The 111,045-nt window shown below is 66.2% G+C and carries 111 protein-coding genes and 1 pseudogene (1 of these 112 only partly in view); 37 read left to right on the forward strand and 75 right to left on the reverse strand.

Features of this window, described 5'->3' with window-relative positions; translation table 11 throughout:
- Window positions 1-158 precede the first annotated feature (158 nt).
- From FHR20_RS00010 to FHR20_RS00035, 6 genes are all read right to left on the reverse strand, one after another.
- Window positions 159-371, reverse strand: coding sequence for a cold-shock protein (locus FHR20_RS00010; RefSeq protein WP_167297638.1), 213 nt, complete (start codon window positions 369-371; stop codon window positions 159-161).
- Window positions 372-648: 277 nt separating this feature from the next.
- Window positions 649-912, reverse strand: a complete 264-nt coding sequence (locus tag FHR20_RS00015; protein WP_208413339.1) for a hypothetical protein — start codon at window positions 910-912, stop codon at window positions 649-651.
- A 52-nt stretch (window positions 913-964) separates the two neighbouring features.
- Entirely contained in the window at window positions 965-1,147 is a 183-nt protein-coding gene (locus FHR20_RS00020) for a hypothetical protein (protein WP_208413340.1), read from the reverse strand.
- A 44-nt stretch (window positions 1,148-1,191) separates the two neighbouring features.
- Window positions 1,192-1,413, reverse strand: coding sequence for a hypothetical protein (locus FHR20_RS00025; RefSeq protein WP_167297642.1), 222 nt, complete (start codon window positions 1,411-1,413; stop codon window positions 1,192-1,194).
- Between the two features lie 381 nt (window positions 1,414-1,794).
- Window positions 1,795-3,423: a Na+/H+ antiporter gene (locus FHR20_RS00030; RefSeq protein ID WP_167297644.1), complete on the reverse strand. Its 1,629-nt coding sequence runs from the start codon at window positions 3,421-3,423 to the stop codon at window positions 1,795-1,797.
- 485 nt (window positions 3,424-3,908) lie between these two features.
- The gene (locus FHR20_RS00035) at window positions 3,909-4,298 is read right to left on the reverse strand and encodes a YegP family protein (RefSeq protein WP_167297647.1); all 390 of its coding nucleotides are present in this window, start codon (window positions 4,296-4,298) and stop codon (window positions 3,909-3,911) included.
- Between the two features lie 162 nt (window positions 4,299-4,460).
- On the opposite strand from FHR20_RS00035, the gene FHR20_RS00040 reads away from it, so the two are divergent.
- Together FHR20_RS00040 and groL (FHR20_RS00045) are read left to right on the forward strand one after the other, a co-directional pair.
- Complete coding sequence (locus FHR20_RS00040) at window positions 4,461-4,730, forward strand: hypothetical protein (RefSeq protein ID WP_167297649.1); 270 nt, start codon at window positions 4,461-4,463, stop codon at window positions 4,728-4,730.
- Window positions 4,731-4,899: 169 nt separating this feature from the next.
- Window positions 4,900-6,522, forward strand: coding sequence for a chaperonin GroEL (groL, locus tag FHR20_RS00045; protein ID WP_167297651.1), 1,623 nt, complete (start codon window positions 4,900-4,902; stop codon window positions 6,520-6,522).
- Window positions 6,523-6,593: 71 nt separating this feature from the next.
- On the opposite strand, the gene FHR20_RS00050 is transcribed toward groL (FHR20_RS00045), so the two are convergent.
- The 4 genes from FHR20_RS00050 to FHR20_RS00065 are packed head-to-tail and all read right to left on the reverse strand — an operon-like array spanning window position 6,594 to window position 8,227.
- The gene (locus FHR20_RS00050) at window positions 6,594-7,502 is read right to left on the reverse strand and encodes a transglutaminase family protein (RefSeq protein WP_167297653.1); all 909 of its coding nucleotides are present in this window, start codon (window positions 7,500-7,502) and stop codon (window positions 6,594-6,596) included.
- An 11-nt stretch (window positions 7,503-7,513) separates the two neighbouring features.
- Entirely contained in the window at window positions 7,514-7,792 is a 279-nt protein-coding gene (locus FHR20_RS00055) for an antitoxin Xre/MbcA/ParS toxin-binding domain-containing protein (protein WP_167297655.1), read from the reverse strand.
- Window positions 7,789-8,049, reverse strand: coding sequence for a translation initiation factor IF-1 (gene infA, locus FHR20_RS00060; protein WP_167297657.1), 261 nt, complete (start codon window positions 8,047-8,049; stop codon window positions 7,789-7,791). The genes FHR20_RS00055 and infA overlap by 4 nt, the downstream gene beginning before the upstream one ends.
- A 4-nt stretch (window positions 8,050-8,053) precedes the next feature.
- Window positions 8,054-8,227, reverse strand: coding sequence for a hypothetical protein (locus FHR20_RS00065; protein ID WP_167297659.1), 174 nt, complete (start codon window positions 8,225-8,227; stop codon window positions 8,054-8,056).
- A gap of 423 nt (window positions 8,228-8,650) precedes the next feature.
- Here FHR20_RS00065 and FHR20_RS00070 point away from each other — a divergent pair, with 423 nt between their 5' ends.
- Entirely contained in the window at window positions 8,651-8,971 is a 321-nt protein-coding gene (locus tag FHR20_RS00070) for a helix-turn-helix domain-containing protein (RefSeq protein ID WP_167297661.1), read from the forward strand.
- Window positions 8,972-8,983: 12 nt separating this feature from the next.
- Window positions 8,984-10,222: a type II toxin-antitoxin system HipA family toxin gene (locus FHR20_RS00075; RefSeq protein WP_167297663.1), complete on the forward strand. Its 1,239-nt coding sequence runs from the start codon at window positions 8,984-8,986 to the stop codon at window positions 10,220-10,222.
- On the opposite strand, the gene FHR20_RS00080 is transcribed toward FHR20_RS00075, so the two are convergent.
- The 16 genes from FHR20_RS00080 to FHR20_RS00155 form a co-directional block, all read right to left on the reverse strand.
- A complete protein-coding gene (locus tag FHR20_RS00080) occupies window positions 10,219-10,437 on the reverse strand; it encodes a helix-turn-helix domain-containing protein (protein WP_167297665.1) in 219 nt (72 codons plus the stop codon). The two genes, FHR20_RS00075 and FHR20_RS00080, sit on opposite strands and share 4 nt — an antisense overlap.
- 11 nt (window positions 10,438-10,448) lie before the next feature.
- Window positions 10,449-11,093: a hypothetical protein gene (locus tag FHR20_RS00085; protein ID WP_167297667.1), complete on the reverse strand. Its 645-nt coding sequence runs from the start codon at window positions 11,091-11,093 to the stop codon at window positions 10,449-10,451.
- Window positions 11,090-11,329, reverse strand: a complete 240-nt coding sequence (locus tag FHR20_RS00090) for a DUF2274 domain-containing protein (RefSeq protein ID WP_167297669.1) — start codon at window positions 11,327-11,329, stop codon at window positions 11,090-11,092. Before FHR20_RS00090 ends, FHR20_RS00085 begins: the two co-directional genes overlap by 4 nt.
- A 1-nt stretch (window position 11,330) precedes the next feature.
- On the reverse strand, window positions 11,331-12,554 hold the full coding sequence (locus tag FHR20_RS00095) for a TraB/TrbI/VirB10 family type IV secretion system protein (protein WP_167297671.1): 1,224 nt from the start codon (window positions 12,552-12,554) through the stop codon (window positions 11,331-11,333).
- Window positions 12,551-13,504, reverse strand: a complete 954-nt coding sequence (trbG, locus tag FHR20_RS00100) for a P-type conjugative transfer protein TrbG (protein WP_167297673.1) — start codon at window positions 13,502-13,504, stop codon at window positions 12,551-12,553. The genes FHR20_RS00095 and trbG overlap by 4 nt, the downstream gene beginning before the upstream one ends.
- Window positions 13,501-14,307: a conjugal transfer protein TrbF gene (trbF, locus tag FHR20_RS00105; RefSeq protein ID WP_167297675.1), complete on the reverse strand. Its 807-nt coding sequence runs from the start codon at window positions 14,305-14,307 to the stop codon at window positions 13,501-13,503. Before trbF ends, trbG begins: the two co-directional genes overlap by 4 nt.
- The gene (trbL, locus tag FHR20_RS00110; protein WP_167297677.1) at window positions 14,307-15,611 is read right to left on the reverse strand and encodes a P-type conjugative transfer protein TrbL; all 1,305 of its coding nucleotides are present in this window, start codon (window positions 15,609-15,611) and stop codon (window positions 14,307-14,309) included. Before trbL ends, trbF begins: the two co-directional genes overlap by 1 nt.
- A gap of 115 nt (window positions 15,612-15,726) precedes the next feature.
- Window positions 15,727-16,467: a P-type conjugative transfer protein TrbJ gene (gene trbJ, locus FHR20_RS00115; RefSeq protein ID WP_167297679.1), complete on the reverse strand. Its 741-nt coding sequence runs from the start codon at window positions 16,465-16,467 to the stop codon at window positions 15,727-15,729.
- A gap of 5 nt (window positions 16,468-16,472) precedes the next feature.
- On the reverse strand, window positions 16,473-18,911 hold the full coding sequence (gene trbE, locus FHR20_RS00120; RefSeq protein WP_167297681.1) for a conjugal transfer protein TrbE: 2,439 nt from the start codon (window positions 18,909-18,911) through the stop codon (window positions 16,473-16,475).
- Window positions 18,905-19,177, reverse strand: coding sequence for a VirB3 family type IV secretion system protein (locus tag FHR20_RS00125; RefSeq protein WP_167297683.1), 273 nt, complete (start codon window positions 19,175-19,177; stop codon window positions 18,905-18,907). The genes trbE and FHR20_RS00125 overlap by 7 nt, the downstream gene beginning before the upstream one ends.
- A complete protein-coding gene (locus FHR20_RS00130) occupies window positions 19,174-19,500 on the reverse strand; it encodes a TrbC/VirB2 family type IV secretion system protein (RefSeq protein ID WP_167297685.1) in 327 nt (108 codons plus the stop codon). Before FHR20_RS00130 ends, FHR20_RS00125 begins: the two co-directional genes overlap by 4 nt.
- 2 nt (window positions 19,501-19,502) lie before the next feature.
- Window positions 19,503-20,489: a P-type conjugative transfer ATPase TrbB gene (trbB, locus tag FHR20_RS00135; RefSeq protein ID WP_167297687.1), complete on the reverse strand. Its 987-nt coding sequence runs from the start codon at window positions 20,487-20,489 to the stop codon at window positions 19,503-19,505.
- On the reverse strand, window positions 20,486-20,887 hold the full coding sequence (locus tag FHR20_RS00140; protein WP_167299296.1) for a CopG family transcriptional regulator: 402 nt from the start codon (window positions 20,885-20,887) through the stop codon (window positions 20,486-20,488). The genes trbB and FHR20_RS00140 overlap by 4 nt, the downstream gene beginning before the upstream one ends.
- Window position 20,888: 1 nt before the next feature.
- The gene (locus FHR20_RS00145) at window positions 20,889-22,910 is read right to left on the reverse strand and encodes a conjugal transfer protein TraG (RefSeq protein ID WP_167297689.1); all 2,022 of its coding nucleotides are present in this window, start codon (window positions 22,908-22,910) and stop codon (window positions 20,889-20,891) included.
- A gap of 70 nt (window positions 22,911-22,980) precedes the next feature.
- Window positions 22,981-23,754, reverse strand: a complete 774-nt coding sequence (locus FHR20_RS00150; protein WP_167297691.1) for an SIP domain-containing protein — start codon at window positions 23,752-23,754, stop codon at window positions 22,981-22,983.
- Window positions 23,755-23,794: 40 nt separating this feature from the next.
- Window positions 23,795-24,757, reverse strand: coding sequence for a LysR family transcriptional regulator (locus FHR20_RS00155; protein ID WP_243857085.1), 963 nt, complete (start codon window positions 24,755-24,757; stop codon window positions 23,795-23,797).
- 52 nt (window positions 24,758-24,809) lie between these two features.
- On the opposite strand from FHR20_RS00155, the gene FHR20_RS00160 reads away from it, so the two are divergent.
- Window positions 24,810-25,826 (forward strand): NADP-dependent oxidoreductase, encoded by a 1,017-nt coding sequence (locus FHR20_RS00160; RefSeq protein ID WP_167297693.1) that lies wholly within the window; start codon window positions 24,810-24,812, stop codon window positions 25,824-25,826.
- A gap of 606 nt (window positions 25,827-26,432) precedes the next feature.
- Here FHR20_RS00160 and FHR20_RS00165 read toward each other — a convergent pair.
- On the reverse strand, window positions 26,433-27,146 hold the full coding sequence (locus tag FHR20_RS00165) for a CPBP family intramembrane glutamic endopeptidase, BDIM_20840 family (RefSeq protein WP_167297695.1): 714 nt from the start codon (window positions 27,144-27,146) through the stop codon (window positions 26,433-26,435).
- Between the two features lie 61 nt (window positions 27,147-27,207).
- Window positions 27,208-28,254 (reverse strand): helix-turn-helix domain-containing protein, encoded by a 1,047-nt coding sequence (locus tag FHR20_RS00170; RefSeq protein ID WP_208413342.1) that lies wholly within the window; start codon window positions 28,252-28,254, stop codon window positions 27,208-27,210.
- A 594-nt stretch (window positions 28,255-28,848) separates the two neighbouring features.
- Here FHR20_RS00170 and FHR20_RS00175 point away from each other — a divergent pair.
- Together FHR20_RS00175 and FHR20_RS00180 are read left to right on the forward strand one after the other, a co-directional pair.
- On the forward strand, window positions 28,849-29,595 hold the full coding sequence (locus tag FHR20_RS00175) for an SDR family NAD(P)-dependent oxidoreductase (RefSeq protein WP_167297697.1): 747 nt from the start codon (window positions 28,849-28,851) through the stop codon (window positions 29,593-29,595).
- Window positions 29,592-30,767: a TCR/Tet family MFS transporter gene (locus FHR20_RS00180; protein WP_167297698.1), complete on the forward strand. Its 1,176-nt coding sequence runs from the start codon at window positions 29,592-29,594 to the stop codon at window positions 30,765-30,767. Before FHR20_RS00175 ends, FHR20_RS00180 begins: the two co-directional genes overlap by 4 nt.
- A gap of 158 nt (window positions 30,768-30,925) precedes the next feature.
- Here FHR20_RS00180 and FHR20_RS00185 read toward each other — a convergent pair whose 3' ends face one another.
- Complete coding sequence (locus tag FHR20_RS00185) at window positions 30,926-31,090, reverse strand: hypothetical protein (protein WP_167297699.1); 165 nt, start codon at window positions 31,088-31,090, stop codon at window positions 30,926-30,928.
- 214 nt (window positions 31,091-31,304) lie between these two features.
- On the opposite strand from FHR20_RS00185, the gene FHR20_RS23190 reads away from it, so the two are divergent.
- Window positions 31,305-31,544: a DUF6894 family protein gene (locus FHR20_RS23190; protein WP_425057367.1), complete on the forward strand. Its 240-nt coding sequence runs from the start codon at window positions 31,305-31,307 to the stop codon at window positions 31,542-31,544.
- Between the two features lie 242 nt (window positions 31,545-31,786).
- On the opposite strand, the gene FHR20_RS00190 is transcribed toward FHR20_RS23190, so the two are convergent.
- Window positions 31,787-32,593 (reverse strand): Crp/Fnr family transcriptional regulator, encoded by an 807-nt coding sequence (locus FHR20_RS00190; RefSeq protein ID WP_167297700.1) that lies wholly within the window; start codon window positions 32,591-32,593, stop codon window positions 31,787-31,789.
- 202 nt (window positions 32,594-32,795) lie between these two features.
- Between FHR20_RS00190 and FHR20_RS00195 the strand changes: the two genes are divergently transcribed.
- On the forward strand, window positions 32,796-34,169 hold the full coding sequence (locus tag FHR20_RS00195; protein ID WP_208413343.1) for a PAS domain-containing protein: 1,374 nt from the start codon (window positions 32,796-32,798) through the stop codon (window positions 34,167-34,169).
- A gap of 317 nt (window positions 34,170-34,486) precedes the next feature.
- Here FHR20_RS00195 and FHR20_RS00200 read toward each other — a convergent pair whose 3' ends face one another.
- Window positions 34,487-34,873, reverse strand: coding sequence for a winged helix-turn-helix transcriptional regulator (locus FHR20_RS00200; RefSeq protein WP_167297702.1), 387 nt, complete (start codon window positions 34,871-34,873; stop codon window positions 34,487-34,489).
- A 139-nt stretch (window positions 34,874-35,012) separates the two neighbouring features.
- Between FHR20_RS00200 and FHR20_RS00205 the strand changes: the two genes are divergently transcribed.
- Together FHR20_RS00205 and FHR20_RS00210 are read left to right on the forward strand one after the other, a co-directional pair.
- Entirely contained in the window at window positions 35,013-35,966 is a 954-nt protein-coding gene (locus FHR20_RS00205) for an MBL fold metallo-hydrolase (RefSeq protein ID WP_208413344.1), read from the forward strand.
- Entirely contained in the window at window positions 35,963-37,000 is a 1,038-nt protein-coding gene (locus tag FHR20_RS00210) for an alpha/beta fold hydrolase (RefSeq protein WP_167297704.1), read from the forward strand. The genes FHR20_RS00205 and FHR20_RS00210 overlap by 4 nt, the downstream gene beginning before the upstream one ends.
- A gap of 69 nt (window positions 37,001-37,069) precedes the next feature.
- Here the strand turns inward: FHR20_RS00210 and FHR20_RS00215 are convergent, their stop codons facing one another.
- Entirely contained in the window at window positions 37,070-37,699 is a 630-nt protein-coding gene (locus FHR20_RS00215; RefSeq protein ID WP_167297705.1) for a PadR family transcriptional regulator, read from the reverse strand.
- Between the two features lie 88 nt (window positions 37,700-37,787).
- Here FHR20_RS00215 and FHR20_RS00220 point away from each other — a divergent pair, with 88 nt between their 5' ends.
- Window positions 37,788-38,708: an NADP-dependent oxidoreductase gene (locus FHR20_RS00220; protein WP_167297706.1), complete on the forward strand. Its 921-nt coding sequence runs from the start codon at window positions 37,788-37,790 to the stop codon at window positions 38,706-38,708.
- Between the two features lie 133 nt (window positions 38,709-38,841).
- On the opposite strand, the gene groL (FHR20_RS00225) is transcribed toward FHR20_RS00220, so the two are convergent.
- On the reverse strand, window positions 38,842-40,461 hold the full coding sequence (groL, locus tag FHR20_RS00225) for a chaperonin GroEL (protein WP_167297707.1): 1,620 nt from the start codon (window positions 40,459-40,461) through the stop codon (window positions 38,842-38,844).
- 47 nt (window positions 40,462-40,508) lie between these two features.
- Window positions 40,509-40,823 carry a co-chaperone GroES gene (gene groES / locus FHR20_RS00230; protein ID WP_167297708.1) on the reverse strand — a complete coding sequence of 105 codons (315 nt, stop codon included), beginning with the start codon at window positions 40,821-40,823 and terminating at the stop codon, window positions 40,509-40,511.
- Between the two features lie 265 nt (window positions 40,824-41,088).
- Between groES and FHR20_RS00235 the strand changes: the two genes are divergently transcribed.
- The 6 genes from FHR20_RS00235 (at window position 41,089) to FHR20_RS00260 (ending at window position 44,194) form a co-directional block, all read left to right on the forward strand.
- A complete protein-coding gene (locus FHR20_RS00235) occupies window positions 41,089-41,328 on the forward strand; it encodes a hypothetical protein (protein ID WP_167297709.1) in 240 nt (79 codons plus the stop codon).
- Window positions 41,325-41,594, forward strand: a complete 270-nt coding sequence (locus FHR20_RS00240) for an usg protein (RefSeq protein ID WP_167297710.1) — start codon at window positions 41,325-41,327, stop codon at window positions 41,592-41,594. Before FHR20_RS00235 ends, FHR20_RS00240 begins: the two co-directional genes overlap by 4 nt.
- A complete protein-coding gene (locus FHR20_RS00245; RefSeq protein WP_315590823.1) occupies window positions 41,591-41,974 on the forward strand; it encodes a hypothetical protein in 384 nt (127 codons plus the stop codon). Before FHR20_RS00240 ends, FHR20_RS00245 begins: the two co-directional genes overlap by 4 nt.
- Window positions 41,975-42,180: 206 nt before the next feature.
- On the forward strand, window positions 42,181-42,669 hold the full coding sequence (locus FHR20_RS00250) for an Hsp20 family protein (RefSeq protein WP_167297711.1): 489 nt from the start codon (window positions 42,181-42,183) through the stop codon (window positions 42,667-42,669).
- Window positions 42,670-42,737: 68 nt separating this feature from the next.
- On the forward strand, window positions 42,738-43,247 hold the full coding sequence (locus FHR20_RS00255) for an Hsp20/alpha crystallin family protein (RefSeq protein WP_167297712.1): 510 nt from the start codon (window positions 42,738-42,740) through the stop codon (window positions 43,245-43,247).
- Between the two features lie 110 nt (window positions 43,248-43,357).
- Complete coding sequence (locus FHR20_RS00260; protein WP_167297713.1) at window positions 43,358-44,194, forward strand: trypsin-like peptidase domain-containing protein; 837 nt, start codon at window positions 43,358-43,360, stop codon at window positions 44,192-44,194.
- Between the two features lie 68 nt (window positions 44,195-44,262).
- On the opposite strand, the gene rlxS is transcribed toward FHR20_RS00260, so the two are convergent.
- From rlxS to FHR20_RS00290, 6 genes are all read right to left on the reverse strand, one after another.
- Window positions 44,263-46,227, reverse strand: a complete 1,965-nt coding sequence (rlxS, locus tag FHR20_RS00265) for a relaxase/mobilization nuclease RlxS (protein ID WP_167297714.1) — start codon at window positions 46,225-46,227, stop codon at window positions 44,263-44,265.
- Window positions 46,228-46,482: 255 nt separating this feature from the next.
- Window positions 46,483-46,797: a hypothetical protein gene (locus FHR20_RS00270; RefSeq protein WP_243857086.1), complete on the reverse strand. Its 315-nt coding sequence runs from the start codon at window positions 46,795-46,797 to the stop codon at window positions 46,483-46,485.
- A 261-nt stretch (window positions 46,798-47,058) separates the two neighbouring features.
- On the reverse strand, window positions 47,059-47,652 hold the full coding sequence (locus FHR20_RS00275) for a lytic transglycosylase domain-containing protein (RefSeq protein WP_167297716.1): 594 nt from the start codon (window positions 47,650-47,652) through the stop codon (window positions 47,059-47,061).
- Window positions 47,640-48,218 carry a S26 family signal peptidase gene (locus tag FHR20_RS00280; protein WP_167297717.1) on the reverse strand — a complete coding sequence of 193 codons (579 nt, stop codon included), beginning with the start codon at window positions 48,216-48,218 and terminating at the stop codon, window positions 47,640-47,642. The genes FHR20_RS00275 and FHR20_RS00280 overlap by 13 nt, the downstream gene beginning before the upstream one ends.
- On the reverse strand, window positions 48,215-48,442 hold the full coding sequence (locus FHR20_RS00285; RefSeq protein WP_167297718.1) for a helix-turn-helix domain-containing protein: 228 nt from the start codon (window positions 48,440-48,442) through the stop codon (window positions 48,215-48,217). The genes FHR20_RS00280 and FHR20_RS00285 overlap by 4 nt, the downstream gene beginning before the upstream one ends.
- 137 nt (window positions 48,443-48,579) lie before the next feature.
- Complete coding sequence (locus FHR20_RS00290) at window positions 48,580-48,879, reverse strand: DUF736 domain-containing protein (RefSeq protein ID WP_167297719.1); 300 nt, start codon at window positions 48,877-48,879, stop codon at window positions 48,580-48,582.
- Between the two features lie 385 nt (window positions 48,880-49,264).
- On the opposite strand from FHR20_RS00290, the gene FHR20_RS00295 reads away from it, so the two are divergent.
- The gene (locus tag FHR20_RS00295) at window positions 49,265-49,480 is read left to right on the forward strand and encodes a hypothetical protein (protein ID WP_167297720.1); all 216 of its coding nucleotides are present in this window, start codon (window positions 49,265-49,267) and stop codon (window positions 49,478-49,480) included.
- A complete protein-coding gene (locus FHR20_RS00300) occupies window positions 49,467-49,862 on the forward strand; it encodes a thermonuclease family protein (RefSeq protein ID WP_167297721.1) in 396 nt (131 codons plus the stop codon). Before FHR20_RS00295 ends, FHR20_RS00300 begins: the two co-directional genes overlap by 14 nt.
- Window positions 49,863-49,898: 36 nt before the next feature.
- On the opposite strand, the gene FHR20_RS00305 is transcribed toward FHR20_RS00300, so the two are convergent.
- The 3 genes from FHR20_RS00305 to FHR20_RS00315 form a co-directional block, all read right to left on the reverse strand.
- Window positions 49,899-51,698: a ParB/RepB/Spo0J family partition protein gene (locus FHR20_RS00305; protein ID WP_167297722.1), complete on the reverse strand. Its 1,800-nt coding sequence runs from the start codon at window positions 51,696-51,698 to the stop codon at window positions 49,899-49,901.
- 103 nt (window positions 51,699-51,801) lie between these two features.
- Window positions 51,802-52,200 (reverse strand): DUF2958 domain-containing protein, encoded by a 399-nt coding sequence (locus FHR20_RS00310; protein WP_167297723.1) that lies wholly within the window; start codon window positions 52,198-52,200, stop codon window positions 51,802-51,804.
- The gene (locus FHR20_RS00315; protein WP_167297724.1) at window positions 52,197-53,165 is read right to left on the reverse strand and encodes an ArdC family protein; all 969 of its coding nucleotides are present in this window, start codon (window positions 53,163-53,165) and stop codon (window positions 52,197-52,199) included. Before FHR20_RS00315 ends, FHR20_RS00310 begins: the two co-directional genes overlap by 4 nt.
- 611 nt (window positions 53,166-53,776) lie before the next feature.
- On the opposite strand from FHR20_RS00315, the gene FHR20_RS00320 reads away from it, so the two are divergent.
- Entirely contained in the window at window positions 53,777-54,181 is a 405-nt protein-coding gene (locus tag FHR20_RS00320) for a hypothetical protein (protein ID WP_167297725.1), read from the forward strand.
- Between the two features lie 201 nt (window positions 54,182-54,382).
- Here the strand turns inward: FHR20_RS00320 and FHR20_RS00325 are convergent, their stop codons facing one another.
- Window positions 54,383-56,170 carry a hypothetical protein gene (locus FHR20_RS00325; RefSeq protein WP_167297726.1) on the reverse strand — a complete coding sequence of 596 codons (1,788 nt, stop codon included), beginning with the start codon at window positions 56,168-56,170 and terminating at the stop codon, window positions 54,383-54,385.
- A gap of 237 nt (window positions 56,171-56,407) precedes the next feature.
- Between FHR20_RS00325 and FHR20_RS00330 the strand changes: the two genes are divergently transcribed.
- Entirely contained in the window at window positions 56,408-56,866 is a 459-nt protein-coding gene (locus FHR20_RS00330; protein WP_167297727.1) for a hypothetical protein, read from the forward strand.
- A gap of 25 nt (window positions 56,867-56,891) precedes the next feature.
- On the opposite strand, the gene FHR20_RS00335 is transcribed toward FHR20_RS00330, so the two are convergent.
- Together FHR20_RS00335 and FHR20_RS23195 are read right to left on the reverse strand one after the other, a co-directional pair.
- Window positions 56,892-57,434, reverse strand: a complete 543-nt coding sequence (locus FHR20_RS00335) for a DNA -binding domain-containing protein (protein ID WP_167297728.1) — start codon at window positions 57,432-57,434, stop codon at window positions 56,892-56,894.
- 49 nt (window positions 57,435-57,483) lie between these two features.
- A pseudogene (locus FHR20_RS23195) lies at window positions 57,484-57,684 on the reverse strand (transcriptional regulator domain-containing protein); the annotation flags it as partial.
- Between the two features lie 220 nt (window positions 57,685-57,904).
- Between FHR20_RS23195 and FHR20_RS00340 the strand changes: the two are divergent.
- The 4 genes from FHR20_RS00340 to FHR20_RS00355 all read left to right on the forward strand — a co-directional run bounded on the left by FHR20_RS00340 (window position 57,905) and on the right by FHR20_RS00355 (window position 60,836).
- Window positions 57,905-58,648 (forward strand): LuxR family transcriptional regulator, encoded by a 744-nt coding sequence (locus FHR20_RS00340; protein WP_167297729.1) that lies wholly within the window; start codon window positions 57,905-57,907, stop codon window positions 58,646-58,648.
- Window positions 58,649-58,722: 74 nt separating this feature from the next.
- A complete protein-coding gene (locus FHR20_RS00345) occupies window positions 58,723-59,331 on the forward strand; it encodes an acyl-homoserine-lactone synthase (protein ID WP_167297730.1) in 609 nt (202 codons plus the stop codon).
- Complete coding sequence (locus tag FHR20_RS00350) at window positions 59,331-60,221, forward strand: phytanoyl-CoA dioxygenase family protein (RefSeq protein WP_167297731.1); 891 nt, start codon at window positions 59,331-59,333, stop codon at window positions 60,219-60,221. The genes FHR20_RS00345 and FHR20_RS00350 overlap by 1 nt, the downstream gene beginning before the upstream one ends.
- A gap of 3 nt (window positions 60,222-60,224) precedes the next feature.
- Window positions 60,225-60,836 carry a GntR family transcriptional regulator gene (locus FHR20_RS00355; RefSeq protein WP_167297732.1) on the forward strand — a complete coding sequence of 204 codons (612 nt, stop codon included), beginning with the start codon at window positions 60,225-60,227 and terminating at the stop codon, window positions 60,834-60,836.
- A gap of 133 nt (window positions 60,837-60,969) precedes the next feature.
- Here FHR20_RS00355 and FHR20_RS00360 read toward each other — a convergent pair whose 3' ends face one another.
- From FHR20_RS00360 to FHR20_RS00380, 5 genes are all read right to left on the reverse strand, one after another.
- Window positions 60,970-63,042, reverse strand: coding sequence for an AIPR family protein (locus FHR20_RS00360; RefSeq protein ID WP_167297733.1), 2,073 nt, complete (start codon window positions 63,040-63,042; stop codon window positions 60,970-60,972).
- Window positions 63,026-64,009: a PD-(D/E)XK motif protein gene (locus FHR20_RS00365; RefSeq protein WP_167297734.1), complete on the reverse strand. Its 984-nt coding sequence runs from the start codon at window positions 64,007-64,009 to the stop codon at window positions 63,026-63,028. The genes FHR20_RS00360 and FHR20_RS00365 overlap by 17 nt, the downstream gene beginning before the upstream one ends.
- Window positions 64,002-66,761: a Z1 domain-containing protein gene (locus tag FHR20_RS00370; RefSeq protein WP_167297735.1), complete on the reverse strand. Its 2,760-nt coding sequence runs from the start codon at window positions 66,759-66,761 to the stop codon at window positions 64,002-64,004. The genes FHR20_RS00365 and FHR20_RS00370 overlap by 8 nt, the downstream gene beginning before the upstream one ends.
- A complete protein-coding gene (locus FHR20_RS00375) occupies window positions 66,758-68,236 on the reverse strand; it encodes an ATP-binding protein (protein ID WP_167299299.1) in 1,479 nt (492 codons plus the stop codon). The genes FHR20_RS00370 and FHR20_RS00375 overlap by 4 nt, the downstream gene beginning before the upstream one ends.
- Before the next feature lie 137 nt (window positions 68,237-68,373).
- Complete coding sequence (locus tag FHR20_RS00380) at window positions 68,374-69,339, reverse strand: helix-turn-helix transcriptional regulator (RefSeq protein ID WP_167297736.1); 966 nt, start codon at window positions 69,337-69,339, stop codon at window positions 68,374-68,376.
- Between the two features lie 395 nt (window positions 69,340-69,734).
- On the opposite strand from FHR20_RS00380, the gene dcm reads away from it, so the two are divergent.
- A complete protein-coding gene (gene dcm / locus FHR20_RS00385; RefSeq protein WP_167297737.1) occupies window positions 69,735-70,970 on the forward strand; it encodes a DNA (cytosine-5-)-methyltransferase in 1,236 nt (411 codons plus the stop codon).
- Window positions 70,963-71,466 carry a very short patch repair endonuclease gene (locus FHR20_RS00390; RefSeq protein WP_167297738.1) on the forward strand — a complete coding sequence of 168 codons (504 nt, stop codon included), beginning with the start codon at window positions 70,963-70,965 and terminating at the stop codon, window positions 71,464-71,466. The genes dcm and FHR20_RS00390 overlap by 8 nt, the downstream gene beginning before the upstream one ends.
- Here FHR20_RS00390 and FHR20_RS00395 read toward each other — a convergent pair.
- The 9 genes from FHR20_RS00395 to FHR20_RS00435 form a co-directional block, all read right to left on the reverse strand.
- The gene (locus FHR20_RS00395; RefSeq protein WP_167297739.1) at window positions 71,458-72,711 is read right to left on the reverse strand and encodes a type II restriction endonuclease; all 1,254 of its coding nucleotides are present in this window, start codon (window positions 72,709-72,711) and stop codon (window positions 71,458-71,460) included. The two genes, FHR20_RS00390 and FHR20_RS00395, sit on opposite strands and share 9 nt — an antisense overlap.
- Before the next feature lie 53 nt (window positions 72,712-72,764).
- Window positions 72,765-73,904: a hypothetical protein gene (locus tag FHR20_RS00400; protein WP_167297740.1), complete on the reverse strand. Its 1,140-nt coding sequence runs from the start codon at window positions 73,902-73,904 to the stop codon at window positions 72,765-72,767.
- A gap of 214 nt (window positions 73,905-74,118) precedes the next feature.
- Window positions 74,119-75,369, reverse strand: a complete 1,251-nt coding sequence (locus FHR20_RS00405) for a hypothetical protein (protein WP_167297741.1) — start codon at window positions 75,367-75,369, stop codon at window positions 74,119-74,121.
- A gap of 173 nt (window positions 75,370-75,542) precedes the next feature.
- Window positions 75,543-76,625 carry a hypothetical protein gene (locus FHR20_RS00410; RefSeq protein WP_167297742.1) on the reverse strand — a complete coding sequence of 361 codons (1,083 nt, stop codon included), beginning with the start codon at window positions 76,623-76,625 and terminating at the stop codon, window positions 75,543-75,545.
- Between the two features lie 2 nt (window positions 76,626-76,627).
- The gene (locus tag FHR20_RS00415; protein WP_208413347.1) at window positions 76,628-78,220 is read right to left on the reverse strand and encodes a restriction system-associated AAA family ATPase; all 1,593 of its coding nucleotides are present in this window, start codon (window positions 78,218-78,220) and stop codon (window positions 76,628-76,630) included.
- On the reverse strand, window positions 78,217-79,860 hold the full coding sequence (locus tag FHR20_RS00420) for a restriction endonuclease subunit S (protein WP_167297743.1): 1,644 nt from the start codon (window positions 79,858-79,860) through the stop codon (window positions 78,217-78,219). Before FHR20_RS00420 ends, FHR20_RS00415 begins: the two co-directional genes overlap by 4 nt.
- 103 nt (window positions 79,861-79,963) lie before the next feature.
- Entirely contained in the window at window positions 79,964-81,382 is a 1,419-nt protein-coding gene (locus FHR20_RS00425) for a class I SAM-dependent DNA methyltransferase (RefSeq protein WP_167297744.1), read from the reverse strand.
- Between the two features lie 279 nt (window positions 81,383-81,661).
- Window positions 81,662-82,585 carry a nucleotidyltransferase gene (locus FHR20_RS00430; protein ID WP_167297745.1) on the reverse strand — a complete coding sequence of 308 codons (924 nt, stop codon included), beginning with the start codon at window positions 82,583-82,585 and terminating at the stop codon, window positions 81,662-81,664.
- A gap of 51 nt (window positions 82,586-82,636) precedes the next feature.
- The gene (locus FHR20_RS00435; protein ID WP_167297746.1) at window positions 82,637-82,879 is read right to left on the reverse strand and encodes a sigma factor-like helix-turn-helix DNA-binding protein; all 243 of its coding nucleotides are present in this window, start codon (window positions 82,877-82,879) and stop codon (window positions 82,637-82,639) included.
- Between the two features lie 411 nt (window positions 82,880-83,290).
- On the opposite strand from FHR20_RS00435, the gene FHR20_RS00440 reads away from it, so the two are divergent.
- The 5 genes from FHR20_RS00440 (at window position 83,291) to FHR20_RS00460 (ending at window position 87,813) form a co-directional block, all read left to right on the forward strand.
- Complete coding sequence (locus FHR20_RS00440; RefSeq protein WP_167297747.1) at window positions 83,291-83,830, forward strand: sigma-70 family RNA polymerase sigma factor; 540 nt, start codon at window positions 83,291-83,293, stop codon at window positions 83,828-83,830.
- The gene (locus FHR20_RS00445; RefSeq protein ID WP_167297748.1) at window positions 83,827-84,900 is read left to right on the forward strand and encodes a FecR family protein; all 1,074 of its coding nucleotides are present in this window, start codon (window positions 83,827-83,829) and stop codon (window positions 84,898-84,900) included. Before FHR20_RS00440 ends, FHR20_RS00445 begins: the two co-directional genes overlap by 4 nt.
- A 322-nt stretch (window positions 84,901-85,222) precedes the next feature.
- Window positions 85,223-85,348, forward strand: coding sequence for a benenodin family lasso peptide (locus FHR20_RS00450; protein ID WP_167297749.1), 126 nt, complete (start codon window positions 85,223-85,225; stop codon window positions 85,346-85,348).
- A 57-nt stretch (window positions 85,349-85,405) separates the two neighbouring features.
- A complete protein-coding gene (locus tag FHR20_RS00455; protein WP_167297750.1) occupies window positions 85,406-86,047 on the forward strand; it encodes a lasso peptide biosynthesis B2 protein in 642 nt (213 codons plus the stop codon).
- Window positions 86,044-87,813, forward strand: a complete 1,770-nt coding sequence (locus tag FHR20_RS00460; protein ID WP_167297751.1) for an asparagine synthase-related protein — start codon at window positions 86,044-86,046, stop codon at window positions 87,811-87,813. Before FHR20_RS00455 ends, FHR20_RS00460 begins: the two co-directional genes overlap by 4 nt.
- Window positions 87,814-87,833: 20 nt before the next feature.
- On the opposite strand, the gene FHR20_RS00465 is transcribed toward FHR20_RS00460, so the two are convergent.
- The 8 genes from FHR20_RS00465 to msrB form a co-directional block, all read right to left on the reverse strand.
- Window positions 87,834-89,948, reverse strand: coding sequence for an Atxe2 family lasso peptide isopeptidase (locus FHR20_RS00465; protein WP_243857087.1), 2,115 nt, complete (start codon window positions 89,946-89,948; stop codon window positions 87,834-87,836).
- Window positions 89,942-92,671, reverse strand: a complete 2,730-nt coding sequence (locus FHR20_RS00470; RefSeq protein ID WP_341786390.1) for a TonB-dependent receptor domain-containing protein — start codon at window positions 92,669-92,671, stop codon at window positions 89,942-89,944. The genes FHR20_RS00465 and FHR20_RS00470 overlap by 7 nt, the downstream gene beginning before the upstream one ends.
- Window positions 92,672-92,679: 8 nt before the next feature.
- On the reverse strand, window positions 92,680-93,243 hold the full coding sequence (locus tag FHR20_RS00475; RefSeq protein ID WP_167297752.1) for a helix-turn-helix transcriptional regulator: 564 nt from the start codon (window positions 93,241-93,243) through the stop codon (window positions 92,680-92,682).
- Window positions 93,244-94,218: 975 nt separating this feature from the next.
- Window positions 94,219-95,700 carry a tryptophan halogenase family protein gene (locus tag FHR20_RS00480; protein ID WP_167297753.1) on the reverse strand — a complete coding sequence of 494 codons (1,482 nt, stop codon included), beginning with the start codon at window positions 95,698-95,700 and terminating at the stop codon, window positions 94,219-94,221.
- A gap of 10 nt (window positions 95,701-95,710) precedes the next feature.
- Entirely contained in the window at window positions 95,711-96,748 is a 1,038-nt protein-coding gene (locus tag FHR20_RS00485; RefSeq protein ID WP_167297754.1) for a cupin-like domain-containing protein, read from the reverse strand.
- Window positions 96,745-97,452 carry a SapC family protein gene (locus FHR20_RS00490; RefSeq protein ID WP_167297755.1) on the reverse strand — a complete coding sequence of 236 codons (708 nt, stop codon included), beginning with the start codon at window positions 97,450-97,452 and terminating at the stop codon, window positions 96,745-96,747. The genes FHR20_RS00485 and FHR20_RS00490 overlap by 4 nt, the downstream gene beginning before the upstream one ends.
- 148 nt (window positions 97,453-97,600) lie before the next feature.
- A complete protein-coding gene (locus FHR20_RS00495) occupies window positions 97,601-100,729 on the reverse strand; it encodes a TonB-dependent receptor (protein WP_167297756.1) in 3,129 nt (1,042 codons plus the stop codon).
- Window positions 100,730-101,085: 356 nt separating this feature from the next.
- Entirely contained in the window at window positions 101,086-101,529 is a 444-nt protein-coding gene (gene msrB / locus FHR20_RS00500; RefSeq protein WP_167297757.1) for a peptide-methionine (R)-S-oxide reductase MsrB, read from the reverse strand.
- A 36-nt stretch (window positions 101,530-101,565) separates the two neighbouring features.
- Here msrB and FHR20_RS00505 point away from each other — a divergent pair, with 36 nt between their 5' ends.
- Entirely contained in the window at window positions 101,566-101,820 is a 255-nt protein-coding gene (locus FHR20_RS00505; protein ID WP_167297758.1) for a hypothetical protein, read from the forward strand.
- On the opposite strand, the gene FHR20_RS00510 is transcribed toward FHR20_RS00505, so the two are convergent.
- The 3 genes from FHR20_RS00510 to FHR20_RS00520 are packed head-to-tail and all read right to left on the reverse strand — an operon-like array spanning window position 101,784 to window position 104,853.
- The gene (locus tag FHR20_RS00510; protein WP_167297759.1) at window positions 101,784-102,827 is read right to left on the reverse strand and encodes a CaiB/BaiF CoA transferase family protein; all 1,044 of its coding nucleotides are present in this window, start codon (window positions 102,825-102,827) and stop codon (window positions 101,784-101,786) included. The genes FHR20_RS00505 and FHR20_RS00510 overlap by 37 nt on opposite strands.
- Before the next feature lie 50 nt (window positions 102,828-102,877).
- The gene (locus FHR20_RS00515; RefSeq protein WP_167297760.1) at window positions 102,878-103,660 is read right to left on the reverse strand and encodes an SDR family NAD(P)-dependent oxidoreductase; all 783 of its coding nucleotides are present in this window, start codon (window positions 103,658-103,660) and stop codon (window positions 102,878-102,880) included.
- Window positions 103,661-103,677: 17 nt separating this feature from the next.
- Window positions 103,678-104,853 (reverse strand): acetyl-CoA C-acetyltransferase, encoded by a 1,176-nt coding sequence (locus FHR20_RS00520; protein WP_167297761.1) that lies wholly within the window; start codon window positions 104,851-104,853, stop codon window positions 103,678-103,680.
- A 305-nt stretch (window positions 104,854-105,158) separates the two neighbouring features.
- On the opposite strand from FHR20_RS00520, the gene FHR20_RS00525 reads away from it, so the two are divergent.
- Window positions 105,159-105,530, forward strand: a complete 372-nt coding sequence (locus FHR20_RS00525; RefSeq protein WP_167297762.1) for a response regulator — start codon at window positions 105,159-105,161, stop codon at window positions 105,528-105,530.
- A gap of 128 nt (window positions 105,531-105,658) precedes the next feature.
- Here FHR20_RS00525 and FHR20_RS00530 read toward each other — a convergent pair whose 3' ends face one another.
- Both FHR20_RS00530 and FHR20_RS00535 read right to left on the reverse strand, forming a co-directional pair.
- On the reverse strand, window positions 105,659-106,156 hold the full coding sequence (locus FHR20_RS00530) for a type II toxin-antitoxin system VapC family toxin (RefSeq protein WP_167297763.1): 498 nt from the start codon (window positions 106,154-106,156) through the stop codon (window positions 105,659-105,661).
- The gene (locus FHR20_RS00535) at window positions 106,156-106,380 is read right to left on the reverse strand and encodes a type II toxin-antitoxin system Phd/YefM family antitoxin (RefSeq protein ID WP_167297764.1); all 225 of its coding nucleotides are present in this window, start codon (window positions 106,378-106,380) and stop codon (window positions 106,156-106,158) included. The genes FHR20_RS00530 and FHR20_RS00535 overlap by 1 nt, the downstream gene beginning before the upstream one ends.
- A 204-nt stretch (window positions 106,381-106,584) precedes the next feature.
- On the opposite strand from FHR20_RS00535, the gene FHR20_RS00540 reads away from it, so the two are divergent.
- Together FHR20_RS00540 and FHR20_RS00545 are read left to right on the forward strand one after the other, a co-directional pair.
- Window positions 106,585-107,952, forward strand: coding sequence for a cation:proton antiporter (locus tag FHR20_RS00540; protein ID WP_167297765.1), 1,368 nt, complete (start codon window positions 106,585-106,587; stop codon window positions 107,950-107,952).
- A gap of 58 nt (window positions 107,953-108,010) precedes the next feature.
- Complete coding sequence (locus tag FHR20_RS00545; protein WP_167297766.1) at window positions 108,011-109,219, forward strand: alginate export family protein; 1,209 nt, start codon at window positions 108,011-108,013, stop codon at window positions 109,217-109,219.
- A gap of 45 nt (window positions 109,220-109,264) precedes the next feature.
- On the opposite strand, the gene FHR20_RS00550 is transcribed toward FHR20_RS00545, so the two are convergent.
- A complete protein-coding gene (locus tag FHR20_RS00550) occupies window positions 109,265-110,788 on the reverse strand; it encodes a tryptophan halogenase family protein (RefSeq protein ID WP_167297767.1) in 1,524 nt (507 codons plus the stop codon).
- A gap of 86 nt (window positions 110,789-110,874) precedes the next feature.
- Window positions 110,875-111,045 carry the end of a family 43 glycosylhydrolase gene (locus FHR20_RS00555; protein ID WP_167297768.1) on the reverse strand. It continues 1,440 nt past the right edge of the window, so 171 of the gene's 1,611 nt are visible here — the last part of the coding sequence; the start codon falls outside the window, past its right edge — the gene reads right to left on this strand; its stop codon occupies window positions 110,875-110,877.

A 111,045-nucleotide genomic window follows, 5' to 3' on the forward strand; every position in this document is an offset into this window, starting at 1 on the left:
GCGGCGGCCCCGGCGGGCGGGGGGGGGGGGGCGGCGGGGGCGCCCCCCCCCCGCCGGGGGGGGGGGGGCCGGGCCGCCGGGGGGGGGGGGGGGGGGGGGGGGCCCCCCCCCCCCCCCGGCGGCGTCCGGAAGAACGCCGCCATACCGGGTTGGGCTGATCAGTCGGCGGCCACGAGATTGACCGCCGAGGACTTGCCGCGCTTGTCCTGCTCGAGGTCGTAGGAGAGGCGCTGGTTCTGCTGCAGCGTGGCCATGCTGGCACGCTCGACCGCGCTGATGTGGACGAAGGCATCGCCGCCGCCGTTGTCCGGGGCGATGAAGCCATAGCCTTTCTGCTCGTTGAAAAACTTGACGGTTCCGATGACGCTCATTGGGAATTCCTTTTCCTTGGGGGGCGGCCGACGACCGGAACGCCCGGTGCCGCGGTGCAGACTGAAGGAAAAAGAGGCCGCAAAGCTCCAAGAACCGCCGATTTGCGACTGTAGCCCATCATATATGGGGAACGCACATCCGTTACGCAAGGGATGGGACGTGCCGCCCGATCTGGATCGCCGAGGCGGCAGCACCGTCGACCCACCGAGCGCCATAGCCGTGATGATTCGGCTCGCCTCGTATTCGAAGCGAAAATGGCAGGCCTGTCCCGCGCCGTCAGGCGTCCGCGAAGCCCCGATCGGGATTCTCACTCCATGTGCGCTCGTCCGGCCACAGGCAAAGGTGCAGGACCTTCGCCGCTTCCCGCTCCTGCCTGGCATGCGCCACCCTCGCCTCGCGTCGTTCGGCGGCCAGCGCCTCCTTGGCCCAGGCGGCGGCGGCGAGTGCTGCGATCGATCGGACGTTCGCGAGCGGCGCGTTCAGCGAAACGACGCGCTGGTGCGCTTCCTGGGCGCGGCAGGTGCAGGCTGAGGGTTGCATGGTAGAATCCTTATTGCGGACGGGGGATCGGGACGAAAGCCGATGGAGCAGCTTATGCATGCTGCGCGCTCCGCGATTCGGCACGCCGCGCGGCGGCGAGCGCATCCTTCAGCGTGCTGTAGCGATAGCCGTTCCAATGGAAGTAATCGACTGGAACGCGTTGGATGCCAAAGGCAGCCATGGCTGCCTCGTCGTCCCGCGGGGACACGATACTCTCCACGATTCGCGGTTGCATGCGGTCTCCTTTCTTGCCCGAGCCGGAGACCCGGACGTGACGGATCAGTTCGCGCGACGGGGGCGTACGGGGGTGCGGGTCACCGCCCCCTTGAGCAGGCGCGTGCCATAGATCCGCTCGATCGCCCGCGCGTCCTCGGCGCGCACGAAGACGACGCGCGTTCCCAAGGGGACGAGCGCCTCGATCGTGCTGATCGCGGCATCGTGCTTGGCGGACATGGCCACGACCTGCTCGACGGTCGCGTCGATGTTGACGGCCCGCGACATCAACCTTCCCGCAGCGACGAAGTCGCAAACGCCCGGCGAGGCGCGCCGAACAGCGAAAGGACTTCGCGCGGAATCCGCGCCTCGAGCAGGGGTAGCGCCGCGGTCGCAGAAGCATGAGGCCGGAAAGCCGACGCAAAACGCCGCGCAGGAGGAGGTGGGGAAGCGGGGGACATATTGTGCTCCACGGCAGAGCGGGAGCACGAATCATCTCTCAGTCGCGTCCTTGCTCATGGGCGGAGTGGCGCGATACTGCTGATATAGGATTCGGCAACCCGGGTTTCCAGTGGCGCGTCGCAGTATCGGCATCCGGCACGGGCGTCGCGCTGAACGGGGTGGACCGGCGTCGGTTCCGGGCGCGTGACCATCGGCAGCCGATCGCCGTCATCCGGCATATCGCGCCTCCAGCAGGTCGAGTTCGCGGATCAGCTTGCGCGCGAGTTCGCTGCCGAGCTTGCGCTTGCGGACCATCCTGAAGATGGCGGTACGCTCCGCCTTCAGCGCGGCGAGGCGGAGATCGCGCTCGATCCGCTCCGACCGGCGCTCGGCGGCATTGGCTTCGATGTTGCCCTGCCGGGTTTCGATGCGCTGGCGATAGCCGTCCATGATCCGCGCGGCGGCGGCGAAATAGAGGTCGACGTCGCTGCGTCCCTCCGCCAGATCGTGCTGGACGCGCTCCACCGCGGCGATGGCAGCCTGCGCCGCGACGACCCGTGCGGCATCTTCCTCGGCCTGGTGGGAGGGCTCCGCCGGCATCGTCAGACCGTTGAGCAGCCAGGGCAGCCCGATGCTCGCAGCAAGGAGCGACGTGATGATGACGCCCATGGCGAGGAAGACCGCGAGATCGCGTGCCGGGAAGGCGGCGCCGTCCGGCATAGCCAGCGGGAGCGTGAACACGCCGGCCAGCGTGATCGCTCCGCGCACGCCTGCGAAGGACATGGCGGCGGTGATGCGCCAGCCAGGGCTCGCGCGCTGATCCCGGGACATGAACCGGGTCAGCCTCAACGACAGCCACACCCAGAGGAATCGTATCGCGGCAAGGCCGAGATTGATCGCCACGACATAGACGGCGAGCCACCAGGGGGCATGGTGTCCGGTCAGCTGTACCGTCTCGGAAGCTCGCGCCAGGATGAGCGGCAATTGTTCGCCGAGAAGGACGAAGATGATGCCGTTGGCGGCGAACTGGATGACGTCCCAGAAGGTAGCGCGGCGGATGCGCGTGAGCGCCTGCGCCTGCCCGGCGCCTTCGACGAAGCCCATGGTCAGGCCGGCGGCGACCGCCGCCAGGATGCCGGAGCAATGCAGGCGCTCGGCGACCAGATAGGCGCCGAACGGGATCAGCAGGCTGATCAGGATCTGCGATCCGCTGTCCTCGCCAAGCCGCCGGCTGATCCAGTTCTTGACCTTGCCCACGCCCCAGGTGAGCCCGGTGCCCACCGCGATGCCGCCCAGCGCCACCCACAGGAAGTCCAGCACCGCATCCCGCGGCGAGAAGGTGCCGGTCAGCGCCGCCGCAATGGCGAAGCGCAGGCACACCAGGCCGGACGCATCGTTGAGCAGCGATTCGCCTTCGAGGATGTGCATCATCCGGCTCGGGATCGGCACCCGCTGGGCAATCGCCGACACGGCGATCGGATCGGTCGGGGAGAGGACGGCGGCGAGCGCGAAGGCCACCGCCAGCGGCATTGCCGGAATCATCCAGTGGATGAACAGCCCCATCCCCAGAACGGTGAAGACGACAAGGCCGAGCGCGAGCTCGATGACCGTCTTGCCGTCACGGAACAGCTCCTCGCGTGGAATCCGCCACCCGTCGAGGAACAGCAGCGGCGGCAGGAAGAGCAGGAAGAAGATTTCGGGATCGAGCGTCACCCGCCAGTCCGCCACCAGGCCGATGAAAGCCCCCAGGACGATCTGCACCAGCGGGCGGGGGATCGGCAGCGGCAACAGACGCGACGCAACGCCGCTCACCACAACGGCAAACATCAGGGCAAGGACGATCGTGATGGTTTCCACGGTTTCCTCGGGCGGAGAGCGAAGCCCATCCTCCCCGACCGAATACCGCGTGGCAACCCGATCGATCATCGAACCGCGGATCCGCGTTCATGGGTCGAGGTTAGAGACGGAGCCGCGCGTGCCCGGCCACTGCGGTCACCGTCGACGGGACCGCCCCTGCCTTTGGGTGCCACCGCTCGATTTCCGTCCGGCTTCCGCCAGCGGCTCGACCATCAACCGCGCCTTGACGCAGAGATCGGGAGGATCAGACCGGTCGTTTTGCCGGATCGAGCCCTACCTTCCCCTTCAGAGAGGGAGCTGAGGCGTTCTGTTTCGGCGGTCCGGCTTTCTTGGGCTTGCGGACCTCCTTGTTGCCCCTGCGCTGACTCTTGGCCATTGATCGCTCCTTCCTTCGCGTTCGTGCCGGATGGCCAACGCTCTGACCCAGGTTGGAGCAGCGATTCCGTCTAGAGGCTGCCGTCCTGGGACGCCAGCGCCGATCGCGATCAACAGCCTGCGGTTCGAACCCTTGCGCATCCGGCACTGCTGCGAAGCGCCGCCACCGCGGCTGCGCAATCCCGCTCGCTCGCATATCCCGCGCTCGTTGCCAGCGTCACATCGGAAGCCGAGCAGAAGCGCCACCGCCAGTCTCCGCCGGAAAACAGGATCGACGTGAGCCGCACCTCCTCGGCGCGATAGATTTCAAAACAGAATTGGTCCTCCGGCGCCGGATTCGCCCTGGCGCCGGTTGGGTCGGCGCTGGGAAGCTTGGTGTCGTTCGATGCCGTAAGGCGAAACAGCACGTCTGACACGTCGACGGGAATATCTGCCAAGGGAAGGCTCGCCGAGACCCGGCACGGCGGCTCGAATTCGCGAAATGCTGAACTGCTCGACATGTGATTCTCCCGTCGGCAAGCGGGAGCAAATCAATTTCTCTCTGGCGTCGCGCGCTTGCGAAGCGGGTGAGTCGACGATCCCGTTTCTATACGCCCATTCGCGGCGCTTGACCACCGTGCTAGGCATCGGGCAGCGGTCGGCATCGGCCGTTGGAGAAGCCCATGTCGATCCGTTCCACCCGCTCGACCGTGACCTTCGCCTCGCCGTTCCGGCTGAAAGCCACCGGTGAAATCCTCCCGCCGGGCAGCTACGAAGTCGAGACCGACGAGGAGGCGATCGAAGGCAATGGGCATATCGTCTATCGGCGCGTCGCCACGCTGCTCTATGTGCCGACGGCGTCCGGAACACGCGTCTGCACCGTGGATCCCGCGGAACTGGCGGCGGCTATCGCAGCCGACGCGCAGCGCGCGCCGCACCCCGAAGCCTCCTAAGTCCGGCGCTCCCCACGGCGAGGCACTTGCCAGCGCCACTCCGGAAGCCCACATGCCTACCATCGGCATGGGCCGGCTCCGGCCTTGCCAATTCGCATATGGTGGCGCTGGCCTCCGGTTGTGAAAGCGACACCTTCGTCGCGGTCCAGCAACCGGAACGTTCCGATCCATGGCTATCAAGGACATCCGATTCTCGCACGATGCGCGCGAGAGCATCGTGCGCGGAGTCGACAAGCTCGCCGACGCGGTGCGCGTCACGCTCGGCCCCAGGGGCCGCAACGTGCTGCTCGACAAGGGCTATGGCGCGCCGCACATCACCAAGGACGGTGTGACGGTCGCCAGGGACATCGCGTTCGCCGACCGCTTCGAGAATCTCGGCGCGCAGATCGTCCGGGCCGTCGCCTCGCGGACCCAGGACCATGCCGGCGATGGCACCACGACCGCGACCGTGCTCGCGCAGGCGATCGTCCGCGAGGGCATGAAGTCGGTATCGGCGGGCGCCAGCCCGATCGATCTCAAGCGCGGCATCGACCTCGCTGTGACGCGCGTCGTCGCGGAGCTGTCCGCGCGCTCGCGGCCGGTGTCGGACAACACTGCGATCGCGCAGGTGGGGATCGTCTCCGCCAATGGCGACGAAGAGATCGGCCGAATGATCGCCGCCGCGATGGACAAGGTCGGCAACGATGGCGTGATCTCGATCGAGGATGCGCGCGGCATGGCGTTCGAACTGGAAATCGTCGAGGGCATGCAGTTCGACCGCGGTTATCTCAGCCCCCATTTCATCACCGACGCCGGGAAGATGATCGTCGAGCTCCAGGATCCGCATGTCCTGATCCACGAGAAGAAGCTGTCGGACATGCACCGGCTGCTCCCCGTCCTGGAGGCCGTGGCCCAGTCGAGCCGGCCCTTGCTGATCATTGCCGAGGACATCGAAAGCGAAGCGCTGACGGCGCTTGTCGTCAACAAGCTGCGCGGCAGTCTGAAGGTCGCGGCGGTCAAGGCGCCGGGCTATGGCGATGGCCGCCGGGTCATGCTGGAGGACATCGCGATCCTCACCGACAGCGTGCTGATCTCGCCCGATCTCGGTCTGTCGCTCGATCGCGTCACGCTCGACATGCTCGGGGGCGCCCGCCGCGTGACGATCGGGCGCGACGACACGACGATCATCGGCGGCGCGGCAAGCAGCGAGACGGTCGCCCGCAGGGCCGCGCTGCTCCGGCAGCAGATCGCCGCCAGCGCAAGCGACCATGACCAGGAAAGGCTCCAGGAGCGGCTCGCCAGGCTCACCAGCGGCATCGCGATCATCCGCGTGGGCGCGTCGACCGAAGTCGAGATGCGCGAGCGCAAGGATCGCCTGGACGACGCGCTGCACGCCACGCGCGCCGCGGTCGAGGAAGGCGTCGTGCCGGGCGGCGGCACCGCGCTGCTCTACGCTTCCCGCGCGCTCGACATGAAGGGTGCCAATGACGACCAGACGCGCGGCATCGACATCCTGCGAAGAGCCCTGTCCGCGCCGCTGCGGCAGATCGCGGAGAATGCCGGACAGGACGGTGGCGTCGTCGCGGCGCGGCTGACCGACCGCAACGATCAGGACATGGGCTTCAATGCCCAGACCGGGCATTATGAGAATCTGGTCGAGGCAGGCGTCATCGATCCGACCCTAGTCGTGCGCTCGGCGCTCCAGGACGCCGCATCCATCGCGGGGCTGCTCCTCGCCACCGAAGCGGCGATCGTCGATTTCACGCCGGGCTCGCCGCCCTCTCCCGCACAAGGCCGCGCCGGAGACTTCTGACCCGACGCGGTGATATCCTTATCGGCACGGCCGCGGCCAGGCTTACGGCCGGATGTGCGGCGCTTTTCCTTTCAGGACGGAAGCGGTTGCGGCTGGTCGAACGCGCTCGCGAGCACCGTGCCGGTGGTGACGCTCACTTCGACACGCATCTCGATGAAATCCTCGGGAGCGCCGGTATAAAGTCCCTGCACCGGATGGATCTGCTCGATGCTTCGCGCAACGGCGACCGGGATCAGGCCGGCGCCGCCCATCCGGGCATGGGTCGGGTCGAAAGCGATCCAGCCGGCGCAGGGAAGATAGACTTCCGCCCAGGCATGGGTGGCGCAGTGCTGTCCGGCGGTGCCATCCTCCGGCTCGGCTACCTGGAGATATCCCGATACCGCCCGCGCGCCGAAACCGAGGTGGCGCACCGCTTCAAGGAACAGCGTCGCGAAATCGCGGCAGGAGCCGCTTCCCATATGGATGGTCTCGTCCGGGGATTGCGTCCCTTCCGCGTCGCGCGCGCGATAGGCGCACTCGGCCAGGATGCCGGCGTTGATCTGCTTGAGCAGCGTCAGCGTGTCGGTCGGCTCCGACCCGCGGAAGCTCTCCACCCAGTCGCGCACGCTATGGGCCGCGTCGGGATATTGCGGCTCACGCAGCGCGCCGAGATCCGCCACCTCCTCCGCCGAATAGGCGAACGGAAAATCATGCGCCGAGGGCGCAATGCTGAACACCGGCCATGCCGTGGCCGACTGGTCGACCACCATCCGGCTGTCGATCGTCAGCGTCTCCACCGCGCCGGAAAAGGTGGCGGTGGCGATCAGATTGCCGAACACGTCCTGGGTCCATTCGATATGCGCCGGCGGTGTGCAGCTCAGCAGGGTCGTGAGCAAACGCAGATCGTGCTGGCCACGCGGGCACAGCATCATCCGATGCGGCAGCAGCGCGACCGGCCGCGCATAGCGGTAGACGGTGCGATGGCAGATGGTAAGCAGCATCCGGTGCCCGCCTATTCGCCGGTGGCGCGTGCGGTGATCGCGCGCTCGACCGCTTCGCAGCCGTCGGCGCTGGCCACTGCCAGATCGAGCGGCCGGCCCTCGAGCGCATCGTTGTAGCTGTTGAGGAACGCGATCGCGGCATCGGCGCCGAGCAGGTTCCAGGCAAGCAGCGTGACGCGGCTCTGGCGCTCGACCCCGTCCGGCGACAGCCGCGCCGCCGCCTTGCGGAACATCCCGCGTTTCGGGGCCGCAGCTGCGGCGGGGGCTTCGCCAGCCGGTTCGTCGCTCATCGTCGATTTCCTCTGCGCGGGGTGAAGCCGGTGCTCGCGATGCGCTCGCGATACACGAGCCGCCCCTTTTCCATGTCGTAAGGAGACATCTCGACCTGCACCCGATCTCCGACCAGCGTGCGGATCCGATATTTGCGCATCTTCCCCGCGGTATAGACGATGATGCGGTGGCCGTTCTCAAGCGCGACGCGGAAACGTCCGTCGGGAAGGATCTCTTCGATCAGCCCGTCGAGCGTGAGCAGATCTTCCTTGACCAAGCCGTCAGGCCGGCACGAGCAGCGAGGCGCCGGTACCAAGCCGCTCGCGCAGCTGACGAATCCGCCCGGCATAGCCGCGCGCCAGCCCCTGATGCGAATGTCGCGCCCCGCTGCATGCGGCGGTGTCGGCGCGCATCAGCGAGACTTGGTGGCGCGCGAGAAGATAATTGAGATCCATGGGACAGCTCCGGCCAATTGTAAGCGGGAGCGCGTCTGTCTCTCAGCCGCGAGCGCCTACGAATCCGCTTGCCCACGATGCAGGAGATATAGGGATGACGGGGCCTTCCCGAAACCCCCGAAGCCAATTTACTTCGCGTCCGCTTCCCTGGGCGACATCAGAACCTTCGGATCTTTCGGCTATAGGCGTATCTTCGAAGCACGTCCGGCGCGGCGCCCGGTCGCGGTGACGGGAGCATTCCTAAGCACGGAATCGAGCCCCCTGCCATACCGGTACGCCCTACCATATTTGCATCATAAATTGTGCGTTATGATACTTTGCGCACGACTTAAGGTGCAGGAAATGTGCATCGCCACCCCTCCCCAACGATTCGCACTGTAATTTGAGCGCTAAGAATGATAATGCACGGTTTATGGTGCAACTATGAGAAGCTCCCCCTCGAAGGCCGCCTTGCCGCTTGCGGTGCGAAAGGCGCTGCGCAAGCTCGGTGGCGACATCCAGATCGCACGCAAGCGCCGCCGCCTGACCATGACGATCGTCGCCGAGCGCGCCTTCATCAGCCGCAACACCCTGACGCGGGTCGAACGGGGAGATCCCGCGGTTTCGCTGGGAGTCTATGCGACGGTCCTGTTCGTGCTGGGACTTTCCGAGCGCCTCGGCGATCTTGCCGACCCGCTCACCGACAGCGTCGGCCTGTCTCTCGAGAGCGAACGCCTTCCTCAGCGCGCGCGCAGCGCGCAGTGATCGGAGGCGGCTATGGAGCGTACGCTTGACGTTCACATCGACTGGCGGGGCGAAACCCTGCAGGTCGGCCGCCTCTGGGCACGCTCCAAGGGCAACAAGGAAACCTCGAGCTTCGAATATACGGACCGCTGGCGGCGGCATCCATATGCCTTCGCGCTCGATCCGCTGCTGCCGCTGACGGCCGGCACATTCCATACGGAAGGGCTGTTCAACGCATTCACCGACCCGGCGCCCGACCGCTGGGGCCGCAACCTCCTGCTGCGTCGCGAGCGCAAGCGGGCCAAGGCGGAGGGGCGACCGGCCCGCACACTTCTGGACATCGACTTCCTCACATTGGTCGAGGACGAGAATCGATTGGGTGCCCTCCGCTTCGCGGAGGCGGGCGAGGCGACCTTCCTGGCCCATACCGATCAGGCCATCCCGCCGATCATCAAGCTCGCCAAGCTGCTTTCAGCCACCACCCGCATTCTGAATGACAAGGAAAGCGACGATGATCTGCGTCTCGTCCTCGCGCCCGGCGCATCCCTCGGCGGCGCGCGTCCCAAGGCTGCGGTGATCGACGCCGAAGGGCATCTCACGATTGCGAAATTCCCGAGCCCCAACGACGACTGGCCCGTTCCGCGCTGGGAAGCTACGGCCATGACCCTGGCACGGGCCGCGGGCATCGATGTGCCCGACTTCGCGCTCCTTGTGATTCAGAAGCGCCCTGTCTTCGTCATGCGGAGATTCGACCGCGACGAAGGCGGCCGGCGCATTCCCTTCATCTCGGCACTGACCGCCCTCGCTGCGTCCGATGGCGACACGCGAAGCTATCTCGAGTTGCTTGATGTCCTGCGCACCGATGGCGCCGCGCCGGAGCGGGACGCGGCACAGCTCTGGCGCCGCATGGTCTTCAACGTGCTGATCTCCAACACCGACGACCATCTGCGCAATCATGGCTACCTTCGGGACACAGGCGGCTGGCTCCTGGCTCCCGCCTATGACCTCAATCCGATGCCGATCGACGTCAAACCCCGCCACCATGCGCTGACGCTTGATGAAGCGGACGACGCGAGCTCGATCGACACGGCAATGGCAGTCGCCGGGCAATTCGGTCTCAAGCCGGCTGCAGCGCACACCATAGCAGCCGAAGTCGCCGCGGCCGTGCTCGCCTGGCGGGAAGTCGCCAGCGACAACGGCCTCTCCAGCGCTCAGATCGAACGCATGGCGAGCGCGTTCGAGCACGCGGACCTTGCCAAAGCGGCCGCCTAGCTTCGTTCGAACAGCCGTTTCAGGCTGGGATAGAGGATGAAGGTCGATCGCCCGATCTTCACCGTCTCGATCGTCCCGTCGCCGATCAGCTCGTAGATCGTCGAGCGGCAGATCCCGGTCAGCTTGACCGCGGTGGCAATCCGCACGCTGATCGGCTCCAGGGTATGAGCGACAGGTGGCCCCTGTCCCTCCCAACCGCCTTCATTCCCGTTCATGTCGTTCTCCATCACGCTATCCTCCGTGCGAGCCAGTTTTCGATGTCGGTTTGCCGGCGGGCGCGATCGACCGACGGCAAGGCAGCTGCGAAGCGGGAGACGCCGGAGCCGTCGAAGCTATCGGCGCCGGTGGCCATGCAGAGGCGGACGCGTCGGGCGCTGTTGACGCGCCCAACATGGCAGATCGAACCGCGCGCATGCGCAAGGCGCGCCCAGCGACCCATGGTCGCCAGCTTCCACGAGGTGTCGCCACCCACGAAGACGCCGACCCGGGGACCCAGCAGGGGACGCACCGCGTCGGGGTTCATCCCGTTCTGCACGGCGATCATGAAGGTCTGGCCGGCCAGTGCCCTTCGGTGCCGGAGCCGCTCGAGCCATTTCTGCGAGAAGCGTAGGGATGCGAGGCCGCCCATGACGATGTCCGGAAGGACGATCCAGTCGGCACCGGGTCCGAGCAGGGCGACCGCCCCCTCGAAAGCCACCTCGTCGAAGGGCTCGTTCCGCTGGAATGACGTCCATGCTCCGTTGTCGAGCGCGTACCGGAAGCCTTCGGTGCGCAGCACGCCGCGGGCGGAGACCATCAGTCGCCATCCGGCGGCGCGCAGTGCGTCGAGATTGCGACGTGTGCCGGTGCGTGATGCATAGGCGAGCATCATCGGCCGCCTCCGGCGGTTCCGGTGGGTGGGCGCCGTGAGCGGGCGAACGCCTTGTCGCTATCGAGAAAGGCGGAGAGCATTGCCGGGATCAGGTCAGCGACCGGCTCCTCCCGGCCATAGGCCTGCGCATAGAGCGCCGCATAATCGTTGAGCGCCTGGTGGAGGTCCGGCGTCACCGAGATGCCGAGTTTGACCGGGGTGCGGTCCGGCAGTTGTGCGAGCTTGAGGTCCGGCATGCTATCGCTCCTGTCCGGGCCACGGCGCGAGGACGATGTCCTTGTGGACGACCACGCGCAGCGGCCAGCCCGGCCGCACCTCGAGGGTCGGCTGGACGTTGAGGTTCCTGGTGACGACCTGGTCGCCGGCACGCGACGTTCCCTGCTGCGCCGACTCCCGGATGGCGCGGACGAGGTCGCTTTCGCTGTCGCCCAGGCTCAGCTCGGTGCCGACCCCGAGCAGCGTCGACAGCGCCACGCCCTTGAGCAGCTGCCAGGTGTGACGATCGACCTTGTCGGAGAGCCCGGCATAACCGGCCATGTCGGTTGCCGGCACATTGTCGATACGGACCGAGCTGCCGTCGGGCAGGACGATGCGCTGCCATACGACCAGCGCGCGCTTTTGCCCGAACGCCACTACGCTGTCGTAGCTGCCGATCAGGCGAGACCCTTGCGGCACCAGGAGAGTGCGGCCGGTGACGCTGTCATAGGCGTTCTCGGTAACCTGCGCGGTGACGAGCCCCGGCAGGTCGGAGTTGAGCCCCGTGATCAGGCTCGCGGCGATGATGCTGCCGGCGGTCAGCGTATAAGGTGAGACAGGGGTCACCAGCCTGTGCGGATTGATGTCGGCCGTCGGGTCCTTGCTGGCGAGAAAGTCGGCCTTCCGCTGCTGGTTGCCCGGATCGCGCGCGGGATCGACGGCGATCGTCGCCGGCTGCGCTTCCTGCGCCGGAGTCGCGGCCGGCGCAGCGGTGGCAGGACCAGCGCCGGTTGCGTGCCCGGCAGTGCCGAGCTGCATCATGATGCCGGACTCGCGGGCCGACTTGCGCTCGGCGAGAAGTCGCTGTCGCTCGGCCTCGGCGGCCTGTGCGGCCTGATCCGAAGAGCCGGGAGGCGGCAATCCGCCGAGCGCCTCCTGCCGGCGCAGGATCGGACGCCCGAGATCGCCGGGGAGCGGCGGGCCGAGCCTGGGCACGTCGCCATAGCTTTTCGGCGCACCGGCGAGGGCATCGTCGGGCGCGTGGTTGGCGATGTCCTTCTGGTCCTCGGCGCCGGCGACGATCCGGAAGGTCGCGGGCTTGAGCGCGACCCAGGTGACCCCGACGATCACGGTCGATCCGAGCGCTGCGATCGCGATGATCGCGCCGCGGCGAAAGCGGATGATCCGGCTCGGGCGGCCGCGCAGCACCAGCGTCTCGGGGTCGAGCTTGGGCGAGGTCGCCGCAGCGGGGACCGTCTCGCTCATGACGTCCTCCGCTGCCGCCGGCTCCGCTCGGCGCCGGCGCGGCTGATGCGCACCACCGCCTGCTTCTTCGCGCCCAGCCGCAGCTCGGCGGCATCGAACAACCGGTCGACCACATAGAAGCGGCCGACCATGCGGTAGTTGACGAGCTGGGCATCGCCGCGATCGCCGATCACGAACAGCGGCGGCGCCTCGCCGACGCCGACGCTCGCCGGGAACTCGATGAACGTCTGTCGCCCGTCGTCGAAAGCGCGCAACGGCCGCCAGGCCGGCCTGTCGCCGGTCACCGCATAACCGAAGTTGAGCTGCTCGACGGCGAGCCCCGCCGCGACCGGTCTTGCCGCTTCCGCCGCCGCCTGCTGGCGGCGGATCGCGATCAGCTCGTCCTGAGGATAAGTCCAGGACAGCGCAGCCATCGCGGTGGCCGGCGTGCTTTCGAGCTGGAGATGATAGGCGCGCCGATCGGTGGTGATGACGAGGTTGGTCGAGAGCCCCGCGGCGAACGGCTTCACCAGGATATGAACGCGCTTGCTCTCGCCGGTGCCGCTGGTCGTGTCGCCGACCGTCCAGCGCGCGGTGTCGCCCGCCGCGACCGAGACGATCGCCTCGCCGGGTTGCAGCGCGATGTCGGTCACGCGCTCAGGCGCGGCGAACAGGCGGTACAGGACGCCCTCGCCATAGGGGTAGACCTGAACGGCATTGACGAAGGCCGGGGCGACAGGCTCCTGGGTCGCCTTCGCATTCGCCGTGCGAACCCGAAGCTCGGGCGGCGACGGCTTGTGACGGCGGGGCGCCGTGGGGCGCACTACCGGCGGGGGCGGAGCGAGGTTGGTCGCGACTGGCGGTGGCGGGATGGGACTTGCCGTCGCGGCGTGAGGCGGCTCGGCCGGCGAAGTTTGCGCAAAGGCGGGCACCGCGGCGAGCGTGCTCGCCGCAAGCAGAATGCGCTTCATGGACGGGTCTCCGGTTGGGCTTGGGAGGGCTGGCCGAGGCCGGGGTCGAGCGGTGATCCGCCGGGCACGCTGGAATTCGGGACGGGCGTCGACGGCGCGCTCGACGGATGGTCAGTCGGGGTCTCGAGCTCGCGGCTCCAGTCGATCGCATCGACATAGAGGCCGAGCGGGTTCTTGCGCAGCGTGTCGGCGTCGCGCGGCGGCTTGAGCAGGACGGTGACGATCGCGGTCCAGCGCGACGTGCCCGTGAGACTCCCGCGTTCATAGGCGCGCTCGAGCCATTTCACCTGGAAGCTCGATGCGGACGCACGGACCACGCTGGTCACCTGAACCGAAACGGTCTTGTCGCCGACATCCGCGAACGGGTTCGCCGAGCGGGCATATTCGCCGAGAAAGATGGCGCCGCGCTTCGAGGCGAAGTCATAGGCCTGGAGCCAGTTCTCCCGCATCAGCACCGGGTCGAGCGAGCGCGAGCGGATATCGGTGATGAAGCGCGCCAGGAACCAGGCGATCTGGGGATCGGTCGGCCGGTATTCGGCGGCGGCAGGCGCCACGGCCTGTGCCTGGCCGACGCTGTCGACCGCGACGACATAGGGAACGACCCGGCTCTGCATCGACTGCCAGACAAGCGCACCCGACAGGCCCGTGGTGAGTGCCAGCCCGCCGAACGCCATCAGCCGCCAGTTGCTCGCCTGGGCCCGGGCGGAGCCGATCCGCTCGTCCCAGAGCTGGCCGGCACGCTGGTACGGTGTCTCGGGTTCGTCCGTGCGCCCGTAGCGCTGGACGGCACGTTTGAAGCGCATCAGTCCTTCTCCTTGATGTCGGGGGTCGCGCCGCCGCCGCCGCGATCCGCGCCCTGGAGTGCGTGGATCGCCATCTGGCGGTGGTGACGGCGGGATTGCGTGTTCTGGAGATCGCGCGCCCAACCCGGCATGGCGTCAGACGCAGGAGCCGACCGATCCCCGGGGCGCGCTTGCGCGCTCGCCGTGCCGGCATTCCAGGCAGCGCGCTGGCCTTCGCCGGCCGCCGCGCGAAACCCGAGGCCGTCGCTCATGCGCTGCGCGAGCGCGCCGCGAGCGGCGGTCGCGATGCCGCCCATGCCGGCCGCGACCGATTTCGAGCCCGAGGTCTCCTGGCCGAGCTTGTACGCGGTCGACGCGGCCGATCCCATCGAGGTGCCCGCGCGGATCGCGCCGAACCCGGCACCGGCAAGGCCCTTTGCCGCGGCCATGCCCGCGCCGCCGGCGACCGCGAAACCGCCGGCCGCGAGCGCCGTGGTGGCAACCGCGGAGCCGGCGCCGAGCTGCGGCGCGCCGGAGACGAGCCCGGAAGCGATGCCGGGCCCGAAGATGCCGAGTCCGAACAGCGCGAGGCTGGCGAGCACCAGGCTCATCGCCTGGCCGATATCGGGCTCCTTGCCCTGCAGTGCGGAGGCGAATTCGGTGAAGAAGCCGGAACCGATGCCGACGATCACCGCCAGCACCATCACCTTGATGCCAGACGAAATGACGTTGCCCAGCACCCGCTCGGCGAGGAAGCTGGTCCGGTTCCACAGCGCGAACGGCACGAGGATGAAGCCGGCGAGCGTCGTCAGCTTGAACTCGAGGATGCAGACGAACATCTGCACCGCGAGGATGAAGAAGGCGACGATCACGATCACCCAGGCGATCAGGAGCACCATGATCGTCATGAAGTTCTCGAAGAAGGTCGTGAAGCCGAGCAGGTCGCTCGCCTGGTCGAGCAGCGGCCACGCGGCCTGGAATCCGGTGCCCGCGAGCCGGCCCGGGCGGAGCAGGTCGTCGGCGGAAAGCGTTCCCCCGCCGGCGGTCAGGCCCGCTTGGGCGAAGGAGCGGAAGATGATGTCGGCGAGCGTCTGGAAGCGATTCAGAATCAGCGCGAACACGCCGATGTAGAGGATCTTCTTGAGGAAGCGGCCGATGATGTCGTCCTCGCCTCCCATCGCCCAGAACAGGCCGGCAAGCGTGATGTCGATGCCGATGAGCACCGATGTCAGGAAGCCGACATCGGGCCCGAGCAGGCCGAACCCGCTATCGATGTAGCGGATGAAGTCGGCCATGAACCGGTCGATCACGTTGAGGTCGTTCACAGATCTGTCCTTCGGACCTTGGGTGCCGCGGGGCCCGGCCAGGGGGAGCGGGTGGCCGGACCCCGCGGGCTGCGACCGCGGCGGCAGGGGGCTTTATCCGCCGCGGCCGGTCTCGCTATTGCCGGGGGGTGTAGGCGGTGCCGGTGCCGAGGAACCTGCGCGTCGCGGCACGCGACGCCTCGGACTCGGTCAGCTGGCGCTGCTTCTCGAGCGCGTCGGCGCGGAACTGCGCGGCCATCATCTGCTGGAGCGCCATGCCCTGCTTGGCGGTGAGCGCGAGCAGCTGGTTGGTCGCTTGGCCGATGGCGAGCGCGCCTTCCGCGCCCTGGCTGCGTGCCGCGATCTCGGCCAGCGCCTCGGCGTCCTCGCGTGCCTGCTGCACGATGCCGCTCTGGATGGTCATCGTCCGGCGGAGCGCATCGGTGCTCGCATCGTAGCGCGCCCGGGCCGCCTGCAGCCGCTGGTCGCGCGTCGAGCCGGGGTCGAAGCTGCGCGGATAAAGCTCTTTCAGCCTGGCCTCGAGCTGGTCCACCTCGAAGTCGACGCTCTGCGCCTGCTTCATCAGCCGGTCGATGCCGTCGAGCCTGTCGAGCAGCGCCTGGAGCTGCGGAAAGGCGATGCGCTTCAGGTTCCGGTCCAGCCGGAGCAGCATCTGCGCCTCGTTCTGGAGCGACTGGATCTGGTTGTTGACCTGCTGGAGCGTGCGTGCCGCGGTCAGGACGGTCTGACTATAGTTGCTGGGATCGAACACCGTGATCTGCGCGTGTGCGCTGTTCACGAAGCCCATCGTGAGCGAGCCCAGGGCACCGAGGCCCAGCGCCGTCGCGATCAGGTTCTTGCGGGTGAGGATAGGCATCACTTCTACTCCTTCGCTTGGGGATCGGGGAATTGGGCGAGCAGTGCCGCGGCCCAGTCGAGCCCGGCCTCCTCGAGGAAGCGCACGGCGAAATCTGACGGGCCGTGCGCGGCGAGCAGCGCGTCGATGCGCGCCTGCGTCGCGGGATCGGAGGCGCCGCACAGGGCGAGCGCGACGGGCCCGAGGCCCAGCTCGAAGAGGCGGTTGCCGGCGGCGGACTGGAGGTAGTAATGCCGCTTGGGCGTCGCGCGGCTGACGAGCTCGATCTGCCGGTCGTTGAGCCCGAACCGCTGATAGGCCGCGCGCCCCTGCGGCTCGATCGCCGCGGCATTGGGAAGCAGGATGCGCTGCGGGCAGCTCTCGATGATGGCGGGCGCGATGCCGCTGTCGGCGATGTCGGCGAGGCTCTGGCTCGCGAAGATCACCGCGACGTTCTTCTTGCGCAGCGTCTTCAGCCACTCACGGATGCGCGCTGCGAACAATGGGTGGTCGAGGAACTTCCAGGCCTCGTCGAGGATCAGCAGTGTCGGGCGTCCGGTGAACCGCGCCTCGAGCCGGTGGAAGAGATAGGTCAGGACCGGCGCGACCACGCTGCCGGCGCCCATCAGCGCCTCGGTCTCGAAACACTGGACGTCCGCCATGCGCAGGTCGTCCTCGGCCGCGTCGAGCAGCCGGCCGAACGGACCCTCGAGCGTATAGGGCGCGAGCGCCGAGCGGAGCGCCATCGACTGGAGCAGCAGCGACAGGCCGGTGAGCGTCCGCTCCTCGATCGGCGCACTCGCCAGGCTGGTCAGCGCCGACCAGACGGCCTCCTTCACCTCCGGCGTGACCACGACCTTCTCGTGCGCGAGCAGCGCGGCGATCCATTCGGCCGCCCAGGCACGCTCCCCGGCGTCACCGATCCCGGCGAGCGGCTGGAACGCGATCGTCTCGCCGGCATCGCCGCCGAGGCCGAGGCCGTGATGCGCGCCGCCCATCGCGAGCGTGGCCGCGCGCGCCGAGCGGCCCATGTCGAAGAGGTAGAGCCGGCTGCCCGGATAGCGGCGGAACTGGAGCGCGATCAGCGCGAGCAGGACCGACTTGCCGGCACCGGTAGGCCCGACGATCATCATGTGCCCGACGTCGCCGACATGGGTCGACAGCCGGAACGGAGTCGATCCGCTGGTCTCGGCATATAGGAGCGGCGGCCCGTCCAGATGCTGGTTGCGCTCCGGCCCCGCCCAGACGCTCGACAGCGGCATCAGGTGCGCCAGGTTGAGCGTGTGGACGAGCGGCTGCCGGACATTGGCATAGACCTGTCCCGGCAGGCTCGAGAGCCAGGCCTCGACCGCATTCAGCCCTTCGCGGATGCAGGTGAAGCCGAGCCCGTTGACGACCCGCTCGACCGCGCGGACCTTGTCCTCGACACGGGCGCGGTCCTCGTCGACGACGGTGATGGTCGTGGTGAGGTATCCGAAGGCGACATGGGCGCCGCCTAGCGCCTGGAGCGCGAGATCAGCGTCGGCGGTCTTGTTGTCGGCGTCGCTATCGAGCAGTTGGACCGGCTGGTTGTAGATCACCTCGCGCAGCATCGCGGTGACCGACTTGCGCTTGTTGAACCATTGGCGGCGCAGCCGCGTCAGCGCCCTCGTCGCCTCGGTCTTGTCGAGCGCGATGAACCGCGTAACCCAGCGATAGGCGAAGTCCTGGTGGTTGAGCGCGTCGAGGATCCCGGGCCGGCTGAGGCCGGGGAAGCCGAGGATGGTCAGCGTGCGCAGGTGCAGGCTCCCGAGCATCGGCTCGAGCCCGCCGGCGAGCGGCGTATCGGCGAGCAGCCAGTCGAGATACATCGGCGTCTCGGGCACGCCCACGCCGTGGCGTCGCGTCGATATCGTGCCGTGGAGGAAAGTGAGCGTCTCCGCGTCGTCGAGCGCGGCAATCTCGGGCATGAAGCCCGAGAAGAGGTCGAGCGCGCGATCGGTCTCCGCGACGAACCCGGCCAGCGCCTGGCGCCAGTCGCGGCCCTGCGAAGCGTCGGCGCGCTCGACCAGCGCGCGGCCGGCACGGTCCGCCTGGTCGGGCGGCGGCAGAAATGTCAGGGTGAGATGGTAGCGGCTCTCGAAATGGGTGCCTGCCGCCTCGAACGACGCGCGCCGTTCCTCGTCGACCAGCCAGGACGCCGCGTCCGGGAAGCTGCTCGCCGGATAGCCTGGTGCCTCGCTGCGCTCGGCCTCGATGTGCAGCGCCCAGCCCGAGCCGAAGCGCTTGAGCACATTGTTGGCGCGCGCGCAGGCGGAGACCAGCTCGGCCTCGGTCGCGGATTCGAGGTCGGGGCCGCGGAAGCGCAACGTGCGCTGGAAGCTGCCGTCCTTGTTGAGCACCACGCCGGGCGCGACCAGCGCGGCCCAGGGCAGATGATCGGCCAGCCGATCGGCGCGGCTGCGATATTCGCGCAGGTTCAGCATGCGAGATATCCCCGCTGCCGCAGGTGGCGCGCGAGCACCGGAGCGAAGTCCGGGTCGCGCTTCGCCGCGAACACCGCGATGGTGTGCCCGACGGCCCAGACCAGCACGCCCGCGATCCATTGCTGGAGCCCGAGGCCCAGCGCGGCGGCGACGGTGCCGTTGACGATCGCGATGGCGCGCGGCGCGCCGCCGAGCAGGATCGGCTCGGTGAGCGACCGGTGGAGCGGCGCCTCGAATCCGTCGAGATGCTGGCCGTCTCCGATCATGCCAGCAGCGCCCCGCCGCCGAACGAGAAGAAGGACAGGAAGAAGCTCGACGCCGCAAAGGCGATGCTCAGCCCGAAGATGATCTGGATGAGCCGGCGGAAGCCGCCGGCCGTCTCACCGAAGGCCAATGTCAGGCCGGTCACAATGATGATGATCACCGCGACGATCTTGGCGACCGGACCCTGGACCGACTCCAGTACCTGCTGGAGCGGCTCCTCCCACGGCATGCCGGTTCCGGAGGCCCAGGCCTGGCCGGCGGCCAGGACGGCAAGGGCGGCGCCGGCCAGCAGGCGCGGCCTAGCAGGCAAGGCAATGGTCTTCATGGTCAGGCTCCTTGATTGACGGGGAGGTGGAAGGGGGCGAGCGCGTAGGCGCCGGTGTCGGGATCGACGCCGACGACGCGCGCGATCGCGTCGACCGAGCGCTGGGCACCGCGCCCGGCGATGAAGACGACGAGGTCGATCGCCTCGGCGACGAGGCGGCGGGGCACGGTGACGACCGCTTCCTGGACGAGCTGCTCGATGCGGTAGAGCGCGGCCTCGGCCGAGTTGGCGTGGACGGTGGCGATCCCGCCGGGATGCCCGGTGTTCCAGGCCTTGAGCATATCGAGCGCCTCGGGCCCGCGGACCTCGCCGACGATGATCCGGTCCGGGCGGAGGCGGAGCGTCGAGCGCACCAGGTCGGTCATCGACACGATCCCTGGGCGGGTGCGTAGCGCCACCGTGTCCGGCGCCGGGCTCTGCAGCTCGCGCGTATCCTCGATCAGGATGACGCGGGCATCCACCCAGCGCATCTCGGCAAGGAGCGCGTTGGCGAGCGTCGTCTTGCCCGAGCTCGTCCCACCGGCGATGAGGATGTTGAACCGCTGGGTGACCGCCGCCCGCAGCATATCCGCCATCGCCGCGGACATGATCCCGTCGGCGACATAGTCGTCGAGCGTGTAGAGGCGCTGGGCGGGCTTGCGGATCGAGAAGCAGGGGCCGATCGAGACCGGCGGCAGCACGCCTTCGAAGCGCTCGCCGGCCCGGCCGTCGAGATGCGCAGGAAGCTCCGCCGAGATGATCGGCTGCCCGCCATGGACCTCGGCGCGGGCATGGCTCGCGACCAGCCGGACGATCCGTTCGACCTGCGGCGCTTCGAGGACGACGCCCGTGTCGATCCGGCCTTCGCCGAGCCGGTCGAGGCGCAGCGAGCCGTCGGGATTGACCATGACCTCGATCACCTGGCTGTCGGCAAGCGCCGAGGCGATGTCGGGACCCATCGCGGTGCGCAGCATCGCGCGCCGGCGATCGGCAGAAAGGATCTCGCTCATCGCTCCTCCTCCGCGGAAAGGAGCGTGCGCCTGCCGGTCGCGACGGCGCGTCCGACCTGGGTGACGAACGCCTCGAAGCGCTCGCGCGCGAGCGCGCGGCCCGCCGCGTCGTTCTCGGCGAGAGGTGCCTGGATCGCGAGCTCGAAGCGGATGAAGAGCGCGAGCGTCTCGAGCACGACATGGTCGTCGCGCTCGATGCGGCCGAGCGCATTGGAGATCCGATCGAGGCGCAGCGCGAAGCGATCCTCGAGCTCGGAAGCGCCGCGGCGGTTTAGCCAGGCGGTCACGGCGTCGGTGAGGATCGCGGACTTGGTCGCGCCGGGTGCGGCGGCGAGCGCCTCCAGACGATCGCTGACCGGCTTCGGCAGGAAGAGCTGGTGGCGGACGCGGTCGGCCATCTCAAAGGTCCAGCTCAAGATTACCGGGCCGCCTGTCGGCCATGTCGAGGGCATAGGCGCGCCGCGCGGTGCCGGCAGTGGCCTGATCCATGGCTCGCTTGTCGGCGGCAGGGTCGCCTTCGTCATCGCCCAGCCCGAGCGGGTCGGCGGGCGCCAGATCGACAGGTGTCGCGGCCACGATTTCCTGGGCGGGATGACGCGCCTGCTCGAGGCCGCCGGCATCCTCCCCGTCTTCGGGAGCGGCCTCGGCGAGCCGCGCATCGACCGGGCGGACACGGTCCTGCCAGTCATTGGCGCGCTGGGGCGGCAGGTCGGGTGCCCCGCCGCATCCGAGCGACGGAGGCGGCAGTAAGCGCGCCTTGAACGCGGCGTCTTCGAAGTAGCGAAGCTTCCGCGCGCGGACCGGCGGATAACCCGCGACCAGCACCAGCTCGTCGGTCGGCGGCAGCTGCATGACCTCGCCGGGCGTCAGCAGTGCCCGCGCGGTCTCCTGGCGGCTGACCATGACGTGCGCGAGCCATGGCGCGAGGCGGTGGCCGGCATAGTTACGCATGGCGCGCTGCTCGGTCGCGGTGCCGAGCGCGTCGGAGATGCGCTTGGCGGTCCGCTCGTCGTTGGTCGCGAACGCGACCCGGACATGGCAGTTGTCGAGGATGGCGTTGTGCTCGCCATAGGCCTTCTCGATCTGGTTCAGGCTCTGCGCGATCAGGAAGGCGCGGACACCATAGCCGGCGAGGAAGGCGAGGCTGGTCTCGAAGAAGTCGAGGCGGCCGAGCGCCGGGAACTCGTCGAGCATCATCAGCAGCTTGTGGCGCCCGGGCACGCCTGCGGCATGCAGCTGCTCTGTCAGGCGCCGGCCGATCTGATTGAGCACGAGCCGGATCAGCGGTTTGGTGCGGCTGATGTCCGAGGGCGGTACGACCAGGTAGAGCGACACCGGATGCCGTGCGGCGACCAGATCCTCGACCCGCCAGTCGGACGCGGCCGTGACCGCTGCGACGGTGGGATCGCGGTAGAGGCTGAGGAACGACATGGCGGTCGACAGCACGCCCGAACGCTCGTTGTCGGACTTGTTGAGCACCTCGCGCGCCGCAGAGGCGACGACCGGATGCACCAGCGGCATCTCCTCGGTGCCGAGATGATTGGTCGTCATCATCGCGCGCAGCGTGGCGACGAACGGGCGCTCGGGATCGGACAGGAAAGCGGCAACCCGGGCGAGCGTCTTCTCCTCCTCGGCGTAGAGGACGTGGAGGATCGCGCCGACCAGCAGCGAATGGCTGGTCTTCTCCCAATGATTGCGCCGCTCGAGCGCGCCTTCGGGATCGACCAGAATGTCGGCGATATTCTGGACGTCGCGAACCTCGTCGGCGCCCCGGCGTACCTCGAGCAGCGGGTTGTACCGCGCTGAGCGCACATCGGTCGGGTTGAAGAGCAGGCAGTGGGAGAAGCGCGACCGCCAGCCCGCGGTCAGCTGCCAGTTCTCGCCCTTGATGTCGTGGACGACCGTCGAGCCGGTCCAGCCGAGCAGGGTCGGCACGACGAGGCCGATGCCCTTGCCCGAGCGCGTCGGCGCGAACGCCATGACATGCTCCGGCCCGTCATGGCGCAGATAGCGCCTAGCGGCCCGGCCGAGAAACACGCCGGCCTCAGCCGCGAGGCCCGCAGCGCGGATGTCGCGAGAGTTCGCCCAGCGTGCGGACCCATAGGTCGTAACGTTGCGCCGCTGCCGAGCTCGCCAGACCGAGCCGGCAACCGCCGCCGCGCAGCCCAGCAGCCCGCCAGCGGCGGCGATCGCGCCCGCCTCGTCGAATACGACCGGGGCATAAGCGTCGAAATGGAACCACCAGGGGAAGAGCGACCAGGGCGTGTAGACAGGCGTGTCGCCGAGCCTGAACCACGGCGTGCCAAGCTCGGGCTGGTACGCGAGGGATGCCGCTGCCCATTGGGTCGCGAACCAGATGCCGGCAACGACGATCGCGGCGACAACCAGCATCTGACCAAGGAGAAGCTTCGTCGGTGTCATGCGGGCCTCCGCCCGCGCGACTCAGCGTCCCGGGCTCAGCCTCAAGGGTCGCCGGATTTCGGTCGGTGCGTCAGGCGCTCGCTGGTGACACAGAATACATACTTGGGGACCGCTTGGCGGAACGGCGGAATTTGGGCCGTAACGGGCGGTCCGCTTCGAGGACCACGGCCGGTGGAAGCGGAAATAACCCGGACGCAGATACAAATCGAATCTGTGGGACCGGAAGCCGAGCAGTGCGTGTCGGACGAGAAGCTCGGCCGAGACCGGTCTTGCCCGGTGTCCAATAGGCTTTGGTTCGAATCCGCTGCGACGGCACATCGAGCGCCTTTAGAGTTCGGCGTATGCGCTGAATGCATCCGGCTTTGCCGGTCAGCACGAGTGTCGCTCCTGCGTCCGCGAGCGCGGATAGTCTGGACTCGAACTCGGACAGATGCGCATCTTCCGCCTTGCGGCCGACGAGCGCATAGTTTTGGAGGTCGAGTTGCGTCGCCACCGAGCTGCTGGCCTCGACATCTCCGATCTCAAAAAAGCCGGTCACCGCCTCTATGCCCCCGCTTTGCGCAAGGGCATGGGCGAGCCCGAGCGATATCTCGTCCCCGAAGATCGCCAGCGGCCCGCTGGGATGGCGGATGTCCAGCGACACGCGCGGACCGAAGATATCGCAACTGGAGCCCGGCGTGGCGGCACGCAGGCAATCGCTGTCTGGCCCCATGCCGTGCGCGTAGCCGAGGATGCAGGTACGCCCCTCAGCGGCATTCCATATGGTCGGCGTATAGGTGCGCGCCACGAAGGCCGATCCCATCGCGATCTGGATCTTCTGGCCCGGTGTCCACGCCACATGCATCAGCCCTGGGCACCACGCCGGTCGCATTGCCTGGAACCCGTCATTTCTGCGCGGCGCTCCGGCTTGCAACGCCCTGGAGATGATCCAGAAAAGCGCGCACGGCAGGGTTCATGCGCCGGCTCTCGGGCCAAAGAGCCGTGATGTTGTGCCGCTCGATGGCATGATCAGCCAGCACAGGGACGAGTTCGCCGCGCGCGACATAGGGCGCCGCTATGAACGCGGCGCTGATGCCGATTCCGCCACCCGCCACCACCGTCGCGACGACGGCTTCGCTCGCGTCCACGATCACCGCGGAGGACGGCACGATTTCGATTTCGCGCTCGCCGACCCGAAAGGGCCAGCGAAAGAGCTGGCCGGTGCTCTGATAGCGTAGATTGACGGTCTCATGGCCTTCCAGATCGCCCGGGTGCGCCGGCGTGCCCTTCGCCGCCAGGTAGGCAGGAGAGGCGAAAGCGCACAGGCGGAACGGCGCCAGCCGTCGTGAGAGGAGTCGGGAATCGGCCAGGTCTCCGATGCGGATGGCGATGTCGATCCCGTGGTCGACAATGTCGATCACATGATCGTCGAGCCGCAGATCGATCGTCACCTTGGGGTGAAGGGCACGGAAATGTGGCAGCGAAGGCGCGATCAGATGCAGCCCGATCGGCAGTGATGCGGCAATGCGCAACATGCCTGACGGCCCGGCACGAACTGCGCTCGCGATCTGCTCGATCTCCTCGGCATCCTGAAGCAGTTTCAGTGCGCGTCCATGCAGGTCGCGGCCTTCCGGCGTCAGCGTCAGAGAACGGGTCGTTCGCGTGAATAACGAGACGCCGAGACGCTGCTCAAGGCGCTGCACGCTCTTGCTGACAGCGGACGGGGAAATGCCAAGCGATCGCGCTGCGGCCGTGTAGCTGCCGATCGACCCCGCTCGCGCGAAGGCGATCAGGCCGGTCAGACGCTCTAAAGCCAGTTGTTCCTTCATGGCAATACTGAAGCGAACATGAGCAACATTATCAACCAAGAATCAAACCCTAAATGGCCGCTCGGGTCGAATACCCTTCGAGGAGGTTCGGATGAGCGAGGTCATGAAAGCAGTCCGTCTGCATGCATTCGGCGGACCGGAGGTCCTGGTCTACGAAGATGCTCCGAAGCCGCAGGTGAAACCGGGCGAGGCGCTGGTCCGCGTCCATGCCGTCGGGGTCAACCCGCCCGACTGGTATCTGCGCGAGGGCTACAAAATGCTGCCGCCGGAGTGGCAGCCCGAGATGACGTTTCCGATCATTCCCGGCACCGATATCTCCGGGGTCATTGAGGCGGTGGCCGATGACGTGACGGACTTTTCCGTCGGCGACGAAGTCTATGCCATGGTCCGGTTCCCGGGCGGCATTGCCGGGGAAAGTCGGGCCTACGCCCAATATGTCGCCGTGCCGGTGTCCGATCTCGCGCTCAAACCGAGTGGTATCGACCATGTGCACGCTGCGGCCGCACCCATGTCGCTGCTGACGGCCTGGCAGTTCCTGATCGAGCAGGGGCATGACGCGCCGAACCCGCTCCAGCCGGCCCAGCATGTTCCTGTACCGCTCGAGGGGAGGAAGGTTCTCGTGAACGGCGCCGCCGGCGGGGTCGGTCATTTCCTGGTGCAGTTGGCCAAGTGGAAGGGCGCGCAGGTAATCGCCGTCGCCTCCGGCAGCCACGAGGCGATGCTGCGCGATCTCGGCGCCGATGCATTCTACGATTATGGCAAGACCAACGTGGAAGACGTGCTCACCGACCTCGACCTCGTAGTGGACGCGGTCGGGGGTCCGAAGGGCGACCGGTTCCTGAAGACATTGAAGCGGGGCGGCGCGCTCTTTCCGGTGTTCGGGTTGGGCTTCGACGACAAGGGCGAGGCCGCCCGGCGCGGCGTTACCGTGTCGACGACCCAGGTCAATTCGAACGGCCCGCAACTGGCTGAGATCGCGCCCCTGCTGGACGACGGCACGATCCGCGTCGTCATCGACAGCATTTTTCCGCTCGCCGATGCAAACAAGGCGCACGAGCATGCCGCGGCAGGGCACCTCCAGGGCAAGATCGTACTGACAGTCGTTTGAGATGCAGGCCGGCAAGCCATCGCGTCGGGGTGCGGCCAGACGAGCGCGGAGACGTGACGATCGAGATGACCTCCGCGACTGCCCGCCGGCCGAACTTGCTTTACGACGCTGATGCTTCCTTCGGCGCGGCCTTTGAGGCGGCCCTGGGATCAGGATCGATGCGCGCGAGGGTGATCTGGCACGCTGGCGCGAGCGACTGCAGAAACGCACAACCAGGTCGTGGATAGGACATCCTGACTGGTCCGCTACTCTGTCGCAGCGGGCACGCGCGACGGCCAAACCAGCACCTGTGTAAATCTACTTCCTGCCCATTGAGCGATGTCCCCTGCGGATGAGAGCCGCCGTCCGTAACGCTTGCTGGAAAGGCAGCTTGGTCACCAATGTCGGTCGTTCCGGCTGCCGTCCCGAACGAAATGAGCGACCGACAGCTTCAGGATCGCAAGCCAGTATGGCGAACGGCGACAATTCAAGCGCATAGCCGTCTCCAGGAGCCAAGTTCGGAGAAGAGCAATCGGGAATGGATTCCTGGCAAGCGGCCCATAGAGGAATCGAGGAGATTGACCCGGCCGGGGCTATCCCGCTGTACCTTCCCATTCGGAACCACCGCTACACGAACAACGAGAACGAGTTGCCGAAATTGTGGAGCAGGACCGGCAGGAGCAGGCTTCCTGTGCGCAGACGCAGCCAGACGGCAATGAACGCAGGGAGTCCGGTCAACGCCATGGTTATAGCGTCGAAGGAGAAGCTACCGTGCGAAAAGCCGAAGGCATGTGCCATCCCGAAGAGGAAGCATGACAGAACGGCACCCCATCCCCAATCAACCCCGAGGAGCCGCTTCCTGCCGGTGAACGCCTGATCGAGCGCGAACAGCAGGATGCCTCGATAGAAGGGCTCTTCCTCCAAGCCCGGCATAGTCAATTGGAAGGCGATCTCTTCGCCGCTGGATCGGCCTGCGGGAAACATGATGGCGATGACGGCGAAGAAGGCACAGTAGAGCGCCGCAACCGGCAATGCGGCTTTCAGGCTGCCTGGCGCCTGCGCGATCGTGAGCCCGGCGCGGCAAAAGCCGAATGCTGGCGACGCGGCGATGGCCAGCGTGCCTGCCAGCCCCAGGAGCTTGCCTTGCCAGTTCCACGCTCCTCCGATCGGGTCGGGCATCCATCCGTAAAGCCCAGTCAGAAGAGCATCGTTGATCGCGACCAACAGCGTGGCGATCAACAACGACCGCAGCGAGAAGCGTTTCCGATCGGCGAATCCCGCCACCACCCCGAGGGCGAGGAGGAGCGCCAGTGTTCCGCCCAATCCGATCAGTCCGTTCACGCGCCCGCCTTCTTCCTGCCCAAAGGCGACTGCGCTACCTTCGGAAGTGCCCTGCGGCTCCTCAGAAGCCGGTTTTTCGCTCCTCAAAACTCTGCTTATCCTGTGAGGGCGGATTCATCTGCCCCTGTCGGACGGCGGCTCGATACTCGCTGGGCGTGCATCCCTCGATCGCACGAAAAGCCCGGTTGAAGCTGGCAAGCGAAGCGAAACCGCTGTCAAGTGCCACGGCGATGAGCTTGTCGGCTCGATCCCGCTCCCCCAGCAGGCGACGCGCCTCCGCGACCCTGTAATGGTTCAGGAAGGTCCGGAAATGATCGTGCCCCAGCTCGTGATTGACCAGCGTCCGCACGGCACGTTCCGGGGCTCCCATGCGCGCGACGAATCCCGCGAAGGTCAGCTCGGGGTCGAGGAACACCCGCTCCGTTTCCATCAGGACTGACAGTCGGCCGTGCAACTCCGTGTTCGGTCGATGACCGGGCTTTGGTGCCGCCCCGGCCGGCATTGGGGCTGCTTGCGCAACGCCGAAGGTGAGCATGGCGGGATCGACCATCAATATCCTTCGCGCCAGCCACAGGCCGAATGCGAGGATCATCGCGTTCTGGGTCATGGCGAAGGCAATCGGGCGCCATGCGAAGCCGAACAGCGCGTCAGCCGCCAGGTCGATGAGCAGCATGCCCCCGAGCAGGACCGCCACCATGATACGCGCATCGTGGCGTTGCTGGATCAGATCTCCCTCGCGTCCTTCCAAGAGGCGCCAGACCAGATGGCCGACGATCGCGAAGCCCAACGGCACGAGCAGGCGCGATAGCCCCTTGTCCGCGAAGGCATCGCCGAGCAGCCCGCGATCGAGCGCGGCAATCGCGGCCCAGAAAAGGCCGACGCCCAGCACGCCGCCCTTCAACCGGAACCGGCTGTCGAAGCATGACAGGCAGAACCACCACAGGAAGACGACGGCGAAGCCGCTGACTGTGTGGGCTACGGTGCCGACGAGCCCAGTCGGGACTAGTGACGTCATCGGCGTGTTGCCGATGACGAAGCCCACGAGACACAGCGCTAGGGGTGCGAACAAAGCGGCGGGCAAGCCGATCTTCCGACGTTGGCCGAGCATACGCCACGCCAGCAGGAGGATCGTGCTTACAGCCCCTCCCCGGATAGCGGCGTCGAGTTGGCCAATATACATTTTGTCACGATACGGGGGGAAGCGGCGTCGGACCACCTTGTCCCCGCAAGTCGCGGGTCGGCTGACTCGCGGATTCTAACCGAAGCTGAGTTTCGAGAGCGGCAGCTATTGACCTCGATGTGCCCGATAGCTGCTGGGGAGCAAAGTCCCAATGTCACCCGAGCGAGATAATGGAACAGCAGGTTGCGGACTCACTCCGGGATCGGTTTAAACAGCTGATATTTAGGCGCTTTCCTGCCGGGAGGCACGACCCAACACGGACCCTGAAAGCACTGGCGTGAGTGCGCGGGTGCCGGCGGACCATTGCGGTTCGCAGCCTTTTCCGCTATCCCCAGCGCGTCGGAAAAGGCAGCCTTGGTTTGGTAAGCCCAAGGCCTTTCGGTAACGAAAGCTCTGGTCTTTGGCCTCGCGCTCGAGATCCCCGCGACGAACATCAGCCATCATCCCGGTGGCTGTGCGTTCGTCGAAGCGGGGCTTTAGCCTGGGAAACGCTCCGGTCGAACGTCGACAAGGAGCCAACCCGTGCAGCAACCTTTCTCTCCGTCCCCTATCGCCCTCGTCACCGGCGCGAGCCGACGCCTCGGTCTCGGCTATGCCGTAGCGCGCCAGCTCGCCGAACGAGGATACCACGTCCTCCTGACCGCGAGGGACGAGGGCCAGGCGGAAGAGCTAGCCGCCGACATCCGCGACCAGAACCTCGCTGCGGATGCGGTCGTCCTCGACCTTGCTGACCGAGCGAGTATCCGGGCGTTGGTCGAACGACTGAGCCGGGATTTCGATCGGCTCGATGTGCTCGTGAACAATGCGAGCGCCATGCCGGACTTCCAGGTCCGATCGCCGCTCGACGCCGATATGGATGCGCTGCAATCGATCTTCGCGGTCAGCGTATTCGGCACCTGGGAGCTGACTCAGGCGCTGATCCCTCTCCTTCGGCAGGCGCCCGCAGCGCGCATCGTCAACGTCTCGAGCGCGGCTGCGATGCAGATCGCGGGCGCCCCGCGCGGTCCGATATTCTCGCCAGCCTATTCGCTCGCCAAATATGCGCTCAATGGGCTGACGGCGATGCTGGCGGCGTCGCTGGCCGACACGCCGATCCTGGTGAACGCCGTCGATCCCGGGTCGGTCGCCACCCACCCCGAGCGCGGCGACGACGAAGGCGACCGGTCCCCGGCCGAAGCAGCGGAAGGCGTGGTCTGGGCGGCGACGCTTGGTCCCGACGGGCCGACGGGCGGGTTCTTCCACGACGGTCAGCCGGTCGTCGCGCGATGAACCGGCCCCTTATCGTCATCTTCGCCGCGATCGCGCTCGACGCCGTGGGCATCGGGCTGATCTTCCCGATCCTGCCGCGCCTGGTCGAGGATGTGACTCACGCCCGCAATGTCGCGGCCTATATCGGCATCCTCACTGCACTCTACGCGGCGATGCAGTTCGTCTTCGCGCCGGTGCTCGGTGCCTTGAGCGATCGCCTCGGCCGCCGGCCCGTCCTGCTGCTCTCGCTCGGCGGCGCGGCCGTCAATTATGTGCTGATGGCGCTGGCGCCGTCGCTCTGGTTGCTGATCCTCGGGCGCGGCATCGCCGGGCTGACCAGCGCCAACATCTCCGTCGCGACGGCCTATATCACCGACATCTCGCCCGAAGAGGCGCGAGCCAAGCGCTTCGGCCTGTTCAACGCCATGTTCGGGATCGGCTTCATCCTCGGCCCGGTCGTGGGCGGCGTGCTCGGCGACTATTGGCTGCGGCTGCCGTTCATCGCGGCGGCAGGGCTGAACGCCGCCAACCTACTTCTGGCGCTGTTCGTCCTTCCCGAGTCCCGTGTGTCGAGCCGGGAGAAGATCGATCTCGCGGCACTCAACCCGCTACGGCCACTGCGCTGGGCGGTGTCGATGCGCACCCTGGTGCCCGTCGTTGCGATCTTCTTCACATTGAGCGCCACGGGCGAGGTCTACGGCACCTGCTGGGCGCTGTGGGGCAACGACATGTTCGGCTGGAACGGCCTGTGGATCGGCCTGTCGCTGGGGGTATTCGGCGTGTGCCAGTCGCTCGCGCAGGCCTTCCTGCCCGGACCAGCCGTGAGGCTGCTCGGCGAGCGCGGAGCCGTGCTGACGGGTATCGCCGGGGCCTGCGTCGCGCTCGTCGCGATGGCGTTCGTTACACAGGGCTGGATGGTATTCGCGATGATGCCGATCGTTGCGCTCTCCGGAATAGGAACGCCGGCGCTGCAGTCGCTCGCCACGCGCCTTGTCGACGAGAGCCGCCAGGGCCAGTTCCAGGGCGTGCTGGCGTCCGCCATGAGCATGGCGTCGATCGTCGGTCCGCTGGTCTTTTCGAGCTTCTACTTCATCGTTCGCGCACGATGGCCCGGTGCCGTCTGGCTGTCAGCAATGGCCGTCAACGCGTTGGCGGTGCCGCTCGTGCTCAGCCTGCGATTTTCGCGAGAATGAGCAGGTGTGGGATGATGGCCGGAACCTTCCACTTGTCAAGGTTCGTCAGGCCGATGCTGCGCGGCGGACGCGGCAATCATACAATGATTTATGAAAAGTCAGGGCCGCAGGCTATCGTCGGCAGCGCGATCGGGCGCATTGGGTCGAAAAGAAGCCGTTCAGGATCGCGTCGTCGCGGGGCGCTCCCTCGCCCGCACATCGTAGATGGCGGCGAGCTCCAGATGGAGGCGCCGTCGTTGCTCGCTGGCGGTCCGGTCTGCTTTTTCGCGCTCTTCTGCTGCGCGTCGCGAATAATGCTCTGACAACCGATCGGACAGCTCCATGGCGCCGCTCCTCCTGCGATGCGGCATCCATGCCCAGGGCGCTAAAACTTTCCAATCCGGATAATCACATAGCCGTCGTACTCAGGCGGGAAGTTCTGTTCCTAGCGGATCGATTGTTCTCAATCGCCTGATGGCTGCACTCCGCCGACGGCTGAAGCACAACGCGGCTCACCCAGGTTAGCGATTGCGCCGGCTTTTCGTCATACGAGCAATCATGCCCCGATTTTTTTTCAACGTGTACGACCGGCGAGGCTGGCTGCATGACTTCGAGGGAATGGAGGTTGATCCGTCTGGCCTTCGAAAGTGCGCGATCGAACAGGCTCGTTCGCTAATCTGCGATGACGTGCAACACGGCGTATTGGACCTGCGGGGCAGGATCGAAGTTACCAGCGAAGCGAGCGAGATCGTTCTCGTGCTCGGCTTCAACCAGGTCGTTGCCAGGGTGCTGATATAACAGCGGCCTCGCATTAATCGGGCGAAATGATGCGAGCGTGGTGCGAACGGTATTGGCTGTAGTCGCACACAACCTGGGCGCTCGTGACGGATGCTCGATATCCGATTGGTCTGCACGCACAAATGCTGCCGTCCGAATTGATCTGGTCGAGGCGTCCGTCCCGTGGAAGCCCGCTGGCCATCGGGGCCAGCGAAGTTGCTCTGCCTCGGTCTCATTGTGGGGGCGGCGCGGCTCCATCCCGGCTAACCGGGCATCCGGGATGCGGGCCGGCTTTCCCCCGCTTCGATCTTCTGCTCGGAGCTTTCGCTCTCCGTGGGATACACCCCTCTCAGCACATCTTCGAAATGGCGACGAACCGAGATGTTACAGCCGCAGGCAAGGCTCTCAAGTTCGTCGAGGCGCCGAACGCGAACACTGCCGCGCCTGGTCTCCAGGACCGCTCGACCCTTGAGCGACTGGATGACGCGGCTGATGTAGCTTCTTCCAACACCCAGCATCGAGGCGAGCTGCTCCTGGGTCAGCGGAACGTCATGATCCCCGGTGCGGTCCATTGCCGCCAGAAGCCACTTCGCAGTGCGCTGCTCGATCGTGTGCGCGGCGTTGCATGCGACTGACTGGAATACCTGTGCCATGACGCAATCGGCGTAGCGGGCAAACAGGTGGCGCAACGTGATCGACTGAAGTTTTGCTTCCTCGAGATCCGAAGCTTCCATGCGCAGAAACAAGCCGGGAAACTGGACAACCGCGCGCGCATACGCTGGCAACCGCCCCTGGCTGACAATGCCTCCGATCGCTCCCTCCCGGCCGATGAGCGCGGTCTCCACACCGGTGCCATCGTCTACCATGACCATGAAGGAAACCAGGCTGGGGCCACAGGGAAAATAGACATAGCGGACATGATCGCCAGGTTCGTAGAGCACGGCACCGACGTCCGCCGGATAGGGATGGAGCAACGGGCGGATCAGCTCGAAGTCGTCGGACCTAACCGCCCGGAGCAAGTTGTTTCCGCCGGGGGGCACAGTGAGATCCGGTTCCTGGGCCGCACGCATCTCCAACCTCGCGATTTTCGAAAGCTGTGACGAACGCTCGTCTCAAGCCTTGTTTCCAGGGCTCGCGCCGGTCGTCACGCAAAAAACCGGGCAATGTGTCCACTAGTGGGCAGACATGACGACGAGACTTGTGTCTACTAGTTGACACAACACCATTTAGGACGTGATTATGAATTCGCCAGTGAGTCCGGTGGACAGGTGCGTGGCTGACGGAGACTTTCTGCGTCGTGCGCTGGATGCGGCGGGGGGTATCGGGACGTGGAGCTGGGATCCACGTACCGACAAGTTCCGGGCAGACGAGGCGTTCTGGGCCTTGCACGGTGGTGGAAAACTGGCGGCTGACGCCGGGGATGGGGCGCGCCTTGGCGAGTTTCTGGCTTTAGTCATCGCTAGCCAACGCGACGCGCTGGGGGAAGAGCTTCACCACGCCATTCAGGCTCGCCGGCCTTTCCGGAGAGAGTATCAGCTCGCTTCTTCTCAAGAAGGAGAGCGGCGAATCCTTCTTCGCGGCGCCTCGTCCGGGCTCGACCGGGACGAGCGTCTCCTCGGTACCGCGACCGACATTACCGACCAGCGCCAAGCTGAGTCGGCATTGCGCGCCAGCGAGGCCAAGTACGAGGCGATCACCAACTCGATCGACCAGATGATCTGGTCGACGCGTCCGGACGGATTCCATGATTACTACAATCGCCGGTGGTACGAATATACCGGCGTACCGTCTGGCTCAACCGATGGCGAGGCGTGGAACGGCATGTTTCACCCCGAAGACCGGGCACGCGCGTGGGAAGTCTGGCGGCGCAGTCTCGAGACCGGCGAGCCCTACCATATCGAATACCGTTTGCGCCACCGCTCGGGTGAATATCGCTGGGTAATCGGACGCGCGCAGTGCGTGCGAGGCGAGGACGGCGCGATCGCCCGCTGGTACGGCACCTGCACCGACATCCATGATCTCAAGATGGCGGAGCAATCGTGCGAGTTGATCGCCCGCGAGCTGTCGCATCGCATCAAGAACATCTTCGCGGTGGTTTCCAGCCTCGTCATGCTTCCAACGCGCGGCCGACCGGAGTTCCAGGCCTTTGCGCGTGGCGTGCAGGCAAGGATCGATGCGCTCGCCGTCGCGCATGAATATGTCCGCCCCCAAAGCGCCCGCTCGAACCCGCCGCAGGCACCGGCTACCGTGCACGGGCTGCTCGGCATGCTGAGCGCGCCGTACAACGTGGATGATGCCGCGGTCGTGGCGATCAGCGGCGACGACGTGCCGATCGGCTCCCGCGCTGCCACAGGGCTGGCGCTCATCTTCCACGAACTCGCCACCAATGCCGTCAAATATGGAGCGCTGTCGCAGAGTGGGGGGAGGGTCGCGATCATCTGCGCGCGCTCCGAGGAAAACTACGAGATTTTGTGGGAGGAGGTGGGTGGGCCGCAAATCGACGGAGCGCCGGAACGCCGCGGTTTCGGCACGGCGCTATCGGAGCGCGTGGTCGAAACCGAGCTCGGAGCAAAGATGGAGCGACGTTGGGGAGCCGATGGACTACAGATCCGGTTGATCGTGCCCCAAGCCCGGATAAGCCTATGAGAGAGCAGCGGCGTCCCATAACTCCGGTCTGTCACTTCCCTGCTGATCGATAGGCCTTCATCGACGTTGACTACGCGGGTTCACGGTTGCCGGGCGCCTTCCCTTACCGCCAGCGAGCGGGTGCAGACCACAAAGGGCTGGCACACCCTCGCTCAGGAGGATGCCGGGAACGCGGTCCGCCCAATGCTTCACGACGTCCGCCCCGCAAGTTCGGCTCGAGGGCTGTTGAAGATGCCGTGACGATCTTTCGCGTTGGTCTTGATGATGCGTGGCGGGGGCTGGCGTTTTGGCACACCTTGCCACAAAATCTCAGGGGATCAGTCATGCGATACAGAAGCCTCGACCCATGCCTCGATCTCGATGGCGTGAGCCTCGACCCATCGGTCGAGCTCGCGTACGACGCTGCTGAGCGATAAACCTAGCGGCGTGAGAGCATATTCTACGCGCGGGGGTACCTCAGGATAACTGGTGCGCGTAACGAGACCGTGCTGCTGCAGCCGGCGTAGCGCCTGGACGAGCATCTTCTCTGAAACGCCGCCGATCCGCCTGCGCAGCTCCGCAGTGCGGTAGGTGCGCTCGCTGAGCGCGTGGACGATAAGCAGCGTCCATTTCTCCGCCAACAGGCTGAGCACCTTGCGCGCCGGACAGTCCGCCAGGAACACGTCGCATTGGAGGTCGCGGAACGAAGCCAAACTCTTTTTCATACTTACCTCTGGGTACGTACTTCCGGATTCGGAGCTATGGGCACATCTCTTCGCGCGCAAGATGCGGTGCCGCTGAACTGAGGCACCTGAAGAGTTGCGAGGAGACAAGACGAATATGCGATCTGTTGCAGTAGCTGTCATGGCAGTCGCCCTCTTGCCCTGGACAGCCTGGGCGGTAGAGCGTGAAGCCGCCCCCGTTCAACAATCTGAGGCGCAGGCACCCGGCTATTATCGGGTAACGTTGGGTGACTTCAAAGTTACGGTTCTCACCGACGGCACAACGCCCATACCGTTCGGAAGCCTGCTGCACGGTGCCAATCGGGAAGGTCTTGCCGCGATCTTCCGTGATGCAGGAGAGCCGTTGGATCGCGAGACTTCGATCAACAGCTTCCTGATCGACACCGGCGAGCACCGCATCCTGATCGATGCCGGCGCGGGCCGCTTGTTCGGGGACTGCTGCGGGCGGTTGCCGGCAATGTTGAAAGCGGCCGGCTACGCGCCCGAAGCCATCGACGTGATCCTGCTGACACATGTCCATGGGGACCACTCAGGCGGACTGACGCTGGACGGCCGGCGCGTATTCCCGAACGCCACAATCTATTTGTCGAAGCGGGAACTCGACTATTGGCTGAGCGACGCCGCCAAGGCGCGCGCCAAGGCGAGCCACCAGCAGATGTTCGTGCAAGGTCGCGCTGCGTTGGCGCCCTATCAGACTGCGGGCCGCATCCGCACCTTCGATGCGCCCGCCGCGCTCTTTCCCGGCATCCGCGCCCTTGCTGCGCCTGGCCACACGCCTGGCCATACGTTCTACGAGATCGAGAGCCGCGGGGATCGAATGCTCGTGGTCGGCGACATCATCCATGCTGCGGAAATCCAGTTGCAACGGCCCGACACCACTATCGATTTCGATGCCGACGAGGCGCTCGCGGCGCGCACGCGTAAGGCAGCGCTCGCGGAGCTCGCCCGCACGCACACGCTGGTGGCGGCACCACATATTTCCTTTCCGGGGCTCGGTCACATCGCTCGCTCGGGCGCGGGCTATGCGTGGGCGCCGATCCCCTACTCCTCCGTCGTGCGGGACGTGGGACAATGAGGAAGCTGGGCCCAGTCGTCGCTGCGACCGTTCTGGCGCTCGGGGCGACCCAGGCTGCTGCTGCGGAGGGCGACGCGGTGGCCTCGATCGGCGCCTTCCGGTTCGAGGAGGGGCACCAGATCGCCGCGATGCGGGTTGGCTACAGCTTGCACGGCCACCTCGATCCCGCGCACGACAATGCGGTCCTGCTGCTACCGCCCACCAGCGGCGGCCGCCACAGCTACGACGCATTGATCGGGCCGGGAAAGCCCTTCGACACCGACCGCTTCCTCATCATTACCGTCGACCCGATCGGCGGCGGGGCGTCGTCCAAGCCGGCCGATGGGTTAGGCGCACATTTTCCGCGGTACACGATCCGCGACATGGTTACAGCCGAGGCGCGTCTCATCCGCGACGTGCTTAAAATCGAACATCTTTACGCGGTAGCGGGAGCGTCGATGGGCTCGTTCCAGGCGCTGGAGTGGGCGGTTCACCAGCCCATTCCGATTGACCGATTGGTCCTTGTCGCACCCGCTGCCCGCAGCGATGCTCATTTTAGGGCCATTGCGGACGGCATGGAGGCTGTCCTCGGGAGCGAGGACCTGCATTGGAGCGCTGCCGCCCGCTTGCGCGCGGCGGCGGCGCTGTTCATGCCGTGGCTGCGCAGCGATACCTATCTGGTGCGGCAGGGCGAAGCGTCCAATCGCGCCGAGCTAGAGGCGCTGGCGCGAAACTGGGCCAGCGATTGGGATCCGATCAGCCTGCTCTATCGCTATCGAGCCAGCGCCGGCCATGATGTCGGCATTCCGTTCGGCAATAACGTGCAGGCGGCGCTGGCACGGGTCAACGTGCTTACGCTGGTGGTGGACATTAGCAGCGACCGAACAGTCCCCTCGTACCTGACCGAGGAATTGCTGGAGAAACTTCCAAGTGTGCAGGAGGTGCGGGTCGAGACCGATTATGGCCACTCAGCGTTCCTGGCGCCTCCCGGCAGCGCGGAGTCGAACGCGATCTGGAAACCCGTAGCAGCTTTTCTTGAAGGGCACGCCAAATGATACCGTGGTACTAAATCTCGCGGACGAAGGGCCGGTCTCGGCGCCCCAATCGCTTCGCGAATTGGCAACCTAGGAACCGGTCTCGTCGGGCTGGGCAGGATTTCGGTTTACCGAAGCTCGTGGTTCGTTCTTGCGTTTCTTCGGGCGCGGTCGGCGTTCGTCAGCGACGATGTTGGGAGCGGCATCGACCAGCGCCCTGAGGAACTCGACCTCGGCTTTCAGGCGGTGCTCGGAATGGCGCAATGCCCATTCTTCGGCAAGGCTGATATGCGGCGTCGCCGTGACAAGGGTATTGCTGCTGGCCGTCAACATCGACTGCACGCGTTCCAATCGCACCCGTAGCGTTTGCGGCAGCATATCGAGCGTAGCTGGATCGCACCGAGTGAGCGCCAGGTCGAACGGATCGTAGCGAAACCATATCTCTTCCAGACCCGTACGACGCAACTGTGCCAAAGCGTCGCGCCCGGCGTCGGTGATCTCGTAGACCTGCCGGGTTGGCCGATTGCCTTGTTGTTCGCGTGCGACTTCGCGCAACAAATTCTCGGCAGCAAGCCGCTTCATCGCACCATAGACCGCGCCAACGGGAATATCGGTCCACAGCGGCATATGCTTGCGCTCAGCCTCCAACCGCAGCCGGTGGCCATGCATCGGGCCAAGCTCAGCAAAGGAGGACAGGATAAACAGGCGGATGGATGACATATTGCTCTCGCGAGAGTAATCGAGTAAGAGTTATCGTACGACATACAGGATGGCTCGCATTCACGCGAGCCAGAGTTGGGAGCCATCAATGAAGGCCGTCCGCATCCAAAGCTATGGCGACGAGCCCGCCGTCCAGGACATCGCTATGCCTGAACCCGGCGAAGGCGAGGTGTTGATGCAGGTCCAGGCGGCGGCGCTCAATCCGCTCGATGTCCAGTTGCAGGCCGGCTACTTGGCCGACTGGTTTCCACTGGCATTTCCCTTCACGCTAGGAACCGACTTTGCCGGCGTGGTGAAACGCATCGGAAATCGCGTGACGGCGTTCCGTGAGGGCGACGCGATTATCGCTCGTCCGGATCCGGTACGTGGCGGCGGATTTGCCGAGTATGCCAGCGTGCCCGCCTCGGCGTGCGTCCCATTACCGACGCCGCTCACTCCGGATGAGGGAGCCTGCATCCCGACCGCGGGCGGGACCGCGTGGTTCGCTCTTCTGGAATCAGCCAAGCTGAAAACAGGCGAGACCGTGCTGATCCACGCAGGCGCGGGCGGAGTCGGGACCTTCGGGGTCCAGTTCGCAAAAGCCGCTGGCGCTCGCGTTCTCGCGACGGCGTCTGGCGACGGGGTGGCATTTGCGCGCGAACTGGGCGCCGATCGCGTCATCGACTATCGTTCAGAGGATTTCGCCGCCCTGGGCGAACCGGTCGACGTCGTCCTCGACTTGATTGGCGGTGACACCCAGGCACGCTCCTTTGGCTTGCTGCGGCCGGGCGGCCGGCTGGTTTCGACGGTCTCACCGCCTGATGCGGAGAAAGCCAAGGCAAAGGGCGTGTCTGCGTCCATGTTCGCGCTAGACCTGTCCGGAGATCGGCTTGCGCAATTGGTCAACGCCGTCGTGAACAACGGAGTTCGCGTGGTGATCGATTGTAAAGTGCCGCTCGCGGGCTTCCCTGATGCTTGGGCGCGTCAGCGATCCGGCCACACCCGAGCGAAGACCGTCTTACTGCTCTGAATGTCGGCAGCCGCCTGCCGTGGACATTTCCACCGCGCGAGCGCCGGACAACTGTGCTGAACCTGGGCCGCCTGGGATTTGCGTGAAGGATGAGATGGAACGGGCTCGCCAGATGGCGAGCCCGTCCTTTTGATCAGTAATCCATCGCCGGCATCGGCGCGGGCTTCTCCTCCTTGGGAAGCTCGGCAACGAGCGCCTCGGTGGTGATCAGCAGCGAAGCGACCGAGGCCGCGTCCTGCAATGCAGTGCGCACCACCTTGGCGGGATCGATGACCCCGGCCTTGACGAGGTCCTCATATTCGCCGGTCGCTGCATTGAAGCCCCAGTTATAGTCCGGGTTCTCGAGCAGCTTGCCGACGATCCAGGCGCCGTCCTCGCCGGCATTCTCGGCGATCTGGCGCGCCGGCGCGCGCAGCGCGCGGCGGACGATGTCGATGCCCGACTGCTGGTCGTCATTCGCCGCCCTCAGCCCGTCGAGCGCCTTCAGCGCGCGCAGTAGCGCAATGCCGCCGCCCGGCAGGATGCCTTCCTCCACTGCGGCGCGCGTAGCGTGGAGCGCGTCGTCGACGCGATCCTTCTTTTCCTTGACCTCGACTTCGGTCGAGCCGCCGACGCGGATCACCGCGACGCCGCCCGCTAGCTTGGCGAGCCGCTCCTGGAGCTTCTCGCGGTCATAGTCGCTGGTCGTCGTCTCGATCTGCTGGCGGATCTGCGCGACGCGGCCGTCGATGTCGGCCTTGGCGCCGACGCCGTCGATGACCGTCGTGTTGTCCTTGTCGATCACCACCTTCTTGGCGCGACCGAGCATGCCGACGGTGACGTTCTCGAGCTTGGTGCCAAGCTCCTCGCTCACGACATTCCCGCCGGTGAGGATGGCGATGTCCTCGAGCATCGCCTTGCGGCGATCGCCGAAGCCAGGCGCCTTGACCGCCGCGACCTTGAGGCCGCCGCGCAGCTTGTTGACCACCAGCGTCGCCAGCGCCTCGCCCTCGACGTCCTCGGCGATGATGAGCAACGGACGGCCCGACTGCACGACCTTTTCGAGCAGGGGAACAAGCGCCTGCAGGTTCGAGAGCTTCTTCTCGTGGATGAGGATGTAGGGATCATCCAGCTCGACGCGGAGCTTCTCGGTGTTGGTGATGAAGTAGGGCGAGAGATAGCCCCGGTCGAACTGCATACCCTCGACCGTCTCGAGCTCGGTCTCGAGGCTCTTGGCCTCCTCGACAGTGATCACGCCCTCGTTGCCGACCTTGTCCATCGCCTCCGCCAAGATGCGGCCGATCTCGGCGTCGCCATTGGCGGAGATGGTCGCCACCTGCGCGATCTCGCTGTTGGCGCTGACCTTCTTGGCATGCGCCTCGAGGTCCTTGACCACCGCGTTCACCGCCAGGTCGATGCCGCGCTTGACGTCCATCGGGTTCATGCCCGCGGCGACGGCCTTGGAGCCTTCGCGGACGATCGACTGGGCGAGGACGGTGGCGGTGGTGGTGCCGTCGCCGGCCTTGTCGTTCTGCTTGTTGGCGACCTCGCGCAGCATCTGCGCGCCCATGTTCTCGAACTTGTCGGCGAGCTCGATCTCCTTGGCGACCGTCACGCCGTCCTTGGTGATGCGCGGCGCGCCGAAGCTCTTCTCGATGACGACATTGCGGCCCTTGGGGCCCAGCGTCACCTTCACTGCGTTCGCAAGCGTATCCACGCCGCGCAGCATCCGGTCACGCGCGTCCGACGCAAATTTCACTTCCTTGGCAGCCATCGTGGCTTAACTCCTTTCATTTCCTTCCTGAATTATGGGTGGAGGGCTCAGGCCGCCTGCTTCAGCGGCACGGCCTGCTCGATCACGCCGAGGATGTCGCTCTCCTTCATGATGAGCAGTTCCTCGCCGTCGATCCTGACCTCGGTTCCCGACCATTTGCCGAACAGCACGCGGTCGCCGGCCTTGACGGTCAGCTCGACCAGCTTGCCGCTGTCGTCACGGGCGCCCGGGCCGACGGCAACGACTTCGCCTTCCTGCGGCTTTTCCTTGGCGGTGTCGGGGATGATGATGCCGCCCGAGGTCTTCTCCTCGGCTTCGATGCGGCGGACGACCACACGGTCGTGCAAGGGGCGGAAATGCATGCATAACCTCCGGTTGCAAAACATAGCTGTGATGTCCCTGCCCTCTGCTGAGCGACAGGCGTCGGCAAATTGGGAAGCGCGGCTTTTTGGTTCAAGCGCCGGAACGAGAATTTTTGGCGCTCGTTGGCACAAAGTGCCAAAGGCCCCTGATCCGGGGTTTGGGAAGGAGGTGCAGCGGCCTTGACCACGCGGCTCCTCCGACCAAATCTTGTGCAGGGCCAGTCGGCCCCACGAGAGGAGCGACATCCAGGAAAGGAGGACAGCCGTGTCGCAGCCAGTCTCCCGCTTTCTCCATCCGTTCGACATCGCGCGCCATCCCAGCCTCGAGCCCGAGGTCAAGCGCGCCATTCTCGCCCGCTGGGCATCCGACCGCTCGGCAGTCGCAGGCAAGCCGGCTTTGCGCAAGCCGCCGGGCGCGCGTCGCGCCGTGCCGGTCGATCATGTCCTAGCCGCCCTGCGCTCCCTCGACGAGGCGCAGGGAACGAACGCGGCGACGCGGCAATGACCGACCGCGCCCTGCTCGCGCAGCTGGACGGTTATGGGCTGACCTTCGCCGAGATCCACTATTATCGGCCCGATGCGCCGTCGCTGCTCCAGCTGTTCGTCTGGCAGGAATATGACCTCGCGCCGGACTTTCCGGTGCTGCTCGGCTTCCTCGACCATTGGCGCCGCGAGATCGAGGCTGCGCTGCATTCGGTCCGGATCGCGCACGAGCGATTGATCCGGCCGGCGGAGTGGCGGGCGGTCGACGGCGTCCTGTCGATCCGGTGAGCCGCGGTCCGATCCGGCGCTGGCGCGAGCGCGGCGGCAGGACGGTGCGCCTCGTCCTGCCGTTCGACGATATCATGGAGTTCGCGCTTGCGCTGCTCTCGGTGCGCCCCGCCGAGCTTGAGGCGCTCGGCTGGACCTTCGCCGACCGCAAGCGCCTGCTCGACCACTTCCTCGCCGCCGGAAAGGTGGCCCAGGGTACGGCTCCCGACCTGCTTCCCCGCCTTCCCGTCGAGCTGGCGATCCCGCAGCGCGACGTCGAACGGCTCCAGCGCTTCGCGCGTCGGGAGCTGCCGAAGGCAGCGAGCAACGCGGCAATGCTGGACCGCGTGCTGGCCGCGCTGGACGTCGCGTCGCATCGGGGTCGCGTGCCGAGGGACTGAGCGTGATCCCGGAGAAAACGGGCGGTCGGACGGTGCAGGGTCATGGCGTTCCTCGGCCGTGTTTTCTCATCGACCGACGGCCCTTGAAAACCCGAAGCCGTGAACCAGATAGGCTATCGCCGGATGCCGGCATGGATCCGGCATGGAGAGCGTCCGCTCTCTCGGACGCATCTTCATAGACTCGTTGCTCATAGGAGGACTTGGATATGAGGACCAACTACGACTTCACGCCGTTCCGGCGCTCGACCGTCGGCTTCGACCGGCTGTTCGATCTGCTCGAGAACGGTCTCACCACCCAGATCACCGACGGCTATCCGCCGTTCGACCTCGTCCGCGACGGTGAGGATCGCTACCGCATCAACATGGCGGTGGCCGGCTTCCGTCCCGACGAGATCGACGTGACCGCGCAGCAGAACATGCTCGTCGTTAGCGGCCGCAAGCAGGACAGCGACGAAGGCCGCTACATCCATCGCGGCATCGCCGCGCGCGACTTCGAGCGCCGCTTCGGCCTGGCGGATTATGTCCAGGTGAAGAACGCCGAGCTTGCCGACGGCATGCTCTCGATCGAGCTGGTGCGCGAGATTCCCGAGGCGATGAAGCCTCGCAAGATCGCGATCGGCTCGGGCGGCGACAATGCCCGCCGCATCGAGGATGCCTCCGACAAGGAAGGCAGCAAGCAGCTCGAGGCTGCCTGATGTCCACCGGGTCCGCCGCGCCGCTCAGGGCGGCGGGCCCGCTTTGCCAGCAACCAAGGAGGTGAATCATGGCAATGCGTGATCTGATCCCGTGGCGCCGGCAGGAGAACACGGCGCCCGCGCTCTTCCAGAACGAGGAGCGCAGCCCCTTCGTACAGTTCCGCCGCGAGATGGACCGGCTGTTCGACGACTTCTTTCGCGCGCCCCTGTTCAGCGGCGGCGCGTTCGGCAACGCCAGTCTCGGTTGGCCGAGCTTGGAGGTGAAGGAAGCCGATGACCAGGTGACCATCACCGCCGAGCTGCCCGGCCTCAACGAGAAGGACGTCGAGCTGACGGTCCATGACGGCGTGCTGACGCTGCGCGGCGAGAAGAAGAGCGAGCACCAGGACAAGGACCGCGGCTGGTCGGAGCGCTATTACGGCCGCTTCGAACGCTCGATCGCGCTCCCCGACGGCGCCGACGAGTCGAAGTGCGAAGCCGACTTCCGCGACGGCGTGCTGACCGTCCGCATGCCGAAGTCGCAGGAAGCGAGCCGCGGCCGCAAGATCCCGATCGGGACCCGCGGCACGCGCCACTAGCCACCGCTGGGCGCGCCACCTGACGGGGCGCGCCCTTGATCACTTGCGAACAAATGGGTCGCCAGCGGCCGAAGCTGCCGCTGGCGGTCCGCATCGGAGGAACCGTGTCGATGCCCTCTGTGAAACCGTTGCTGCGCCCGGCATTGGCCATCGCCCTCACGCTCGCCGGCGGCGTCGCGGGCGGCGCGACTGCGAACTGGCTGTCGAGCGTCGAGCCGGCGCGCGCCGAGAGCGCTCAGCCGGTTGCGGCCGACGCGGTACCGCTCAACCGGCTTACCCTCGCCCCGCTAGTCGAGCGGGTCGCGCCGGCGGTGGTCAACATCGCCGTGCTCCAGCCCTCGCCCTATGCGCAGAACCCGCTGCTGCGCGATCCCTATTACCGCTACTTCCTGGGCGTGCCCGACGAGGCGCTCGCGCCGCGCATCTCGGCGGGTTCCGGCTTCGTCGTCGACGCCGCCCGGGGACTGGTCGTCACCAACCATCATGTCGTCGCCGACGCACGCGCGATCGCGGTCGGCATCGGCGAGCGCCAGGTCGAGGCCGAGCTGCTCGGCAGCGATCCGCGCACCGACATCGCCGTGCTCCGCATCCCGGCGCGGGGCCTGAAGGCGCTGCCGCTCGGCGATTCCGCGAAGGCCCGCGTCGGCGACTATGTCGTCGCGATCGGCAATCCGTTCGAAGTGGGCCAGACCGTCACCGCCGGCATCGTCAGCGCGCTGCGCGGTCCCTCCGACGGCGGCCCGCGCTACGTCCAGACGGACGCGCCGATCAACCCCGGCAACTCGGGCGGGCCGCTGATCAACATGCGCGGCGAGGCGATCGGCGTGAACAGCGCGATCATCGCGCCGGGCGGCGGCAATGTCGGCATCGGCCTCGCCGTGCCTTCGGACGTGGTGCGACGCGTGGTCGAGCGGATCGCCGGCACCAGGCTGCCGACGGCTTCCTGAGGTTCGTGCGCCGGGCCTCGGGTACTGATCGTTTGTCCGATGCAAGCGGCCGAACGCAGTCCGGCGGCTCACGATATCTGGGGGCCGGCACGAGCGCGCCCGATCTGCCAGCTGATCCCGTCGGGCCGCATCACGCCCGCCACCGGCTTGCCCAATTGCCGTTCCAGGACCGGCCGCCACGGCACCAGGCTGAACTCGCGACTGCGCTCGATCAGGCCGTAGCGCCCGCCCGCAAGCTCGACCTTCCGGGTCAACCGCCCCTCGATCCTCGTACCCTGGCCGGGCTCGACGAACGCCTTGCCGAGCTCCTCGCGCAATCCGCTCGCGACGCGGAGCAGCTCGCGCCGCCGGAGTATCGTGAGCATTCCCCGTTTCAACCTGATCGCGCCGTCGGTGTCGACCTCGGCGAGCCCCTGCTCAACCAGCCACTGCCGCCGCGCGGCGAGCGCGCCCCGGACCTCACGCCCGAACCCGGCGTCGCGCGCAACCATCGGCTCGTCGCCGGCGAGCGCCCGGTCAAGCCAGGTGGCGGCCTCGGCGACGGGCAGCTGGTCGAGCGGCACCGCGGACAGCGTCTCGATCGCGACGGGCCGGTCGCGAAGCTGGCGCGCCTCATAGGCGGCCGCCCGCGCGAGATGGTCGTCCGGAATGGCCCAGCTGCCATCCGTCAGCCGCTCGACCCCGCCGGTACGCCGCATGGCTTCGAGGCGGCGAACATGCGCCTCGGCAAACGCCCGGCTGGCTTTCGGGTCGTGCTCGAGATGAAGCTCCACCGAATATCGTCCGCCATGCGATGCGGCCACCGCGGCGATGGTGCGATCGACCTCGTGGACCGCTGCCGTTCGCGGCGACACGCGGACAATGGCGCCCTCGGGCGTGGGCTCGGCAGCGGCGGCGCCGCCGACGTCGAGATAATGCACCCGGCCGTCGACTCCGTCGACGATCAGATAGTGGCGGTCGCGGTGCTCGTCGGAGAAGCCACGCTTGATGACGCGCCCGATCACAGGCTCGTGCAGGTCGCCTTCGATGACGCGGTCGGCCTGTGCCCGCTCGAGCCGGCATGCGGTCAGCTCGCGCTGCATCAGCCGGATGATGTCGCCGCGCTCGCCCATGCGGCGGAGCGTCTCTTCCAGACCGTCGGCGAGCCGCCAGCGCCCTTGCCCCAGGTCCTCGGCCAGGCCCATCGCGGAAAGCTTGCGCAGACGCCCCGTGGCGACGGCCTGCTGGAACGGATCGTTGTGCGCCGGGCCGGCGATCCGGTCGGCGTCCATCCTGCGAAGCAGCCGGCGATCGATCGCGGTCAGCCGCTCCTGGTCGACATCGCGGCGCAGCCGATCCTGGATCTCGCGATCGGTGCGGGGCCCAAGATCGAGCGTGGCGAGCTCGGCGGCGCGTTCGCGCAGGCCATGCGCGATATATTCGCGGGCGATGACGAGGTTCTGCCCCTGGTCGTCGACGCCGCGCAGCATGATGTGGGTGTGCGGCTGGTCGGTGTTGAAATGATCGACCGCGACCCAGTCGAGCCGGGTGCCCAAGTCGTGCTCGGCCTGCGCCATCAGCCGGCGGACATAGGGCTTGAGGTCGGGATATTCGGCGCCGTCCTCGGCCGAGACGATGAAGCGGAACTGGTGGCGGTCGCCGGCACAGCGATCGAGGAACGCCTTGCCGTCGGCGGTGTCGACGTCGCGCCCGTAGAGCTCGCCGGGATTGCCGTCGCGCGTCACCCCGTCGCGCTGGATGTAGCGCAGGTGGGCGCGTGCCGCCGCGAAGCCGCTGCCGGCCATCCGCACCAGCCGCACCTTGACCATCGCGCGCCGCGCCCGCGTGTCGGCGAACCGGTCGCGGCTCGACAGCAGCCGGCCGATGCTCGCGCCGCGGCCGATCCGGCTGCCATCGAACCGCCGCGCCCGCACCCCTGTCTTGTTGCCCGCCAAGCGCGCCGCGGCAAGCACGCGGCCGCCGTAGCTGGCGAGGCGCTTGCCGTCCCTGGCGCCGGGCTTGCCAAGCTTCGGCGTGAACTCGTCCTCGCTCACCGCCGGCCTCACGGAATCTCGCGGAAAAGCGCAGGAAAGCACGGATTTCCGCCATTCCCGCGCAGCCTGTCTCGCGCGCCCGACCAGGAGTCTCGCCGAAAAAGGATGTGCAGACAGATATTTATGCAGGGTCGCGAGACACTGCCTTTATCTTGTTTTCCCTTATCCCCCTTCTGGCTTCTGTCCCGGAGCAAAAAGAAAGCCGGGACACGCTGCCGATCCGACAGCGCATCCCGGCTTCGACAGGCGCGACCTTCACGCATCCGCGAACGCCGCGCGAGCTCGTTTCGCGCTCCCGAAGCTGCGCTTGCCGAGCATGCCGTGCGCCCGACCATCGCCATCGACGATCATCACCGCGACGAACCAGCGCCCGTTGATCCGACCGAGAACCCGCACCCGATCGAGCTCGAAATCGGCTTCGTCGCCCCCAGGATAGCTGCCGAGCCAGCGCTCCTGAAGCCGCGCATCCCAGTGGAAATCGACTTCCTCTGCCTCCAGAAAGCGCGCCGCCAGTGCCGCGCCCGCCTGCCTTCCGAACTCGATCTCGAGCCCCGAGATGAGGGATGCCATCACGCGATTTGCCGCGTCCGAGAGGGTTGGAACCTGTGCCATGACCTGTCTCCGCTTGCGGTCCTCAACATCGAGGACGCCCTCCTGGGGACGGTCGGCGGAGCGGCGGTCAGGGCCGCCGCAGCGCAAGCGGAGGCGCCGCGAAGCGGACATGGGGGGGGCCGATTTGCGCAGCAAATCGGGGGGGCCCATGGGCCTTGAGGGCCGCTTTGCCGTCCGTCATGCTGGGATTTCACGACGAGCCCTTCCTCCCTCGCCATGTCACGGAACCGGCCGACGGAGCACAAAAAGGCTTGTCGCGGTCGCCGGCGGTCGCGCCTCCGGAGCGGCGGCGGGCGTGTCGCGCCGTACGACGAAAAGCGGATCGCGCGGTGCGGTTGGCGCTACCGGCGCGGCGGGCGCCAGCGCGCCGACCGCGCGCAGATAGGCCGCGGTCTCGCCCGGCAGGCTCGTCTCGCCCGCGAGCCAGGCCGCATAGCGCGCGGGTCCCGCATTGTACGCGCCGAACAGCCCGGGATAGCCGAAGCGATCGTACATGCGCCGCAGATAGCAGGCGCCGGCGACGATATTGTCGGCCGGCAGGTCGGGATCGTCGTCGAGGCCGAGGTCGCGGCGAAGCTCGGCCCAGGTCCCCGGCATCAGCTGCATCAGCCCGATCGCCCCTTTTCGGCTGCGGATCGGGCGCCCCGCGAGCAGGGTCCGTCCACCGCTTTCCGCCCGCATCACGCGCGCGATCCATTCGGCCGGTACGCCGCAGCGGGCCGCGGCGGCGTCGATCTCGGCGGACCAGCGCCCCACGCCGTCGGCGGGGGGTGCCGTTGTCAGAGCTAGTGCGATCAGGCTCAGCGCCGCCATATCAGCCTCGCCCGCCCGACGAGATCATGGCCCGAGCTGATGCCGAAATAGCGCCCGTCGAACGAGTCCAAAGCGTCCATCAGCAGTAGATATTCTCCTTGCGCGAGACGGTGGCAGCCCTGCCACCATGGCAAGGCGCGCCCGCTGGGATCACGCGCGAGACGGCTCGCGACGGCCACGCCGTCCACCGAGACCCACGCTCCCGCGCCGCAGACCCTATCGCCCGGCACGGCGGCGACGCGCTTTACCAGCGGCACGTTGGCGGGGAGATAGTGGCGCTCGGCGGCAAGCCTGCGCCAGCGCGGTGGCGCCCAGGCGACGGCCATCTCACCGCGTGCGGGCGCATCGCCCGGCCATACCCAATAGAGGCCGATCGGCGCGCTGGCCGACGCGTTCCACACCAACCGGGGCGCGGGTGAATAAACGGGCGGCACCACCAACAGCACCAGTCCGGCGCCGCCCAGGATTGCAAGGCGCAGACGGTGCAGCCGGCGCTGATGGCGCGCGTGGCGCGCCTCGCCCCAGGCGAGAAGCGGCGTGTCGGCGCGCGGGCGGGGGCGCCTCACGACCGGATTCCGCGCGCGCTCTGCTCGCGGCTCCACGCCGCGAGGTCATCGACATGATATTGGACGAAGCGGCAATGTCGGCGGAACACCGGGCCCTGCCGGGCGACGCGCAACCGCTTCAGGGTCCGAGCGGAGAGGCCCAGCCATGCCGCCGCCTGCTCGGTATTGAGGAAGGGCGAGCCGCGCCTGGCGCTGCTTGCCCGGTCGATATCGTCGCTGTCCACAGCCTCGCATCTCCTGCCTCGTGTCGGCACCGGAAATGACCGGCGGGGCACTGGCCGGGGAGTGTCGAAAACCGGGATAGTCGATTTCGACACCCCCGGGTGCGCCCCACGCCGGTGAGGCGCGGGGCGCTTGCCGCTCAGCGCGACCAGATCAGGTTGTGCGTGCCGCCCTCGCCCTCGACCAGGGTCGCGTAGATAGGCGCGGGCAGCGAGGGATCGTCGAGCTTGACCGAGACATAGGGCCGGTCCTCGCGCGAGGTCTTCGTCCAGCCGGCGCCGAACTCGACGCCCGCCGAGGTGGTGACGCGGTAATCGGGCGCCTTGTCGTGATCCTTGCTCGAGGGCTTGATGCTCGCCTTTGCATTGAGCGTCAGGGTCCGGATGGTGCCGGTGAACACGCCGTTGTCATCGCGGGTGAAGCTGCCGATGGTGGCCATGATACGTCTCCTTGTGTCTCGAAGCCGCGCCAGTGCGGCCTCGATGGCGTCGATCCGGCACCGCCAGCGGCCGGCATGCACCCGAGCCCGCAGGGCCGGGCCGCAGCGAAGCGAAGGGCGGCCAAAGCCGGCTTTCTTGCCTCGCGAGGAAGGCGCGGGGTGCGTAGCGCCCAGGCCGGGGAAGAAAGCCGGCGACGCCGTTGCTGGCCTCAGGCCGCGCGGTGCCAGACGGCCATCCTGAAAGAGGCCGCAAGCGGCTGCTCGAAGACGAGGAGATGCCGGGATTCGCCTATCGGCACGGCTCACTACGACATTCCCGGCTCGCCGCACCCGTGCTGCCTTACGCGAACGGGCGCGCTACAAGAGCCGCCTCAGGGGGAATGACATGACGGTATTGGACCGAGTGCGGGCACTGATCGAGCGGCTGTCGCCCGAGCCGGTGTGCGACGACTGCATCACCGAGCGGCTGGGCCTCAGCGTCCGGCAACACGCCAACCACAAAACACGCGAGCTCGCCGGCCAGGGCGGATTCGAGCGCGGGGTCGATGCCTGCTCGCTCTGCGGTGGGACCAAAAAGGTGATCCGGCGTGCCGCGCACTGAGCTGCTGGCCCCGCTGCTGCTGATTCTCGCCGGCGCCGCGCAAGCGCCGCAATCGGGTGTGGTTGCGTGGGTCACCGATGGCGACACCTTCCGGCTGGATAGCGGCGAGCGCATCCGCATCGCCGGGATCGATGCGCCCGAGACGCAACCGGGCAACGCCAAATGCCGCGCCGAACTCGCGCGCGGCAAGGACGCGACGGGGGCGGCGATCGCACTGCTCAAGGGGCGAACGGTGGAAATCGAGCGCGTCGGACGCAGCTACAACCGGACCGTCGCGCGCGTCCGGCTGGACGGGCGCGACGTCGCGACGACGCTTGTCCAGCAGGGCGCCGCGAACTGGTGGCCGCGCGGCAAGCCCAAGCCAAATTGGTGCAGAAGATGAGGAAGTCCGGGGCGGCAGCGCCGCCCCGGACACATGTCAGGCGGCGAGCGCCTGCGGTTCGGAGGTGACTTCGGGAGCGGGATTTTGCTCTGGCACTGGCCGCGCAGCCTCGGCTTTGGCATGGGCACGCACGGTGCCGACGCCGCCGCGGGTCGTGTAGGCGGCGGGCGCGAAGGTCATCCAGCGCGGTACCCAGTTTTCGACTTTAATCCGGCCACCCGCCCCGGCAAGATGGTCGGCGACGATCTTCCTGAGCGTCGCACCCTTCTCGCCGGCATTGGCGTTGGCGACCGTATTGCCTGCCACCTCGGCGACGATCAGCTGCAGGACTTCCTTGTCGCGGATGAGTTCGAACAGCGCCTCGTCGGCCTGCCACCAGCGCGCCATGTCGAGCCCCAGCTCCAGCCCGACCGCCTCGACCGCCGGGCTCCCGGCCGCCAGCGTTTCGCCGATCAGCACCGCGATCACGTCCATGACTTTCGCATCGCTCAGGTCGAGCAGGCGGAAAAAGATCGCGGTCAGCCGATCCCCGTCCGGGCCCTCGACGCGGCCGCCGCACACACTCGGCGTCTCGGGATCGAAGCCAAGCGTGCCAAGCACCGCACGGCGTTTCGCGTCGAAGACCGTCTCGCCGCGACAGGTCTCAACCGACTCGGCAATCGCGTCGCTGCGCGCCTGTTGGGGCTCGGCCTCCACCCGCCAGAGATGCGAGCCGGCGATGGCATGGGCGACCATCAACCGCAGCGCGACCTTGGGGCGCGACAGCAAGGCGGCGCGAACTGCGGCGTGGCGATGCAGGTCGATATAGGTCTGCATTGGGCCGGTGATTTCAGGCCGCACGGCCTTGGGCTGTTCGCTTGCCGGTTCCTCGCCACGCGCGATGCGCCTCGCTTCCTTGCGGCTGAGATAGCCCTCGTGGAACACGACCTCGCCGCTGGCGCGCACGTCGATATAGACGCGTCCGCCCTTGCGCTTGGGCGCCTTCTCATATTCCCAATGCTGGAAATGCTCGCTGGCTGGGCTCACCTCGACGCCGGTCCAGCCCGCTTCGAGATAGGCGGCGCGCCGCGCTTCGATCGCCGCACGCTGCGCGGTCCAGAACGCATCGGCATCGGCGACATAGCGTTCCTCGTTGAACAGGTCGGCGACCAGCGCCACGCCGCTCTTATCCACATCGAACAGCGCATAGCGCGCGCAGATCGCCTGCCCGCCGAACAGCCAGCCGCGCAATTGCCAGCCCGTGGGGCAATGCGTGTCGGGCGCGTCCCACAGCCCCAGCCAGTCCTTCTGCCGCGCCTTGCTGGCAAGGGTCAGTTGGCGGACCGTCGCAGCATCGATCTTGTCGCGGCGATACAGGTCGCGGATGCGCGGCAGCAGGTTGCCGAGCGCAAGCGTGCGCCGCACCGCGAGCACCGGCAGCGCGAAGGTGTCGGCGATCTCCTCCGGCGACTGGCCTTCCTTGACGAGCCGCACGAAGGTTTCCCAGCGCGTCACCTCGTCGGGGTCGAGCCGCGCCATATTCTCGATCAGCGACGCCTCGACGGCGGTGGCATCGTCGCCCGCCTCGAGGATCGCGCAGGGAAACTGAAACGGCTCGGCCCCGGCCTCGCCGGTCCCGGCGCGCTCCTCCGCGATCAGTTGCCCGGCGCGAAAGCGGCGGGAACCGGCGAGAATGCCGAAGCGGTCCTCGTCGCCCGGCCGCACGATCAGGGTCTGGAGGATGCCGCGCTTGCGCACGCTCGGCAGGATGTCGGAGACGTCCGGCGGGCGTTTGGCGAAGCGCATGTTCGCCTTGTCGACATAGAGCTTGTCGAGTTCGATGAATTGGAGTTTCATGTCTCTGCTCCTTGTGAGCGCCGGGCCCGTTTCATCTTGAGAAGTGGGGCGGGACCGGCTTTCGGGATTGCGGCGAAAGGCGCGCCGCGCGCCTTTCCCGCCGTCACCCGGACGGCGGAAACCGGTCGGCAATTCTGGTTGCGGTGTCCCGCGCCCGGCGCAACAGCGTCTCGGCCTGGAGGATCGACCTCGCCTTGCGCGCCCGATCCGCCCAGACCGACAGGGGCAGATCGGTCGCGAAAAGCAGGTCGCGCTCGATGCGCAGCCCGAAGGGAAGGCGCAGCGACTCGATTTCCCGAAGCGAGAAAGTGCCGAGTTCCGGACAGCCGAAGCCGAGATCGGCGAGCCCGAACAGCGTGTCGCCGTCCTCGGCCAGCTCGCTCGCCAGCCATGTCGCGGCGGAGAGCGGATTGAACAGCTTCACCAGCGGGCGCTTGTCCGTGGCCTCGCTGTCACACTGCGCGTGGAGCGCGGCGCGAAGCTCGGGGGTGAGGAGCATCATGCCGCCACCTCCATCGCCGGAGCCTCGGACTGAAAGGCGAGCAGATAGTCGGCGGCCTTGCTGGCAAGGCTCGCGGCGCGGAAGATCGCGCGATTGTCGGCGCGCAGCACCGCCAGCCACGATCCCAGATAGTCGGCATGGCGGGCGGTCGGCTGAATCCCGAGCGCGGCGCAGAGGAAGGCCGAGGCCAGTTCGGCAACCAGTTCCTCGCGCGCATAGCCCGCGCTGCCGAACGGGTTGGACAGGTCGCGGCCCAATCGCGAGGCGTGTCCGGTCCAGTGGCCAAGCTCGTGGAGCGCGGTGCGGTAATAATCGATCTGGTGCCGGAACGCGGGCTGCGGCGGCACGCGGACATAGTCCTCGCCCGGCGCATAATAGGCCTCGGCTCCGCCGATCCGAAAGTCCGCGCCCGTCGCCGCGATCAGCGCCTCGGCGACGGGCACGATCTCGCGCGGCGGCAGCGGCGCGGCGCGGCTAAGCATCCGCTCGGGCAGGCCGTCGCACTGCGCGACGTTGAACACGGTGAAGCGCTTGAGGAAATGGATGGCTCTCTCGGGCGGTTCATCCCCGTTCGGCGGGGTGGCGCTCCCCCGGAGCGTCCCTTTGTCCGCCTCCCTGGGGACGAACCGATCGGCATAGACCACGCCGACGCCATGCTCGCCCTTGCGGACGCATCCGCCCGCTTCCAGCGCCTGCCGGAAGGTGAGCCAGCCCTGCGAGGCATAGCCGCGCATGATGACCTCACCCCAAAGGATCAGCACGTTGATCCCCGAATAGGCGCGGCCCGATCCAGCATTGCGCGGCAGTCCCGGCACCGCGGCGGCGGCTTCCCAAGGCTGCACCCATGGGAAGCGTCCGGCCTCCAGCTCGGCGACGATCCGCCCCGTCACCTCGTCATAGAGTGACGCGCGCGGCTCGCGCCCGCCCGCCTTTCCACGCACCCGACATCCGCCACTCCTGCCCATGACCCGGCCTCCTCATCCCAAAATCCGCACCCGACCCCGGAAAGCGGGGTGGGCGGCGAGGAAGCCCGGACGGGCCCGCGACTTGAGGGCGGGGCGCACCGCAGGCCGGAACGAGAGTGGAGGACCCGAGGCGAAGCCACGGGTTGCGCCGCGCCCGAGCAGGCCCAGAAGGGCGCGCCGGCCATCCCGCGCATCCGGGATCGGCCACCAAAAGAGCCGGAGCGCGAAGCGCACCGACCGCAGCACAAGCGCCAGCGATCGTCACCGCCAGGCCGGGACGCACCGCGGCCCGGCGGCGCGAAGCGCCGTAGAGCGCGGTCGCGGCAACGCGATGCAAAGCAAAGAACGCACTCTTGCCGACACCGCCGGCGCGGCGGCGTGCACGCGGGCCAAGGGGGCCAGCCGCCGCCGTGCCCCAGGTCCAAGGCAAGTGTGCTGCGCGGGTGAATAAAGACGCGCGAACCCTGTGGCTGCCTGCAGCCGCAGTGTGCGCACCGCAGATCCTGCGCTCGGTCCTGCATCGCCGGCGAGGCGCCCGCCTGCCGCGTCGAGAGGCACTGGCCACGGTTCACGCAACCTAAACGGGTGCCCTTTAGCCTGGACAGATGACCATGACCCGGAACGAGGCCGAATGGGCCGCGGTCTTTCTGGCAGCGGGCGAGCTGACCCGGCGCGGCTATTCTGTCAGCCTGACCCTGGGGCCGAACGCGCCCCTCGCCGACCTCGTCGTGCGGGCTCCCAGCGGCGCGAGTTTCATTGTGGACGTAAAGGGCAAGTGCAAACCGGGGTCGTGGATGGTGAAGCCGAAGCAGCCCACACCCGGGCTATTCTATATGCTGGTGCGCCTCGGCATGAGCCCGACCGGCATCGACCGGACGGCCGACCGTTTCTACATCATGTCACAGACAGAAGCGCTGCGGCTCACCAAGACCAACCTCAAGCACCCGGGACTCAGCGGCTTCACCTCCGCGGCAGCCGCAAAGTCGCTCGACGACTGGTCTTGCCTCCCAGGCTGAGGTGGTTGCGCCTTGCTCCGCAACGAGCCGTGCAGAAGGCTCGCGTTTTCGACATGGTGCGGGTTCCAACCTGGCAGGTCCGCACAATTCTGACTGCTCCGAAGGCCGAGAGGCCAATGCGGCCCAAGCGGAGGTCGCCGGTCAAAGCCACCTGTGGCTCACGCGCGGATAGTTGCCTCGTACTGCCTCACCCGACTCAGGTTAGCTGCTGCCGACTTCGACGAGATCGATGCCGGTCATGTGGCGAAGGTGGCGAAAGTGGCGAAAGCCGGCGGTCTTGAATGCGGACACCCCTGAGGAATCAGTCGCGATCCAAATGCGCTTTGCGCCGTGCAACAACTCCTGCGCCACGGCGAGAGGATCGCCGCCCGCTGCGTCGACGGGTTTGTCCAGCCTCGCCACTGCCTCGACCAGCGGCAGGTCCCATTGGATCGCCTCCGAGGCTGCTACTACCCGCTTGAGGTGGGCTTGCTCGGGAGCGCTGAGCCAGCTTCTCGCAACGCTCCTTGTCCGCAACCCGCCGTCTCCATCGCTAGTCGAGCCCGAAACATCAAGCAAGAGCAGCCGAGGGTGCGGTTCAGGTCCGGCGGCTTCTCGTACCAACTCCCGAAACGCGTCGCACGCGACGCGATTATACGGTGTCAAATCGCCGATCTCGTGACAACGACGCAGAACGCCGTGATGCGACCATCGTTCATGGTCTGCGACGCCTGCCTCGGGCCCATAATTCACCAGCACCGTCGTCGCGTGCGGGTGAGCCTTGGCATAATCCACCAGCGCAGCGCCGAACGTGGTCAGCGCGGGCGTCTTATAGTGTTTGACCTCGACGATCAGATCGCAGCGATCGGCTCCTTCCGGACCAAACCACAAGCCATAGTCAGGCTGAACGTGGCCGGTGCGGTTCTTGCCGATCGGGTCGACACATCGCTCCCGACGCTCTGCCCACAGACGCTTCTCGCCATCGGCGCTCTCGATTGTCGCGAGATGGGTCGCCTTGAAAGCGAAGGGAAGCGCACCTTGCGCATCGGTGTGGACTGCCACGCGCTCCGGCTCGACCGCGCCAGCGATGCGTGTGGCGATCCAGACCGCGTACAATTCGAAGCGCTTCTTCCAGGCCGGCAGAGACAGCACCTTCTCGAGCGTCGCCAACTCGCCCGTCGTCGACACGGGCAGGCGCGGAATTCGTGCGAACACAGGACGAATGGCGGCTACCAGGGCGGAATGATCCTCCTCCATCGCCGCCTGACCGAGGAGGCCGATCAAAGGGCCGACCAGATCATGTTCGGCCATCGCAACAGCAATCGGATCCCGAACTCTGCCTCCACCGAAATCAGGATGCCGGTACTTCGCGAGCAACGTGCTTTTCTCTTCCCTGAAGCGGATAACGGAGCGCAGCGTAGCGAGAGCGGTAGCGGCGATCGAAGCCAGATCGCCCAGTTCAGCGGCGACGCGTTCAGGGTGAAGACTGGGCGGGAGTTCGCGAAACTCGCCTCGTGCGAACGCAGCCAGCCAGCTTTTCACATCCAACGGCAATGTCCGGCCTTGCACGCTTCTTCCGGCTGCATTCGCCAGATCGAACGCGTCCTGGATCGTCGCGTCCCAAATCTCGGTCACACCCGGGGCTTGCCGAAGAGTCTTCGCAAATTCCTCGAGATGCTCGAGCCCGACGATCGAGTTTTCGATCGCGATCTGTATCGAAGCCTTCCCTCGCCGCGCGTCGGCCCTGCGCATGAAGTCGACAATGTCCTGCGACATCGCACTGAACGGCGCCACGACGCCGAACACGGCCCGCACCAGCGTCTCATTGTTCGGACATGTCGCGAGCGCCTCGACTATCGTGCTCGCGTCAGGATCAAGCGCCGTTCGGACCAGATCGACAAAGTCGCTATCACGTCCTCGTGGCTCCAGCCCCCCGATCCCGACGATTCGTCGCCAGGTTTCGGACGGATTCCGGGCAGGCTGCGCTGTTGGAGGCGTGCTCGTATTCATTCCCTCACCCCCAATCCAGAGCCTTACGCTTATGAGCGGAGACCAAAACGCCTCAAGCCGAGATCAACGCGTGACAGTCGCATAACCTTCATCTTCGGCGTTGGCCCCTGCGACGTAAAGCATATCCAACTCTAGTTCCGCAGGTCTGAATTCTTTGTGCAGATCCGGGCCAGATATCGGCGATGCGCTTCCACCCGCCCCTTGTGCAGCAATGGTGCCAGTGGCACCTCGAGCGGAGTGTCGGACAATCCCATCATTCTTCGAGCGAGGCGAGCTACCGAACGCATCGACAAACAGGCTGCGTTTGTCTCGACGGAATATGGCACCATTTCTCGATGGCTTACCGCATCGTTATTCGCTCTTAACGGAGGCGGCGCCGCGGCATTCCTGAACGCGCGGGAAGCAGCAAAAGGACATATCCTGCCGGTCATCCTGTTCGGCGCTGGCGTGATTTTCGCGATGTTCGGCGCGATGGTCGTACAGGAGATGTACGGAAGGCTCGCCGAACTGCTGCGTCACCAGGATGCGTACTGGAGCCGGGTCGCGATTACAGGCCGGCGCCTGCGTTGGGCTGAGGCGAAATTCAGGGCATCGAGAAGACGCAGGTATCGCTGTGCGTGGCTTGCGCCCATGCTTGGATGGGTCTCCGGTGCGCTGTTCCTGTCCGGCCTCATAGCGAGCGCGCGAGGCTGGTGATACTCGTGGGATGCGGTACCGATCGTCACGCTTTCAGAAGCGCACGCCAGCCCCCGGATTGCATCGCCCGAGCCTCGGCCGTCCGTCGCCTCACGCGCGACATGAGAAAATCCGAGCGCCCCTTCCACTCGGCACGAACCCGCTCCTCGCCGTACAGGGCTACCGCCATTTCACGATAGGATGCGCCGTCAGAAAGGGCATCGCCAACACGAAGCGTCTCGAGGCGTCGGGGCAGACCCGGCTCGGCCGGATACAGGGTCCGGGTGAAGCGGCCGCTGTGCCAGAGCCCGAGCATGCGCCTGAGCGTCAGGACATGGGCATCGACCCGGGTCAGCCCCGACAGAAGATAGTCGAGCCGGGCGGGCCCTTCTTCAACCAGTGTCCCTTCGACCACGTCGATGCGGATGCGATGCCAGCCATCCGACAAGGCGACATGCTCACGCTCTCCGCCGCGCACGATCGTCATCCAGCGCGCCAGGCGAGCAAGGTCGATCGCCTCCGGATCCGACCCTTCCGCCGGGATCGCCCGCACCTGCAGTACGAACGGATCGAGGTCTGCATGCCACAAGAGGCGTGCCGCTGGCGCAGGCCGCGCAGCATCCTCGGCGAAAGCACAGCCCGAAAGCCCGGGCGCCCGCCTCCATCTGGAGTTGCGCGTCGCCGCTGACGTCTCCACCGCGCAGCCTGGCGCTCATCGCCGCGTAGGCCGGGTCGCGGCGAAGCCATTCCCAGGCGAGCCCGGCGCGATCGATGCCGATCAGCGCGCGATAGGGCGCGCTGTCCCGCCAGTCGGGACGGCTTTCAGGCGCGGGCCCCATCGCCGCGTCCGGCTGAAGCCAGAGACGATAACAAGGCTGAACAGCACCCTGGCCTCAAGAAATAACAGACGCATTTGCTCCTTCGCAGCGAACCTATTACCAGAAAACCCTTATCGATCCGTCCGTTGCGCCGATGGGAAAGCGGCGCGTGCGGAGCCGGCACGGCTGAGGCTCGGACGCTGCGGCTTGGGGCGCGTCCCGCAACGGTATGGCGCGGCACATGGTCCTCAAGACGGCTCAGGCATTTGCATTCGCGGTCGAGACCGCGGCGACAATCGACGAACTCGCTACACTGCTCGAAGCGATCGCGCACGAGATGGGCTTTCAGCATTATGCGCTGGCCCATCATGTCGACGTTCCGCGGGCGCCGCAGCCCGCGATCCGGGTCCACAATTACCCTGGTGAATGGGAGGCCTGGTTCGACGCCGAGCGGCTCGGGCCGTCGGACCCTGTGCACCGCGCGAGCCATCTGACCAGCGTCGGCTTCCCCTGGTCGAGGCTCCCGCAGCTCATCGTCATTACAAAGCGTGACGAGGAGATTCTTGCACACTCCCGGCGCGTCGGCCTCGCGGACGGGTTCACCGTGCCCGCGCACGTACCCGGCGAGTCGGCGGGGTCCTGCTCGTTCGCCACAGCGCACGGGCGGACCTTCCGCACCGAATGGATGCCACTCGCGCAGTTCGTCGGCGCCACCGCCTTCGAGGGCGCCCGGCGCCTTTCGGGGGTCAGGCGTACCGACCAGGACCGGCCGCGGCTCAGCGACCGTCAGCGCGACTGCATCTACTGGGCGGCGCGCGGCAAGTCGGACTGGGAGACCTCGCAGATCCTCGGCATCGGGCATGACACGGCGATCCAGCACATGAAGGAGGCCCGCAGCCGCTACGGAGTCACCAACCGGACCCAACTCGCGATCCACGCCCTCTATGACGGGGCACTCACCTTCACCGATGCGCTGAAGCGGTAAACTCCCCATTTCTGGGGAGTGGTCACTGCCGGGCGACGCGCCGAGCATCCGGGCTCCACCAGGGGAGTCCAGCCATGTTGTTCACACAGGACGAGCGCAGCACCGCCAGCGATGCGGTGATGCGCGCGATGTTCGAAGCGAGGAAGCGCGTGTTCGTCGACCTGCTCGGCTGGGACGTGCCGGTGCTCGCGGGCAAATATGAGATCGACCAGTTCGATGACACGCACGCTCGCTATCTGATCCTCGCCGACAGCGCGCAGAACCATCTCGCCTCGGCACGGCTGCTTCCGACGACCCGGCCGCACATCCTCGACACGCTGTTCGCCGATCTGTGCGAAGAGGCTCCGCCAACGGGCCCCCACACCTACGAGATCACGCGCTTCTGCCTCGATCGCAGCCTTCGCGCGGCCGAACGGCGGCGGTGGCGTGACGCGCTGGTCACCGGACTTGCGCACTATGCGCTCGAGCACGGCATCACGGCCTATACCGGCGTCGCCGAACAGGGCTGGCTCGACCAGATTCTCGAATTCGGCTGGGACGCGAGGCCGCTCGGTCAACCCGAAACCATCGACGGGATGACGCTCGGCGCCCTCAAAATTGAAATCACTGCGGAAACGCCCGCGCTGCTCGCCGCCAGCGGCATCCTGCCGCCGGGCCATTTCCTCGAAGCGGAGGCCGCATGATGGCGACGCACCCCCTGCATCCCGCACAAGCAGATGCGGCGAGCACCATCGTCGGGCAGCTCCGCGAACATGGCTATGCCATCATAAAGGACGCGCTTCCCCGAAGCACCATCGCGAATCTCGACACAGACCTCGCCGACGCCTTTTTGCACACACCATTCTGCCAGGGCGGCTTCTATGGCGAGCGGACCAGGCGCTTCGGCCGGCTGCTCGCGCGCAGCCCGCACGCTGCAAAGCTGGTCATGCATGCCGACATCCTCGCGATCGCGAACGAAGTCCTCGGCCCTTGGTGCGACTGCCTGCAGCTCAACCTGACGCAAGCGATCGCGCTCCACCCCGGCGCGCTGCCGCAGCTTCCCCACCGGGACCAGGACATGTGGCGGGGCGCGATCGGCGAGACCGAGTATCTGCTCAACGTGATGTGGCCGTTCACGCCGTACCGGGAGCTCAACGGTACCACGCTGATCTGGCCGGACAGTCATGGGTGCAAGGCGCTCGAGCCGGACCCTGACGCGCAGCCGGTGGCGGTCGAGCTCGACCCGGGCGACGCGCTGCTCTTTCTTGGTTCGACGCTGCATGGCGCCGGCGGCAACCGCAGCTTTACGGTCCGTCGCGGGGCGATCGTCAGCTACTGTCTCGGCTGGCTCAAGCCCTATGAGAACCAGTGGCTCGCCTATCCGCCTGAGATGGCGCGTCACTTTCCGAAGGAGCTGGCCCAGCTGGTCGGCTATCGCCAGCACCGCCCCAATCTCGGCAATTACGAGGGGCAATGCCCGTCGGTTCTGCTTCAGGACAAACCGGCCGGCACTATCGGCGCGATCGATGCGCTTCGGCCCGACCAGCAGGCGCTGATCGAGGCGCATGTCGCCGGGCAGCGCGCCGGAGCGTAGGCGATGAGTCCCGGCGCGACCTTCGAACGTGTCTACACCGAGCTCAGGCGAATGCTCACAGAGGGAGAGCTCCCACCCGGGAGCCCGATCGAACCTGCGGCCATCGGGAGACAGATCGCCTCGAGCATCACACCGGTGCGCGACGCGCTGCATCGCCTCACCGGCGAGCGTCTCGTGGAAGCACCAAATCACAATGGCTTTCGCGTGCCCCTCCCGACCGAAGCGGGCCTGCGCGACCTCTATAGCTGGCGTGCGAGGCTGCTGGCGCTCGCAACGAGGAACCTTCGTGCCGGACCTGCCGCAACCCGGGAGCGCCTGTCAGTGGACCAGATGGACCCGGGCGAGGCGATGGACCGGCTGTTTCTCGAGATCGCCGGTGCCAGCGGCAGTGCCGAGCATGTCGCGGCGATTGCGCAGTTGAATGGCCGCCTCGCTCCGCTGCGCAGAGCGGAGTTCCGGATATTCGACAACCTGGTCGAGGAGCACGAGGGAATACGCGACCGATTGCTGGATGGCGACGGTCGCAGTCTGACCTCGCTGCTTGAGCGATATCATCGCCGGCGGCTGCGGGCCGTGTCGGACATACTCGCTGCGGTTTACAGCGATCGGCGATAATCGTCAGTGCAGGACGACTCGACCGCCGGTCAGCGGCGGCGCAGACGACGGGGGACAGATCGCGAACCGTAAGCGATGGTCTCCCCGGAGATGTGCGGAAGGGCCCACAGCGGGATGGGCGAGCTGATCGACGTCAGGCGACGGCGTCGTAATACTGCTCGAGCCTGTCCGCGATTGCCACTGCCGCGAGGCACTGCTTTTCGGTCGGAACGCGGCGCGGAAGCAAGGTGCACGCCTGGAGGATGCCGGCCTCCTTCGGCGCCAGCTTCCCGATCGACTTGCCGAAAGCGAGAAGCTGCGACCAGTATTCGCCTCCCTGGTTCACCACTTCGCGCTGCGCCTCGATTCCGTTGAGCTGGCGCTTCGCGACCCGGGTGTCGCGATCGACGGCGCGCAATGCGTCGCGCTCGATAGTGACGGTTTCGAAACTGGCGTCATAGGCAACACTGCAACTGGCTAGTCTAGCCCAGCACGCCTGCTTCTTTGCCCACTCGCTCATGTTCCGGACGCCCGGCGGCGGGTTGGTGATCACCTCGTTCGCCGCCTCGGCTGCCGCGAGAAGGGCTTGCTCGAGCGCGGCCGGGACGCGCTGCAGGCGCCAGACCGCGTCCAGGTCAGGAACGCGTCCGCGCGCATCGGCATCGTGCACGACCTTGGCGATCGCATAGGTCACGATGTTCGCGCGGTATCCGCCGGTGTACCAGGTCTGGGCGGGAATGATCCGCTCGAGGTGTCGGAAGATGATCGCCTTGGCGATCAGCCGCTGGAACCACGCCTCGTCGAACGCTGCTCCGTCGTTCTTGCCCCACTCCTCACCGATCGCCCTCGCGAGCTCGGCAAAGTTCTTCTGCGCGCCGTAGCTGACGATATGCGGTTTGCAGCGATACGAATTCTCGAATTTTGCCAGATCTGTCTTTGTGAAGAACTGACTCTTCGGGAATATCGCATCAAAGCTTTTCCGTTCCGCCGGCGTCCGGCGCCCCCTTTCGTCGGCGAATTGCCCCCTGGCGCGCTCATAAAACCATTTGTGCTCGCGATAGCCGTTCTCCCCGGCGGGAGCGAGCATGCGGCGAGAATATTCCTCCATCCGGATATGAAACGGATGGTTGGCAAAGAAGTCGGCCGCATTGACCTTGTTCTGGCTGTTGGCGAATTGAGAGATGTTCGGAACGACCGTCTCGGAGTGCTCCGGCGGCACCACCGTCAACTTCATCTGGACGTAGACGTCCTTAAGCTGTTCGGCGGCAAGCTTGCGGGCGGCGTGGATCGATGCGGTCGTCTGACCACCATTGACGATCTGGAAGTTCGAGGCCGACATCAGGAACAGGCCTTCCCCGATGCTGGCGACCTCGACGCTCTCGGCGGTGGTGGTCAGGCCGTTGTTATACGAGAAGAACATCGCGGGATCCTTGCGGATCGTATCCCGGATGCCCCCGTTCACCTTGCCTCGGGCCTGCAGAAAGCTGCGAACGTTCGCCTCGAGCAGGCGCGCACCCCAGCGGTCATAGATCGCCGCGAGCTGCGTACCCGGAATCACTGCGATATAGCTTTCGAGGGGTGCACCATCGAACGAGGCCCGCAGCACCGGGATCGCCTCGCCGAAATCTTCGGCGAAGTCGATCACGAGGTCCTCGCGCGTCTGACCGGCCTCGATGAAACGCTGGATTCGCCCGAGGTCCCAGACATTCGACGTGACGGGGATCTCGCCAATCCTGCCGACCGACTGGGCGTCGGTCCGCGATTTGTAGATCCGGTTGGTGACGAGGATCAGCTTGATCTTGGTAATCTTCTTCCAGCATCGCCGGATCAGATCCGCCAGCGCAAATGCCTGACTGCTCTCCTCGAGGCCTTCCCGATAGCCTGCGTCCAGCGAGGCCATCACAAACTGCACGACCCGTGCGAGAAGCCTGTTTGCTTCCGCCTTCATGATAGAGCCCGGCTCGGCATGACGATGAAAATCCGAGATTACGAGACTGAGGACACCTTCCTCATCGTCCGCATCCCACCCGAACCCATCGACCTGAACCGGCTTCTGTTTGAAAACACCCTCGTGATAGCATTGTGCGAAGGAGGAAAGCTCGCCGGCCTCGTCGAGGATCTCGCCCATCTTCTCGAGGAAGGCCTCGGTCGTGATCAGTCCCTGCGCGTCGGCCTCGCCCTGAACCTCCGCGAGAAACTCGCGATGGAATTCATTCAGCTGTTCCATTTCCCAGTCCCCGTATGATCAGCCCCTCGAGCACGCCCGGCTCGACCTGGAATGGTGCACATGCGTCCAGCGCGATGCTGTACCGGACGCCGGAGACGCCGGTCTTCAGCGGTGGCGTTATCCGCGGAAAGTCTCCGGCAACCTCGAATTCGGCAGTCTTTCCCAGCGTCCAGCGCCGGTCCGAATAGTCGTCATCGAAATCGAAGCCGGCATCGATCAGCGCCTGCTCCCAGAGCCGGTACGCCTCGGGTTCGGCCGCCGCGTACAGTTTCTCAAGCTCGAGGACGTAGTCGGTGAGCGTCCTGCCGTCCGGCTTGACCGCAGCGTCGACCGCGGAGACCACCAGATACAGGCTGCAGCCGTCGACATCGGAGAGCTGGTCCTCCGAGGAGATCTGGACGAAGGGCTTCGCAGCGCCGCGGCGTGCCTTCACCTCGACAAGACAGCGATCGAGCTCGAAGTCCTTCGAGCTGCCGGAAGGTCCCTTCCACGCATCGACAGCGGAATGCGCCCCCACCAGATCCATCAGACGTCGCAGGAACTGCAGCTCGCCGAGCAGGCCGCGCTGCTCCTCGATGCTCAGCAGGTCGTTGCGCCCCCCGCGGAGAAGGTGGTGCCAGCGCATGGCCCGGCGCACTGCCCTGATCAGCGCATCCGCGCTGTCTGTACCCGGCTCGGCGGCGCGGACGATATCGAGACACAGGCTCTGGAACAGCTCCCGCTGATCGGCGTCCTTCAGGAACAGGACGAGCGCCCGACCCCCTGCTACGTCCTGGAATCTGATCTCGAGGTTGCGAAGCTTCGGTAACGGCTTCGGCTCGGCGACGCCGGGCGCGATCTGCAACAACAGCCCCGGCTCGGCCTTGCCGGAGACAATCCAGAAGAAATCATGTCTGCCGTCGGGATCGACGCGTCGCGCATCCACGGCGCCGGCCGAGAGCGCTGCCCAGGGGTCGCGCTCAGTCATCGAGACTGTCCTCGTCGCTGTCCTCGTCGCCGAACAGCTCGCGCAGGGCGACTGGGTTGAGGATATACTCGACCTTCCTGTCGGGGCGCGCCGAGACCGGAAAGCTCAATGCCCATGCGACGACGGGCTCGGGCGGCACCGAGCCGACAAGTGCCTCGGGCAGGCCCTCGGTTTTGAGGGCGATATTGTAGAGCACCAGCAACGGGCGTGTCCGCTTCGCGCGATAGATTCGGTCGGGATAGTTCGGACGCTCGCGGCCGGAGCCATCCTGCTTCGTCGCGAGCTCCTCGCGCTCATAGGCTTCCTCGGTCTGCCGGGCGACCTCGGGCGCAAGCCCGACCTTCTCGATGCCGCGGGATGAAAGCCGGGCCTTCTTGCCGCTGATCGCGAGAACGCCGCGTCTCAGCTCCTGCTCACCGAGGCTGCGCTGCGGCGGGATGACCGGCCAGCCGCCAATGTTGACAGGCGTCCGGTCGGGCCCCGGTTGCAGGCTCGCGATGAGGACGTCAAACTTGCCGAGCTCGTCGTGCGCGCGTTCGGCGATGTACTGGCGGACGGGGCGCGGGTCGGTGAGAACCGATTCCCGCTCGTTCTCGAACGAGCGCAGGAACGCGTCGACATGCTGCCACGGCACGTCGCGAAGCAGGTACCCGCCGGTGACTTTCCCGGCGCTGTCGGGTCCGTGCCCCTCGGTAGCGATATCCTCGAGCAGCTGATCCCGGGCAGACCGGTTGAGCTGCAGCGCCCGTGCCGCCGCCGACAGCTTCACCGTCTCGATGAAGCTGTTCGACAGCCCTACCATGACCTGCTTCTGTCCCGCGCCCATCTTGTTGCGTGCGGTAACCATCAGCGCGCTGGGGTGGCTGCGGACCGCCAGGCCAAACTGCTCGGGGGTGGCATTCGCCTGCTGCATGCGCTTGAGCTCGAGCTGAAGCTCCTCGGTCGCCTCGCCGATATGGGCATACCAGGATGCAGCCTCTACCGGCATCCAGATGCGGCAGAGGTCCTCGTAACCCGGCCGGTAGCCGAACCAGCGCCCCATCTGCATCAGCGTGTCGTACATCACCGAGCTGCGCAGGAAGTAGGAGATGGTCAGTCCTTCGAGCGTGAGGCCGCGCGACAGCGAGAAGCCGCCTACCGCGACCACCGTCTGCCCGGCGCCGCCACCCTCATAGTCGAGCCCCCCCGGAGACGCCGCGTTGACGGCGACGACCTGCGTCGAGGCGATAACCGGAAGCAGGCCCTTGCGAACCTCGTCCCAGGCAGGGCCCGCGTCGGCATATTCCTCTTCCCAGCAGCGATGGATCGCGCCGATCTCGTCATTGTATTCCGCCGCCTCCGGCCGGCCGCCATCGACGCGGACGGCATCCTCGATCTCCTTGAGCTTCTGGTGAAGCCGGTTGCGGATGAGGCCCTGGATGCCGGTAAAGCGTGAGGCGTTGACCAGCATAGAGGCATGCTGCGCGATCTGCCCCCGCAGGTTGCGGATGACCCGTGCGACAAGGAAGGAGCGCAGGGCGTCGAGCATGCTTTCCGGCAGCGCGGTCAGCGCATGATCGATCCTGTGCTTCACAGGGAGCACGTCGCCATTGTCGGTGATGTAGCGGATGTGATCGGGCCGCTGGTCCTCCTCGTCGGGAATTCCGTCGATGAACACCTTGCGTGCGCCGAAATAGTTGGTCGGGGCGTCAAGGCCGAAGATGAAGTGGCGCGGGAACAGATCCTGCCCCCTGACCTCATCATCGGTATCGGGATCGATGAAGATATTGGCGAACGGGGTGGCTGTGTAGCCGACATAGCAGCTGCGCCGGAACAGCGCGAGGAGCTCGCGGATCTGGCCGTTGATCCGCGACGTCTCGCCCTTGCCGTACTTGATGTCGATCGAGGCATTGTCGGCCTCGTCGTCGATCAGCAGCATCGGCTGGTCGACCATGTCGGTGCCGTGCGTCGTGCTGTGCTCCTTGAGCCAGTCGACCAGATTGGCGAGGGTCGCCGAGTTCTTCTTGATCACGAGTACGACCGGCACGGCATAGGACGCGATCTGGCTGGTGTTGGTCGTCGCGGTCGCCCGGTTGAAGTCCTTCAGTGTGGTGGTGAGACTGACCGGCGCCTTGCGGCCATCGAACTTTCCGACGCCGATGACGCGCGGCCTGTCCCTGGTATCCTTCTTCTCGAGACGGCCGGTATCGCGCCCGACGAACCCCTCGTCGATCCGCATCTGGGTCTGGTTGCGCAGGTTGTTGTGGATGCCCGCGATGACGACGATGAGCCGGTAGCCCGCGTCGGCAGCCTTGCAGATCAGACCCGTATAGTTCTGGGTCTTGCCGCTCTGGACATGGCCGACGACCATGCCCTTGCGGTCCCATGGCCCGGGCTCCTCGGGATTGCCCATGCGATCGAGGATGCTGTCGGTGATCGTGTCGGTGGAGGTGATCACGTCGGCGGGCAGCTTCTTCGACTGGAGGAGCTTCTTGTACCGGCTCCAGTAATGCGGATCGATCCGCGCACGCGCGTCGTGCAGCCATGGGCGGAACTCGGGCGTATCGACAATCGCACCGACGCCCATGTGAATGCCGTTACGCTCCTCCAGCAGGCGGGCGAGCCGCTCGGCCTGCTCGTCCGAGACCTCGCCGAACATCGGAAGGGCGCGCATCTGGTCGATCATCGCGCGAATGCTGGCGGCCGTTCGGTCCTTCTCGCGAAGTACCATCGGCGACACCGTCTCCTCGAGGAGCTCGAGGGCCTCACTCATTCACCTTCTCCCTGCTCTGCAATCTCGCGGATCACGGCGCTGGCCGCGTCCCAGTTGGTCCTGAACAGCTCGATCGGATGAAGCCGGTCGAGGATCTCGTCGGTCGTCTGCCCCTGCTCCTTCAGCATCCGGACCATCGCTCCCGCGAGCTGGCGCAGCACCGCATCATCGGGATCGTCGGCCTGCACCTCCTCCGCCGAGCCGGCGAAATCCGCGTGGAGCGACGCGATAGGCACGGTCGAGCCGAGCACTCCCACGATGTTGGCGAACTCATTCTGCAGGTCGGCCGGCAGGCGGGCGCTGAAATCGGCAAGGACGGGATGGCTGGCATCCGGACGGTAGATGATCGCGCCGTCGCGCTGGATGCGGTGCCACAGCGGCATGTATTCATGATCGACGAGCTTCTGGCCGCGCCGCTGGTAGGTACGTTTCGAGGTAAGCGACAGCCGCTCGACCAGATTGCGCATCCGCTCCCTGACTGCGGGGGGAAGCTGTGCCGAGGCCTTCTTGACGTCGATCTTCCACTCAGCATCCATCGTATTCGGGATGTCGACGCGGATCCGGCACAGCTTGGTCAGCTCGGTCTGACGCGCGAGACCGAGCCAGCTGCCGGTGATGATGAGGCGCCGGCCGCGATAGACGTAGAAGCCCTGCGAGCGGAGGTGCCCCTCAGGTCCGCCGAGGTCCTCCCATTCGGCCCGCGTGACGGACTTGTGATGGGGCAGCGTGAAGCACTGGAACTCGACAGAGCCGCAGGCCATGTCGAGGCGGTCGACACGGTCCGCCTGATGGCCCGCGAAGCTTCTGCCGAACGGATCGACCGGCTCGAGGCGGCGGCCGTTGAGCCACAGCTCGAGCGGAGGCCGGTCTTCCGACATGAACCGGTGGAAGACGAGCCGGAGGTGCCGCTCGGCCTGCGCGATCGCGCGGTTGATATGGGCAGCCCGGCCGGCATCGTTGCCCTCGATTCCGCCGCCGAGGCGGTCGAGATCACGCCAGATCACAAGCGTCCCGTCCGCCTCGAGACGGTCTGCCCAGGGCTGGCCGTCCAGCGTGTCGTGAAGCTCGATCTCCCAGCGATTGGTCCGGGCGACCAGTTCGAGATCCCAGGTTGCACCTGCCGCTACGCCTGCCTTGCGCGTGAGCACCGTCAGGCGCCTGCACTGGGAGAAGCTGGCGCTCTTGAGCCCGAGGCCGAAGCGTCCGAGGTCGTCGGTGTCCCGGTCCTCCAGAGGATTGCGCGATCCGGGACGCATCGCCTCGACGAGCTGCTCCGGCGTCATGCCGCTGCCATTGTCGAGGATACCAATCGCGGCATCGGCCGCGGACAGATCGGTAAGGATCTCGATCCGCTTCGCGCCGGCGGTGATCGAGTTGTCGAGGATGTCCGCGAGCGCCGTCTCGCACGAATAGCCGATATCCCGCAGGCTCTGGATCAGGGATGCGGCATGCGGCGTCGCATCGGCTGTCTTCATGCGGGAAATCCTGTCGTCCGGCACCGCTTCTTCCCTCACACCTGTGTCCGGCCGCACGCCCGTGCCGGTGGCCAGCTCCGATTCGGGTGGAGCATGCTCGCTTTGGGCCATCGATGCGACAGATCCGGTCGTATGCATCAGATCGAGCCCAGCGCGAGCAGCACCCGCTCGCGCATCACCGCCCGCAGCGCCTCGGGCGCCTCGATCCGGATGTCGCCACCCCATGTGAATAGATGCTCGGCAACCTCCCGCAGGCCTCCGGCGCGGAAGCGCACCAGCAGCTCGTCTCCATCTTCCTCGAAACTCTGGCCGGGATGGAAGCGCCATGCACGCGCGCGCGCGACAGCCGCGGGCGCCACACGCAGCAGGATGTCGTGATGCTCCTCACGCCAGATGCCGAAGCTGCGGGCGAGCCACGCATCGAGATTCCAGTCGTCCGGCGCACAGCCGGCACGCTCCGAAATCCGGACAGCGCTCATCCGGTCGACGCGGAAGAAGACCGGCTCCTGCTCCCGGTCCGGCATCTTGCCGATCAGATAGGTTGTGGGTCCGTGCAACAGTCCGTGCGGTACGACCCTGCGCCAGGCCGGGGCGGGTGCGCCCTCGGTCGTATAGTCGAACTCGACGCATTGACCGGCAAGAATGGCGCCCTGGATGATGCCCAACGTTTCGGGAGAGGCATCAAGCAGCGGTCCGGCCACGATCCGGCTCCGCTGCAAACGAACCAGTGCATCGAGGTCCGGCGCCAGCCGTCGCTTCTCCCGGTCGTCGAGTGCCGACTTCACCTTGTGGAGCAGCCGCTCCAACGCCTCCGCGTGCCCGGCACCTTCCGCTCGCCTGGCGGCGACCTCGATCTCGAGAGCGGCGACCTCCTCGGCGTTTGGCCGCGTATAGGCCCTGCCGAGACGGTCACGGATAAAGAAGCGCTTGGTCCGGTCATCGACGCGCTCCTCGATATCGAATTCATCGCGCAATGCGTCGCGCAGGCGCTCGGCGGTGCGCCGGTTGACGTCGAGCGCCTGCGCGATCTCGTCCAGAGTCAGGCCCTCGCCTGACTCCGCCAGCAGGTGCACGAGCGTGAGCGCGCGCCGCAGCTTGCCCATCCTCGGTGTGGCGACTTCCCCCGGCATCCTTCCCCCCGACCGAAACTGTCGTTCCCGACAGGAGAACACAACAGGAAAAAAAGCTGTGAAGAAAAACCGTTACCAATCCCATCTTCGCTCAAGTCGAATTCCTGCAACCGCACAGCGAAAACTGTTTGAGCCAGGCAAAACTCCGCGATTGGGGGTAATTCTTATGTCGAGGCGCCGCGCACCCCCTTCAGCCTGTCATGCGCCGAGCGTCGGGGAGCCCGGTCGGAGCCGGCGGATAAGCGGCCGCTGAGTGGCGCAGAAAAATGCGAACATCTGTAGAACAGACTTGCCTCTCGGGAATCCGGCTGCCATCCTGTCCGAAATCGACCCAGAGGCGGGCCGGGCATTTCGACAGGAGTATATGGATGAGCGATGCAGGCTGCGGTTTTGCGGGAGATTTCAGGCGCTCGGGACTGTCGATGCCGGAGGCCGAGGACGAACTCGGGCTGACCGAGCGTCAGATCCGGCGCTATCTTTCCGGCGAGTGCAAGGTGCCCAAGTTGGTCGAGGATCGGGTGCGGCAGCTGGCGTCGGCGAGGATGACGCAACGCGCCGCGACACCCGCCTTCCGCTTCATCGATCTGTTCGCCGGCATCGGCGGGCTTCGCCTCGGTTTCGAGGCATTAGGCGGGAAGTGCGTCTTCACAAGCGAATGGGACAAGTGGTCGCAGGAGACGTACCGGCGCAATTTCCCGGACGGCGACGACCATGTCATGGCCGGTGACATCCGCCCCTATGGCGCAAAGCCGTCGCTCATTCCCGACTTCGATGTGCTGCTCGCCGGCTTTCCGTGCCAGCCCTTCTCGCTCGCCGGCGTCTCCAAGAAGAACTCGCTGGGGCGCAAGCACGGCTTCGACGACGAGAAGCAGGGCAACCTCTTCTTCGAGATCGAGAGCATCCTGCGCTACCATCGCCCGGCCGCCTTCCTGCTCGAGAATGTGAAGCACCTCCAGCGGCACGACGGCGGCCGCACCTTCGCGGTTATCCGGCGGACGCTGGAGAAAGAGCTCGGCTACACGATCGACTTCAGGATCATCAGCTCGGCGCCCTGGGTCCCGCAGAAGCGCGAGCGCATCTTCATCGTCGGCTTCCGCGAGGACGTCGGCTTCAGCTTTGACGAGTTCGATCGGGCGCTGCCACCCGAGGCCGAGTGGCCGACGCTCGGATCGATCCTGCAGTCACATAACGAGATCGACTCGAAGTACACGCTGACGCCGCGGCTCTGGCAGTATCTGCAGGACTATCGCCGCAAGCACGAAGGCAAGGGGAACGGCTTCGGGTACAGCATGTTCGGGCCTGACGACGTCACCCGGACGCTGTCGGCGCGCTACCACAAGGACGGTTCCGAGATCCTGATCGAGCAGAAGGGAACGCGGCCGCGCCGGCTGACCCCGACCGAGTGCGCGCGCCTGATGGGCTTCGAGCACGGGTCACGGAAGTGGTTCATTCCCGAGAAGGTTTCCGACACCCAGGCCTACCGCCAGTTCGGCAATGCGGTCGCCGTGCCCAAGGTCGAAGCGATCGCGCGCTATATGGAGCCGTGGCTCAGAAAGGCGCTCGAGCTCCAGAACGATCCGGTGCGGCAGCGCAAGGTTGCCTGATGTCGTCGCGCCGGAAGTCCGCAGCCGGATGATGGCCGGCATCCGGGGCAGGGACACACGCCCCGAGATGCTGCTCAGGAAGGGACTGCATGGGCTGGGATGGCGCTACCGCCTTCACGGGCGCACCATTGCCGGAAAGCCCGATCTGGTCTTCCCGGGCCGCAAGGCGCTGATCTTCGCCAATGGCTGCTTCTGGCACGGTCATGACTGCCATCTGTTCAAATGGCCGAAAACGCGCGCGGAATTCTGGCGCGAGAAGATCGGCGCGAACATCCGGCGCGATGCCAGGGTTCTGGAACAGCTCCGCGCAGAGGGCTGGCGCGTAGCGGAGGTATGGGAATGCACGCTGAAAGGACGCGAGCGCCGGCCGCTCGAGGAGGTGCTCGCGGCGTGCGACAGCTTTCTCAGGGGTGAGGAGCGCTATTGCAGCATCGGCGTTCACCGGCGGGTGGCGGCTGCATTGCCGCCGGACGCGGAGGACAACCCGTCACAATAGCGTGAGCGGACCTTGCGCCTCCGCTCCGACTGCTCTGGCAAGTTCGAGGAAGTCGCCCACCCCGGCGAGCTCGGCCTGTTGTGCCGGCCGGTACGAGCCGTGGAGCGGGCGCGGCAGGACCAGCTGCAGCTTCTCCTTGCGCATCTCGTCGGTCTGGGTCTGCGATATGCCGGGCTCGAGCGTCAGCAGGTGCTTGCGCTCGATGCGGTCGGCTTCCGCCAGCACCTGACGCCAGCGATCCTTGCAGCTGGTTTTCACGCCCAGCATCAGCAGCCGGTCCTCGGGCCAGTGCATATCGTGATAGCGCGCTTCGCTCGGGAACAGGAAGTCAGGCCCGTTGCGCTTCTCGGTCGTTGCCTCGCGCTTGTGCGGGATCGCATGCGCCTCGAGCAGCGCCTCCACATGGTGACCCAGCGCATAGCCCGCCCTCGACTTGCGCCGGTTCTGGACCTCGAGCGAGTAGCGGACGAACCCGTCCACATCGGCAATGCCGTCGGCAACAAAGCCCTGCCGCAGGCGCTCGCCGACGATGTGGCGCTCATAGGTCATGAACAGCCGCTCCTCGATGTCCATCCACGTCAGCAGTGCCTGATCGGGATTGGCCAGCGGATCGACTTCGGCTGCGAGGTCGCGCGCGAAGGCGGAAAATCTCCGCGTGGGCGGCAACCCCCCGGGGAACGCTTTCAGCAACCGCTCCAGCCACTCGTCCGCGTCTGCGACGACCTCGACGTCGGCCAGCTCGAGCACGTAGCGGGCGGCCAGGTCGAGAACGCGCCCGTCTTCCTGCCGCAGGTCGCGCTGGACAAGGTCCTTGCCGGCGAGGTCGAGCCCGAAGAGCCAGAGAAGCTGCTGCTCGATCGAGCTGTCGCTTGCGCAGAGCAGGGCGAGCAGCGACTCGTCCTTGCCCATGCAGAGGAAGAGCGTGTCGCCCTGCCTGGCACGGTAGACGACCTCCTCGGCGGCCGCCGGATAGTAGAGGCGGTACTCCGGGCCACGGTGCCCCTTGCCGCGCCGGCTGTCGTACCAGGTGCCGGACAATGGCAGTACAAGCGGCGGCTCCTCGTCGGACAGCCACACATATTTTACCGGCACCCGGATCTTGTCCGCCGGCGTTCCGAGAAATGCCCTGAAGCTGTCGACACCCTGAAACTCGTGCCCGCGCGATACTGCCGGATCAACCTCGGTGCCGGTAAGGCTCTTCACGCCCACGCCGGCGAAATACTGGGAAAGCAGTCCTGCTTTCATTCTCTCGGTGCCTCTTGTGATTTTCCGGGTCGGAGATGCCAGCTGCCCGAAACTCAGGCGATCAGCTGATGGGCGGTGAGACAGGTTTTCAGCACGCGGCTGCGATCAGCAATCCAGCTGATGATCTCCTCGCCGCGCGATTGCGGGTCGCTCGAGAAGTCTGCGATTGCCTTCATTGCCAGGAAATCACTCGTGGGCCGTACGAACCCCGCTAGCTCCTCCGTGACCGCACTGAACATGCCGTCCGAATTGTTGCCGAAGAACAGATATGCGTGAGCGCCACGCAGATCCCGGCCGATATCCTCTGCATCGAACCACAGCCCAGCTTCAGGATACCAGATGCCCGTCTGGAGATAGGAGGATCGGTCTGGGCTCGCGGGACCAGGTGCAACATAGCGCCATGCGCTGACGGAGCCTTCGTCAGTCAATGCTTTCAGCTGGTAGTCAGCCGTCTTGCCGAAGCTGGCAATGCTCCTGACCTGATGCCACATCCGATCGACCAGATTCTCGAGCGTCTCCGCCTGAGTAACGTACAGCTCGGCTGCGGCAAAAGCAGAGGAGGGCGGAAATTCATTGCTCATGTTGTTCTCCTCCAGAAAGGTCAGGAAGGCGCTGGCGAGTACGCTTGCGTGATGATCCTGAGGAAGATCAGCGACCAGCTTCGATATCTCGCGGCCAAGCGCACCCCATGAAGTGTGCGTGGGGAACAGGCCGCGATACAGACCTGTGGCGTCCCGTTTCCGGAAATCCTCGGGTGGAGGCGTGATGTGCGTGACAAAGACGATCGCCGGCGCAAGGGCACAGTGCTTCCCCCGGTCGCTCAGCCAGCCGGCATACCTCCGCAACTGGTGGCTCTGCGTTCCGTCTTCGTCAGTATGTACCGATACGCCGTGGCTGACCTTGTTCTCGAACAGGATCCATGGCTGGCCGTCGAGAAGAATGAGCATGTCCGGCCGCCCGGCTTCGCCTGCGGGATACTGGGTGATGACCTCAATCCGGTGTGCGGCAGAGAACCTCTGCGGATCATCGATCCTGGTTCCCGAAAGCCGGGTCAGCAACGCGCCCTTCTGTTTGCCGGGAAGGGCGCGGATTGTGGCAGCAAGGCATTCGGTCAGCCAGTCCTCGAGCGGATTCCTTTTCTCGCGCTGGCGATAGGCGTAAAGATCGACGAACAGGTGGTGAGTGTCGCTCAATCCGTGTGCCCCTGTTCCTCAGCGCGCAGCAAGAGATGCTGCCCCGGCGAGACTAGGCGGATGGCAACACTACACAAGGGTGCATCTGCCCGTCGGTTCTTGTCCGATCAGACCCACCAAGGGGGCGCCCGCTCCGGGCTCGCACTGCCCGATCCGCACATCAGCCCTGGCCGCCTCCCAGGCAGATATCGCAGGCAGCCGCTCGGCAAGTGCGTCAGATCTGGGATGAGGTCTCGGCAAGCTCACGCAACGCCGACCTGATGCGCGGGCGCAAGGTGTTCACGAAGGCGTTCGTCCGATCCTGGAGCCAGGCGAGTGCTTTCGCCCGTCCGTCATCGCTTTCGATATCAGGAACCTCGAACCGTTCGGACACGACGGGCTTCTCGCCTGAGAAATCGATCGTCGCGCCCGGCCCGAGCTCTGCCCTTATTTCCGAAGCCTGATCAGCAAGTGCCTGCGCCGCCCGCTCTCCGACGGAGCCGGCGTTGCCGGAAAGGGCGAGACCGACCGAATTGCCGCGGGCGTCGCGGAACACCGTAATCCAGCTCGAACCGCCGGGTGCGCCGAGCTTTAAGACCACATGGCCCCCAAGTGAAGGAGGAGGCTTCATCTGATCGGGATCGTCGAGCCTGAGTCCCTCGAGAAAGTCCGACCAGAAGGCCTTCCGGAGCGCATTGCGCCTCTCGCGTCCTGCTCGCCGCTCAGGCGTCTCCGGCAGTGCTCCGGAGTCCGCGTCGTCCTCTTCGTCTTCTGCGACGGACATTCTCTCGGGCACGGCGACGACAGTCCGCACAATTGTCTGCGTGCGGGCCAGCACTCTCGGTGCAATGATCCGGGACCCGTCGGGAGCGGCATAGATGGGCAACTCGACGAGACCGAGAGTGAAGTGAAGGCCGGCATGCACCTGAAGGTATTCGCTGATCGCCTCGACGCCTTCCCTGATGCCGTCCCCGACGATCAGTAGCAGGAAGCGGCCACGCCGCAGGTTGTGGGTGAGGGCGTCATTGAAGCTGATCTCGTCAACCTCGTGCCCGGCCTCGCGCAGAAGCTCCAGCATGACATTCCCGGAGCGCTTCAGCCTCCGGCTGACCTCGCGCTGCAGGTCCGAGGCCGACCAGCGGGTGAGTTCTTTCGAGTAATCAAGGATCTGCCCCACCACCTCCCGGCGCCCTTCCGGGTTCCGCCACAGCTTGCATTCCACAAGGACAGGGAGGCCCGATGCCGTGAGGAGCAGATTATCAATGGCTCCCGCCGGGGTGACCAGCTCACGGCAGATCGGAACCGGATCGACGAACAGCGGATCGATCTCGGCGATCGGGAGGCATGCAGGATGACGATGGACGATCTCCTGGATCGAGGCCTCGTCGAGATCATGGCCGCCAGCACCCAGGCCCAGCCGCCTAACCGTCGAAATCGAGTGGCCGTCGGCCGAGATTATCAGCGGAGCAGCGTGTTGCCGTGACATGGACGCCCTTCGAAATGGCTGCCCCGCAGCGGGCCTCGCCCAGCTTGGCAGTTCGCTTTCCTGCAGCGCAAGAGGATATGTGGGCGGCTCCCACGGCAAACGCCGCCTTTGCCGGTCTCGAACCGGGCCTGACGCACAGCGTGGGCCGCTGTGATCGCAGACCGTGCGCATCATTATTGCGCGTACTCGACGAATGCCCATAGCCAGTGTCGGACGTCATCCCCGATCTTGGGGTCCTGACACGCCCGGTCAAGGAGTCTGAACGCTTCGGCCTTTAGAAAGGCGCGATCCGCAAAGCCTTCCTGGATCACATTGTTGATATAGCGGGGAAGCTCAGCGGCTACTGCGTCGGGGTCATTACCTCGGCCAAGCTCGGCCAGAAACCAGCCACTGTAATGTTTGATCCAGCTGAGAAAGTCGGCATCAAGGACATCACGCGCATAGCGCACCTTAATCTGATAGACTGTGTTCCATGTCTCGGCCTGATCGAGTTCGTCGCCGACCATTTCGATGTTCCACCGCGGAAGTACATAGCCTCCGACTGTATTGCCCTCAAAAAATTCACTACCATCCAAGCTGATCCGATAGTTCGGGCCGGCATAGGGATCCGAGCAGCGGCGCCGCATTCCCCCCAAGCCGATCAAGATATCGATGCCGCGTTTGTAGGTCGAATTGCACTCGTCACAAGCCGGCGGAAGATTTCGCAGATCGGCGGCAGCGAACGGGTAAATCGAGATCGGCAACAGATGGTCAAGCGCGTGCCGGGGTGCACCGGGTGCGCGAAAATAATTGAGGCCACAGAATGGGCAATGTCTGATCTCGCTCTCGTAGATAACGCTATATTGATTGTCGCGGAGGAAGCCATCGCCCTCCTTAAGGCTAGACAGCTGCCCAAAGAGATAGTGCGCGAGCGCTCGCGCCGGCGCGCGGATCGAAGCAGGCAGCGACTCGAGGGTCGGGCAGGGCGCGGCATCGCTGAAGACGTTGGGCAACTCGGTTTGTCTGAGGACGGCGGTTCGCACGTCGAGCCGCTGGGCCGCGGGAAGTCGGCGATACTCGCGCAGCAGAGCGGACAGTTTCGACTTGAGACCAGTGCGCTCCTCGAGAAGTGCACGCCGAGCTTGCGGCAAGCAGGCGGGCCAAGCCGTGGGCCGGCGCCCGGCGTCGATCGCGTCCATGCCGGCGAGCATCAGGTCGACGGCAAGCGCATTTAGCCAGTTTTGACCGATGGCTTCAATCGGATAGGAGAATAGCATTCCTAATCCCGATTTTTCAGCTTTCGAAGGTGGTCGGCCAGAAGAGCTTTCCCGATCGATGGGCCGAGATCTTTGAAGCCCTCCTCAACTCTCGCCAAGTCGTGGGACTTGAGGAGCTTTTCGATTTCCTTTTCGGCAATGTGCGAGTTGGGTGGGCGAATGCCGAAGCAGCTTTCGAGGATTCGGTCGAAAGTGGTGCCAAAAGTTTCGATCTTGGGCTCCTCGACGGTGAACTTGCCTGTTTCCGCGTCCCTGGAGAAGATCATCACCTGATCTCTCGGCATGTCCGACGGCACGAATGGCGCGTGCGTCGTTAGCAGGAATTCTTGATTGCCGCGGTCGCCCACCATCTTCATTAGCTGCTGGACGAACTCGACGCGCCACTTCGGGTTGAAATGCGATTCAGGCTCATCCAACAGGAACATAGCGTTGGTATCGGCGATCATCGCATAGATGCCGAGGATTAGTGCCTGCTGATGCTCACCATCCGATAACGAGACGTAGTCGACTGGGTCCGATGCCTTGTCCTTGGGCCAGAAGCGGACTTCCTCAAAGCTGAAGACCATGTCCTCCTGCTGCGGCTCGGGCAGCCTTGAGGCGAAGCGCCTCTCCTTAACAGCCTTGTCAAATCGTTTGCGCGCGGGACGGGGGATAGCAAGGTCATTGAGCAGCGCTAGCTTGTGCAGAGACCGGTAGAGAGAGAAGGCGTCGGACCAGAAGTATCCGAATGCTTCACGGGTCGCGCCGGTGATTAGAAAATCGAAAGTGTAGGTCTCGGTCTTCTCGTCGACATGCCAGCAAGTTGCAGTGCGCTGCAGATTGTCGATGACAGTCTCGAGTTCGTCGGTGAGCTGGATGCCCTTGCGCGAAGATATGCGTTTCTTCTTTGGGATTTTAGGAACAGCGGAGTGCGCAAGCCGCACAATGCAGCGGCAGGATGCGAGATCGCCCAGATTAGCGTGCCGCAGCAGTTCTGTCTGGACGAAGTCAGAGCCGAGCATGAGATTGGAAAAAAGCACCTCCAGATTGGTGCCATAATCGATCAGCATAAGCCGGTTGTCGGCCACCTTCTTGGTTTCTACCGCGCGCGCCGCTTTGGCGACGTCGCTTGCGTAACCGCTTCGGCTGGCAAGAAAAGGCAGACTCAGCGTCTCATTGTCGCCCGAGGTGTAACCGACGATCAATGTCGGCAAAAACTGTCCAAAGTTTGGGTCGCCGGGGTTGATGCTTTGGCCATTGGCCCGAATGAGCGCGATTGGCCCGGCCTTCTTACCCTTAGCCTCGCGGACGAGCCGCACAGTCTCGTAGCTGTCGGCGCCGTTAGGCCGCACTAGGTATTCTAACTCGAATAATACAGCGTCGTTAGCACTGCGCCGCTCTTCATCTGGGGCATGCGCGTGCCACGCCGCTTGGAAAATTTCGGCAATCAATTGAAGGAACTGCGACTTGCCCGAACCATTTGGGCCGATCATGCACAGAGGTGCGAGGGCTTCGGCTGCCCTGCCGTCGGCATCGCGGCCGAACCAAATCTGGGTGCCGTCATAAAGGCCGCCACCGGTGCCTGATCGTTCGATTTTGAGTAGCCGCAGCCTCACGGGGCGGCCCTCTTAAGAAGCATGCGGCCCTCCTCCTCATCGAATACCTGAACCAAAGTGGGAGATGCACTGTCGAGCAGCTCGAAGAGAGCATCGCGTACGGCGTCGTATGGCAGCACCACCCGTTTTGCGATCGCCTCAAATGGTAAGCCATTCTCGGGCCACTCGGCGCTGTCGGCTAACAAAGCCTGGGTTGGATCTGTTTTCACTGTCTTGACTTCTGGAGGTATGGGAGCCGCCACGAGAGCGACCGTTCGCATCTTTTGTATACGGTCAAGCAGATGCTCCGCGCCCTCATCAGCGGGATCCTGTTCAACCAATTGTCCCGAAAACGCCTTCGCCAAGATGCGCTGCTCAGCTCGATCCATCAACTGCAACGAACGTTGGACATCAGCGGCAAGTCGATCGATCTTAGTCAGCGCCTCCTCTATTCGCCGGACGATCTCCCGCTGTTCCTTGAGCGGTGCGAGCTTGATGGTGAACGCCCTGATCTCGGGGAAATAGATCGTAGTATGGGTCGTGCCCCGTCCAAACTCCCGAATATCGTCGCCTTCCGACAGCAGGGCATACATGAGGTATCGCGGATCAAGCGCCTCCGTGCACGACCACGTAACGAAATCTTGGCTAGTCGCCATCTCGCGGCCCATGATCGCGACGTAGCCAACCGACGCAGTGCGCGAGAGCACGACCGTTCCCGCCGGAAGCAGCCGTGCGGCGGAATTTGCTAGGCCTGCCGCGTTGATCGTCTGCAGTGTGTCATTGATCACTCCGCCGTGGTGCCGGTTGGCGTCGGGAATCCCGACCCACGGTACGTCACCGTTCCACCATTCCGGGTGCGACCGGCTCGGCGTGTGCCCGGTTTCCTGACGTGCCACCCGCAAAAGCGGCACCCACGCCCAGCCTGCTACGAGCGGAGCGCCGGGACTGTTGACTGAGATTCCACCCCTCCCGGCAATAATCTCGTTCGTTGGCGCTCGCCCGCCACGGGTCTGTTCGGGGGCCTCGATACGCGCCAACAGGTCCGCTACTGGCTCAAGCGTATGCTCCGCGCGGAAATCGGCGGTGAGCTCCCCGCGGAAGGCGGAGCGCAAAAGAGCGAGTTTATACCGCTCGACCAATGGCGCGACTTTGTGCAACTCGCTGCGCGAGAAGTCGATTTGAGCGCTCAGGTCCTCGAGCCGGGCGACGATCCTGCGCTGCTCGGCGACGGGCGGGATTGCTGCCGCATAATCCTCAATATGGTGTTTCGAGAGCCCTGGAATATCACCACGGGCATGCTCGATGATCTCGCTCGCGCGATAGGCAATAGTGCGAAGCATGAAATGGAAATCGAGTTCTGCGCTGGGTTGATAGGCTTGGATGTCGCGCCCGATCGCCGCGGCAACGCCAGGGAAGGTCTTGCCGACTCCTGCGCCCTTAACGGTGATAAAGATGCACCCCTCGGGCACGATCCTGCGCGGGTCCGTCGTCCACTTCTGCTTATGGAATGCCCGGCCATCCCACTGCTCAGGTCCAGTGACATAGGGCGTGCCGCGCCCCTCCTCGTTGACAGTGTGCGCGCTTGGAGACTGGCCGGCATAAAGAATGCCAACGTCGCCGAGCTTCGCGCGCGCCCAGCCAGGCGGAAGCGTACTCATCATCGTGATGCTGCACCAGGTAGGCCGCGCAGGGGGGTGCGCGCTCGGTCCCGTCGGCCGAGCCGGCTCCATTCAAAGTTATCGTGACTGAGTAGATCGAGCACGCTCATTGGGTTGGTTTTACTTGAAATTCTTCGCCTTCTACCTCGGCATTAAGCGCATTCAGCTCGCCAAGGGCCGAGCGCAGATGGCCGATGATCGCGACGAGGATCTCGGCCGGATCCTGCGTAGCATTGTCCGCATCTCCGCTCTCGTCGCGCAGCCATAACCAATTCAAATTGTCGCTGCGTTCGGCGATCTGCGCACGAGACAGCTTGCGCCAACGGCCATGCTCGCCCGCCTCCTGTCGCGACGATGTCCCCGCGGCATCGGGGCCGTAAACGCGTTCGAAATCTTTGAAGTGCCTATCGAGCAGCACATTGCTCTTGCCGAACTGGGGCATATTGCTGCGCAGATCGTAGAACCAAACATCGTCCGTCACATGCCCCGCTTCCTTGGCGAAGAAAAGCACATTGGTCTTCACCCCAGCACCGGGGAAGATGCCTTTTGGGAGGCGCAGGATCGTGTGCAGGCGGCAGGTCGCCATCAGCTCTTGCCGAACGGCGCGGCCGACACCGTCCTCGAACAGGACGTTGTCGGGAAGCACGACCGCGGCGCGCCCGTTCTCACTCAGCGTAAGGTAAATATGCTGCAGAAACGCGAGCTGCTTGTTGGTGTTACGATGCGAGATGTCCGTGCGGAGTGCCCGACGACTCCCCGCCTTGCTGCCGAAAGGCGGGTTCGCTAGCACGAGACTCGCTTTTTCCAGTTTACGGCCATCGTCGGTCAGCGCGTCGCCGTGGAAAATTTCGGCATCGAGCCCATTCAAGAACGTGTTCATCAGGCAGATTCTGCGGGTGTTTTTCTCGATTTCGACACCCTGATATCTTGGCGGATTGCCGCGATACGCGGCATCTGAATGGCTGGAGCGGAGATATCGGTCGGCCGCGATAAGGAAGCCGCCGCTGCCGACCGCAGGATCTTGGATCAGCTCGCCAAGAGCCGGTTGGCAGACGCGCACCATTGAATTAACCAATGCACGCGGCGTAAAATATTGTCCTGCCCCCGATCGGACATCCTGAGAGCTCTTTTCAATCAGCCCCTCGTAGATTTCGCCGAACCGGTCGCCGCTGACGTCGTGCCAAGCGATCCTTGCAATTCCGTCGATAACGGCGTGAAGGTTCTCGGAATGCGAGAAGACGGTCGTCGGAAAAGCGTAAATCGCTCGGATCACCTCGCTTTCGGCAGTAGTGCCGAGATGGGTGAGCATTTCCTGGTAGAAGCCGAGTAATCCTTCCTTCGGGTGCCGGGCGAGGTCCGTCCAGCGATAATTCAACGGGAGCAGCCGCTCAACGCCGTTTTCCTCGGCGATCTTCAGGAACAAAAGATAGGTCAGTTCGGATACATATTGGTGATAGCTGATCCCATCCCCCCGCAGGATGTGGCACAAAGCCCATATTTTTTGGACGACGCTATCGTTTTTCATTTAGAATCAATCACTTGTTCAGAAGTTGTGTGCAGTCCACGGTGTTTGGCAGCGCGGCATGACCCTATCGAGATTGAACAAAAGAGGAAATGGCAGACTGCACATGGCGAGGCGGGGTGAGAGCCACATCAAAGGCGTTCGATGGAGTAACCTACTTGGTTTCTCCAAGAGCGCCCCTGAGCGGCCGTACCGGGCTTAACGAAGCTAACGGCAGCTTGCCAAATCATTGATCGCCGACCTGAACGGCAGCGACCGAGGCGCAAAGCCGCCGTTTGTTTCCTATGCCGCAGCGCATCGTTCCAGTGCCGAGATGTGCTCCTCACATATTAGTTGCACGATCCGACCAAGCGCCTCAACTCGCTCGCCGAGCCACGCAAGCTCTTCGGCGCTGATGCGGTAATGCTTCGAATAGCGCGCCTTCACATACGCCTCTTTAAGCTTCTCGAAGCGGGCTCTCTCCAAGCGACTATCGCGCGGCCATGCTTCAACTAGGCGCGGATCAATCCGCTCCGCTTGGGTGCGAAGGAAGCCGAGATTGTGGACGTGCGGTGTGTAGAAGGTGCAGACTAGCAGGACGCAGTGATACAGGCTCTCAGTGGTTTGATGCAGCTCGAAAGCCGTCTCCTTGAGATGGCCTTGGCCCATACCGAATTTGACGAACTCATATCGGCGCGTCGCAGCCGGAAACCACTCGCTGAAATACTCCGTTGCCATCGCCAGCGCCTGTTGCGGTGTCTTCGGCTTCGGTTCGTGGAGCTCGGTACTGTCGCTCTCGTAAAGCGCGATGCCGTCTCGGGCGACGTCCATGAAGAAGTAGCGCCCATGGGCGAGCCCGTCGTTCACCTCGCGCAGCGTGTGCACGATGAAGTTCACCGGAGTCCGCAGCGTTTTAGTGACCGCCAGCTCGCGGTTCAGCCGCTCCTCTGCACTCGTCCAGAACTGCGCCCGGTCGGTCAGCTTCTCGTTGTTGACGATGATCAGCAGGTCGAAGTCGGACTGATAGCCCTTGGCGGTATGCGGCTCGTCGACCCAGCCGCCGCGCGCATAGCTGCCATAGAGGATGACCTTGAGGATGCGCGCCTGACGCTTCCACTCCGACGTGGCGAGCGCCGTCGCATCGCGGAATTCCTCGAACAGGATCTGCACCACGCGCTCGAGCTCGCGCTGCTTGGCGGCTGGCAGATGATCGAGATCGGTGCGCATCAAAAGGAATCCTAGACGTCGCTGGCGGCGATGCAACAGGGTGGCACATCTTCAAGCGCCATTTCCCGGCGGGGCGGAATCAGCCCCTCTGGCCGAGAGGTGACGGTCGAGCAGGACCAGAGCCGCGGCGAGCAGGCGTTCGACCTCGAACACGGTGATCGAGAGCCGCCTGGCGATCGCGGGATAGTCCATGCTCTCGGCAGCATGGAGCAGGAACACGCGCCGTTCGTCAGTCGGTAAGGCAGCGAGCGCCTCGCGCAGGCGTGTGGCTTGGGTTTCGGGGACGTCGGACATGGTCGCTCCTTCCTGCCGGCCAGGAGGGGCCGGCAGCGGCGCAGGCGCGGGCGCGCCTCAGGCGGTGGCACGCACCGCAGGGCGAAGCGCCAGCGGAGCACCCGGGGCACAGCCCCGGGTTGCGGGCCATCGCGGCGCACCCGACAAAGCGTCGCCCGGTCCCTGGCCGGCCGGAGCGATCCGCCGGGGTCCAGCCAGATGTTGCAAGCCGTGCCCAGGTGACGCAGACTCGCTCGTGCAGCGGGGCAATGCCGGCAGCCCGCTGCGGAGTTGACCGCCAGGCATCAAGCACGCCCGCCCTTTCCGGCCGGGCGCCATTCCGAGGCATCGCCCGGCACGAGACTGGCTCTCGTGCGATCATATTCCCTTGCCCGCGCCATGCGCGGCTGCAGTTCCCCGGGGTAGCGCCAGGTGCGCCGGCCCGACGACGAATTTGGTCAGCCGCTGGAAGGTGGCGACAACGGGCAGCTGCGCTTCGACGAGCTGTACCGGGAGCAGGCCCCGCGGCTGCGTCGATGGCTCGATGCCCGGCTGCGTTCGAGCGAGGATGCCAATGATCTGGTGCAGGATGCGTTCGCGCGCTTTCTGGGGTCGGGAAGTCGCGATGGCCTGCGCCGTCCCGAGGCATTCCTCAACCGGATCGTGCGCAACCTGCTGATCGACCGCTCACGCCGCCTGTCCAATCGCACGCCGCATGTGCCGATCGACGAAGCCAATGCGCCGGTCGCGCGGGCGACGCAGGAGGACGAACTCGAACTCGAGCAGTTGCGCAGGCGTTACCGTGCGGCTGTGGAGGCCCTGCCGCCGAGGATGCGCGAGGTCTTCGTGCTGCACCGCGTGGAGGGTCTGGGGTACAAGGAAATTGCGACGCGACTCGGCATCAGCATCCGCACCGTCGAATGGCATGTCGGAGAAGCGCTGCTGCGGATCGGCAGGGACCTGGAGCAATGAGCATCACCGATCAGCAATCCGATCGGGAGGACCGCGCACTCGACAGCCAGGCTGCGCACTGGTTCGCGCGCATGCGGGGACCCGACGCGGAAGCCAGTCGCGATGCGTTCGACGCATGGCTGGCGCAGGGTTCCGAACATCGCGCCGCCTATAACCGTGCCGCCGAAATCTTCGCGATGGGCAAGCTGCTCGCCGAACCCGACGCGCATTCGCAGGCGGCGCCGCACCGGAGAATTGTTGCACCGCTGCTGACGATGACCGCCGCCGCCGTTCTCGCTGTGGGGGGATGGGCGCTCTGGCATCCCGCGGAAATGTCGCAGGACCTGCAGAAGACCGTCACCGCCCCGAGCGTGGGCGCTCGCTCGATCGCGACCGCCGCGGGCGAGACGCGCGTGGTGCGTCTCGCCGACGGTTCGACGGTGCGCCTCGGTAGCAACACCATGCTCGCCGTCGATTTCGGCAGCGCGCGCAGGGACCTGAAGCTGCTGCGCGGTGCCGCGCGGTTCGAGGTCGCGCATGAGCAGCGTCCATTTGTCGTGATGGCCGGTGGCGGCAGTGTCACGGCGCGCGGCACGATCTTCGAGGTCGCGCTGATGCGTTCGGGCAAGGTCGATGTGCGGCTGGTGCAGGGGGCGATCGACGTCGCGCTGCCGCGCCGGATGCCATCCTCGCAGCCTGCAGTCCGGAAGCTGATTGCCGGCGAGAGCCTTTCCTTCGACAGCGCCCGCAATCCGGAACCGCTCCCCGCTGCCCCTCTCGGAGCCCCTGCACCAGGATCCACGGCGACCGCCCGTGATTTCGAGGCGACGCCGGTGGCCGGATTGATCGCGCTCGCCAACCGCGGCGCGGTGCGCCGGATCGTGCTGGCTGATGCTGCGCTTGGCGCGCAGCGTGTCTCGGGCCGGTTTCGAATCGACGATACCGGCTTGCTCGCGCGCCGGCTTGCCGCCCTGTTCGGATGGAGTGTCGACATCGACGGGCAGCAGACAATCATCCTGAGCGCCGGTATGGCGGATGCCGTGCCTTCCGCGGCTCATCCGGGATCGCCCTCGCGCAAGAATGGCGACTGACAGACCCGGCCAGCAGGGCGAGATGCAGATGTGCCAGTGCTCCGCAGTCGCGGCGATGGTCCTGTCGAACAGCCGGTGACGGAGCCGGGGGGGAAAAAGCACGCCTTGGAGCGTGTGCCACCACTTTTAGCCAAAGGCCTGGACATAGTGGCGGCCACCCGGCCGTCCGCGTTGTTGAACAACTATGTTGTCCAAGCATGTTTTGGGAGACCCGCTCCCAAACAATCGAATTATAACTGCATTATAATGTTCTCATAACTGAGCAGTTGGCTAGATTCACGCTGGTCATGGCCATGACGTTTCTCAGACAAGGAGGAAAGCCATGAACCGCGAACTGGAAGACACCATCGAACTCGGCAGCGTCAGCACGGACACCAAGGGCGTGCTCGCCGGAACCTTCGACGAGGAAGGCGGCCTGCAGATCAAGATGGGCCTCAGCGACGACTGACGGCAACTGGCGCGTGCCCGTCGGGCACGCGTCCTTCCGCCGCCTGCGAGACCGACAATGGAACTGCACCTCCGTCCGGGGCTGAGCTGGTGCCTTTGCAACCGGCGGGCAGTCTTCCTCGATCTTCCGCATGATCGCTATTTCTGCCTGCCCGAAGAGCGCGACACGCTGTTCCAGGACTGGGCCCGGGGCGACGGGAGCGGGTCACCCGAGGTGGCAGCGCAGCTCGCCGACGTAATTCAATTCGGATCGGGCCTGCGAGCGCAGACGATCCTGCAGCCCGCGACCCGCGATCTCGCCGAGAGCAAGATCCGCGCGCAATTTCGCGACACCTGTGGTGCCGCGCTTGCACAGCTGAGGGCGCGCCGTGCGCTAAGGCGAAAGCCGATTGCCGCGCTGCTTACCAGGCCCGCACTGAAATCATGCGACACCGAAGCGCCACCCGGCCGGTCGGGGCTCGAACGCATTGCCGCTGCTTTCCGTGCAAGTTCGGGCTGGGTCGAGGCTGCCGACCAGTGCCTGCCCCGGGCGCTCGCCGCGCGCCGGATGTGCAACCGACATGGTCTTGGTGCGGCGCTCGTCCTTGGCGTCCGACTCACCCCCTTTGCCGCGCATGCCTGGGTTCAGGCCGGCGACGCCGTGGTAGTCGGCGACCTCGAGCAGGTCCGGCTCTACACGCCGATCCTGGTCGTCCCGTGACGCCGCGCTACCTGATCATGGTCGTGCGCAGCGGCACAGCGCGGCAGGAGGCCGAGGCGCTTGCACAGACCGGGGATCTTCGCCTCGCGTGGTCGACGCCGCGCGCTGCGCTGCTGGTCAATGCGCACTGCCCCTTCATCGAGATCGACGGGAGCGGCGTGCTGATCGGAACCGTCTTCCCGCGCCACGGTCCGGCCAGGGCGCTCGACCGTCTCACCGACAGCGAAGTCGTCGCAGTCGCGCGGGAGGGCGCCAGTGCGTTGCTCCACTCGCTGTGGGGCGGCTATGTGGCGCTGCTCGAGCGAGAGGATACGCTCGAAGTGATGCGTGACCCCTCGGGTGCGCTCGCCTGCTACAGGGGGGAGACGCGGGCGGGTACGGTGGTGCTCGCCTCCGACGTCGATCTGCTCCTCGCCGCCGGGGCGCAGATCGGCGGGATCGACTGGAGCGCCCTCGGGCGAATCCTCTATTCGAGCGGCCTTCCGACCCGCGAGACCGCTGTCGACGGCGTGACCGCGCTGCTTCCCGGTATGGCATGGGTGCTCACCCCGGAGGGCGAGCGCCATCTCGTGCGCTGGTCCCCGTGGGAGTTCGTCGAACCGCCCGTGAGCCGCGAGTTCGGCGCGGCCGCCGAGACGTTGCGCCGGGTGGTCGGCCATTCCGTCGCCAGCTGGGCGTCGCGGACGCGCCGGCCGCTGGTCAGCCTGTCCGGTGGGCTCGACTCGTCGATCGTCGCCGCCTGTCTAGCCCGCTCCGCCGCCACGCCCAGTGCGATCACCATGTTCACCGACGACCCCGCTGGCGACGAGCGCGACTTTGCGCAGCAACTCGCCGAGGCACTTCGCATACCCCTCACCGAGAGCCGCTACCGACTGGACATGATCGACATCGACCGCGCGCTCGGCGCGCACCTGCCGCGCCCGCTCGGGCGCGTCCAGGCCCAGGCCTATGAAGCGGCGCATCGCGCAGCGGCCGCAGCACAGGGCGCCGACGCCTTCTTCACCGGCAATGGCGGCGACAATGTCTTCGGCTATTCGCAGTCGGCCGCGGCGCTGGCGGACCGGGCGCTCGCCGCGGGCCCGGGAGCCGGTGCCTTCGCGACGCTGCGCGACATCGGGCGCCAGACCGGCGCCGGGCCGCTGCGCATCACGCGCGCAGCGCTGAGGCTCATGCGGCAGCCGCCCGGCTATCGCTGGAAGCCGGATCCGCTGTTCCTGCACCCGGACCTGGTCGCATCGCTCGAAGGCCTGGCAAGGGAACACCCCTGGCTCGATGCACCCGAGGGCGCGTTGCCCGGCAAGGCGGCGCATATCGCTGGACTGGTCCGCGTCCAGCTGAACCTCGAGCCCGACCGCAGCCGCGTGCTGCCGGTGATCAATCCGCTGCTCTCGCAGCCCATCGTCGAGCTCTCTCTGTCGATCCCCAGCTGGCAATGGCGCGAGGGCGGGCGCGATCGCGCGGTTGCCCGCGCCGCCTTCGCGGCCGACCTGCCGCCGGCGATCGTCGCGCGGCGTGCGAAGGGGACACCCGATCCGTTCGGCGCACAGATCGTGGAGCATCTGCGCGCCTCGATCCTCGCTCGACTGCGCGATGGTTGGCTTGCGGGCCACGGCCTGCTCGATGCCCCTGCGATCGAGCGCACGCTCCTGCCCGGGCGGCAGACGACCGGTCTCGAGAATGTGCGCCTGCTTGAGCTGATCAATGTCGAGGCGTGGCTGGAGAGCTGGACGGCGCGCTTGAATGAGGCTCCAGTGCGGTGCGCCTGACAGACACGTCCCCGCCGGTTCTACTGCGGCGGCGAACTCGCGTCCCGCGCAAGCGCCGCACGCAGTGCCTGCCAATGCGCCAGCTCGGCCGGACGTCCCCGAGGCGAGGCGCCGTTCAGCCAGAAGTCGAACCAGTCGATCACACGGGTATAGACGGCGAGGCGATGCGCCGGCTGCCATTTGACGTGGTGCTCGCCCGGGAAGACGAAGAGGTCGATTGGCCGGTCGAGTTCGCGCAGCACGGTGTAGCTTTGCAACGCGTTCAGATATTCGTCGTCGGGCACCTGCGCGAGGATGGGCGCGCGGATTCGCGCCGCGTTGGGCGAATAGGCAATCTCGCGCCAGAAGGCTCGCGCAGCGGCGCTGTCGTCGCTGAGCCTGGGGTAACCGACCTGGTAGAATGCGGGCGCGGAGCCCGGTCCGACCCGCATCGGAAGCGTTGTGTCGGTGCAGCAGCTGCTCAGCGCAAAGGCCGAGAAGAGGTCGCTGTGGAGCAGCGCGAAACCGGCGGTCGATGCCCCGTCGCTCAGTCCGGTGATGCCGATCCGGGCGGGGTCCGCGATGCCGCGAGCGATCGCACTCCGCACCGCGATCTCCACCGAGTCGAGGATACTGCGCCGCTCCGCGAAGTCCTTGAGGTTGATCCGATCGATTTCGGCATAGTCGTTCGAGTACCGCAACCCGATTGCGCTCGGCTTGTCGATGCTCAGCACGGCAAAGCCGCGGTTCGCGAACCCCTGGATCGGATAATCGTCACCGGTACCCCCGCGCAGGAAGCCGCGTGACGAATATTGCACCACGACCAGAGGGTAACGCTGGCCCGGACGATAGCCGACCGGCAGCACGAGGTCGGCAAAGGATTCGAGTCCGAACCGGTTGCGGGTCAGCAGTCGCTCCACGCGGCCAAGGGTGAGCCGCGCAAATTCCGGATTGGGATCGAACAGGATGTCGCGCCGCCCGCTCGCCGGGTCGAGGCGCTCGAGCCGGCGCGGCTGGAGCGAGCTCTCGCGCAGACAGACAAGTGACCCGCCATCAGGAACGCAGCCGAGCAGCAGATCCTCGGTGCGATAGAGTCTCCGGACCCGCGCGGTTCCCGGATTCCACTCGTAGATGGCGGTTTCGCTGTTGGCCCAGCCCTCGCGCCGCAGGAAACGCACCTTGCCCGCCACCCACCACTGGTAGCTCGCATCCGCGCATTCCGCCGCAGGGCAGACCCGGGCGCGACCGTCGGAGGTGGCGCTCAGCCGGCCGCGGCTGGCATAGATCGAGCCCGGCGGTACCGCGATCGCGGCGCGCCGACCCCCGGCGTCGACCGCCTCGATCCAGCTCCCTTCCCGCATCGCGCTCCCGTCGAGCAGCGCCGCCTCCGACTTGCTGGCCGCCCGGGTTGTGCCGCTGGCAAAGTCGAACACGGTGAAGCTTCTTGCGATCGGTGCAGGCGGGAACGGCCGATCGCTTGCAGCCGGAGCGAAGCGATCATCATAGTGAAAGCCCGACAGGCCTTCGCGCTCTATTTCAGCGCGCGCTTTGCGAAGTCCCGGACGCGTCGCATAGATGACGCTTCGCCCATCGGCAGTGATGCGGAATTCTTCGATGTCGTCGGCGCTGGCCGTGATCGCCCGGCTGCCGCTGCCGTCTGTCTCGGCCCTCCAGAGCTGCACGGCGCCTCGGTCGCGACGGCGAAAGACGATGAATTTGCCATCGGGCGACCAGCGGGGGGTGATCGGATCGCCAAGGCCCGTGGGAAATCCGGCCTTGCCGCGAAAATCGTAGCGGGCACGGATAAAGTCGCCGCCGCGGTCGACGACGATCGCACGGCCCGGCTTGGCCAGATCGACGACCAGCATCGCGAGGCAATAGCCGTTCGCCTGCGGATCGGCTTGCCGCAGCTGAAAGGCTGCGTGCGTTCCGTCCGGCGAAACGGTGAACAGGCCTGCATATTGCTGTGTCGGGTCCACCGGGCCGATATCGCGCAGGCGAACGAGGTCCTCCGGAGTCAGCGGGCGAATGGGAGCGCTTGCCGTCGCTTCGGGCATCAGCTGAGCACAGTCAGGCTCGGCGCGCGCAGTGCCCGCGTTCGCCACACAGCCCCAGACTCCCATGACGACGAGCAGTGTGCGGATCGCGCTTACCATTGCCTGGTCACCGAGAAGCTGAGGAAGCGGCCGATCGGCGACTGATTGGTCGAATCGAACGGGATCGCTGCGGGATCGGAAGTGCGGATCGGGTCCGGCGCTTCGTCGAGCAGGTTCTGAACCGTCAGTCGCAATTCGAGGCCGCGAAGCGGGCGAAACGCGCCGCTCAGGTCGATCGTTGTAAAGGACCCGATCCTGTCCAGGGTGAGGAAGCGCTTGTCGAGCGTGCCGCCGGCATAGCTGAGCGACGCCGACAGCTGCACTTCCGGCGTGCTCCAGCTCGCCGAGCCGTGCGCGCGGAAATGCGGAGGCGTGAAGATGAGCCCCGCCCGCTCCTCCGCCGGCTGGGTCGCAACGATCCTGCGGTCGGCGTCCAGATAACTGGCCGAGGCGGCGAGCTGGAGCGTGCTGCCATCCCCCAGCGCAGCGAGATAATCGAGTGCAACATCGACCCCTCGGGCGTGTTCGCGTGCCGTGTTGCGCAGGCTTGAGTCCACGATCGCAGCGACCTGTGACGGATCGTACGTCTGCCCGCTCTGGTTGGAGAGGCCGAGCGGCAGGCCCGCGACGAGTGCCTCGACCTGCGTCGGTGTTGGCGCGCGCAGCACGAAGTCGGCAACGAGTGGATTGGCCAGCGCCGAGAGCACACTCGAGACCGGCGACGCGATCCGGTCGCGATAATCGATGTCGAACCAGCTTGCCTCTACGCGAAGGCCGTCGAGGAAGCGCGGCTTGAACTCGACGGTGAGAGTCGAGGCAGTTGCCCGCTCCGCACCAAGATCGGGATTGCCGCCCGCGAGCAGGAGCACCGTCGCGCCAGCTGGCAGGGGCGGTGTCGGCTGTGGCGAGAAGAGGCTGGCGCTGAACAGCACGCCTTCGCGCACCTGGTTCACCTGGTTCAGCGTCGGAATCTTGAACGAGCGGCCCCAGCTGTATTTGAACGTGATGTCCCGAGCGGGCGAATAGACGAGCCCGAGCTTCGGCGTCGCCACCTCGTCGATGCCCTCATAGCGCTCGTAGCGAACGGCTGCGCTGAGTCGCAGCGCATCGATCAACGGCATCCGGTTTGCCGCCCCGACGAGTGGCAGCGACAGCTCGCCATAGCCGAACACGCTTTCGCGATTTTCGGTCGCGTCGCGCGTCACCCGGGTCACACCTGCGACCGTGGTGGAGGTATTGATGTCGAGCGAGAAGCGCCGGTAGCCGCCGCCGATCGCCAGCCGCGCGTCGCCGCCGGGAAGCCGCGCCAGCGGACCCTCTGCAGATCCTTCGAAGTTGGTCAGCCGGTTGTCGTAGATCAGCCGGCCGGGCGTAACGATGCTGTTGAGGATGCGCCGCGAGCGGATCTCGGTGCGGCTCTCGCCGTCAGTCGCCTCGAGCGTCGCCTCCCACGCACTGCCCAAAGCGAAATGAACCGACGGAGTGACGGCGTAGGAGCGCACTACCGGGCTGTTGATCATGCCGTTCGCATCGACGCTCGAGGTCACGAAGAAGGCGTTGGCCTTGCGCGAGCGGCGATCGGCCAACTGGGCATCGAGTTCGAACGTGATGCCGGGCAGGAGCGCCTGATGGCCGGCGAGCACGCCGCTCACCTGCCGGCTCCAGGTTGAAAGCATCTGCGAACGGTCGAGCGCACGCGTGTAGGATCGGTCGCCAGCGTAGATCGGCGTCGCCTTGCTGTAATCGAGCGCGGCCATGAAGCCACCACTGGACCAGTGCGCGCCACCTGTTGCGTCGACTTCCTGCTGGGCGTTGCCGCCCTCGGTCGATCCGCCGATGCGTGCGCTGGTCTGCAGGCCGTCGAAGTCGCGCCGCAGCAGGATGTTCGCGACTCCGCCGACCGCATCCGACCCGTAGAGTGCGGATGCGCCATCGGCGATGATCTCGATCCGATCGAGCGCCGCAAGCGGAATGGTCGAGATGTCGACGCCCTGGTTGAGCGCGTCATAAGGAAGGCGGTGACCATTGATGAGCGTCAGTGTCGCATCCGGCCCCAACCCCCTGAGGTTGAGCGTTGTCGAGTTGTTGATGTTGTTCTGACCGCCCTGGTCACCGCCCCCCACGACCCCGGGGTTCTGCCCGCCGGTGAAATTCTGAGGGATAATCCGCGAAAGAGAAGCGAGGTCGGGTACGCCCTGCTCCTCCAGCCTCCGACGGGTTATCACCGTGACCGGCGAGGGCCCCGTCGTTCCGCGGATGCGGGTGCCGGTTACCGTGATCTCCGCCTGCGCAAGCTCGCCCTGTTCCTGTTGAGGCCGCACCCGTACAACCAGCGCTCCGGCTTCCTCTGCGACCAACAGCCTGTCGCCGATGGCGAGCCGCACCGCCTGCTCGGCTGTATAGTTGCCTCGGATCGCCGCGGACTGCCTGCCGCGGACGTCTGCGTCCGCGAACAGGATCTCCCTGCCTGCCTGTCGCGCAATCGCGCGCAGCGTCGTTGCGAGATCCTGTGCAGGCAGGTCAAAATTATTCGATGCTGCCTGAGCATGGGCCGGCACGGCAGACAGACCGGCATAAGATGTCGTTGCCGCGAGCAACGCGGCGCACAGTGCTCTTTTCGAGATCGTCATTCTTTTCCCTCCCACCGCCGGTGGCCCCGGCGTTGGGTGGATTGACGCGGCGGGCGCCGAACTACGGGGAGGGCTGCAAAAAAATCCGGTGGCGCTGCCTCGGCGCCTGTCAGTGTCGCGCCGCCTCAAGCAAGGACTGATCGCGTGGCTCACCTGGACCTCTAACGTCCCCGCCCCTCGCGCTTGAGCAGGCGGGCAAGCGCCGCATCAATCTCCTCGCGGCTCCACGATTGCCGGCCTCCGAGCACAACGGGGTCGGGCAGCGTTCCACGATAGACTTCGCGTATGAATGCCGACTCCGACAGGTCGAGATAGGCGGCGGCAGTCCGTTGCCGCATCATCTCCGGCCAGTCCGGAAAGCGCAGCGCGATTTCCCGATCCGGAGGCGCTTCCCCGTCCGTGACTGCCAGTCCCACGACACCAGCGACCTTCGCGGCAGCTTCGGCGCCCTTTTCGTTCGGCACCAGGGGTGGAAGCTTTTTCTCTTCAACGCGTCGGGCGGGTGGCGGAGGGGGCGTCCAGGGCTCGACATCCGGCGCAGCGCCAATCTGAGCGTCGATCCAGGCCTGGATCTCGCTGTTCAACCAGCCTCTGCACCTCGGACCGAGGCGGTGGCCCGGCGGGAAAGTCCCTTCTCCAATCTTTTTATAGATCGAAGACCTTGAGAGGCCGCTGCGCTGCTGCGCTTCCTTGATCCGGATGAAATGATCTTTCGGGTTCGACATGGGCTGGCTGCTCCGGGCTGGATCATCGGCAAAGCGGTATCGCTCGCCATCCGGAGCGAACGACGCATGGCAGCGGCCGACTACGGGCAGATTGACGATCGGGGAACATCGATGCCGCCTGGGGCACGCCGTCCATGACCGGAGACAGGGAGCGCCCCAGGCACCCTGCTGGGCCAGACCCCGGATGCCGGCTGCGACCCGGCGTGGCAGTTCGGGGCACTTTGAGGTTACACTCGCAATCTTCTTAATGGATTCCGTTCCGTACAAGCAAATTCACGTGGACACCGCCGTTCCGCACCAGTATATACGTTCTGTCGGAGATGATATCGTTCGAACAATGCTGAGGTACTCGAACCAGATTTACCTGTAGATCGATATGGACATTTTGATGGTTCAAAATTATATCGATCTTTATTTGAGAAAGTGATCTCAAATCGATGGACTTATTTATCGGGTTCTCTTCTGGGCACCATTTTCCGTCTCCCGTTTCGTCCGGAGGCCTCCAGCAAGCGGCTGGTTTCAAAGCAAGATTTCACAGACGATCGCCGGCAGGCACCCGGGTTGATCCAGCCGATTCCAGCAAAAGAGCAACAAAGAAAGGCTCATTTTGTGGCTGCCGCGAGTGGTAACACTTGACGCTGTGTGATCGAATGGAAGCCCTGGGCTTCAGCCTGGCCGTCGATCGCGACGATGCGTCCAGCCCGGCCTCGGGTGCGGTGGAGATCGTCGATATCGGCGCGATCGCAAGGCCAAGGGGCGGCCGGCATGGGCAAGGAACGCTTCGCGCCGCTCTCCAATCGCGCGGTGGGGCGCGTGATCCGGGAGGATCGCGGTGGAATGTCCTTCGCCTACGACGAAGCGCGGCGCGAGGTCCGGGGTGCATATCCGCTGTCGCCTGATCCCATGCTCGCGAGCTGCCGGATCAGCGAGGCCCTCGTGCCCGAGGGGCAATGGCCGATGCGTTTCGGCATCGCGTCAGGCGGCGGTGTAGCGCTCCAGGAATTGCTGGTGCGCCGGCATCTGCGCCACCGTGCGGGCAATGCCGGACCTGAGCGCGCCGAGCGCGGTCCGCAACTCGCCGTCGACGATCATCCGGCCCATATGGTGATGGCTCCGCGGCTCCAGCCGCTGGCCCAGCATCACCTGCACCCAGCTGTCCACCCGGAACAGATCGTCCGGGGCCTGCCAGGCGACGGCGCCGTCGCGGAACGCCGCGATCCGCTCGGCCAGGCTGTCGGGGATCGCCATCGTCCGGCACCGGTCCCAGAAGCCGCCGTCCGCGCGCTGGTTCAGGTGATAATGGAGGATGATGAAATCGCGGATCCGCTCGATCTCGGTGCGGCCCAGCGCATTGAAGCGCGCCGCCACGCCCTCGCCGATCCCGCCAAAGGGGAAGAGCTGCACGAGACGGGTGACCGCGATCATGATGAGGTGGATGCTCGTCGATTCGAGCGGCTCGACGAAGCCGCTCGCCAGGCCGAGCGCGATCACGTTCCGATCCCATAGCGTGCGCCGGCGCCCCGCCTTGAAGCGGATGATGCGCGGCTCGATCAGCTTCTCGCCTTCGATCCGGTCGTCGAGCAGCGCGCGGGCGCTGTCGTCGTCGAGGAAATCGCGGGCATAGACCAGCCCGTTGCCCACGCGGTGCTGGAGCGGGATGCGCCATTGCCAGCCGGCCCGGTGGGCGGCGGCGCGGGTATAGGGCATTGCCGGGCCGACGGATTCCGTCTGTACCGCGATCGCGCTGTCGGTAGGGAGCCAATGGCTCCATTCCTCATAGCCCGCCCGCAGCGCCTGCTCGATCAGCAGGCCGCGAAAGCCGGTGCAGTCGAGGAACAGATCGCCCTCGATCCGCTGCCCGGAGGCGAGGCGAAGCGCCGTGACGAAACCGGTCTCGGGGTGCTGTTCGACGCGCTCGATCCTGCCCTCGATACGGTTCACGCCCAGCGGCTCGGCGAAATCGCGCAGGAAACGCGCGTAGAGCCCGGCGTCGAGGTGATAGGCATAGTTGATGTGCCCCTGTTCGGGGATGGCGAAGCGGCCCGCCCGTGCCGCCTGCAGCTCGAAGCAATAGTCGTCCAGTTCGCCGCCCCAGCCTTCCGCGCGCGCCTCCAGCCAGAAATGGTGGAAATCGCCCATCCAGGTCGATTTGCCGATCTGGCCGAAGCTGTGGAAATAGCGGTCGCCCTCCCGCGCCCAATCCTCGAATGCGATGCCGAGCTTGAAGGTGGAGCGCGTGTCGCGCAGGAAGGCGCGCTCGTCGATCCCCAGCAGCTGATGGAAGGTTCGGGCGGTGGGGATGGTGCTCTCGCCCACGCCGATCGTGCCGATCTCGTCGCTCTCGATCAGGGTGATCTCGAGCAGCGGCCCGATCAGCTTGGCGAGCGCGGCCGCCGCGATCCAGCCCGCGGTGCCGCCGCCCGCGATCACGACCCGCCGGATCGGTGCCTGGTCCATCCTCGTCCCCCTAGCGATTGAGCTTGTTGATCAGCTGCGCCCGCAGCCGCCGCGCCAGCGTCGCGTCGATCGGCGCGAGCGGGCCCTGGATATGCGCGGGCAGGTGCGCCGCGGCCTGGCCGGCGGGGCCGAAGACATAATAGTCGAACATCGCCTTCCAGCCGGCCTTCTCGGCATCCGAACGGTCGCGCAGGCTCAGCATGGCGTGGAGCAGGGTGGTCTGGGGCGTGTCGAGAAAGGCGGGGGCGTCGTTCCACCAATAGTTCACCAGGACGTTGAAGCGCTCCAGCGCCTCGACATGGTGCCACCAGAGCGCGGGATAGAAGAGCAGGTCGCCGGGCTCCAGCTCCGCCACCTGCGCGGCGGCCATGGCTTCGCGGAAGCGGGGATGGCGCGCGAAATCCGGATCGGCGAAGTCGACCATCGAGATTACCTGGCCGCCGGGGGTCGGCTCCAGCGGGCCGGGATAGAGATTGGCGACCTGATCGGGCGGAAACAGGGTGAAGCGCCGGCGCCCGGCCGCGCAGACCGCCAGGTTGTGCGACATGTCGTGATGCGTATGCGCCGTGGTGCGGTTGCCGATCCAGATGCTGGCGAGCACGCCGTGCGCGAACATCGGGTCGTCGAGCGGCAAGTCGTTCGCGGCGCGGAAGCCGGGGAGATGGCGGTCGAGATCGGCCGAGCCGATATAGAGGCTCTCGGTGGCGGGAGCGTCGAGGCTCGTCCGGATCCGCGTGAGGAAATCGCTCAGGCCGACGCGGGCGCCCTCGAAATTGAAGCCGGTCAGCCCGGGGTCATAATGGAAGCGGCCCTGGATATCGGGCGGGCCGGTGAAGCCCACCACCGGCTGGCCGGAATCGAAGCTTGCCAGATAGGCGATCGCTGCCCGGTCGGACTCGCGGGCGGCGGCGATCAGCGGCCAATCGCGCGCGACTCCGCGCAGGATCACCGGGGCCTGGCCCGCCAGCAGCTCGGCATGGGGAATGGCGCCCGGCGCCACGCCGTCCAGCGCGCGGACCCGCGGGGCGCCGGCCGCCGCGACGTTCATGCGGCGTCCCGCGCATTCTTGCGCGCGATCAGCCGCGGCATGTTGCCGAGCGAGGCGGCGAGCAGGAACGCGGCGGCGAGATGGCCCGCCTGGTGGAGTTCGCCGAGCTCGGCCGGGCCGAGCGCTTCCAGGCGTTCGGCGGCCAGGACCTCGTGATCGCCGATCGCATAGCGGCGCTCGTCGTCGAGCATCAGCTCGAGCGTGGCCGGCTGGATCAGCCCGAGCGCGTCGAACGCGGCATATGTCGGCCCGGCATCGGCCATGCCGACATGGATCGCCGCGAGCAGGCGGCCGACATGATCGAGCATGGGCGTCTGGCCGCCATGGGGCAGGAAGAGCGGCTCGCCGTCCGCGGCGCCGACGCGCGGATCGTCGAGATCGATCTGGATCACCGGCGCGGCGCCGTCCGCGGTCAGCCCGATCAGGAAGGGGCCGCGCTGGAGGCTCAGCGGAATATGGCCGCTGATCCAGCGATCGCCCTCGAGGAACAGGTTCTCGTCGCGGTCGAGCCCGAGCAGGGCGACGGCCTGGAGGCCCGCATCGGAGTCCCGGCGGAAGAGGATGGGGAAGTCGCGCTGGGCCTCGGCGAATTCGGTGGGAAGGACGAGCGCCTGGTTGACGGCATGGCCATAGGCGGCACCGTGGCGGAACGCGACGCGGAGATCCGCATGGGCGACATTGTCGAGCGCGACCGGTCGGGTCATTCGAGCGGGGTCCAGTCTGTGGAAGGCCGAGCATGGCGCAAAGCCCGCCGGGCCTCAATCGGGGCGGGAGAGGGGCATGTGCGGCACGCTTCCGCCATGCCCCCCTCCCTGACCCTCTCCTCCGAAGAGGAGAGGGAGAGAAGCCGGGTCAGAACTTGAAGCGCGCGCCGAGCAGGAAGCGCCGGTCGAGCTCCTGCGCGTACCAGAGCTCCTTCTTGTCGCGGGCATAGGTCCGCACCGCCGTCTCGGTGAGGTTGATGCCCTCCAGCGTGATCGCGATCTGCGGCGTGATCTCGTAGCTGATCGATGCGTCGAGCTGGCCGAAGGGCGCGGTGAACTCGGGATTGCGCGAGCCCTGGCGGTTGATCCCCGAAAGGAACCGGTCGCGCCAGTTATAGGCCAGGCGGGCCGAGATGCCGTGCTTCTCGTAGATCAGCGTGCCGCTGATCGTGTCCGAAAGGCCGAGCAGCGCGAACTGGTCCTCCGCGGGACTGGCCCCCAGGTTGAACCCGACATCGCCGCGCACCAGCGTATAGGCCGCTGCGATGCCGATGCCGGTCCGACCGAAGAAATACTGGCCGGCAAGCTCGACGCCGTAGATCTCGGCATCCTTGTTGTTGATCGGCTGCGTCACCTGGAACTGGTAGAGCGGATCGCTGGCGATGCCGTTCAGGTCATAGGTGTTGTTGATCAGCTTGAGATAGTCGTCGTCGAGCTGGCGCGTCGTGGCGTTGTAGTGCGCCGCGAACTGCGCGGTGGCGGCGGCGACCGAGCCGGTGGCCTGGATCAGCGCCGACATCACGAACAGGTTGCCGTCGCTGGTATCGGCGCCCAGGCCGCCCAGCGCGGTCCGCGCCGCGCCCGAACGGCTGCCCGCCGCGCCCGAGCTGGGGTCGCGCAGGCCGAACAGCGTCGAGTTGAACTGGCCGTTGCCGATGAAGTTGCGCACGCGCTTGTCGAAGAACGCGACCGACACATAGCTGTCCGGCTTGAAATACCATTCCAGCGACGCGTCGAAATTGTCCGATTCGAGCGCGCGCAGCCGGGCGTTGCCGGTGGTCGCGCCGGGGATGCCGCCGTTGAAGGTCGGCCGCGGCGGGCCGCCGACGGTGGTCGAGGTGTAGAGGTTGTTGTAGTTCGGCCGGGCGATCGTCTTGCTGTACGACAGGCGGCCGATCAGGTTCTTGGCGAACTCCACCTGGAAATCGACCTGGGGCAGCAGGTTGCTGTAGCTGCCGCCGTCGCTGACGAACTGCGTCTGGTTCGAGATCGACACGGTGAAGTCGTTGTCCGACACCCAGGCGATCCCGGCCGGAATCGCTTCGAGCGACGTGGTGTGCGACTTGGTGTGTTCGTAGCGGATGCCGGCGACCAGCCGTGCCGGCGCGCCGCCCAGCTCGCCCTTCCAGGTCAGCTGGCCATAGACCGCCCAGATATCTTCCTTGATCTGGTTGTCCTGCCTGCCGGTGACGCCCACCGCATTGCCGCGATTGGCATAATAGGGCGAGAGGATCGCATAGAGATCCGAGGCGACGCCGCGAAAGGCGAGCTGCGATTCCGGATCGCCGCCGGGATCGAACTTGTGGAACTTGCACTCGAGGCAGAAGGCCCGGAGCGCGCCCGGGGCCAGCGCCTGCACGTCGCCCGGATTGGTGATGCCCCAGTCGCCCAGCGTCTGCTGGGTGGAGACGAAGGTCTGGCGCATGTCGGTGGTGCGATAATTGCCGCCGAAGTCGAAGCGGCTCTCGCCGCCCAGGTCCCAGCCAAGGTCCGCGCGCAATTCCTTCACCCGCTGGCGCTGGGTCGAGCGGAAGGTGCGGCCGACCTGCGAGCCTACGTCGTTGACGTCGAGCGGGCCGCTGGCGCCCAGCGTGATGTCCTGGCGCGGAATGCCGCCCGAATAGTCGACCGAATGGGCGGCGACGACATTGGCGCCCATGCCGACCAGCGTCGACGAGTTGCCATTGGCATTGTCCGGCGTGCTCGACGAAGTCGAGATATGGCCGTCGAGCTTCAGCGAGAAGTTGCTCGCCAGCTCCCATTCGAGGTTGAGGCCGTAATCCTCCAGCTTGCCCTTCTGCGCGCGCGACTGGGCCTCGAAACCCTCGTCCTTCTGGCCGTTGATCGTCTCGTGCAGATAGGTGGCGGTGGCGACCGTGGGATTGCCGTCGAAGGTCACCACGTCGAACGGGCGGCTGAACCAGTTGGACAGGTCCGAACGCGTCTCGCGCTGCTTGTTCTGCGCATAGAGCGCGTCGGCGGTGATCGTCAGCGCGTCGGTGGGTCTGAACTGCACCACCGCCTGGCCGTTGATGCGCTCGCGCGTGCCCTCGGCATAATGGTAGCGGCTGTCGTTCGGGATCGCGACCAGCTGGTTCGGGTTCGACGGCGCGTTGTTGACCACGGTGCAGTTCGGCCCCGGCGTCGAAGTGGGGCAGGCGCCGCCCGAACGGGCGAACCCGCCGGTCAGGAAGGTGTCGTAGGTGACGATGTTCCAGTCGTTCGACGTCGCGGCGATCGAAGTGTAGTTGCGCTTCTGGTAGCTGCCGAACAGCATGACGCCGAAGCGCTGGTCGGGGTCGCTCCAGCTGAGCACGCCGGAGAATTCGGGCGTCACCTTCGATCCGCAATCGAGGCAGTCGTTGACGCTGGTGTCGTAGACCGCCTTGGCGCCGATGCTGCCGTCCAGCCCGCTCTTGCGCTCGTCGAGCGGGCGGCGCGAGACGATGTTGATCGTGGCGCCGATGCCGCCCGAGGGGACGGCCGCGCGACCTGTCTTGTAGACTTCCAGCGTGCGCACGCCTTCGGTGGCGAGGTTGGAGAAGTCGAACGAGCGGCTGGTGCCCTGCGCGCCATCGGCATTCTGGTCGCCGCCGACCACCGATACGGTCGAAGTGGCGAGCTGGCGGCCGTTCAGCGTGACCATGTTGTAGGTCGGGCCGAAGCCGCGCACGGTGACCTGCGAGCCTTCGCCGTTGGTGCGGTTGATCGACACGCCCGGGATGCGCTGCAGCGATTCCGCCAGGTTGGTGTCGGGAAACTTGCCGATGTCCTCTGCCGAGATCGCGTCGACGATGCCCGGCGCCTCGCGCTTGATCGCGATCGCGCGCTCAAGGCTGGCACGGATACCGGTAACAACGATTTCCTGGCCGTCTCCCTGGCCGCGCTCCGTCGCCTGTGAATTGACAGCGTTGTCGGCTTGCGCACGGGCAAGGCCGGGCATGGCAAGTCCGGCGGCGACGGCGAATATGGAAACGGAATGCGCAAGTATAGGCATGCGCCTTTGACTAGTCATAACCCCTCCTTCAGCGCGCCCTGTGCCGGACGCGACTTTCTATTTATTTAGGGCGAGCGAAATGCCTCCCTGATGTTATCGCTATCATCGAGAGGCTGTCTGTCAATCATGCCGAAATGATTGGAACCGCTTCCAATTACGGATTGATGCAAACTGTTGCATTACTGCGACAGAATGTGGCGCGGCACTGGGTCGCGGCAGCCGGCAAGTTGCGGGTTATTGGGGTTTTCAATCCGGATCGGTGCAAATGCGAATCGAGCCGGCTGCAATCCGACCGCCACCCCGGCTCGGGGCCGGGGCGACGGCGGGGCGCGGGCCCCTGCAGCTTGCCGCCGGGATCAGGCGGGGTCCTGGACCTCGTCGAGCCAGGCGCCATAGCCCTGGGCTTCCATCTCCGCGCGCGGCACGAAGCGCAGCGAGGCCGAGTTGATGCAATAGCGCAGGCCGCCGCGATCGCGCGGGCCGTCGTCGAACACATGGCCGAGATGGCTGTCGCCCTGGGCGGAGCGCACTTCGGTGCGGATCATGCCATGGCTGGTGTCGCGCCGCTCGGCCACGTTCGCGATCGGCCGGGTGAAGCTCGGCCAGCCGCAACCGGATTCATATTTGTCGCTCGAGGCGAACAGCGGCTCGCCCGAGACGATGTCGACATAGATGCCGGGCGCCTTGTTGTGCAGCAGGGCGCCGGTGCCGGGGCGTTCGGTGCCGTTCTGCTGGGTCACGCGATATTGCTCGGGCGAGAGTGCGGCGACGGCTTCGTCGGTCTTGCGATAGTCGGTCATGCAAATCTCCATTCGCCGCGATATGTGGGGATCGGCATGGCAAAGAAGAAGCGTATCCTCACCGCGACCATGGCCGATGGCTATGTGAAGACGATCGGGCCGACCGCGGTGCCCTTCACCCATTATTGGCGGATCGTCGCGCATCTCGGCGGCGGCCGGACCGAAGTGTTCTGGGGGCACGCCAAGTCGCTCAAGGAAGCGACGGGCAAGCGGGCCGCGCTCGCCGAGGCGGCGAAGCAGCGCGGCTGGGAACGCTATGACTTCGAAGTGGTCGCGCTGGTCGAATCCTGAGGCGCCGAGAAGCGCGGGGCAGGGGCCGGCTGGACCACGCCCGCGCGCTCGATAAAGGCGCCGCGCGCGACATTGTGCGGATGGCCGGGCGCTTCCGCCATCGAGAGCACCGGGGCGAAGCAGGCATCGGTGCCTTCGAGCAGCGCACACCATGCGTCGCGCGTCCGGGTGCGGAAGATCGCGGCGAGCTTGTCCTTCAGCATCGGCCACGCGGCGGGGTTCATCTGCGCGTCGAAGTCGGGATCGTCGGCCAGGCCCGTCGCGGCGCGCAGCCGGGCATAGAATTGCGGCTCGATCGCGCCGATCGCGACATATTTGCCGTCGGCCGTCTCGTAGCTGTCGTAGAAATGCGCGCCGCCGTCGAGGATGTTGACGCCGCGCGCGTCGCGCCAGCCGAACGTCTCGCGAAAGCCCCAGACCATGGACATCAGCAGCGCCGCGCCTTCGCTCATTGCGCAGTCGATCACCGTGCCGCGTCCGCCGGTCCTGGCCTGGAGCAGCCCCGCCGCCACGGCGAAGGCGAGCAGCATGCCGCCGCCGCCGAAATCGCCGACCGCGTTCACCGGCGGCGTCGGCTTGTCGCCCGCGCGGCCAAAGGCGTGGAGCGCGCCGGCGAGCGCGATATAGTTGATGTCGTGTCCGGCGGCCCCGGCGAGCGGGCCGGTCTGCCCCCAGCCGGTCATCCGGCCATAGACGAGGCGCGGATTGAGGGCGTGGAGCTCGGCCGGCCCGAGCCGGAGCCGCTCCATCACGCCGGGGCGGAAGCCCTCGATCAGCCCGTCCGCGGCCGCCGCCAGCGCGCGGACATGGGCGACGCCGCCCGATGACTTGAGATCGGCCTCCACCGGCACCCGCCCGCGCAGCAGCGGGTCGCGCGGATCGGGCGCGGCGCCCGGCCGATGGACGTACAGCACTTCGGCGCCGTGATCGGCCAGCATCATCCCGCAAAAGGGCGTGGGGCCGATCGCGGCGAGCTCGACGATCCGGATGCCGGTGAGCGGCTGCATTCCGTTTCCTTTGCTCCCCTCCTTTCCGGGGAGGGGGATGGCGGCCCCGCTCAGCGCGGCGCCATGCGGATGCCGCCGTCGAGGCGGACGTCCTCGCCGTTGAAATAGCCGGTCTCGATCATGCAGAGCGCGAGCCGGGCATATTCCTCCGGCCGGCCGAGCCGCTTGGGGAAGGGGACCGAGGCGGCCAGCGCTTCCTTCACGTTCGGCGGCGCGGCGGCGAGCAGCGGCGTGTCGAAGATGCCGGGCAGGATCGTGTTCACCCGGATGCCCTCGCCCATCAGGTCGCGCGCGATCGGCAGCGTCATGCCGACCACGCCGCCCTTCGACGCGGAATAGGCCGCCTGGCCGATCTGCCCGTCCTCGGCCGCGACGCTGGCGGTGTTGACGATCGCGCCGCGCTCGCCATCCTCCAGCGGATCGAGCGTCAGCATCCCCGCCGCCGATTTGGCGATGCAGCGGAAGGTGCCGACCAGGTTGATCTGGATCACCCAGTTGAACGCCTCGAGCGGGAAGTGGCGGATCGTGCCGTCCTCCTTCGATCGGCTCGCGGTCTTCACGGCGTTGCCGGTGCCGGCGCAATTGACCAGGATCCGCTCCTGGCCGTGCGCGGCGCGCGCCCGGGCGAAGCCGGCGTCGACGCTTTCGTCCGACGTCACGTTCACTTCGCAGAACAGGCCGCCGATCTCGGCCGCGACCGCTTCGCCCTTCTCCTTCTGCAGGTCGAAGATCGCCACCTTCACGCCCCGCGCCGCGAGTGCCCGCGCGGTGGCCGCGCCAAGGCCCGAGGCGCCGCCGGTGACCACGGCCGCGATGCTGTCGTCGAGCTTCATCCTTCCCTCCTCCTTGCTCAGAGCCGCTCGACGATGGTGACGTTGGCGATGCCGCCGCCCTCGCACATCGTCTGCAGGCCGTAGCGCTTGCCCCGTTTGCGGAGCGCATGGACCAGCGTCGCCATCAGCTTGGTGCCCGAGGCGCCGAGCGGATGGCCCAGCGCGATCGCACCGCCATTGACGTTGAGCCGCGCGGGATCGGCGCCGGTGTGCCGCAGCCAGGCGAGCGGCACCGAGGCGAAGGCCTCGTTCACTTCGAACAGGTCGATCTCGTCGATGGTCATGCCCGCGCGGCGCAGCGCCCGGTCGGTGGCGAACAGCGGCTCCTCGAGCATGATCACCGGGTCGCCCGCAGTGACGGTGAGGTGGTGGATGCGCGCGAGCGGAGTCAGGCCGTGCGCCTTCAGCGCGGCTTCCGAGACGATCAGCGCCGCGCTGGCCCCGTCGCAGATCTGGCTGGCATTGGCCGCGCTGATCACGCCGTCCTCGGCGAGGAGCTTGACCGATCCGATGCTCTCGGCGGTAGCATCGAAGCGGATGCCCTCGTCGCGGACATGGATCGCCGGCCCTTCCGGCGTGTCGATCGTCAGCGGCACGATCTCGGCGTCGAAATCGCCGCGCTCGGTTGCGGCGGCGGCGCGGCGATGGCTTTCCAGCGCATAGGCGTCGAGCGCGGCGCGGCCGAGGCCGTGCTTGCGCGCCACCAGCTCGGCGCCCAGGAACTGGCTGAACTGCACGCCCGGATAGCGGGCCTCCTGGCGCGGCGACTTGGGCCCGCCCAGCCCGGCCTGGGCGAAGAGTGCGACGGTCGATCCCATCGGCACGCGCGTCATGCTCTCCACGCCCGCGGCGATCACCACGTCCTGGGTGCCGGAGAGCACGGCCTGGGCCGCGAACTGGATCGCCTGTTGCGAGCTGCCGCACTGGCGGTCGATCGTCACCGCCGGCACGCTTTCGGGCAGGCTCGAGGCGAGCACGGCGCCCCGGCCCACCTGGAAGCCCTGTTCGCCGCCCTGGCCGACACAGCCCATGATCACGTCGTCGATCGCGGCGGGATCGATGCCGCTGCGCGCGACGATCGCGTCGAGGGTCGCCGCCGCCATGTCCACGGGGTGCCACCCGGCGAGCCTGCCGCCGCGCCGCCCCCCGGCGGTTCGCACGGCATCGACGATATAGGCGGTGGCTGCTCCCATGTTCCTGCTCCTGCTTCCGTTCGTTCTTTTTTCGAATCGGCGGTATCGCCGGAGCGTAGCGCGATATGCGGGCGTAGCGCAGCGCGATCGACGGGCCCCTGGGCCGGCTTCGCAAATATGCCGGCCATCGCCGTGATTCCGCGGAGATTTCGCGGAAAGAGCCTTAACGCCCGATTGGGCGGATTTCTGCAAAATGATGGAAAGACGCAATCGCCACAAGGGCGACACGGATGCGCAACCAATTGTCATCCGCGCGTGATAATCCAACTCGGGCGGCGTCGATCCGCCCGGCAATGCGAGGTGCGATGGCCCGGATAATCCATGTCGAGGCCGACGAGCGGGTCGGGGCCATGGTGCGGCGGGTGCTGGGCGAGGCGGGGCACATGGTGGAGGTGATCGATCACGGCATACTCGCCTTCGACACGATCGCCTTCAGAAAGCCGGACCTGGTGATCCTCGATCACTCGCTGCCTGGCGCGCAGGGGCTCGACATATTGCGGGCGCTGCGGCGGCTGCCGGCGCTGGGCCGCACGCCGATCCTGATGCTGGCGGCACGGAGCGGCGCGGGAGCCGAGGCAATGGACGCAGGCGCCAGCGACCATCTGGTGAAGCCGTTCACGCCCGAGCTGCTGGCGCGGCGCGTGCAGGCCATGCTGCACGGCGACGTGCGCGCCTAGGGTTAGATCTCGATCAAGACCTTGATTTCTTTCGTCATCCCCGCGGAGGCGGGGATGACGGGGTTCGTTGCATGAGTCGTGACCCTAGGTTGGGACTCCAATTCTCGGGATGGCCGAGAAGATGGGTTTCAGGCGCGCACGAACAGGTTCTTGAGCCAGAGCGGCCCGGTGCGGGCGGCATCGCGCCAGTCGCCTTCGTCCTCGGCCGCATCGGCGGTATAGCCCCGCGGGTCGAACAGCTTCACGCGCGCGCCGCGATAGGCGGCGGTGTTGCGCGTCACCAGCGTCAGGCCATGCTCCAGCGCGGTGGCGGCGAACAGCGCGTCGCGGGTCTCGGCAAGCGCGAGCTGGCCACGGCGACGGGCGACGGCGGCGTCGAGCGGCAGGACATGCCCTTCAAAGGCGGGGACGAGCTGCGCGTCGATCCAGCTCCGCAACGCCGCACCCGCCGCCTTGTCGCGCCGCGTCGCTTCGGCAACGCCGGCCTCCAGCTCCACCAGCGAGATCGCCGAGAGGAACAGCCGCTCGCGCGCCACGCCCGATGCCCATGCGGTGAGTCCCGCCTCGGCGCCGCCCGCGCGCGCCTTGCGCAACTCGAAGACGATCGGCGTATCGAGCAGGAACATCACCAGCGCTCCGGCGGCGTCAGCGCCGTGTCGGGCGCGCCGGCGGGCAGGGCGAGCAAGTCGACGATGCTCTCGCGCTCGCCGTTCAGCCGGCGGAACATGTCGATGCTCATCAGCACATGGGTGGGGCGCCCGCGATCGGTGACGAACACCGGCTCCGCCCGGGCGAATCGCTTCGCCGCACTGACGTCCTGGTTGAATTCGCGGCTGGTGATCACCTTCATTTCGTACCTACATACCTAGATTGTCTGCGTTGTCATGTAGGTACGTTACTACTATGTGCGCTCCGTGCAACACAAAGCGCGGCCGGGCCGGGAAAATAAGGGGGGTAGGGCGATTTGCAGTTGCGCACGGCCGGCGCCGCGCGCTCCCTGAAGCCTCGCGACGGGCGGGAAACGCACCGCGCGGGGAATTGGGGGGAGGTAACCATGCTCGATCTGCTGAACAGTGCCTGGCACGCATTGACCGATGTACTCGGCCCGCACGGGCCCGCGGTGAACGCCGCGAAGAGCTATGCGCCCGGCGACTACAGCATCCATTTCTTCCTGCAGCTGGCGATCATCATCCTCGCCTGCCGCGTGGTCGGCTGGCTCGGCCAGAAGCTGCTGAAGCAGCCCCAGGTGGTGGGCGAGATGATCGCCGGCGTGGTCCTCGGCCCGTCGCTGTTCGGCCTGTTCTTCCCCGATCTCCAGCTCGCGATCTTCCCCAAGGAGACGCGCAACGTGCTCTACACCGGCGCGCAGCTGGGCGTCGGCCTCTACATGTTCATGGTCGGCCTGACGCTGCGGCTCGACCATTTCCAGTCCAAGGCGAAGAGCGCCGCCGGCGTCTCGGCCGCGGGCATCGTCGCGCCGTTCCTGCTCGCCGCGCTGATCACGCCCTTCCTGCTCACCGTGCCCGGCCTGTTCACCCCCGGCATCAGCCAGGCGAACGCCACGCTGTTCATGGGCGCCTGCATCGCGCTCACCGCTTTCCCGATGCTTGCGCGCATCATCAACGAGCGCGGCCTGGCCAACAGTTCGCTCGGCACGCTCTCGCTCACCGCCGGCGCGTTCGACGACGCCGCGTCATGGTGCGTCCTCGCCCTGGTGCTCGCCACTTTCGGCGCCGGGCCGGGCGTGGCGGTGCTCGCGATCGGCGGCGCCGTGCTCTACACCGGCTTCATGCTCCTGTTCGGGCGCAAGCTGCTCGCCCCGCTCGGCCGCATCGTCGAGGCGAAGGGCGAGATGAGCACCGCGATGCTCGCCGTCACGATGATGCTCTTCTGCGCCTCCGCCTTCGTGATGGACGCGATCGGCATCCACGCGATCTTCGGCGGCTTCCTGATGGGCGTGTGCATGCCGCGCGGCCTGTTCGTCGAGGAGCTGAAGAAGAAGGTCGAGCCGCTCGCCGTCGTCCTGCTGCTGCCGATGTTCTTCACCTATTCGGGCCTCAATACCCGGATGGACATGGTCAACTCGGTCGAGCTGCTGCTGATCGCGCTGGGTGTGCTGGCGGTGTCGGTCCTCGCCAAGTTCGGCGCCTGCTGGGCCGCGGCCCGGCTCGCCGGCGAGGACAACCGCACCGCGCTCGGCATCGGCGCGCTGATGAACTCGCGCGGGCTGATGGAACTGATCATCATCAACATCGGCCTGCAAAAGGGCATCATCGGCCCCACGCTCTTCTCGATGCTGGTGCTGATGGCGATCGTCACCACCGTGATGGCCACCCCGCTGTTCGAGCTGGTCTATGGCCGCAAGGCCCGCGAGAGCGGCGAGCTGGAAGCGCTCGACCCGAAGCTGGCGGCTGCCGCCTGAGGTCCTCCTCCCCGTCCCGCAACACCCCTGCGGGACGGGGCTTTCCGAAGGAAGCATGATGAGACGAGCGCTTCTGTGCGCCACGGGGCTGCTCGCCGCCGGCGCCGCGCATGCCCAGGAAGTGAAGCTGACGCCCAGCGCCGACGTGCGGCTGCGCTACGAGCATGTCGACCAGGACGGGCTGCCCAGGGACGCCGACGCCGTGACCCTGCGCGTCCGCCCCGGCCTGGCCGCCAGCTGGAAGGGCTGGTCGGCGCTGGTGGAAGGCGAAGGCGTGGTCGCGCTCGCGAACGGCTATAATGACGGCACCAACGGCAAGATCCGCTATCCGCTGGTCGTCGACCCCGAGAATATCGAGCTCAACCGCGCGCAGCTCCGCTACGCCGGCAAGGACGGGCTGGCCGTCACCGCCGGGCGGCAGCGGCTGAACTTCGCGGACGATCGCTTCGTCGGCAACGCGCCCTGGCGCCAGAGCGAGCAGACCTTCGACGCGGTGCGCGTCCAGTACGGCAAGCCGCTCGGGCTCAATCTCGACCTTGCCTATAGCTGGGACGTGCGCACGATAAACGGCCGCAACGGCGCCGGTGCGCGGCCGGTATCGATCGGCGGCGACAATGTCTTCGCCGTGCTCGGCTATGGCACCAGGGCCGGCACGCTGAGCGGCTTCGCCTATCTGGTCGACCAGGACCTGGCGGCATTGCAGGGCTTCCGCCTGTCGAGCCAGACCTACGGCCTGCGCTTCGCCGGCAGGCAGGCGCTCGCGAAGGACGTGTCGCTCGGCTATGTCGCCAGCTGGGCGCGGCAGAGCGACTGGCATCGCAACCCCAATCGCTATGCCGCCGACTATTGGCTGGGCGAGCTGAACCTTGCCGCGAAGGCGCTGAGCCTGACCACGGGCTATGAGGTGCTGGGCGCCGGCACGGGCGCGGCGCTGACCAGCGTGCAGACGCCGCTGGCATCCTATTTCAAGTTCAACGGCTGGGCCGGCAAGTTCGGCACCACGCCGCCGGGTGGCCTGCGCGATCTCTATGCGACGCTGGGCTATGGCTGGAAGAAAGTGGGGCCGCTCGACGCGATCACCCTGGGTGCCACCTGGCACCGTTTCGGGAGCGATCGGCTGGACCAGCATTATGGCGACGAGCTCGACCTGATCGCCGGGGTGAAGCGCGGCCATTATGCGCTCTCGGCCCGCTATGCGCGCTACCGGGCGGACAGGTTCGCGACGGATACCGACAAGTTCTGGCTGCAGCTGGACTGGAGCCTGTAGACGTTCGTCACGTGCAATTCCCCCCTGGAAGGGAGGGAGCCCGGCTCACCCGTTGATCGCCCGGATCAGCGCCCGGTGGGTCGGCAGATCCTCGGTCGCGCGTTCGGAGAAGGTGCGGATGCGCGCGAAGAGCTTCTCCGCCGCCTCGACATTGGGGAAGTCGCCGCGGCCGCCCGACAGGTCGGTGCGATAGTCCATCCCGTAGAGGATGTACTGATAGTTGAAGAAGGCGAAGCTCTCGAGGTCGAGCAGGAAGTCGAAACGCCCTGGCGGGCGATGGCGCCACTGGCGCAGCAGCTCCTGCAGTTCCTCCGGGATCGAAGCCGGATCGGCATTGTCGCGCCAGAAGGGCTCGTCGCGCCGGCTCAGGCAATAATGCAGCTTGAGGAAGGCGATGATCCGCTCGTAGCGTCCGACGATCAGCGCGTTGAAGCGCCGGGCCGGCGCATCCACGGGGCCGTTGTGCGGGAACAGTTCGGCGATCATCCCCACCGCCGCCTCGATCAGCACCACGCCGGTCGATTCCAACGGCTCGAGAAAGCCGCCCGACAGCCCGACCGCGACGCAGTTCTTCACCCATTGCGCCTCGCGATAGCCGGGCTCGAACGGGATGATGCGCGCCTTGTAGTCGTCATGCCCGATATAGGCGCGCAGCACCTGCGCCGCTTCGTCGTCGGACATGTGGGTGGAGGAATAGACGGTGCCGATGCCGCGCGCGCCTTCCAGCCCGATGTCCCAGGTCCAGCCCGCCTGGTGCGCGGCGGCGATGGTGAAGCTCTCGATCGGCGCGTCGGGCTCGGCATAGGGGATCTTGCAGGCGAGCGCCCGGTCGGTGAACAATATGTCGCGCACCGATTTGAAGCGCGCGCCCAGTGCCTTGCCGATCAGCTCGGCGCGGAAGCCGGAACAGTCGATATAGAGGTCCGCCTCCAGCGCGCCCTGCTCGCGGGTGACGATGCGGGCGATCGCGCCGTCCTCGCCCAGCTCGACATCGGTGAGCAGTCCGGCGACGTGGCGCACGCCCAGTTCCTCGGCGCGTTCGCGCAGGATGCGGGCGAGCCGCGCGGCGTCGAAATGATAGGCATAGTTGAGCGGGCCGGAGAATTCGCCCTCGCCCTGTTTCTTGGGCGCGCGGCGGCTCTCGGCGACGCGGTTCTGGATCGTCACCGCCTCGGCGAAGGGCGGGCGCGTCGCCGCGTCCTGGAGCAGCCAATAGGGCACCAGGCTGGTGCCCTCGGTGTAGAAGGGCGCTTCGAACGGATGGAGATAATGGTGGCGCGTGCCGTCGGGCAACGGCGCGTGCAGCCAGTCGTTGAAGCGGATGCCCTGCTTGAACGTGGCCGAGGTGGCGCGGATGAACTGGGTCTCGTCGATGCCGAGGAACTTCAGCGTCGAGCGGATGGTGGGGAAGGTGCCTTCGCCCACGCCGATGATGCCGAGCTCGGGGGATTCGAGCAGGGTGATCTCGATCTGGGCCTGGTCCGCCAGGTCGAGGAAGCGCGCGAGATAGGCGGCCGCGAGCCACCCCGCGGTGCCCCCGCCGACGATCAGGATACGCCTCTTGCCCATGCGGGAAGGAGCTTAGCGCGGGGCTTTGCCACGGGCGAACGAAAACCGTCCCCCGCCCTGGAAGGGAGGGGAGCAAGGGCGGGCCGCTACAACGCCCGGAACCGGAAATCCCGGAACTTCGCCGCGCCCGCGCCGGCCGAGTAGAGCCCCGGCCGCAGCATCAGGAAGCCGCCGCGCACATTGTGGTGATAGCCGGACACTTCCATCCCCCGGTCGAAGCGCTTCCAGGTCTTCCCGCCATCGCCGGAGAGGTGGAA

Source organism: Sphingomonas leidyi (assembly GCF_011761945.1).
In the GTDB taxonomy this organism is placed as follows: domain Bacteria; phylum Pseudomonadota; class Alphaproteobacteria; order Sphingomonadales; family Sphingomonadaceae; genus Sphingomonas; species Sphingomonas leidyi.

Bases quoted from the DNA above. Each gene is read 5' to 3' on its own strand.
- FHR20_RS00010 (WP_167297638.1), bottom strand. From the start codon at position 371: ATGAGCGTCATCGGAACCGTCAAGTTTTTCAACGAGCAGAAAGGCTAT.
- FHR20_RS00015 (WP_208413339.1), bottom strand. From the start codon at position 912: ATGCAACCCTCAGCCTGCACCTGCCGCGCCCAGGAAGCGCACCAGCGC.
- FHR20_RS00020 (WP_208413340.1), bottom strand. From the start codon at position 1,147: ATGCAACCGCGAATCGTGGAGAGTATCGTGTCCCCGCGGGACGACGAG.
- FHR20_RS00025 (WP_167297642.1), bottom strand. From the start codon at position 1,413: ATGTCGCGGGCCGTCAACATCGACGCGACCGTCGAGCAGGTCGTGGCC.
- FHR20_RS00035 (WP_167297647.1), bottom strand. From the start codon at position 4,298: ATGTCGAGCAGTTCAGCATTTCGCGAATTCGAGCCGCCGTGCCGGGTC.
- FHR20_RS00040 (WP_167297649.1), top strand. From the start codon at position 4,461: ATGTCGATCCGTTCCACCCGCTCGACCGTGACCTTCGCCTCGCCGTTC.
- groL (WP_167297651.1), top strand. From the start codon at position 4,900: ATGGCTATCAAGGACATCCGATTCTCGCACGATGCGCGCGAGAGCATC.
- FHR20_RS00050 (WP_167297653.1), bottom strand. From the start codon at position 7,502: ATGCTGCTTACCATCTGCCATCGCACCGTCTACCGCTATGCGCGGCCG.
- FHR20_RS00055 (WP_167297655.1), bottom strand. From the start codon at position 7,792: ATGAGCGACGAACCGGCTGGCGAAGCCCCCGCCGCAGCTGCGGCCCCG.
- FHR20_RS00065 (WP_167297659.1), bottom strand. From the start codon at position 8,227: ATGGATCTCAATTATCTTCTCGCGCGCCACCAAGTCTCGCTGATGCGC.
- FHR20_RS00070 (WP_167297661.1), top strand. From the start codon at position 8,651: ATGAGAAGCTCCCCCTCGAAGGCCGCCTTGCCGCTTGCGGTGCGAAAG.
- FHR20_RS00075 (WP_167297663.1), top strand. From the start codon at position 8,984: ATGGAGCGTACGCTTGACGTTCACATCGACTGGCGGGGCGAAACCCTG.
- FHR20_RS00080 (WP_167297665.1), bottom strand. From the start codon at position 10,437: ATGAACGGGAATGAAGGCGGTTGGGAGGGACAGGGGCCACCTGTCGCT.
- FHR20_RS00085 (WP_167297667.1), bottom strand. From the start codon at position 11,093: ATGATGCTCGCCTATGCATCACGCACCGGCACACGTCGCAATCTCGAC.
- FHR20_RS00090 (WP_167297669.1), bottom strand. From the start codon at position 11,329: ATGCCGGACCTCAAGCTCGCACAACTGCCGGACCGCACCCCGGTCAAA.
- FHR20_RS00095 (WP_167297671.1), bottom strand. From the start codon at position 12,554: ATGAGCGAGACGGTCCCCGCTGCGGCGACCTCGCCCAAGCTCGACCCC.
- trbG (WP_167297673.1), bottom strand. From the start codon at position 13,504: ATGAAGCGCATTCTGCTTGCGGCGAGCACGCTCGCCGCGGTGCCCGCC.
- trbF (WP_167297675.1), bottom strand. From the start codon at position 14,307: ATGCGCTTCAAACGTGCCGTCCAGCGCTACGGGCGCACGGACGAACCC.
- trbJ (WP_167297679.1), bottom strand. From the start codon at position 16,467: ATGCCTATCCTCACCCGCAAGAACCTGATCGCGACGGCGCTGGGCCTC.
- trbE (WP_167297681.1), bottom strand. From the start codon at position 18,911: ATGCTGAACCTGCGCGAATATCGCAGCCGCGCCGATCGGCTGGCCGAT.
- FHR20_RS00125 (WP_167297683.1), bottom strand. From the start codon at position 19,177: ATGATCGGAGACGGCCAGCATCTCGACGGATTCGAGGCGCCGCTCCAC.
- FHR20_RS00130 (WP_167297685.1), bottom strand. From the start codon at position 19,500: ATGAAGACCATTGCCTTGCCTGCTAGGCCGCGCCTGCTGGCCGGCGCC.
- trbB (WP_167297687.1), bottom strand. From the start codon at position 20,489: ATGAGCGAGATCCTTTCTGCCGATCGCCGGCGCGCGATGCTGCGCACC.
- FHR20_RS00140 (WP_167299296.1), bottom strand. From the start codon at position 20,887: ATGGCCGACCGCGTCCGCCACCAGCTCTTCCTGCCGAAGCCGGTCAGC.
- FHR20_RS00145 (WP_167297689.1), bottom strand. From the start codon at position 22,910: ATGACACCGACGAAGCTTCTCCTTGGTCAGATGCTGGTTGTCGCCGCG.
- FHR20_RS00150 (WP_167297691.1), bottom strand. From the start codon at position 23,754: ATGCATGTGGCGTGGACACCGGGCCAGAAGATCCAGATCGCGATGGGA.
- FHR20_RS00160 (WP_167297693.1), top strand. From the start codon at position 24,810: ATGAGCGAGGTCATGAAAGCAGTCCGTCTGCATGCATTCGGCGGACCG.
- FHR20_RS00170 (WP_208413342.1), bottom strand. From the start codon at position 28,254: ATGCTCGGCCAACGTCGGAAGATCGGCTTGCCCGCCGCTTTGTTCGCA.
- FHR20_RS00180 (WP_167297698.1), top strand. From the start codon at position 29,592: ATGAACCGGCCCCTTATCGTCATCTTCGCCGCGATCGCGCTCGACGCC.
- FHR20_RS00185 (WP_167297699.1), bottom strand. From the start codon at position 31,090: ATGGAGCTGTCCGATCGGTTGTCAGAGCATTATTCGCGACGCGCAGCA.
- FHR20_RS23190 (WP_425057367.1), top strand. From the start codon at position 31,305: ATGCCCCGATTTTTTTTCAACGTGTACGACCGGCGAGGCTGGCTGCAT.
- FHR20_RS00190 (WP_167297700.1), bottom strand. From the start codon at position 32,593: ATGCGTGCGGCCCAGGAACCGGATCTCACTGTGCCCCCCGGCGGAAAC.
- FHR20_RS00200 (WP_167297702.1), bottom strand. From the start codon at position 34,873: ATGAAAAAGAGTTTGGCTTCGTTCCGCGACCTCCAATGCGACGTGTTC.
- FHR20_RS00205 (WP_208413344.1), top strand. From the start codon at position 35,013: ATGGCAGTCGCCCTCTTGCCCTGGACAGCCTGGGCGGTAGAGCGTGAA.
- FHR20_RS00210 (WP_167297704.1), top strand. From the start codon at position 35,963: ATGAGGAAGCTGGGCCCAGTCGTCGCTGCGACCGTTCTGGCGCTCGGG.
- FHR20_RS00215 (WP_167297705.1), bottom strand. From the start codon at position 37,699: ATGTCATCCATCCGCCTGTTTATCCTGTCCTCCTTTGCTGAGCTTGGC.
- FHR20_RS00220 (WP_167297706.1), top strand. From the start codon at position 37,788: ATGAAGGCCGTCCGCATCCAAAGCTATGGCGACGAGCCCGCCGTCCAG.
- groL (WP_167297707.1), bottom strand. From the start codon at position 40,461: ATGGCTGCCAAGGAAGTGAAATTTGCGTCGGACGCGCGTGACCGGATG.
- groES (WP_167297708.1), bottom strand. From the start codon at position 40,823: ATGCATTTCCGCCCCTTGCACGACCGTGTGGTCGTCCGCCGCATCGAA.
- FHR20_RS00240 (WP_167297710.1), top strand. From the start codon at position 41,325: ATGACCGACCGCGCCCTGCTCGCGCAGCTGGACGGTTATGGGCTGACC.
- FHR20_RS00250 (WP_167297711.1), top strand. From the start codon at position 42,181: ATGAGGACCAACTACGACTTCACGCCGTTCCGGCGCTCGACCGTCGGC.
- FHR20_RS00255 (WP_167297712.1), top strand. From the start codon at position 42,738: ATGGCAATGCGTGATCTGATCCCGTGGCGCCGGCAGGAGAACACGGCG.
- FHR20_RS00260 (WP_167297713.1), top strand. From the start codon at position 43,358: ATGCCCTCTGTGAAACCGTTGCTGCGCCCGGCATTGGCCATCGCCCTC.
- FHR20_RS00270 (WP_243857086.1), bottom strand. From the start codon at position 46,797: ATGGCATCCCTCATCTCGGGGCTCGAGATCGAGTTCGGAAGGCAGGCG.
- FHR20_RS00275 (WP_167297716.1), bottom strand. From the start codon at position 47,652: ATGGCGGCGCTGAGCCTGATCGCACTAGCTCTGACAACGGCACCCCCC.
- FHR20_RS00290 (WP_167297719.1), bottom strand. From the start codon at position 48,879: ATGGCCACCATCGGCAGCTTCACCCGCGATGACAACGGCGTGTTCACC.
- FHR20_RS00295 (WP_167297720.1), top strand. From the start codon at position 49,265: ATGACGGTATTGGACCGAGTGCGGGCACTGATCGAGCGGCTGTCGCCC.
- FHR20_RS00305 (WP_167297722.1), bottom strand. From the start codon at position 51,698: ATGAAACTCCAATTCATCGAACTCGACAAGCTCTATGTCGACAAGGCG.
- FHR20_RS00310 (WP_167297723.1), bottom strand. From the start codon at position 52,200: ATGATGCTCCTCACCCCCGAGCTTCGCGCCGCGCTCCACGCGCAGTGT.
- FHR20_RS00315 (WP_167297724.1), bottom strand. From the start codon at position 53,165: ATGGGCAGGAGTGGCGGATGTCGGGTGCGTGGAAAGGCGGGCGGGCGC.
- FHR20_RS00320 (WP_167297725.1), top strand. From the start codon at position 53,777: ATGACCCGGAACGAGGCCGAATGGGCCGCGGTCTTTCTGGCAGCGGGC.
- FHR20_RS00325 (WP_167297726.1), bottom strand. From the start codon at position 56,170: ATGAATACGAGCACGCCTCCAACAGCGCAGCCTGCCCGGAATCCGTCC.
- FHR20_RS00340 (WP_167297729.1), top strand. From the start codon at position 57,905: ATGGTCCTCAAGACGGCTCAGGCATTTGCATTCGCGGTCGAGACCGCG.
- FHR20_RS00345 (WP_167297730.1), top strand. From the start codon at position 58,723: ATGTTGTTCACACAGGACGAGCGCAGCACCGCCAGCGATGCGGTGATG.
- FHR20_RS00350 (WP_167297731.1), top strand. From the start codon at position 59,331: ATGGCGACGCACCCCCTGCATCCCGCACAAGCAGATGCGGCGAGCACC.
- FHR20_RS00355 (WP_167297732.1), top strand. From the start codon at position 60,225: ATGAGTCCCGGCGCGACCTTCGAACGTGTCTACACCGAGCTCAGGCGA.
- FHR20_RS00360 (WP_167297733.1), bottom strand. From the start codon at position 63,042: ATGGAACAGCTGAATGAATTCCATCGCGAGTTTCTCGCGGAGGTTCAG.
- FHR20_RS00365 (WP_167297734.1), bottom strand. From the start codon at position 64,009: ATGACTGAGCGCGACCCCTGGGCAGCGCTCTCGGCCGGCGCCGTGGAT.
- FHR20_RS00370 (WP_167297735.1), bottom strand. From the start codon at position 66,761: ATGAGTGAGGCCCTCGAGCTCCTCGAGGAGACGGTGTCGCCGATGGTA.
- FHR20_RS00375 (WP_167299299.1), bottom strand. From the start codon at position 68,236: ATGAAGACAGCCGATGCGACGCCGCATGCCGCATCCCTGATCCAGAGC.
- FHR20_RS00380 (WP_167297736.1), bottom strand. From the start codon at position 69,339: ATGGGCAAGCTGCGGCGCGCGCTCACGCTCGTGCACCTGCTGGCGGAG.
- dcm (WP_167297737.1), top strand. From the start codon at position 69,735: ATGAGCGATGCAGGCTGCGGTTTTGCGGGAGATTTCAGGCGCTCGGGA.
- FHR20_RS00395 (WP_167297739.1), bottom strand. From the start codon at position 72,711: ATGAAAGCAGGACTGCTTTCCCAGTATTTCGCCGGCGTGGGCGTGAAG.
- FHR20_RS00405 (WP_167297741.1), bottom strand. From the start codon at position 75,369: ATGTCACGGCAACACGCTGCTCCGCTGATAATCTCGGCCGACGGCCAC.
- FHR20_RS00410 (WP_167297742.1), bottom strand. From the start codon at position 76,625: ATGCTATTCTCCTATCCGATTGAAGCCATCGGTCAAAACTGGCTAAAT.
- FHR20_RS00420 (WP_167297743.1), bottom strand. From the start codon at position 79,860: ATGATGAGTACGCTTCCGCCTGGCTGGGCGCGCGCGAAGCTCGGCGAC.
- FHR20_RS00425 (WP_167297744.1), bottom strand. From the start codon at position 81,382: ATGAAAAACGATAGCGTCGTCCAAAAAATATGGGCTTTGTGCCACATC.
- FHR20_RS00430 (WP_167297745.1), bottom strand. From the start codon at position 82,585: ATGCGCACCGATCTCGATCATCTGCCAGCCGCCAAGCAGCGCGAGCTC.
- FHR20_RS00435 (WP_167297746.1), bottom strand. From the start codon at position 82,879: ATGTCCGACGTCCCCGAAACCCAAGCCACACGCCTGCGCGAGGCGCTC.
- FHR20_RS00445 (WP_167297748.1), top strand. From the start codon at position 83,827: ATGAGCATCACCGATCAGCAATCCGATCGGGAGGACCGCGCACTCGAC.
- FHR20_RS00450 (WP_167297749.1), top strand. From the start codon at position 85,223: ATGAACCGCGAACTGGAAGACACCATCGAACTCGGCAGCGTCAGCACG.
- FHR20_RS00455 (WP_167297750.1), top strand. From the start codon at position 85,406: ATGGAACTGCACCTCCGTCCGGGGCTGAGCTGGTGCCTTTGCAACCGG.
- FHR20_RS00465 (WP_243857087.1), bottom strand. From the start codon at position 89,948: ATGGTAAGCGCGATCCGCACACTGCTCGTCGTCATGGGAGTCTGGGGC.
- FHR20_RS00475 (WP_167297752.1), bottom strand. From the start codon at position 93,243: ATGTCGAACCCGAAAGATCATTTCATCCGGATCAAGGAAGCGCAGCAG.
- FHR20_RS00480 (WP_167297753.1), bottom strand. From the start codon at position 95,700: ATGGACCAGGCACCGATCCGGCGGGTCGTGATCGCGGGCGGCGGCACC.
- FHR20_RS00485 (WP_167297754.1), bottom strand. From the start codon at position 96,748: ATGAACGTCGCGGCGGCCGGCGCCCCGCGGGTCCGCGCGCTGGACGGC.
- FHR20_RS00490 (WP_167297755.1), bottom strand. From the start codon at position 97,452: ATGACCCGACCGGTCGCGCTCGACAATGTCGCCCATGCGGATCTCCGC.
- FHR20_RS00495 (WP_167297756.1), bottom strand. From the start codon at position 100,729: ATGCCTATACTTGCGCATTCCGTTTCCATATTCGCCGTCGCCGCCGGA.
- msrB (WP_167297757.1), bottom strand. From the start codon at position 101,529: ATGACCGACTATCGCAAGACCGACGAAGCCGTCGCCGCACTCTCGCCC.
- FHR20_RS00505 (WP_167297758.1), top strand. From the start codon at position 101,566: ATGGCAAAGAAGAAGCGTATCCTCACCGCGACCATGGCCGATGGCTAT.
- FHR20_RS00510 (WP_167297759.1), bottom strand. From the start codon at position 102,827: ATGCAGCCGCTCACCGGCATCCGGATCGTCGAGCTCGCCGCGATCGGC.
- FHR20_RS00515 (WP_167297760.1), bottom strand. From the start codon at position 103,660: ATGAAGCTCGACGACAGCATCGCGGCCGTGGTCACCGGCGGCGCCTCG.
- FHR20_RS00520 (WP_167297761.1), bottom strand. From the start codon at position 104,853: ATGGGAGCAGCCACCGCCTATATCGTCGATGCCGTGCGAACCGCCGGG.
- FHR20_RS00525 (WP_167297762.1), top strand. From the start codon at position 105,159: ATGGCCCGGATAATCCATGTCGAGGCCGACGAGCGGGTCGGGGCCATG.
- FHR20_RS00530 (WP_167297763.1), bottom strand. From the start codon at position 106,156: ATGTTCCTGCTCGATACGCCGATCGTCTTCGAGTTGCGCAAGGCGCGC.
- FHR20_RS00535 (WP_167297764.1), bottom strand. From the start codon at position 106,380: ATGAAGGTGATCACCAGCCGCGAATTCAACCAGGACGTCAGTGCGGCG.
- FHR20_RS00540 (WP_167297765.1), top strand. From the start codon at position 106,585: ATGCTCGATCTGCTGAACAGTGCCTGGCACGCATTGACCGATGTACTC.
- FHR20_RS00545 (WP_167297766.1), top strand. From the start codon at position 108,011: ATGAGACGAGCGCTTCTGTGCGCCACGGGGCTGCTCGCCGCCGGCGCC.
- FHR20_RS00550 (WP_167297767.1), bottom strand. From the start codon at position 110,788: ATGGGCAAGAGGCGTATCCTGATCGTCGGCGGGGGCACCGCGGGGTGG.